Origin of the sequence: Streptomyces sp. NBC_01257, assembly GCF_035917255.1 — a bacterium.
Lineage (GTDB): Bacteria > Actinomycetota > Actinomycetes > Streptomycetales > Streptomycetaceae > Streptomyces.
Genome location: NZ_CP108472.1, coordinates 6,670,455 through 6,785,797 on the forward strand (window position 1 = coordinate 6,670,455; position 115,343 = coordinate 6,785,797).

Here is a 115,343-nt window from a genome sequence, read left to right on the forward strand (position 1 = left end):
TCGAGGCGCTGAACCACGCCAAGGCGGCCGACGTGCCGATCGTGGTCGCGGTCAACAAGATCGACGTCGAGGGCGCGGACCCGACCAAGGTGCGCGGTCAGCTCACCGAGTTCGGTCTGGTGGCCGAGGAGTACGGCGGCGACACGATGTTCGTCGACATCTCCGCCAAGCAGGGCCTCAACATCGAGGCTCTTCTGGAGGCCGTCGTCCTCACCGCCGACGCCTCGCTCGACCTGCGGGCCAACCCGGAGCAGGACGCGCAGGGTATTGCGATCGAGTCCCACCTCGACCGCGGCCGCGGTGCCGTTGCGACCGTCCTGGTCCAGCGAGGCACACTGCGGGTCGGCGACACGATGGTGGTCGGCGACGCGTACGGCCGAGTCCGCGCGATGCTCGACGACAAGGGCGAGAACGTCGAGGAAGCGGGTCCCTCGACCCCCGTCCTCGTGCTGGGTCTCACCAACGTCCCGGGTGCCGGCGACAACTTCCTGGTCGTCGACGAGGACCGTACGGCCCGTCAGATCGCCGAGAAGCGTGCCGCTCGTGAGCGCAACGCCAACTTCGCCCGCAAGGGTGTCCGGTTCTCCCTGGAGAACCTGGACGAGGCGCTCAAGGCCGGTCTGGTCCAGGAGCTCAACCTCATCATCAAGGGCGACGCGTCCGGTTCGGTGGAGGCTCTCGAGTCCTCGCTGCTCCAGCTCGACGTCGGTGAAGAGGTCGACATCCGGGTCCTGCACCGCGGTGTGGGTGCGGTCACCGAGTCGGACATCGACCTGGCGACCGGCTCCGACGCCATCGTGATCGGCTTCAACGTGCGCGCCGCAGGGCGTGCCGCGCAGATGGCCGACCGCGAAGGTGTGGACGTCCGGTACTACTCGGTCATCTACCAGGCGATCGAAGAGATCGAAGCGGCCCTCAAGGGCATGCTCAAGCCGGAGTACGAAGAGGTCGAGCTCGGTACGGCGGAGATCCGCGAGATCTTCCGCTCGTCCAAGCTGGGCAACATCGCCGGTGTGCTGGTCCGGTCCGGCGAGGTCAAGCGCAACACCAAGGCGCGCCTGCTGCGCGATGGCAAGGTCATCGCGGAGAACCTCAACATCTCCGGTCTGCGCCGCTTCAAGGACGACGTCACCGAGATCCGCGAAGGCTTCGAGGGCGGTATCAACCTCGGAAACTTCAACGACATCAAGATCGACGACGTCATCGCGACGTACGAGATGCGCGAGAAGCCGCGAGGCTGACCCGTACCTCAACAGTCGGGGCCGGTCGACGGGACGTATATCCGTCGATCGGCCCCGGCCGTTCCGTGTACGGTTCTTGTGTCCCTGCCAATCACCGGCGGGGCGCGAACCCGAACCGGCGGGACATCCGGACACACATGTATGTGGGGACACTGTCCTTCGATCTGCTTCTCGGCGACGTACGGTCGCTGAAGGAGAAGCGCTCCATAGTCCGTCCGATCGTTGCCGAGCTCCAGCGCAAGTACGCGGTGAGCGTGGCGGAGACGGGCGGGCAGGACCTCCATCGCAGGGCCGAGATCGGCCTCGCCGTGGTCTCCGGGGAAACCGGGCACCTCACAGACGTACTCGACCGGTGCGAGCGGCTGGTCGCCGGCCGGCCGGAAGTGGAGCTGCTGTCCGTACGGCGGCGGCTGCACAGCGACGAAGACGATTGAGCAGGACCGGCCGGAACCGGTGGGCGGGCGACGCCGCCCCCGATTGCCGGCCGTTCAGAGCGAGAAGGAGACGGACCAGTGGCCGACAACGCGCGGGCTAAGAAGCTGGCGGACCTCATCCAGGAGGTGGTCGCCGAGAAACTGCAGCGTGGGATCAAGGACCCGCGCCTGGGTACGCACGTGACCATCACGGACACCCGCGTCACCGGCGACCTGCGGGAGGCCACGGTCTTCTACACGGTCTACGGCGACGACGAGGAGCGGGCGAGCGCGGCGGCCGGGCTGGAGAGCGCCAAGGGCATCCTGCGCTCGGCGGTCGGCTCCGCGGCGGGGACGAAGTTCACCCCGACCCTCGCCTTCGTGGCGGACGCGCTGCCCGAGAACGCCAAGGCGATCGAGGACCTCCTCGACCGGGCACGGGCCTCGGACGCCAAGGTGCGCGAGGCGTCCTCGGGCGCCGCGTACGCGGGCGACGCGGACCCGTACCGCAAGCCGGAGGACGAGGACGAGGACTCACCTTCCGCATGACGCAGAACAAAACGCCGGACGGCCTTGTCATCGTCGACAAGCCGTCCGGCTTCACGTCGCACGACGTCGTCGCCAAGATGCGCGGTATCGCCAGGACCCGCCGCGTCGGCCACGCCGGCACGCTGGACCCGATGGCGACCGGCGTGCTCGTGCTCGGCGTCGAGAAGGCCACCAAGCTGCTCGGTCATCTCGCACTGACCGAGAAGGAGTACCTCGGTACGATCCGGCTCGGCCAGGACACCGTCACGGACGACGCGGAGGGCGAGATCACCTCGTCCACCGACGCCTCCGGAGTGACCCGCGAGGGCATCGACGCGGGCGTCGCCGCACTGACCGGCCCGATCATGCAGGTGCCGTCCAAGGTCAGCGCCATCAAGATCGACGGCAAGCGGTCCTACGCGCGGGTGCGCGGCGGCGAGGAGTTCGAGATCCCGGCCCGGCCGGTGACCATCTCGTCCTTCCGCGTCTACGACGTCCGCGAGGCCGTCGCCGAGGACGGCACCCCGGTCGTCGACCTCGTCGTCTCGGTGGTCTGCTCCTCCGGTACGTACATCCGGGCCATCGCCCGTGACCTCGGCGCGGGACTCTGCGTGGGCGGGCATCTGACCGCCCTGCGGCGGACCCGGGTCGGTCCGTACGGGCTCGATGCCGCGCGGACGCTCGACCAGCACCAGGAGGAGCTGACCGTGATGCCGGTGGCCGACGCCGCCGCCTCGGCGTTCCCCCGCTGGGACGTCGACGACAAGCGGGCCAAGCTGCTGCTGAACGGCGTACGCCTCGACATGCCGGCGTACCCGCCGGGGCCGGTCGCGGTCTTCGGGCCCGACGGGCGGTTCCTGGTCCTCGTCGAGGAGCAGAAGGGCAAGGCCAAGAGCCTCGCCGTCTTCGCCTGAGCTCCGGGGAACCCTCGTGGAGCGGGCCGGACCCCCTCGCGCCCGCTCCACGACCCCCCGTCGGAGTCTGTCCGGTGAACACCCCTGATTCACCCCAACGGGCAGGCGCTCGGAGTGAATCAGGGGAGCAAACGGGGCGCTTTTACCCCGAGCGCTACGCGTACCGATCACCGTCGCCCTAACGTCGGATCATGGGATGCGGGGACCGGGCGACGCTGGTACGACTGTGCGATCCGGCGGGCCGGCCACGGGGGACCGGTTTCGTCGCGGACGACCGGGGCACCGTCGTGACCAGCCACGAGGCGGTCGACGGACTTCCGCATCTCCTCCTGCACGGCGCGGACGGCCGCGGCTGCCGCGTCGAGGCCCAGGACATCACCGCCCTGCCGGAGCTGGACCTCGCCCTCCTGCCCACCGGGGGACCCGACGCGCTCGGTGTGCAGCCGCTGCCGATCTCCCTGCGGGAGCGGCTCGACCCCGGTACGTATGTCACGGTCGCCGCGCACGGCCTGCGCGAGGCCCGCGTCCTGGGCGCCACCCCGGTGACGTACACCTCCGGCGGCCGCACCCACCGGATCGACGGCGCGCTGGAGCTGGCCCTCGGCACGGACGGCAGCGATGCGCTGCGGCTCGGCGGCGCGGCCGTCGGCGGGCCCGTCCTCGATCCGGTGAGCGGCGCCGTCATCGCCGTGCTGGGCATCGCCCTGCGGGCCGGGCACGCCGCCGCCGGATGCGCGGTGCCGCTGGCCGGAGCGGACCGGGACGGACCCCTGGGCGCGCTGCTGAGGCGCAACGCCCGGGGCGTGCCCGGCTACGGACTCGATCTGAACGCGGCGGGGGCGCTCCAGCTCACCGCCATGTCGGTCGGCTCCGCGGACGGCCCCACCGCCTGGCCCGATCCGGTGGAACGGCCCGAAGTCCTCGCGGAGTGCCAGGCCTTCGCCGCCGCCGGCCGCACCGAGGGCGCGGCGGAACCCGCGGTCGTCCTCGGCCTGGTCGGAACCCCCGGCACCGGCCGCACCACCGAACTCGCCGCCCTCGCCGCACGGCGCGCCCGGGGACCGGTACCCGCACTCACGCTGTGGCTGCGCGGCGCCGACCTGCTGGCCGACGACACCTCCGTCGCCGACGCGATCGGCCGCACGCTGGGGCAGGCCGGCCGCATCGTCACCGCCGCCGGAGCCGTCGGGGACATGGAGTCGGCCACCCCGGAGCGGGTGGCCGGGCTGGCCGCCGAGGCCGGCAGCCCGCTGCTCGTCCTGCTGGACGGACCCGAGGAGATGCCGCCCGTCCTGGCGCACCACCTGGCCCGGTGGACGACGGGCACCGTCGCATGGCTGCGGGAGCACGGGGCGCGGCTCGTCGTCGCCTGCCGGCCCGAGCACTGGGAGACCGCGGGCGCACTCTGCCCGCCCGGCGCGCTGCACCACCCGGCCCGGCCCGCCAGGCGGCTCCCGTCCGCGGTCCGCATCGGGGACCTCACCGAGGCCCAGGCCGAGCGGGCCCGGGAGCGGTACGCGCTCCCGCCCGACGCCCTCGCCGCGGGCCACGACCGGCACCCGCTCACCCTGCGGCTGCTCGCGGAGGTCCGCGCGGCCCTGCCGCCGGACACCCCGGGCCGCCCCGACACCGAAGAGGTCTTCGCCGCCCACCTGGACCTCATGTGCCTGCGCATCGCGGTCCGGATCGCCGCCCAGTGGCGTCCGGCACCGGACGGGAGGGCGGTGCGGCGGCTGGCGGCGCAGGTGGCGGGCCAGGTCCACGAAGCGGCCCGGCGGTGCCTTGGTCCCGGGCAGGGGGAGCTGGACCGGGCCACGTTCGAGGCGATCTTCCCGTGGCGGACGGGCTGGGCGTCCGCGGTGCTGACCGAGGGACTGCTCGTCCCGGCGGGCGCGGGCTACCGGTTCGCGCACGAGGAGCTGGGTGACTGGGTCCAGGGCGCGCATCTGGACCTGGACTCGGCGCTGCGGGCGCTGGTGCACCGCTGGCACGCGGACACCGCGGCGGGGGAGGGCGCCGAGCGGGTGCCGTACCCCCGCCGCCCGGACGCCCGCCCCGGACCGGAGGCCCCGTCCCGGCCGCACTCCCTGCCCGTACCGCGCCACCGCATCGGCCCGGTGATCCAGGCGCTCCTCCTGCTCGGCCGCCGCCAGGGCCCGGCCGCGCTGGCCCACCGGCTGGCCGATCTGATCGAGGCGCTGGACCGGCTGACGGCGGCGGGGCCCGTTGCCGTGGCGGAGTCCTCGGCCCCGGAGAGCGGGACGGCGGACGGCGGCGGCGCCCCGTTCCCGGACGCGCGCTGGTGGGCCGTGCACCTGCTGTCCGAGACGCTGCTGCGGGTGCCCGACGCCCGGCCGCACCTCGGGGTGCTCCGGCTGCTCGCCGGGCGTATCGTCCGCAGCTCCGCCGACGCCGGCGGGACCGGGCCGCGTGGTGCGTACGCCGGGTTCGGGCCGTGGTTCTGGCGCCGGCTGCGGCTGCCGGAGTCCGACCGGATGGATCTGTTCCGGCGGCTGGTCCCCGCCGACGGACCGCCGCGCGGTGACAGTGACGGCGGCGGCCGCTTCCTGGACGCCGTGGCCCGGCGGCTCGCCGCCCATCCGCGCACCCTCCAGCCGCTCCTGTGCGCCTGGTTCACCGACGAGCAGCCGCTCGCCGCCGCGGAGGGTGTGGCCCTGCGGCCCACCGTCGCGGCGGCCGCGCAGGCGCTTCTGCACGCCCGCCGCGATCTCGCCGTGGACGATCTGACCGACGCGCTCGTCTCCTGCGACCACCCCCGTGCCGACGAACTGCTCGCAGCCCTGGCCGAGGACGAACCGGCGGCGCTCTGCCGGGCCGTCGAACGGTGGTCGCGCGACGACGACCACCGCATCCGGCGGATCGCGGCGGTGTCGTACGCCGGGCTCCTCGCCCCGAGGCTGACCCGCGACCTGGACCGCGTCCTGCTGCGCCGGGCCGCGCTCGCCCTGCTGGCCCGGCCCGCCGACACCGATCTGCACGGGCCCGTGCTCGCCCTGCTGGTGGCCGACCCGCAGACCCGGGACCGCTATCTGCCCCAGGCGCTCCGGGCCTTCGCCGCGGACGGGCCGAAGATCTCGGCCGGCGCCCTCGCCGTCGCCCTGCCCACCCACCCGGAGCCGGTGCTGGCCGCGTACCGGGACCGGCTGACGCGGCCCGGGGAAGGCGCCGGTGAGGCGCTCCGCGCGCTCGCCGGCCTCGACGCTCCCGCGCTGGCGCTGCACGCGGCGGGACTCGTACGCGCCTACGTCGACAGCCACCCCGGGGACACCTCGCACACCGCCGCGTACCTCGACCGCAGGCTGGAGCACGGGCCCGCCGCCCGGGCGCTGCTGCCTCCCCTGCTGGCCGGTCTGCTCCGGGACCGTCCGGCGGCCGCGCCGGTCAGGGGTGCGCTCGCCGGGGTGCTGGCCTCGCCCGGCAGCCCCGCGTCACAAGCGTTGCGGGACAGCCTGCTGGAGGTGCTGCTGGAGTTCGAGCAGGGGCGTGCCTACCGGGACCCGGTGGTGCTGGACGCGCTGCTGCGGGCCGCCGCGGCCGGCTGCGCGGGGCGGTCGCCCGTCCGCACCCGGGCGCTGGTCCACCGCACCGGGATGCTGCTGGTCCGTACCCCCGAGGGGGCCGTCCTCTTCGACCGCAGGCTCGTCGCCCTCGCCCGTGACATGCCCGGATTCGGGGCGCTGGTCATCGGATGGCTGGCCGACGCCCCGCAGGAGTGGGCGGCGGTCGTCGGCCCCAGCGCGCGGCGGACCGTGGAAGCCCTGGGGGCCCCGATGACCATGCCGATGCAGGGCGCAGGGCGTGAGCATGGCAGTCTTAGACCTGCGTAAGAGACAAACCCACGTACACAGGTTCGGGCGAGGAGCGGTCAGAGTGCAGCGCTGGCGTGGCTTGGAGGACATCCCCCAGGACTGGGGACGCAGCGTCGTCACCATCGGCTCCTATGACGGGGTGCACCGCGGACACCAGCTGATCATCGGCCGGGCCGTCGAGCGGGCCCGTGAGCTGGGGGTGCCGTCGGTCGTCGTGACGTTCGATCCGCACCCCAGCGAGGTCGTCCGGCCCGGCAGCCACCCGCCGCTGCTCGCCCCGCACCACCGCCGTGCCGAGCTGATGGCCGACCTCGGTGTGGACGCGGTGCTGATCCTGCCGTTCACCACCGAGTTCTCGAAGCTCGCTCCGGCCGACTTCATCGTGAAGGTGCTCGTCGACAAGCTGCACGCGCAGCTCGTCATCGAGGGCCCCAACTTCCGCTTCGGCCACAAGGCCGCGGGGAACGTGCGGCTGCTCGCCGAGCTGGGCGAGACCTACGACTACCGCGTCGAGGTCATCGACCTCCGGGTGCGCGGCGAGGCGGGCGGCGGCGAGCCGTTCTCCTCCACGCTCACCCGGCGCCTCGTCGCCGAGGGGGACATGGCCGGCGCCGCCGAGATCCTGGGCCGCCCGCACCGCGTCGAGGGCATCGTCGTCCGCGGGGCGCAGCGCGGCCGCGAACTCGGCTTCCCCACCGCGAACGTGGAGACCCTGCCGCACACCGCGATCCCCGCCGACGGCGTGTACGCGGGCTGGCTGGAGGTGAACGGCGAGGCGATGCCCGCCGCGATCTCGGTCGGTACCAACCCGCAGTTCGACGGCACGGAGCGGACGGTGGAGGCGTACGCGATCGACCGCGTCGGCCTCGACCTGTACGGCCTGCACGTCGCCGTCGACTTCCTCGCGTACGTACGCGGCATGCTGAAGTTCGACTCCATCGACGATCTGCTGGTGGCGATGGCCGCGGACGTGAAGCGGTCCAGCGAACTGGTCGCCGCGTACGACCGGGGCTGAACCGCTCCCTGAATCCGACGGCTCCGGCCGGGACCGCCGTCACGCGGTCCCGGCCGAGCCGTATCCGTGCGCTGTGCCGTACGTGCCTCAGCTGTTGAGCTCCTCCAGCGTCCTGCCCTTGGTCTCCACGGCGAAGAGCGCGATGACCGCGCCCGCCGCGGCCACGCACCCCAGCTGGGTGAAGACCATGGTCAGACCGGCGCCCGAGCTGATGATCGCGCCGACGACGATCGGCCCGAGGATGACGCCGAGCCGGTTCCACACCCCGCCGAACGACGCCCCTCGGGCCCGGCTGCGGGTCGGGTAGAGCTCGGGTGTGTAGAGGTAGAGGCTCACGTTGGTGGCGAAGACGAAGAGCGTGGTGACCGAGGCCCACGCCGCGACCTGGCCGCCGGACGTGGCCCCGGAGACCGCCAGGGAGAACAGTGCGGCGGCCGCCCCGCCGAGTCCGACGGTCAGGGACACCCGGCGTCCCGCCCGGTCGATGACGAGCGCGACCAGCAGACAGCCGATCAGACCCGTCACATTGCTCAGCAGCGCGTAGTTGAGCGCGGTGCGCAGATCGAGTCCGAACTCCTTGGTGTAGAGCGAGGGCAGCCAGGTCGTGATGCCGTGGTTGACGTAGTACGCCACGAACCACAGCGCCGAGACCACGGCCGTGCGCCGCAGGTAGCGGCCCGTGAACAGGTCCCGCAGCCCGCCCCGCGAGGTCTCGACGGCGGTCGCGGGACCGGGGTCGGGGAGTTCGGCGCCGACCGACTTCGCCACGTCCTTCTCGATCCGGGCGATGACCTCTTCGGCCTCCGCGACCCGGCCCCGGGACAGCAGCCAGCGCGGTGACTCGGGGACCTGGCGGCGCAGGACGACGACGAGCAGGACCGGCAGGGCGCCGATCAGGAACATCACCCGCCAGCCGAAGCTGGGCACCACCCAGCTCGCGACGAGCGTGGCCGTGGCGAGACCGGCCGGGAAGATGAGTTCGTAGAGCAGCACGAAACGGCCGCGGTGGTCCGCCCGGGCGATCTCGTTGATGTACGTGGCGGCGACCGGCACGACACCGCCGATGCCGAGACCCTGGACGAACCGGAAGAGGGTGAACAGGGCGAGGCCGGGGGAGAGGGCGACGGCGAGGCTGGCCAGCGCGGTCACGGCGACGCCCAGGGCGACGGTGTTCACCCGGCCGATCCGGTCGCCCAGCCAGCCCGCCAGGAGCGCGCCGAGCAGCATCCCGACCGAGCCGCTGGTGACGATCATCGTGCCCTGACCGGTGCTCAGCTTCCACTGTTCGGTCAGGACGGGCAGCGCGGATGCGGTCAGCAGCTGGTCGAACGCCTCGAAGAACGTGACGGTGCCGATCAGGGTGCGGACCTTGATGTGCCAGCGAGAGCTCGGCAGGCGTTCGAGTCTGGCCGAGACGGAGCTCACGGCCGGGCCGTTGGCCACGATTGACATGGGGATCCTTCCGCGAACAGAGGAGTTGCGGTGACCCTAGAAAGAAGTCTCTTAGCGGTCAATAACTAAGCACTTAAATTTAATAACGAAGTGGAACCGGGGCCGAACCGCATCGAGGGCCCCGCGCCCGGCACCGGTTGTATCGTGAACACCGCACCGCGCGCCGTGCACGGTGTGCCCGGAAGGAGGCGCGGGGGCGCGGCGACGCACCGTCCTCCCATCGCACATGACTCGTAGAGCATCCGGCCGCCCCGACGCGGTCGACCTCGTCCTGGAGCAGTGGAAGCGCGAACTGCCCGGCCTCGACGCCTCCCCCATGGAGGTGCTCGGCCGGCTCCACCGCAGCTATCTGCGCTACCAGGGACTGCTGTCCGACCTCTTCGAATGCTTCGACCTGAACATGGCCGCCTTCGACGTGCTGGCGGCTCTGCGCAGGTCGGGGCCGCCCTACCGGCAGACCGCGGGACAGCTCGCGGACATCGCCCTGGTCACCACGGGCGGCATCACGCTGCGGCTCGACCGGCTGGAGAAGGCGGGCCTGGTGACCCGGGAGCGCGACGGGGCGGACCGCAGGATCGTCTACGCGTGCCTCACCGAACGCGGCATCGAGATCGCCGACGTGGTCGCCGTCGCCCACTTCGCCAACGAGGAACGGATGCTCGCCGAACTGTCCGCGGCCGAGCGGCGCCGGCTCGGCCTGCTGCTGGCCAAGCTCGAACGCTCGCTGGAGACGGCGGAACAGACCCCGCCCGACCGGGCCGCCCTCTCGGCGTCCATACGGCGGGAACCACCGCACCACACCTAGCACTCGTTATCTCAGCGCTCAGGCTCCGTCTATGGTGGCCGCACCAGGGCCGGGCGGACCGGGCCGGAGGAGGTCCGTACCGTGCGTGAACTGCTGTCGGAACTGCGGGCCTGGCACGACGCCGGCACGTCCTTCGCCCTGGCGACCGTCGTCTCCGTCCGCGGCAGCGCCCCCCGGGCACCCGGCGCCATGATGGCCGTGACCGCCGACGGGACGGTGGCCGGGAGCGTCTCCGGGGGCTGCGTCGAGGGCGCGGTCTACGAGGCGGCCGGCGAGGTGCTCGTCACCGGGACCCCGCAGCTGCACTCGTACGGGATCAGCGACGACGAGGCGTTCGGCGTCGGACTGACCTGCGGCGGCACCATCGACGTCCTCGTCACCCCCTGCACCGACGCCGCCGACCGGAACTGGCTCCGGGAGGTGGGCGACACCGTCGCACGCGGCGAACCGGTCGCCGTGGCCACCCTCCTCCCGGACGCCGGACGGGCCGGCGCGCGGCGGGTGGTCCGGCCGGACGGCACCGGGGGGACGCTGGGTGACGAAGGGCTCGACGCCGCCGTCACCGACGACGCCCGCGGCCTCCTCGCCCAGGGCGCGACCGGCCGCCAGTGGTACGGGACGCACGGCGAACGCCGGATGCAGGAGGTGTCCGTCTTCATCCAGACGTACGCGCCACCGCCCCGCATGATCGTCTTCGGCGCCATCGACCACGCGGCGGCGACCGCCCGCATCGGGTCCTTCCTCGGCTACCGGGTCACCGTCTGCGACGCCCGTCCGGCCTTCGCGACCCGCGAACGCTTCCCCACCGCCGACGAGGTCGTCCGCGCCTGGCCGCACACCTATCTCTCGGCCACGGACGTCGACGCGCGGACCGTCCTGTGCGTGCTCACGCACGACCCCAAGTTCGACGTGCCGCTGCTGGTCGCCGCGCTGCGCACCCCGGCCGCCTACATCGGGGTGATGGGCAGCAGGCGCACCCACCTCGACCGGCTGGCCCGGCTCCGGGAGGAGGGCGTGAGCGAGGCCGAGCTGGCCCGGCTCGCCTCACCCGTCGGCCTCGACCTCGGCGCCCGGACACCCGAGGAGACGGCCGTCTCGATCGCCGCGGAGATCATCCAGCACCGGTGGGGCGGCAGCGGCCGGCCGCTCGGCGAACTGTCCGGCGCGATCCACCACCACGACGCCCGGAGGTAGCGGGCGGGCCCCTGCCCACGGGCCCGCCCGCCCGGTACTCCCTACGGCCGTGCGGCCACCGCCGCGTTCGCCCAGTGGCACGCCACCTGCGTCTCGCCGCCGCCCGCGAGCACCGGCAGATCCTTCGTACGGCAGGCGTCCGCGACACCCGCCCGCTCCGCCTCGCCCGACGCCAGGACCTGGCACCGCACATGGAAGCGGCAGCCCGACGGCACCTTGGACGGGTCCGGCGGCTCACCGGTCAGCACCACCGGATCGCCCTCGGCCTCCGGCAGCACCGACAACAGCGCCTGCGTGTACGGATGCTGCGGAGCCGTGAGGATCTGCTCGACGTCACCCGTCTCCACGATCCGGCCGAGATACATCACCGCCACCCGGTCCGCGATGTTCCACGCGAGACCGAGGTCGTGCGTCACCACCAGCGCGGACAGGCCCAGTTCGTCCCTCAGCCGCAGCAGCAGCGCCAGGATCTCGCCGCGCACCGAGGCGTCCAGCGAGGCCACCGGTTCGTCCGCCACGATGAGTTCCGGCTCCAGGACCAGCGCGCCCGCGATCACGACGCGCTGGCGCTGGCCGCCGGAGAGCTCGTGCGGGTAGCGCAGGAAGAACCGCTCCGGAGGCCGCAGCCCCGCCCGGGAGAGGGCGTTCGTCACCGCCTCCCGCTCGTCACCGCCGTACCGGTGGATCCGCAGGCCCTCGGCCACCGCGTCGTACACGGTGTGCCGAGGGTTCAGCGAACCGGAGGGGTCCTGCAGCACCAGCTGCACCCGCTTGCGGTACGCCTTCAGCGCACGGCTGCCGTAGTCGAGCGGCTTGCCGCCGAAGGTGACCTGGCCGCCCGTCGGGGGGACCAGGCCCAGCAGCGAGCGGGCCAGCGTCGTCTTGCCGCACCCCGACTCGCCGACCAGCGCGACGATCTCGCCCGGCCGGATGTCGAGGTCGACCCCGTCCACGGCACGCGCCGGGTCGGCCCCGTGCCTGCCGGGGAACGTGACCTGGAGCTCCCGCGCGCTGAGCAGGTCCGTGGTGGTGGTCATGATGTGCTCCTTGCTTCCTCGGCACCCGGCAGGACCGGGGCGGGTGCCCCTTCCGTACCCACCAGCACACACGCGGCCTCACGCCCCGGGCCCGCCACCCGCAGCACCTGGTCCTGCGTGGTGCAGGAGTCCAGGGCCACCGTGCAGCGCGGATGGAACGTGCAGCCGGCCGGCAGTGCCGACGGGTCCGGCGGATCGCCCGGCAGGCCCCGGGGCGCGAACCGCGAGGCCGGGTCGCCGATCCGCGGGAAGGCGCCGGACAGCGCCTTGCTGTACGGGTGGTGCGCCCGCTCGTAGACCTCGGACGCCGGACCCTGTTCCACGACCCGTCCCGCGTACATCACGGCGAGCCGGTCACAGGTGTCCGAGAGCACCGCGAGGTCATGGCTGATCATGATCAGACCGAGATCCTTCTCGGAGACCAGCTCCTCGATGAGCCGCAGGATCTGGGCCTGGATCATCACATCCAGGGCCGTCGTCGGCTCGTCGGCGATGATCAGGCCCGGATCGCAGGCGAGCGCCATCGCGATCATCACGCGCTGCCGCTGCCCGCCGGACAGCTCGTGCGGATAGGCGTCCGCCCGCGCGGCGGGCAGTCCCACCTGCTCCAGGAGCTCACCGGCCCGCTTCCGCGCGGCGGCCTGGCTCACCTTCTTGTGCAGCAGGATCGGCTCGGCGATCTGGTCCCCGATGCGGTGCACCGCGTTCAGCGAGTGCATCGCACCCTGGAAGACGATCGAGGCGCCCGCCCAGCGCACGGCCCTGACCTGGCCCCACTTCATGGCGAGGACGTCCTCGCCGTTCAGCAGGATCTCGCCGGTGACCTTCGTGCCCGCGGGCAGCAGCCGCAGCAGCGCGAGCGCCAGTGTGGACTTCCCGCAGCCCGACTCCCCGGCGATGCCGAGCTTCCGGCCCGCGTCGACCTCCAGGTTCACGCCGCGGACCGCCCGGGCCCCGCCGGCGTACGTCACCGTCAGATCGCGTACCTCGAGAAGAGGCGTCTTGCGGATGTTCGTCGTGCTCAACGGGCCACCCCCAGCTTGGGATTGAGGACGGACTCGATGGCGCGGCCGCACAGCGTGAACGCCAGGGCCACCAGGGCGATGGCGATACCGGGCGGTGCCAGGTACCACCAGTCGCCCGCGCTCACCGCACCGGCTTCGCGCGCGTCCTGGAGCATGCCGCCCCAGGAGGTGATGGTCGGGTCGCCGAGGCCCAGGAAGGCCAGCGTGGCCTCCGTCAGGATCGCACTGGAGATCACCAGCGTGGTCTGCGCGAGCACCAGCGGCATCACGTTCGGCAGCACGTGCCGGAGCATGATGTGGCCGTGCCCGCCGCCCAGCGCGCGGGCGCGCTCGATGTACGGACGGGACTCCACGGCGAGGGTCTGCGCCCGCACCAGACGGGCCGTCGTCGGCCAGGTGGTGACGCCGATCGCGATGATGACCGTCCACAGGGAGCGGTCCATCACGGTGGCCAGCGCGATCGCCAGGACCAGCGTCGGCATCACCAGGAACCAGTCGGTGACCCGCATCAGGACCGTCGAGTACCAGCCGCGGAAGTGCCCCGCGACGATCCCCACGACGGTGCCGATGGCCACGCAGAGGAAGGCCGCGAGCAGCCCCACCGTGAGCGAGACCCGGGCTCCCCACACCAGCAGCGCGAGGACACTGCGCCCGAACTGGTCGGTGCCGAGCGGGAACTCGGCGCTCGGTGACTCCAGGGCACCGCCCGGCGCCTCGGTGACGCTCTGCGCGTCCGCCCCGGTCAGTGCGGGGGCGAACACCGCGATCAGCGCGATCAGGACGAGCCCGGCCAGGCCCCACAGACCGCCGCGGTGACCGCGGTACTCCCGCCAGAACCTGGCGACGGAACGGCGCTTGCGGGCCCGGGCCAGGGCGCGCGGACTCTTGGCCGCGCCGGCGCCGGGATCTTCGGGCGCGGGCGCCTCGGTGTCCGGCGTGGACGCGGGCATGGATTCGGTCGTCATCGGCCCACCCGGGGATCGAGCAGCGGATACAGCAGATCGGCCAGGGTGTTCGCCAGGATCACCGCGGTGGCGAAGACGAAGAACAGCCCCTGGACGAGGGGAAGGTCGGGGACACTGAGCGCGGAGTAGAAGAGCCCGCCGAGTCCCGGCCAGGAGAACACCGTCTCGACCAGGATCTGTCCGGCGACCACGTGCCCCAGATTGACGAACATCAGCGTGAACGTCGGCAGCATCGCGTTGGGGACGGCGTGTCTGCGGCGCACCACGTCGTCGCGCAGCCCCTTGGCGCGGGCCGTCGTCAGGTAGTCGCTGCCCATCTCGTCGAGGAGCGATGAGCGCATCACCAGGAGGGTCTGCGCGTAACCGACCGCGACCAGGGTGATCACGGGGAGCACCATGTGGTGGGCGACGTCCATGATGTGCGCGAAGCCGGTCGCACCGTCGGTGGACGACAGACCGCCCGTCGGGAACATGCCGGGGATCGGGCCGACGCCCACCGCGAAGACGATGATCAGGAGCAGGCCGAGCCAGAACGACGGCACCGAGTAGAGCGTGAGCGCCAGCGCGGTGTTGAAGCGGTCGCTGTTCGACCCGTTGCGCCAGGCGGTACGGGTGCCGAGCCAGATGCCCAGCGCGCTGAAGAGGACGTACGCCGTGCCGGTGAGCAGCAGCGTCGCCGGGAGCGCCTCGATGATCTTGTCCATGACCGGGGCGTGGTACTGGAACGAGGTGCCGAAGTCGCCGGTGAGGGCGTCGCCCACGTAACTGGTGAACTGCTGCCACATCGGCTGGTCGAGGCCGAACTGGTGGCGCAGTGATTCGAGCTGTTCGGCCGAGACGCGCCGGCCGCCGGTCATCTGCTTCACCGGGTCGCTGGGGATGAGCCGGAAGAGGAAGAAGCTCGTGACCAGCACGGCGAACAGCGAGACCACCGCGCCGAAGATCTTCGCGGCCACGTACTTGAGATAGGCCTTGGTGTTGCGCGCCCGTGGGCCGCGGGCGGCCGGAGCGGCGGCCGGAGCCGGACCGTCCGTGTCCGCATCCGCCTGTTTCACGAGCGCCGGAGTGCTGTCAGCTGTCATGGGAACTCTCGTTACTCGTGCTGCACTTAGAGGGACCGGCCGGCGGGGCCCGGCTGCCCGGGCCCCGCCGCCGTTCGCTCTCATCCCGTCCGCGGGAACTACCCGCGGTCCGCGGAACTACTCGCGCTCGTCCGCTGTGGTGCGGCGGCGCCTGGAGATGAGGAACCCGCCGCCGGCGAGGACCACCACGGCGACCACGATGCCGATGACGAGCCCCGTGGAGCTCGAACCGGAGCCGCTGCTGTCACCGTTCGCGTCGTCGCTGCCGGCCGGAACGGCCGACCACCAGCTCCAGTACCCGTCCTGGCCGTAGATGTTGCCGGCCGCCTCGGGCATGGTCGTGATCGACTTGATCTGGTCGGTGCGGTAGGCCTCGACCGCGTTCGGGTACGCGATGACGTTCATGTACCCGGAGTCGTACAGCCAGGACTGCATCTGGCCGACGATGTCCGCCCGCTTGGCGGGGTCGTACTCGGCGAGCTGCTTCTTGTAGAGGCTGTCGAACGTCTTGTCGCAGATGAAGTTGTCCGTGGCCGCGCTCGCCTTGGCCTTGGTCGGCAGGGCGGCGCAGGTGTGGATGCCGAGGACGAAGTCCGGGTCCGGGTTGACGGACCAGCCGTCGAAGGCGAGGTCGTACTCACCGGCGTACCAGGGGACGGAGACGTCGTCGAGGCAGTCGACCTTGAGCCCGACGCCGAGCTTGCCCCACCACTCCTTGAGGTACTTGCCGATCGCCTTGTCGTTCGGGTCCGTCGCGTGGCACAGGATGCGCAGGTCGAGCGCCTTGCCGTCCTTGCCGACGCGCTTGCCGTCCTTGAGCGCGTAGCCCGCCTGGTCCAGGAGCTTGCCGGCCTTGGCCGGGTCGTAGGCCAGGCTCTGGCTCGCCGACGGCTTCCACTCGTACGCCGAGAAGCGCGGCGGGATGTACCCCTGGCCCTCGACGGCGTGGCCCTGGAAGACCTTGTCGATGATCGTCTTGCGGTCGATCGACAGGAACAGCGCCTGACGGACCTTCTGGTCGAGCAGCGCCTTGTTGCCGTTGCCGAACTTCTTGCCGTCCTTGGTCTGCGCACCCGGGTTGGTGGCCAGCGCGAAGAAGCGGCGGCCCGGACCCTCGTTGACCTTGATGTTCGCCTCGCCCTTGAGCGAAGCGGCCTGGGCGGGCGTCAGGGCCGGAGAGCCGGCGACGAAGGAGACCTCACCCTTGCGGAGCGCGGCGACGGCGGCGTCCTGGTCCTTGTACGTCTTGAAGACCAGCTCGTCGAACTTGGGCTTGCCGCGCCAGAAGTCCTTGTTGGCCTTGAGCTTCACGTACTGGTCGACCTTGTAGTCGCTCAGGACGAAGGGCCCGTTGCCGACGATCGGGAAGTCGGTGTCGTTGTTGAACTTCGAGAAGTCCTTGACCTTCTCCCAGACGTGCTTGGGGACGATCGGGACATCGAGCGCGGCCATCGTGGCCTGCGGTTCCTTGAGCTCGATGACCAGCTTCGTCGGGCTGGGGGCCGTGACCTTCTTGAAGTTGGTGACGAAGCTGCCGTTCGCCTGCGCGGCGCCCTCGTCGGTCATGATCTTGTTGAACGTCCAGGCCGCGTCCTCGGCGGTGGCCTGCTGACCGTCCGACCACTTGGAGTTGGACCGAATGGTGTACGTCCACGTCAGCTTGTCGGCCGACGGCTCCCACTTGGTGGCGAGACCCGGGACGGCGTGATTGTCCTTCGGGTCGTAGTTCGTCAGGAAGTCGTACATGAGCCGGGAGACGCTCGTGCTCAGCAGCTTCTGGGCGAGGAACGGGCTCAGTGAGTCGACGCTCTGCGCGACCGCGACGGTCAGCGTCTTGTTGCCGCTGTCGGCGGCCTGCGCCTGCTGGGGAGCGGCCCCGAGGGGCATGCCCGGTACGACGGACCCGGCTGCGAGCGCAAGGGCCGCGGCGCCGGACGCCAGGAGGATACGCAGACGTGAACGTGGCTGGGCGGAGGGCGGTGGAACTCTTTCGACCATGGTCAGGGACCTCGCGTCATGACTCGCACGGAGAAGGCGGGTTGATCTGTGGTTCGCCAGCTGGTGAAGCGAAGGTTTATCAGCGGTGGTCGAGCCACGTCAACGGTCACCGAAACCGCGTGTGGTCTGCGGGAATGCAATGAGGGTCCCCATCGCGGAAGCGATGTGGACCCTCATTGGTTCAGACCTCTGACGCCTTACTGCTGAGGCGCTGGCGGCGGCTGCGGCGGCTGCTGCTGCCACCCCGCGGGCGGAACCGGGCCCTGGAGTTCCGGGTGTGCGGGCTGCCCCGGCTGACCTGGCTGTCCGCCCTGTTGCTGCGGCTGCGGCGGACCGGCCTGACCGGCCGCCGACTGGGCCTGCGAGGGCAGCGACTGCTGCCAGTTCTGCCCGGCGCCCGGTGCCGGCTGCGGGGGATAGGGCTGCTGCGGCTGTCCGCCGTAGGGCTGCCCCTGCTGGGGCGGGTACGGCTGGCCCGGCTGCTGTCCCTGCTGCGGCGGGTAGGGCTGCTGGGGTGCGTACGGCTGCTGCTGCGGGACCTGCTGACCGGGCATCTGCTGACCGGGCATCGGCGGGGCGTACTGCGGCGGCGGGCTGCTGCCGTCCGACGTCCACAGCCCCTGCTGCTGCTGGGCGCGCGCGAAGTCCTCGGCGACCAGGGCGGAGAGGTGGAAGTACGCGTCCCGGGTCTTCGGGCGCATCATGTCGAGGTCGACCTCGGCGCCGGCCGACAGGTGCTCGTCGAACGGGACGACGACCACGCCGCGGCAGCGCGTCTCGAAGTGCTGGACGATGTCATCGACCTTGATCATCTTCCCGGTCTCGCGAACTCCGGAGATGACCGTGAGGGACCGCTGGACCAGGTCCGCGTACCCGTGCGCCGACAGCCAGTCCAGCGTGGTGGAGGCGCTTGACGCACCGTCGACCGACGGGGTGGAGATGATGATCAGCTGGTCGGCGAGGTCCAGCACTCCGCGCATGGCGCTGTACAGCAGCCCCGTGCCCGAGTCCGTGAGGATGATGGGGTACTGCTTGCCCAGCACCTCGATCGCCCGGCGGTAGTCCTCGTCGTTGAACGTGGTCGAGACCGCCGGGTCCACGTCGTTGGCGATGATCTCCAGGCCGGAGGGCGCCTGCGAGGTGAACCGCCGGATGTCCATGTACGAGTTGAGGTGCGGGATCGCGTGCACCAGGTCGCGGATGGTCGCGCCGGTCTCCCGGCGGACCCGGCGGCCCAGCGTGCCGGCGTCCGGGTTGGCGTCGATGGCGAGGATCTTGTCCTGCCGCTCGGTGGCCAGGGTCGCGCCGAGCGCGGTGGTCGTCGTGGTCTTGCCGACGCCGCCCTTGAGGCTGATCACCGCGATCCGGTAGCAGGAGAGCACCGGGGTGCGGATCAGCTCCAGCTTGCGCTGCCGCTCGATCTCCTCCTTCTTGCCGCCCAGCTTGAAGCGGGACGCACCGGACGGGTTGCGGCTGCTCTTCGTCTTCTGCTTGCCCCGGACCAGCCGGTCGGAGGACAGCTCGACGGCGGCCGTGTAGCCGATCGGGGCACCCGGCATCGAACGCTCGCGCTGGTCATGGGTGACCGGCATGGGCCAGGCGCTCCCGGCACGCGGATCGACGGGCGGCCCCTGCGGCGGGAGTTGCTGCGGGTGCTGGGGCTGCTGCGCCTGCTGTGGCAGATGCTGCTGCGGAGAGATCTGCGCGGGCAGATTCGGCGTGGCCGGGGCGGGAGCCGGAACGGGCGGCTGGGCGCCCTGGGGGAAGCCGTACGCGCTCGGCGGCTGCGGCTGCTGAGGGGCCTGCGGGTGTTGAGGTGCCTGGGGCAGCTGCGGAGCCTGGGGTGTCTGCGCTGCCTGAGGCGATTGAGGTGTCTGAGGCGTCTGAGGTGTCGCCGGGGGCAGCGCCGCGCTCGGCTGCTGCTGCCCGGGCCACTGCGGCGCCTGCGAGGCCTGGGGCGGCTGCGGTGCCTGCGGTGTGACCGGGGCCTGGGGTGCCTGCGGGGCGGCCGGCGGCGGGAGCTGGGCCGGGGCGCCGGCCGGGGGCAGGGCCTGCTGCGGATGCGGCTGCTGAGGGAAGCCGTATCCGGGCTGCGGTGCCGGAGCGCCCGGCTGGGGCTGCTGCGGCGCCGGGGGAGCCTGCTGGCCCTGCGGGGCCTGGGCCGCGGGCGCCTTCGGGAAGCCGTAGCCGCCGGGCGCCTCGTTGGCCGGAGTGGCCGGGGGCCAGTGGGACGCCGGCTGTGGCGCGGCGGGCTGCGGCGTCGCGGGCTGGAACGAGGGCGGCAGCGGCGGCAGTCCGCCCGGCGCCGGGGCCGGCGTCCAGGGGGCCGGCGACGCGTCCTGGGGCGTGTTGTCGAAAGGTACGTCGAGAGGGGCGGCGTCCGCCACGGCGGCCGGGGGCACGGAGTCGGACGGTACGGAGTCGGAGGGTACGGAGTCGGAGGGCACGGCGTTGTTGGGCTCGTCGGACCGCGGGGCGCCGGAGGCGTCGGGGCCGGTGGCGTCGGCGGTCACGCCGTCCAGGGGCGGGGCGTCGGCAGGCTCGTCGCCGTCGGCCTCGGGGGCCTCGGCCTCGGCCTCCGCCTCCGCGGGAACGAAGTCGGCCGGAACGACGTCTGCCGGTACCGCGTCCGCCGGAACCGCATCGGACGGAACCGCATCGGACGGCGTCGCGTCGGACGAATCCTCGGCGGCGTCCGAGGCCGCGGCGTCATCGCCGGAGCCGTCGTGCGCGGCCTCCGCGTTCACGTCCGGGTCCACGGCCGCATCGGCACGTGAACCGGCGCCGTCGGCCGTGTCCGTACCGTCATCCGTTCCGTCCGCGCCGTCCGCCTCCGCCTCCGCAGCCGGGCCGTCCGCGTCGTCGCTCTCCGCCCGGGCGGCGGCCTCGCGCTCCGCGATCTCCCGCTTCAGTGCGGCGGACGAGAACCGCATCGTCGCGCCGCTCTCCACATCGCCGCTCCCGAAGGGGTCCGGCGAGGCGCCGGACTCGGCCGTGCCGTGTGCGGAGGCCGGCGGCGCCGGAGTCCAGTCGGGCTCGAACCCGCTCCCGGGCGGGAGCCCGGGCACGGACACCGGGGCGCCGCTGGGCGGCGGAGGCGCCAGATACGACCCGGCGCCGCCCGAGGAGTCGCCCGGCGCGTTCTGCGTGTACCAGGCGGGCGGGGTGTAGTCGATGGTGAACTCACCCGTCATCTCTGCGGGCTCCGCGTCGGACGACTCGTCGACGGGCTTGTTCCAGCCCCCGCGCATCTCGTCCCGATCGCCGTTCACTTTGCCTCCTGGTGTGGTCGAGCACCCTTGTGCCGTGGGGGGTGGGGGCCACCGTCTTCCGTCGTGCGAACCGCCCGGCTCTCCCCCTGGGACGCGCATCGCCTGCCCGCAGGTTCTTCTGCCGCGCCCGGACCCACCCTAATCGTCATCGGGGCCGCTACGGCAGGCCGTACAGCACCGCGGCAGCTGTCCCGTACGTCACGTACTGCCCTCAAGTGGACTGAGTACGACAGGCGATGACCCGCAAAGCGGTCAAACATGCACATCCGTGCAGGGGAATCTGAACAATTCGTACACGCTGCCCCTGCGCCGTCAGTCCATCCGGCGTGCGCTGCCGAGCAGTCCCGATTCCGCATCGGTCGGCAGGGTGCGCACGAACCGCCGGTCCCGCCGGGTGCACCAGAGGGTGACCCCGTCCGTCAGGGTGGACAGGGTCCTGGTCTCCTCGGCGTCGAGACCCATCAGCCGGCCGATCTGTCCGGCCTCGTCGGGGGACACCCGCTGGACGCCGGCCAGGGACGACTTCTCCATCAGCCCGGCCGCCGCCGGACTCAGATACGGAAGCAGCGTCACCACCGACTGCCAGGGGCCGGAGGTCACGCGCCCACGCGGTGGCCTTATGCCGCAGTCACGCACCACGACGACCGGGGACCCTGCGCAGGGGCCCTGCGGCGGGACCCGTCCCACCTCGTGGAGCGTGATGCCGCAGCCGTCACCGCCGGCCGCCCGCACCAGCTCCGCCCAGGCGGCGGCCCGACCCGTCTCCACCACGATCCGCGCGCCCGTCGCGGCCGCCCGCAGCGCGAGCACCTGCGCCGTCCACAGGCCGCCGATCAGCGTGACGTCGTACGGCGTGGGCCGGTTGAGGCCGAGCACGGCCGGGCTGCCCTCGCCGTCCACGCCGATCACCACGCCGTCATCGCCGACCGGCAGGGCCAGCGACGCCAGCTGGTCGGGGCGGACCGTGTGCCGGGGCAGGCGCGGACGGGGCAGTACGAACCCCAGCAGCCCGCGGGCGCGTGCGGGTACGGACATCAGCGGGCACCTCCGAGCGGCAGTGTCGCGAGCAGTCCGGGCAGCTGTTCGCGGTCGAGCCGGACCAGCGAGGTCCCCACCCCGCGTGCCGTCCGCTCCAACTCGTGCCTGGCGGACAGGAGTTCACGGTCGTCGCGGCCGGTGACCCGGAGGTGGCCGATGACCGAGGTCTCCTGCCGGTCGCCGTGTCCCAGCGTGAGGCTGAAGGTCGTGGCCAGGGCCGGGACCGAGGTGAGCAGCGCGACGAGCCGCGGCATCGGGGCACCGCCGCCGAACTCCGGCCAGCGGCGCACCCAGTACGTGGTGTGCGGCCGGCCGTCGCACCACCAAGCGCGCGAGGTCTCCCGGGTACGACGGGCGGGCGTCCCGCCCCGGCCGGCCCGCGCCGTGACCGCCGGGCTCGCGCAGGCGGACGTGGCCAGGGCGGCGCCGAGCTCCTGCTCAGCCAGCACCGTCGCGGTGAACCCCGCACCGGTCAGCCGGCCGGCCAGCTGGTCGGCCGCGCGCACCAGGCACTTCTGCGCACCGGCGAGACCGCCGCCGCGTGCCCGTACGGCCTCCGGGCAGAGCTCCGGAGCCAGCTTCAGCGCGATCCAGGTGATCCGGACCGCGGGGGAACCCGTGCGGGCCTGCAGGGGTGCGTAGTTGCGGGCCGCGACCGATTCCTCCGGCAGCTGCGGCGCGGGCGCCGGCTGGGTGTGCTGGACGATCTGCGCCGACTCCAGCCGGATGCCGTCGACGTCGAGCGCGTCCCGCACGAGGGCCAGGGGCAGCGGACGCGCGGACCGGTCCGGACGCAGCGCAGTCCCGTCCGCGTCGATCCGGATGACGGCCGTCAGATACGTACCGTCGCCGATCATGCCGACCGGCCGCCGGTCGCGGTCCCCGAACGCGTAGGTGCGCAGGGCCGGTTCGCACTCGGCCACGGGCGCGATGCCCGGATCCGTGCCCGCCGCCGGCACCCTCGACGCGGCCCCGCGGGTACGGGCCCGCAACGCGAGGACCGAGGACAGCAGCGAGGGAAGGGAGCGGCGGTGCCTGCGGACGACGGCCAGCACCACCAGCAGCCCGGCCGGCACCGCGGCCGGGGCCAGCAGCAGGGGGTCGGCCACCCAGGCGCAGAGCAGCAGCGCCGCCGCGATCTCGACCAGGACGAGCTGGTGCAGCCGGAACGGTCCGAACGGCCCGGCCCGCCCGCTCAGCCGCGCCAGGCCCGGCCCGCCGGCCCGGCGGACTGCGGGGGCCGGCGAGCCCCCGGCCGGAGCCGGCCGTGTCGCGGAAGCCGTCATCGCGGCACGCCCCCGTTCATCCGGCCCCGGGCCCCGTTGCGACCCGTGCCACGCCCGTACCGCCGAGGTCTCCGGCGGGGTGAATCACCCTACCCGGCCCGCAACACCCCTGAATCGACAGGCATAGTAGGGGTCGGCCCGGCATCGGGGGCCCGTACGGGACGCCGGCCGCAGTCGTTCCCGGTGCCGTGCGGACGGACTCGGGGGACGGGCGGACTCATGGCATCGCGGCGCGACGAACTCAACGCGTACACCTTCGCGAAGCGGCGCATGGTGGCGGCGTTCCTGGGGCCCTCGCCCACCGGCACCGACGAGGGCGCCCCGCGTCCCCTGCGCGCCGTCGTTCCGGGACTCGTCGCCGGCGCCCTGATCCTCGCCGGCTTCGGCGCCTACGGGATGTTCAGACCGGCCGCCCCCAAGGACTGGGACGCCCCCGGCACCAAGGTGATCGTCGGCAAGACGTCGACCACCCGCTACGTGGTGCTCACCACCGGCAGGGGCGCGGACGCCAGGACGCTCCTGCACCCCGTGCTGAACCTCGCCTCGGCCAGGCTGCTGCTGACCCCGCAGAACTACGGCGTCGTCCAGGTCGACGACGACATCCTCGACGCGGGCAGGCCCGCGCGCGGTCCGGTCCTCGGCATCCCCTACGCCCCCGACCGGCTGCCCGAGAAGGAGGACGCGGGCACCGCCAAGCGCTGGGCCGTCTGCGTACAGCCCGGCGGCAGGGGCGACACCGTGCAGAAGGCGGCCTTCGTCCTCGCCGAACGCGACAAGGAGCTGACCGAGGGCCCCGGCCGGCTCACCGGCGGCCAGGTCCTCTACGTCAGGGGACAGGACGCGACCCGCTACCTCGTCGACGCCCGCGGCAGCAAGTACCGCATCGACGAGACCGCCGCCGACCTCGGCCATCTGACCGACGCCCTGGTCGGCGCAGCCCAGCCGCAGCCCGTCACCGACGACTGGCTGGCCACCCTGCACGACGGCAGCCCGGTCGCCTTCCCGCACATCCCCGGCAAGGTCGGCGCCCCCGCACACATCGAGGGACACCTCTCCGCCCGGGAGAACCGTGTCGGCACGGTGCTGCGCACCAGGAACGGTGAGGGCACCGCCCACTACATTGTTCTCGACGGCCGGGTCGAGAAGGTCTCCGAGTTCACCGCCTGGCTGCTGGTCAACTCCCCGCAGACCGCCGCGCTCGACCTGGCCGGAGAGGCGCGTGCCGCCGGACTCCAGGACTTCGTCCCCGAGTCCGGGACCTTCGCCGGGCAGGCGGCGCACTGGCCCGCGCACAAGGCCGTCCGGGCCAACACCGCCGGCGCCGGCGGCTCGGGCCGCGACACCGTCTGCAACGTGCTGCGCCGCACGGACGGCACGGGCCGCGCCACACTGAGCACCTGGGCGGGCCCGGCGTACCCCGCCCCCGTCGGCGCCGGCGGCACGAGCACGTACGTCACCCCGGGCAGCGGGCTCCTCTACACCCAGGTCCGCGAAGGACAGACGAGCCCGGACGGATCACTCTTCCTGGTGACCGACACCGGACTGCGGTACGCGGTTCAGGCGAACGGCGACAGCGACACCGCCCGCTCCGGGATCGGGGCCGGCGGTGCGGCGGCCGGCCAGGACGGGCGGCCCGAACCGAGCCAGGCGCAGATCAGGCTCGGCTACGGGACGGTGCGGCCCGTCCTGGTCCCCCTCGCCTGGTCGGAGTTCCTGGCCAAGGGTCCCCGGCTCGACACCAACAGCGCCCGCAGACCGCAGGGTTCCTGACGGAGCCAGGAGCGAAGCACCGGCGGGACACCAGTGGACAGAAGCGGGGGAGAGAGCACGATGCCGTACCGGACGAGGGTTCTGCTGACGGCGGCCGCCGCCGCGCTGGTCGCCCTCGCGGGGCCGCAGGCCGCGTACGCCGCTGCCGGTGCCGACGGTCCGCAGCTGGACGGAGGCGGCGAGTGCGCCTTCCCGATGACGAAGCAGTTCGAGGGCCGGCCCTGGCCGCTCCAGCGGGTGCTGCTGGACGAACTGTGGCAGGACACACGCGGCAAGGGAGTCCGCGTCGCCGTCATCGACACCGGGGTGGACGACACCAACCCCCAACTGAGCACCGCCGTGGACGCCTCCGCGGGCATCGACTACACCGGCGGCAGCGACGGCACCGTGGACGCGGTCGGCCACGGCACCAAGGTCGCCGGCATCATCGCCGCCCGCCCCCGCGGCGGCACCGGATTCGTCGGACTGGCCCCCGAGGCGACGATCATCCCGGTCCGCCAGAACGACGGGCGGCACAACGGCAAGGACTCCACGATGGCCGCCGCGATCGACCACGCGATCGCCGAGGGCGCCCGGGTCATCAACATCTCCCAGGACACCACCCGGCCGCTGGCCGACGACTCCGTGCTGGGCCGGGCGGTGGCGCGGGCGGTCGGCAAGGACGTCGTGGTGGTCGCCGCCGCGGGCAACGACGGCATGGACGGCAGGCTCCGCCGCACCTACCCCGCCGCCTTCGACGGCGTCCTCGCCGTCGCCGCGTCCGACCGCAACAACGAACGCGCCCCCTTCTCCCAGGCAGGGGAGTTCGTGGGGGTCGCCGCACCCGGGGTCGACATCGTGTCCACCGTGCCGGGCGACGGCCAGTGCACCGACAACGGCACCAGCTTCGCCGCGCCCTACGTCACCGGGGTCGCCGCCCTGATGCGCGCCAAGTACCCGCACTGGACGGCGCCGCAGGTCATCGCCCGTATCGAACAGACCGCGGAACGCTCCGTCAACGGCCGTGACGCCTTCGTCGGATGGGGTGTAGTCGATCCGGTCCGCGCGCTCTCGGGAGACGACGCCCCGCAGGACGCTCCGCATCCCGACACACCACCGGCCGGCGCTCTCGCACCGGAGCCCGCGCGCCTGTCGACGGGTGAGACCTCTCAGCAGCGCGCCAAGCGCTACGCGACCTCGGCACTGGCCGCGGCCGTCGTGCTGGTCGGTGTGGTGGCCGGCGTCGCGACCGTCGCGCGCGACCTCCGCAGACGCCGCGTCGCGCGCGGCCGGTGACCCGCTCCCGGCCGGTTCCACGCGCGCCGGGTGCGACGGGGAGGGGCGGCGAAATGGCTAGGGTGAACGCGCACTTCAGATGCGTGACGGGGGATCAGGAGCCGTCCGGGGAGCCCCCGGAGCCGGCGTGACCGCCCCCGGCCGTGCCTTCTTCACGACCCCAGGGAGGACCTCCGCATGACCAGCCCCGCGGGCGGTTTCGCACTCGCCGACGACCCGGTCGTCCAGGCCAAGAACAAGATCATCAACACGGCCGAGGCGGTCTCCAGACAGTCCAGGGAGCTCGCCGACCTGCTGGCGACGGCCGGGGCGGGGTGGACCGGTGTCGGCGCCTCGGGCTTCACCTCCGCCCAGCTGGTCATCAACGAGGACCACGACACGATCCGCCGCCTCCTCCAGGTGCTGCTCCACGCGGTCGGCAGCACGAAGAACCTCAGCAATGCCAACGACGAGGAGGTCCGCGCGGCCTTCAACGCCGTGAGGGAGCCGGCCGCACCGGCCAACACCTCCGGACTGAACGGCGTCTGAGCCGCCCGCATCCCCGCAGCCGAGCCAGAGGAGCACCCCGATGGGTCACGACCCGCACACCAAGGTCAGGTACGAGACCGTCCAGGAGATGGCGAACCGCATCCGTGCGGTGTCGCGGAACATCTGCCAGGACCTGGAGGAGATGGACGCCGCGCTCAAGGTCGTCACCGACACCTGGGACGGTGAGGCCCACGCCGAGTACGTCACGCTCCAGCACAAGTACCGCGGCAGGGCCGGCCACATGAAGGACCGCCTGGAACAGGTCGCGAAGCTCGTCGAGACGGGCAAGGACAACTACCGCGCCACGGACCTCAAGTCCTCACGCCTGTTCACCGAGGCCTACTGACCCCGGACGCCCGGCGTACGTACGGCACGAGGGGCACGTTCACCCGAACGTGCCCCTCGACTCCTGCCGCCCCGGCACTACGTCAGGTCGAACTCGCCGTCCCGGGCGCCCAGCACGAACGCGTTCCACTCGGCCTCCGTGTACCGCAGCACCGTCTCCGGATCCAGCGAGGACCTCATCGCCACCGCGCCGCCCGGCAGATGCGCGATCTCGACGCGCTCCTCGGCCTCCTCGGTCCCCGGCGCACTCAGCCATTCCACCCCCGAGATGTCGAGTGCGTACAGCTCGTCCTTCTCCGCCTGCGTGCCCATCGTCAAGGGTTCCTCTCCGTACGTGGCTCTGCACGGCACCGTACAGGCATCGCCGTACGCCGTGGCCGGGTCCGCGATTCGGCAGCGGACGCTGCCGATCTGTGCTCTCGCCGCCCCGCGCACCCTCCCCGCCGGGCCGGTCAGGGGCGCTCCGGCAGCCATCCGGTCTGCACCAGCGGAGTGCCCCGCCGGCGGGTCGCGAAGTAGCCGCGCCCCGGCGGCATCGGATGCCCGCGCACCGGCCCGATCAGGTCGCCCTCGGCCGGATCACCGGACAGCACCACACCCTGCGCGCCCAGCTCCCTGATCCGCTGGAGGAACGGCTCGTACAGGGCCCGCGAGGCCCCCGCCGAGCTGCGCGCGACGACGAAGCGCACCCCGGTGTCCCGGGCGAACGGCAGATACTCCGCCAGCGGGGCCAGCGGACTGCCCGCACCCGTCGCCACCAGGTCGTAGTCGTCGACGACGACGAAGATCCGCGGGCCCGTCCACCAGCTGCCCTCGCGCAACTGTGTCGGAGTGACGTCCGCCGGCGGCTGCCGCCGGGCGAACACCCCGGCCAGCGCCTCCATATGCGTCCGCAGCGCCCCCGCCGTCGGCGCGTACTCCAGCAGATGGGTCTCGGGCAGCCGCCCCAGCAGCCCCCGCCGGTAGTCCGCGACGACGAGCTTGGCCTCGTCGGGGGAGTGGCGCTCCGCGATCTGCTTGGCGATCAGCCGCAGCAGAGCGGTCTTCCCCGACTCGCTCTCGCCGAAGACCAGGAAGAACGGATCGGTGTCGAAGTCGACGAACACCGGCTCCAGATCCGTCTCGGCGATCCCGATCGCGACGCCCCGGTGCGGGAACTCGAACCCCTTCGGGAGCCGCTCGGCGGGCAGCTCGACCGGCAGCAGCCGAACGGCGGGGGCAGACGGGCCCGCCCGGTGCGCCCGGACCGTCTCGACGAACGCGGCGGTCGCCGCGGCGAGACCGTCCGCACCGGACACCGCGTCGACGCGCGGCAGCGCCGTCATGAAGTGCAGCTTCTCCGCCACCTGGCCGCGGCCCGGCACCCCGGCCGGCACCCGGGCGGCGACCTTCCGGTCGAACTCGGAGTCCATGACGTCGCCGAGCCGCAGTTCGAGCCGCCCGAGGATCTGGTCCTTGAGCGCGGCCCGCACCTCCATGTAGCGGGCCGCCGAGAGGACCACATGGACTCCGTAGCCGAGACCGCGCGCGGCGATGTCCGTGACGACCGGCTCCAGACGCTCGTACTCGTTGCGGAAACCGCCCCAGCCGTCGATGACCAGGAAGACGTCGCCCCACTCCTCGCCCGGCAGCTCACCGAGGGCGCGCATGCGCCGGTAGGTGGCAACGGAGTCGATGCCCCGGGCCCGGAACAGCTCCTCGCGCCGGCTCAGCACCCCCGCCACCTCGGCGACCGTGCGCCGCACCCGCTCAGGATCCAGCCGGGAGGCGATCTGTCCCACGTGCGGCAGCTCCGCGACCGGGGCGAGCCCGCCACCGCCGAAGTCGAGACCGTAGAACTGCACCTCCTGCGGGGTGTGGGTCAGCGCGAACGACGCGATCAGCGTCCGCAGCAGCGTCGACTTGCCCGACTGCGGACCGCCGACCACCATCAGGTGGCCCGCCGCCCCGGAGAAGTCGCGGTACAGCACCTCGCGCCGCTGCTCGAACGGCTTGTCGATCAGGCCGAGCGGGACCGTCAGCCCGCCGGGCCGGGTGTACCCCGTCGCGGTGAATCCGCGCTCCCCGGCGGGCGCCAGCCCCGGCAGCAGCTGATCCAGCGTCGGAGCCCGGTCCAGCGGCGGCAGCCACACCTGATGCGCGGGCACCCCCTGCCCCTCCAGCCGCCGCACCACCACGTCGAGCACGGTGTCGGCGAGCGCGTCCTGAGGCACCAGCGCCGGAGCCGCCGGCGGCGCGTCCCCGCCGGACCCGGACCCGGACTTCGGCACCGGCACCGGCATCGCACGGAACAGGGCGGCCCGCCGCACCGCCGGCACCTGCCCCGCCACCGGCCCGGGGCCGCCCCTGCGGTACGCCCCCGACACATACGCCGCCTTGAACCGCGTCATCTCCTCCGTACCCGACTTGAGGAAGCCCGAGCCCGGCACCGAAGGCAACTCGTAGGCGTCCGGCACCCCCAGCGCCGTCCGCGACTCCGCCGCCGAAAAGGTCCGCAGCCCGATCCGGTACGAGAGATACGTGTCCAGACCGCGCAGCTTCCCCTCCTCCAGCCGCTGCGAGGCCAGCAGCAGATGCACACCCAGCGAACGGCCGATACGGCCGATCTGGAGGAACATGTCGATGAAGTCCGGCTTGGCGGTGAGCAGTTCGGAGAACTCGTCGATCACCAGCACCAACGAGGCCAGCGGCTCCAGCGCCGCCCCCGCCGCCCGGGCCTTCTCGTAGTCGTGGACACCGGCGTATCCGCCCGCCGACCGCAGCAGCTCCTGCCGGCGCTGGAGCTCGCCGCGGATCGCGTCCCCCATCCGGTCGACCAGGGACAGGTCGTCGGACAGATTGGTGATGACCGCGGCCACGTGCGGCAGCTGCGCCATCCCGGCGAACGTCGCCCCGCCCTTGAAGTCCGCGAGCACGAAGTTCAGCGTCTCGGACGAGTGCGTGACCGCGAGCCCCAGCACCAGCGTCCGCAGCAGCTCCGACTTGCCCGAACCCGTCGCGCCCACGCACAGCCCGTGCGGCCCCATGCCGTCCTGCGCCGCCTCCTTGAGGTCCAGCATCACCGGCAGGCCGTCCTCACCGACCCCGATCGGCACCCGCAGCCGCTCCGAGACCGGCCGCGGCCGCCAGGTCCGCGCCACATCGACCGCACCCGCGTCCCCGAGGTTCAGCAGATCGGTGAAGTCCAGCTCGGCCAGCAGCGGTTCGTCGTCCTTGCCGCCGCCCGTCCGCAGCGGCGCCAGCTGCCGCGCCAGCGCCTCGGCCGCAGGGAGCGAAAGACCGTCCGGCACACCCTCGTACGCCGCACCGGCACCGGGCTCCACCCGCAGCCCGCCCGGCCGCACCCGCAGGACGAACCCACCGCGCCCCGGCGCCGGCTCACCCCGCGCCACCTCGACGACCGTCACACCCTGCAGCCCCTCCGCCCCCGCCAGCAGCGAGTCCGGCGCCACCCGGCCACCGTCCAGGACCACCACGACGTGCGGCTGGTCCGCCGGCGGCGCGCCCTCCCGGCCGAACCGGGGCCTCCCCTCCAGCCGGTTCGCCAGCAACGGCTCCACCGCGGCCGTGTCCGGCCCGAACAGCCGCTTCGGACCGGCCCCGTCGGCCTGACCCGGCACCTGCGCGTGCGGCAGCCACTTCGTCCAGTCCCAGCACGCCACCGCCTCCGGCGCCGCCACGACCGCGACCACCAGGTCATCGGGCGAGTGGAGCGTCACGGCCTGGGCCAGCAGCGCCCTCACCACCGAACGGGCCTGCTCCACCGGACCCGAGACCGTCACCCGGGGCGCCGCCCGCAGCGGCACCGCCACCGGCAGCCCGGCCGGCGAGGCGTGCACCGCCAGGAACCGCCGCAGCGCATGCGCGCAGACCGGCTCCGGATCGACCGCCGGATCGGTGTCCGGCGCCGAGAGGGGCGTCGCCAGCGGCTGCGCCCCGAGCCCGATCCGCACGTGCCCGAAGTCCCGGTCCCCGGAACGCCGTTCCCAGACCCGGCCGCCCTCGGCCACGACCGACCACAACTGATCGGGACCCGGGTGCAGATACCACTGCGCGTCACGCTGGGCGCGCGCCGTCCGCAGGACCGTGCGCCGGATCTGCGCCAGGTAGGCGAGATAGTCGCGCCGGGCGTCCGCCAACTGCCCCTGCGTACCGCGCCGGTGGCGCACCAGCTGGGCGACCACCATGGCGGCCGTCGACACCAGCATCAGCACACCCATGATCCGCATGAACGGCGGTGCCTGCGGCGAGAAGAAGAAGACCACCGAAGAACCCATGCCGAGCACCGGCAGGATCTGCATCAGCAGTCCCTCCCGCGGCCCGCGCGGCAGCCCGGGAGGGGCCTTCAACGCCAGCCCGTCCCCGGGGACTTCCGGCGGCAGGGCCCGCGGCGGTCGCTTCACGACGATCTGGCTCACCGGTGCATCAATCCCTCAGTGCGGACGGGCCGGAGGCCGGGGCGGACCCGCACCGGCGCCCCCGTGGCAGCCGCCGCCCACGGAACTGGCCTCCGCGCGACCGCGATCCTACGTGCCGCACTCCCGACGGCGTTCCGGGATTCACCCCTCCCGGTAGGGTTGCGCGCGCATCGTGCGCAACCACGAATCAGGGGGACCAGACACGTGAGTACGACCGCGGCGACCGGCTTCTGCCGCGTCACCGTCGTGGCGCCCGACAGCCGCATCGACGTCGCGCTGCCCCATGACCTCGCCGTCGCCGACGTCGCCCCGGAGATCCTCCGGCTCACCGGCCGGACCCAGGCCGTCGCCACCCCCACCGGCTACCACCTCGTCCGGCGCGACGGCACCGTCCTCGACGGCGCCCGCACCCTCGCGGACCAGCAGGTGCTCGACGGCGAGATCCTCAGCCTGCGCCCCTTCGCCGACTCGCTGCCGCCCGCCGTCTTCGACGACGTCACGGACGCCGTCGCCTCGGCCGTCGGACGCGACCGCCACCTGTGGAGCGAGGACCTGCTGCGCGGCACCGGCCCGGCGGGCGCCGCGCTGCTGCTCCTCCTGATGGGCCTCGTCCTCTGGTCCGCCGACCCGGACCGCCACGACATGCACAGCCTGCCCGGCGTCATCGCGGGCGCCGCCGGAGTACTGCTCACGGCCTTCGCGGCGGTACGCGCCCGGGTCTACGGGGACCGGACCACGGCCGTCGCACTCGGCCTCGCCGCCCAGCCGCTCCTGCTCGCCGCCGGCTCCGGCATCATCGGCCCGGACGCCGGCCAGGGCCCCGGCAGGCTCCAGCTGCTGCTCGGCTGCGTCGCCGTCCTGGTCGCCTCCGTCGTGCTGGTCGCCGTCACCCCGGGCGGCGACGCCCCGTTCGTCGCGACGGCCTTCCTCGCCACCGCGGGAACCCTGGCCGCCTTCGCCGCGATCCTCACCGAGTCCTCCGCCACCGCGGCGGCCGCCGTCTGCGCCCCGGCCGCCATCGGACTCGTCGCCTTCCTGCCCGGCCTCTCGGCCCGCTACGCCCGGCTCCCCGTCGACTACACCCCGCCGCGCACCGCCCGGACGGGCTACGCCGACCCCTTCGCCGATCCGGACACCGGCCACCACGACACCCCCGTCGACGCCGACGACCTCGCGGACCGGGCGCGGCGCGGCCACGAGATGCTGCTCGGCCTCGTCGGCGGCTGCGCGGCCGTCGTCGTCGCGGCCGCCGCCGTCCTCGGCTTCTCCGGCGACGTCCGGGGACAGCTCCTCGCCCTCGCCGCGGGAGGGGCCGTGCTGCTGCGCGCCCGGCTCTTCCGCTACACCTCGCAGGTCGTGTGCCTGCTCACGGCGGGGATCGGCGCACTCGCCCTGCTGATCCTCGGCCTCGCCCTGCACCCGCCCGCCGCCGCGTCCGCCGGCTACGGCGACCCCGGCGCCTCCGACATCCGTACGGTCTGGCTCTGCGCGGCCGTCGCCGCCGGCGCTGCCCTGCTGACCGCGGTCGGCCTCGTCGTCCCCCGCAAGGGGCTCTCCCCGTTCTGGGGCCGGGTCCTGGACCTGACAGAGAGCGCCCTCCTGCTGCCCCTGGTCCCGCTCTGCCTGGCGGTCCTCGACGTCTTCGCCCGGGCCAGGGCGCTCACCGGCTGAGGCCTGCGAGGGCCGCTCCGAACGGCTGGTAGTCTGGCTGTGGCCGTTTGTGTACGCGTTCCCGGTTGACTCTGGGGGCTGCGCTCATCGGACCTTCGCTCCCGAGTCATCCAAGCTCCCCTGAGATCCAGACCAGGGGCACTCGTGGGCGCATCGAAGACCAAGAGGAGTACCGCGTGCCGCTCGACGCCGCTACGAAGAAGCAGATCATGACCGAGTTCGCGCAGAAGGAGGGCGACACCGGTTCCCCCGAGGTTCAGGTCGCCATGCTTTCGCGCCGGATCTCGGACCTGACGGAGCACCTCAAGACGCACAAGCACGACCACCACTCCCGTCGTGGTCTGCTGATCCTGGTCGGCCAGCGTCGCCGCCTCCTGCAGTACCTGGCCAAGAAGGACATCCAGCGCTTCCGTGCGCTCGTCGACCGCCTCGGCATCCGCCGTGGCGCGGCCGGCGGCGCCAAGTAAGGACGCTGTGAAAGGGAGCGGTTCCCAGTTCTAGGGGGCCGCTCCCTTTGCCGTACGTGCGGGACCGGGGGCAACCTCAGTAACCTGGACGTACAACAACAGACGAGGAGAGGCGCGCCACGGCCGCCGCCGGTCCTCGGTAGTGGCCCCCGGGACAACGCCCGGGAGCTTCGATCGAAGACCGGCCCCGCACACAGGTGCGCTTCTCCGCACCGTCCTGCGCCACACGGGCGCCAGGACGAAAGACGACGAGTATGGAGAAATCACTAGTGGAGAACGAGACCCACTACGCCGAGGCCGTTATCGACAACGGAACCTTCGGCACCCGCACCATCCGCTTCGAGACGGGCCGCCTGGCCAAGCAGGCCGCAGGCTCCGCCGTCGCGTACCTGGACGACGACACCATGGTGCTGTCGGCCACCACCGCTTCCAAGCGGCCCAAGGACCAGCTCGACTTCTTCCCCCTCACGGTGGACGTCGAGGAGCGGCAGTACGCCGCCGGCAAGATCCCCGGCTCCTTCTTCCGCCGGGAGGGCCGCCCCTCCGAGGACGCGATCCTCACCTGCCGCCTGATCGACCGCCCGCTGCGCCCCTCCTTCAAGAAGGGCCTGCGCAACGAGATCCAGATCGTCGAGACGATCATGGCGCTCAACCCCGACCACCTGTACGACGTGGTCGCGATCAACGCCGCCTCCGCCTCCACGATCCTGGCGGGCCTGCCCTTCTCCGGCCCGATCGGCGCCACCCGCGTCGCCCTGATCAAGGGCCAGTGGGTCGCGTTCCCGACGCACACCGAGCTCGAGGACGCCGTCTTCGACATGGTCGTCGCCGGTCGCGTCCTCGAGGACGGCGACGTCGCGATCATGATGGTCGAGGCCGAGGCCACCGAGAAGACCATCCAGCTCGTCCAGGACGGCGCCGAGGCCCCGACCGAAGAGGTCGTCGCCGCCGGTCTGGAAGCCGCGAAGCCCTTCATCAAGGCGCTCTGCAAGGCCCAGTCCGACCTCGCCGCCAAGGCCGCCAAGCCCACCGGTGAGTTCCCGGTCTTCCTCGACTACCAGGACGACGTCCTGGAGGCCCTCACCAAGGCCGTCAGCACCGAGCTCGCCAAGGCGCTCACCATCGCCGGCAAGCAGGACCGCGAGGCGGAGCTCGACCGCATCAAGGAGATCGCGGGCGAGAAGCTCCTCCCGGCCTTCGAGGGCCGCGAGAAGGAGATCTCGGGTGCCTACCGCGCGCTGACCAAGAAGCTGGTCCGCGAGCGCGTCATCAAGGACAAGGTCCGCATCGACGGCCGTGGCGTCACGGACATCCGTACGCTCGCCGCCGAGGTCGAGGCCATCCCGCGCGTGCACGGCTCGGCGCTCTTCGAGCGTGGCGAGACCCAGATCCTGGGCGTCACCACCCTCAACATGCTCCGCATGGAGCAGCAGCTGGACACCCTCTCCCCGGTGACCCGCAAGCGCTACATGCACAACTACAACTTCCCGCCGTACTCCGTCGGTGAGACCGGCCGCGTGGGCTCGCCCAAGCGCCGCGAGATCGGCCACGGCGCGCTCGCCGAGCGCGCCATCGTGCCGGTGCTGCCGTCGCGCGAGGAGTTCCCCTACGCGATCCGCCAGGTCTCCGAGGCGCTGGGCTCCAACGGCTCGACGTCCATGGGCTCGGTCTGCGCCTCCACCATGTCCCTGCTGAACGCCGGTGTGCCCCTCAAGGCCGCCGTCGCCGGTATCGCCATGGGCCTGATCTCGCAGGAGATCGACGGCAAGACCCACTACGTCGCCCTCACCGACATCCTCGGTGCCGAGGACGCGTTCGGTGACATGGACTTCAAGGTCGCCGGTACGAAGCAGTTCGTGACCGCGCTCCAGCTCGACACCAAGCTCGACGGCATCCCCGCCTCGGTCCTGGCCGCCGCGCTGAAGCAGGCCCGTGACGCCCGCCTCCACATCCTCGATGTGATGAACGAGGCCATCGACGTCCCGGACGAGATGTCCCCCAACGCCCCGCGGATCATCACCGTCAAGATCCCGGTGGACAAGATCGGTGAGGTCATCGGCCCCAAGGGCAAGATGATCAACCAGATCCAGGAGGACACCGGCGCCGACATCACGATCGAGGACGACGGCACCATCTACATCGGTGCCCAGCAGGGCTCGCAGGCCGAGGCCGCGCGCGCCACGATCAACGCGATCGCCAACCCGACCATGCCGGAGGTCGGCGAGCGCTACCTGGGTACGGTCGTCAAGACCACCACCTTCGGTGCGTTCGTCTCCCTGATGCCCGGCAAGGACGGCCTGCTGCACATCTCGCAGATCCGCAAGCTCGCCGGTGGCAAGCGCGTGGAGAACGTCGAGGACGTGCTCGGCGTCGGCGCCAAGGTCCAGGTCGAGATCGCGGAGATCGACTCCCGCGGCAAGCTCTCCCTCATCCCCGTCATCGAGGGCGAAGAGGACGAGAAGAAGGACGACACCGACAAGTGACGTCCCGTAGTTCCGTGACGACGGCCCGCCCCTCCTCGGAGGGGCGGGCCGTCGCCCGTACCCAAACGCTTCTCAAGGGCAGCAACGGCATCGGCACGGTCCGCCGCACGGTCCTCCCCGGCGGCCTGCGCATCGTCACCGAGACCCTGCCCTCCGTACGCTCCGCCACCTTCGGCATCTGGGCCAACGTCGGATCACGCGACGAGACCCCGACGCTGAACGGCGCGACGCACTACCTCGAACACCTCCTCTTCAAGGGCACCGGCAAGCGCAGCGCCCTCGACATCTCGTCCGCGATCGACGCGGTCGGCGGCGAGATGAACGCCTTCACGGCGAAGGAGTACACCTGCTACTACGCGCGGGTCCTCGACACGGACCTGCCGCTGGCCATCGATGTCGTCTGCGACATGCTGACCGGCTCCCTGATCGCCTCCGAGGACGTCGACGCCGAGCGCGGCGTCATCCTGGAGGAGATCGCGATGACGGAGGACGACCCGGGCGACTGCGTGCACGACCTGTTCGCGCACACCATGCTCGGCGACACCCCGCTCGGCCGCCCGGTCCTCGGCACCGTCGACACGATCAACGCCCTGAACCGGGGCCAGATCGCCCGCTTCTACAAGAAGCACTACGACCCCACGCACCTGGTCGTCGCCGCTGCGGGCAACGTCGACCACGCCACGGTCGTACGCCAGGTCCGCAAGGCATTCGAGCGCGCCGGTGCGCTCTCCCGCACCGACGCCGTCCCGATGGCGCCGCGCGAGGGCTCCCGCACGCTGCGCACCGCGGGCAGGGTCGAACTGCTGAACCGCAAGACCGAGCAGGCCCACGTGGTCCTCGGCATGCCGGGACTGGCCCGCACCGACGAGCGCCGCTGGGCGCTCGGCGTCCTCAACACCGCCCTCGGCGGCGGTATGAGCTCCCGCCTCTTCCAGGAGGTACGGGAGAAGCGCGGCCTCGCCTACAGCGTCTACTCGTACACCTCGGGCTTCGCGGACTGCGGACTCTTCGGCGTGTACGCGGGCTGCCGGCCCAGCCAGGTCCACGACGTGCTCAAGATCTGCCGCGACGAGCTGGACCGGGTCGCGTCGGACGGCCTGGACGACGAGGAGATCGGCCGTGCCATCGGCCAGCTCTCCGGCTCCACCGTCCTCGGCCTTGAGGACACCGGCGCGCTCATGAACCGCATCGGCAAGAGCGAACTGTGCTGGGGCGAGCAGATGTCGGTCGACGACATGCTGGCCCGCATCGCGCAGGTCACCCCGGACGACGTCCGGTCGGTGGCGGGCGAGGTCCTCGGACACCGCCCCTCCCTCTCCGTCATCGGCCCGCTCAAGGACAAGCAGGCCGACCGCCTGCACGAGTCGGTCTCCTAGCCACCAGTCACCCGTCACCCGAAAGAAGCAAGCATGAGCAAGCTGCGCGTGGCCGTTCTCGGTGCCCGGGGCCGTATCGGCTCCGAGGCGGTCCGAGCCGTCGAGGCCGCCGACGACATGGAGCTGGTGGCCGCACTCGGCCGCGGCGACAAGCTGGAGACCCTGGCGGACGCCGGTGCCCAGGTCGTCGTCGAGCTCACCACCCCCACGTCGGTGATGGAGAACCTCGAGTTCTGCACCGGGCACGGCATCCACGCCGTGGTCGGCACCACCGGCTGGACCGACGAACGGCTCGCGCAGCTGACCACCTGGCTCTCCGGCTCGCCGGGGACGGGCGTGCTCATCGCGCCGAACTTCTCCATCGGCGCGGTCCTCACCATGAAGTTCGCACAGCAGGCCGCGCGCTACTTCGAGTCGGTCGAGGTCATCGAGCTGCACCACCCCAACAAGGCGGACGCCCCCTCCGGCACCGCCGCGCGCACCGCCCAGCTGATCGCCGAGGCCCGCCGCGAGGCCGGCTGCGCACCCCAGCCGGACGCCACCGCGACGGCACTGGACGGGGCGCGCGGCGCGGACGTCGACGGGATCCCGGTCCACTCGGTCCGGCTCCGCGGCCTCCTGGCCCACCAGGAGGTGCTGCTCGGGGGCGAGGGCGAGACCCTCACCCTCCGGCACGACTCCCTGCACCACAGCAGCTTCATGCCGGGCATCCTGCTCGGCGCACGCCGCGTGACGACCACTCCGGGCCTCACGTTCGGCCTGGAAAACTTCCTCGACCTGAACTGACTGAGCCCCGCCATGCGCGCAAAGATCACTTACGTCGTCACCGCTGCCGTCCTGGTCTTCTACTTCGTCCTGGTCGGCAGCCGGGGTGTCCTGCTCATCGAGCACGGCTCGCTGGTCACGGTGACCTTCGGGGTCGCCGTGCTGATCCTGCCGGTCATCGGCATCTGGTTCCTCTGGAAGAACACCCAGTTCGTCCGGAGGGCCAACGCCCTGGCCGCCGAACTCGACGCCGAGGGCGGACTGCCGGTCGACGAACTGGTCCGTACCCCGAGCGGGCGAATCGACCGTGACTCGGCGGACGCGGTGTTCGCACGCCGCCGGGAGGAGACGGAGGACGCGCCGGACGACTGGCGCTGCTGGTTCCGCCTCGCCGTGGCCTACCAGGACGCCAGGGACACCCCCAGGGCCCGCAAGGCCATGCAACGAGCCATCGCCCTCCGCAACCGCCCGGCGTCCACTACGGCCCCGTCCAGCCCTTGAACCCCGCAAGCCCGCCCGGCAACTCAACCCGGACGGGCCACTTCGAGCCGGACGGGCATCGTTTCCAGCCCGTCCGGCGATGGAGTACAAGGTCCTTCAGCCCGTCCGGCGATTGAGGACGTACCGCCGGACGGCCGGCCCCGCTAGGGACGCCGGTACTCGTCCCCCCAGGCCTCAATCGTGTCCGCGGCCCGGTCGAACGCCTCACCCCGCGCCAGGAAGTCCGCGTTGGAGTCCGTGAGCAGCGGCGGCACCGCGTCCCCGCCCTTGCGTACGACGATCAGGGCCTGGCCCTGCACCGTGCGCGGGAACCCGAGCCACTTCACCGGCTGCTGCACGGTACGGACCGCCGCCGCACGGTTCCACGGCACCGTCGTCGTCCGGAAGAAGCCCACCCGGCGCACGCCGTGCCGGCTCACCCAGGCGCCGATCCGCAGCATCCGCAGGGCGCAGAGGATCACCGCGAGAGCCAGGGCGAGACAGGCGCCGGCCCCGGGCAGCGCCCCGGCGAACGCCGTGATCATCCCGGCGAACAGGATGAACGAGGCAAGCAGCAGCAGACCGGCCGCGGCCGCGACACGCCAGGGCCCGGGGCGGTAGGGACGCCGCCAGCTGTCGTGGTCGTCGAACGGCAGCGCGACATCCTCAGCGCTCGCGTCAAACGCGCGGTCGGCCGTCAGGAAGGGCAGGGGCACGACTGATCCTCACTCACAAGCACGCTCGATTGCTGTGCCCGGTGAGGCTACCGAGGAGGCTACCGGCCGGACCACCCCAGGGGGCCCGTCCGAGTCATCGCCCGTGTGCGGCCTCGGTCTGCTGACTGTGCTGCGGAGACTGCTCGGGCGCCAGGGCGGGCAGGCCGAGCAGCAGCGATCCGGCGAGCCCGGCGACCACGACGAGGCCGATCAGGATGCTGCCTGTCCGCTCGGAGAGGGAGGCACGCTCGCGCGGGGGCGGTGTGACGTTACTGCGGAATCGGTCGGCCTCGGCTACGAACGAGAACGGGACGGATTCACGCCGGCGGAACATGAGGTGGCTCTCCTTGAACTCTGATTCGGGTGGTGCCACTGAGTCAGACGCATGACAGGCCCGATCGGTGCCCCGAATCGCCGGATTGACCGAAGAAATCCCCGGACGGGCGGTGCCGACCGCGTTGTCGGTGGCGGCCCGTAGAGTGGGCGCCGCCCGAGCGACGCCATTGGAAGGACCCCCGCCGGTGACCGACACCCCCGAACCCGCAAAGCCCAGCTTCCGCAGCGATGTCACCGTTGACCTGGTGAAACATGCCGCAGGTGACTCCGATGTGCTCTTCGCCGCCCGTGTCTCCACGGCCGGTGAGCAGTCCCTCGAAGAGGTCACCAAGGATCCTGAGCGCTCCAAGGGGCTCATCAACTACCTGATGCGGGACCGGCACGGAAGCCCGTTCGAGCACAACTCGATGACCTTCTTCATCAGCGCCCCGATCTTCGTGTTCCGCGAGTTCATGCGGCACCGCGTGGGCTGGTCGTACAACGAGGAATCGGGCCGCTACAGGGAGCTGGAGCCGGTCTTCTACGTCCCGGGGGAGTCCCGCAAGCTGGTCCAGCAGGGCCGCCCCGGCAAGTACGAGTTCGTCGAGGGCACCGAGGCGCAGGCGGAGCTCACCGGCCGTGTCATGGAGGACTCGTACCGCCAGGCGTACGAGGCCTACCAGGAGATGCTCGCCGCGGGTGTGGCCCGTGAGGTCGCCCGTGCGGTCCTCCCGGTCGGCCTGTTCTCCTCGATGTACGCCACGTGCAACGCCCGCTCGCTGATGCACTTCCTCGGCCTGCGTACGCAGCACGAACTCGCGAAGGTCCCGTCCTTCCCGCAGCGCGAGATCGAGATGGTCGGCGAGCAGATGGAAGCGCACTGGGCACAGCTCATGCCGCTCACCCATGCAGCCTTCAACAAAAACGGACGCGTTGCCCCGTAAGCGGTGTCCGTATTGCGGCGTTTCGTGAAGTTCATCTAGGCTGATCAAACGGACCCGGCACTGCTTGAACCCCCGAGCAGGCAGTGCCGGGCTCCTCTTGCTTGTCCCCCCGAGGGGACACCGGGCGCCGAGCAACGAGTAGCGTGGTACCCATGGCTCCGATCTCCACTCCGCAGACCCCCTTCGGGCGGGTCCTCACCGCTATGGTCACGCCGTTCACGGCGGACGGCGCACTCGACATCGACGGTGCCCAGCGGCTCGCCACCCATCTGGTCGACTCAGGCAATGACGGCCTGATCATCAACGGCACCACCGGCGAGTCCCCGACCACCAGCGATGCGGAGAAAGACCAGCTCGTACGGGCTGTGCTGGAGGCGGTGGGGGACCGGGCGCACATCGTCGCCGGCATCGGCACCAACGACACCCGCCACAGCATCGAGCTCGCCCGCACGGCCGAGCGCTCCGGCGCCCACGGCCTCCTGGCGGTCACTCCGTACTACAACAAGCCGCCGCAGGAGGGCCTCCTCCGGCACTTCACGGCGATCGCGGACTCCACGGGTCTGCCGGTGATGCTCTACGACATTCCCGGCCGCAGTGGTGTGCCGATCGACACAGAGACCCTCGTCCGGCTGGCCGAGCACCCGCGCATCGTGGCCAACAAGGACGCCAAGGGCGACCTCGGCCGCGCCAGCTGGGCCATCGCCCAGTCCGGACTGGCCTGGTACTCCGGCGACGACATGCTGAACCTCCCGCTCCTCTCGGTGGGCGCGGTCGGGTTCGTCTCCGTCGTCGGCCACATCGTCACCCCGGACCTGCGGGCGCTCATCGAGGCCCACCTCGGGGGAGACGTCCAGAAGGCCACGGAGATCCACCAGAAGCTGCTGCCGGTCTTCACGGGCATGTTCCGCACCCAGGGCGTGATCACCACCAAGGCGGCACTGACCCTCCAGGGCCTCCCGGCAGGTCCGCTGCGGCTGCCCCTGGTGGAACTCTCCGCGCAGGAAACGGCACAGCTCAAGATCGATCTCGCCGCCGGTGGGGTACAGCTCTAACCACAGACTTCACAACTGAATACGCGAAGAACACTCGCAATGAGCAACACCAAAGACAACAGCAAGTGCACGAATGACATGCGCGCCACGTGCCCAAGCGGTACGTGGCGCGTGTGGTAAGGAGAGTCTTTTGAGTCATCCGCATCCTGAACTCGGCACCCCGCCGAAGCTCCCGAAGGGCGGCCTGCGGGTCACCCCCCTCGGCGGCCTCGGCGAAATCGGCCGCAACATGACGGTCTTCGAGTACGGCGGCCGCCTGCTCATCGTCGACTGCGGCGTCCTCTTCCCGGAGGAGGAGCAGCCGGGCATCGACCTGATCCTTCCGGACTTCACGACCATCCGGGACCGCCTCGACGACGTCGAGGGCATCGTCCTGACGCACGGCCACGAGGACCACATCGGTGGTGTCCCGTATCTGCTGCGTCTGAAGCCGGACATCCCGCTGATCGGCTCCAAGCTGACCCTCGCGCTCATCGAGGCCAAGCTCCAGGAGCACCGCATCCGCCCGTACACCCTTGAGGTCACGGAGGGACAGCGGGAGCGCATCGGAGTCTTCGACTGCGAGTTCATCGCGGTCAACCACTCCATCCCGGACGCGCTCGCGGTCGCCATCCGCACCCCCGCGGGCATGGCGGTCGCCACCGGCGACTTCAAGATGGACCAGCTGCCGCTGGACGGCCGCCTCACCGACCTGCACGCGTTCGCGCGGCTGAGCGAGGAGGGCATCGACCTTCTGCTCTCCGACTCGACGAACGCGGAGGTGCCCGGCTTCGTCCCGCCGGAGCGGGACATCCAGAACGTCCTGCGCACGGTCTTCGCCAACGCCCAGAAGCGCATCATCGTGGCGAGCTTCGCCAGCCACGTGCACCGCATCCAGCAGATCCTCGACACGGCCCACGAGTACGGCCGCCGGGTCGCCTTCGTCGGACGCTCGATGGTCCGGAACATGGGCATCGCCCGTGACCTGGGCTATCTGAAGGTTCCCGCGGGCCTGGTCGTCGACGTGAAGACCCTCGACGACCTGCCGGACGACGAGGTCGTGCTGGTCTGTACGGGCTCGCAGGGCGAGCCGATGGCGGCCCTGTCCCGGATGGCCAACCGCGACCACCAGATCCGCATCGTCCAGGGCGACACGGTCATCCTGGCGTCGTCGCTGATCCCGGGTAACGAGAACGCGGTCTACCGCGTGATCAACGGCCTGACCCGCTGGGGCGCCAACGTCGTCCACAAGGGCAACGCCAAGGTCCACGTCTCGGGCCACGCCTCGGCCGGCGAGCTGCTGTACTTCTACAACATCTGCAAGCCGAAGAACCTGATGCCGGTCCACGGCGAGTGGCGCCACCTGAGGGCCAACGCCGAACTGGGCGCCCTCACCGGCGTTCCGAAGGACCACATCGTCATCGCCGAGGACGGCGTGGTCGTCGACCTGATCGACGGCAAGGCCAAGATCGTCGGCAAGGTCCAGGCGGGATACGTGTACGTGGACGGCCTCTCGGTCGGCGACGTCACCGAGACGTCCCTCAAGGACCGCCGCATCCTGGGCGACGAGGGCATCATCTCCGTCTTCATCGTGGTCGACAGCTCCTCCGGCAAGATCGTGGGCGGCCCCCACATCCAGGCCAGGGGCTCCGGCATCGACGACTCGGCGTTCAGCGCGGTCGTACCGAAGGTCGAAGAGGCCCTCAACAAGTCGGCCCAGGACGGCGTCATGGAGCCGCACCAGCTCCAGCAGCTGGTCCGCCGCACGGTGGGCAAGTGGGTCTCCGACACCTACCGCCGGCGCCCGATGATCCTTCCCGTCGTCGTCGAGGTCTGACGCCGGCAGGGCTGAACAGGCGCGAACTCCGGAGCGGGGCCCCCGATTTGCATCGGGGCGCCCCGCTCCAGTACGTTTACGTCTCCACCTCGCCGGGAAGCACCGCGCACACACGTGCCCGTGAGCCTCCCGCAGAGGGTGGGAATTCCGACTCAGAAGTTCTGATAAAGTCGGATCCGCCGAAAGGCAAGGCCACTTCAACGGCCACCGGAATTCAAATTCGGACCGGAAACGGAACGAAATGAGTCTGGTAAGGTTGGAACCGCCGGAAAGGGAAACGCGAAAGCGAAGAACTGGAAAGCGGTAAATGCGAGGCCCGCTTCGACCGGGAATCGGACACGAAAGAGTCTGATAGAGTCGGAAACGCAAGATCGAAGGGAAGCGCCCGGAGGAAAGCCCCAGAAAATGTTCTGCGGGTGAGTACAAAGGAAGCGTCCGTTCCTTGAGAACTCAACAGCGTGCCAAAAGTCAACGCCAGATATGTTGATACCCCGACCTGCTTCGGCAGGTTCGAGGTTCCTTTGAAAGTCCTAACAGGCCTTTACCGGCCTGGTAGGCAATGAACACAGCGAGGACACAGTGAACGGTCGGTCTTATTCCGACCTGGCCGTTCCGCTCTCGTGTGTGTCTACCCGATTACGGGAAAACATTCACGGAGAGTTTGATCCTGGCTCAGGACGAACGCTGGCGGCGTGCTTAACACATGCAAGTCGAACGATGAAGCCCTTCGGGGTGGATTAGTGGCGAACGGGTGAGTAACACGTGGGCAATCTGCCCTTCACTCTGGGACAAGCCCTGGAAACGGGGTCTAATACCGGATAATACTTTCCCTCTCATGGGGGAAGGTTAAAAGCTCCGGCGGTGAAGGATGAGCCCGCGGCCTATCAGCTAGTTGGTGGGGTAATGGCCTACCAAGGCGACGACGGGTAGCCGGCCTGAGAGGGCGACCGGCCACACTGGGACTGAGACACGGCCCAGACTCCTACGGGAGGCAGCAGTGGGGAATATTGCACAATGGGCGAAAGCCTGATGCAGCGACGCCGCGTGAGGGATGACGGCCTTCGGGTTGTAAACCTCTTTCAGCAGGGAAGAAGCGAAAGTGACGGTACCTGCAGAAGAAGCGCCGGCTAACTACGTGCCAGCAGCCGCGGTAATACGTAGGGCGCAAGCGTTGTCCGGAATTATTGGGCGTAAAGAGCTCGTAGGCGGCTTGTTGCGTCGGTTGTGAAAGCCCGGGGCTTAACCCCGGGTCTGCAGTCGATACGGGCAGGCTAGAGTGTGGTAGGGGAGATCGGAATTCCTGGTGTAGCGGTGAAATGCGCAGATATCAGGAGGAACACCGGTGGCGAAGGCGGATCTCTGGGCCATTACTGACGCTGAGGAGCGAAAGCGTGGGGAGCGAACAGGATTAGATACCCTGGTAGTCCACGCCGTAAACGTTGGGAACTAGGTGTTGGCGACATTCCACGTCGTCGGTGCCGCAGCTAACGCATTAAGTTCCCCGCCTGGGGAGTACGGCCGCAAGGCTAAAACTCAAAGGAATTGACGGGGGCCCGCACAAGCAGCGGAGCATGTGGCTTAATTCGACGCAACGCGAAGAACCTTACCAAGGCTTGACATCGCCCGGAAAGCCGTAGAGATACGGCCCCCCTTGTGGTCGGGTGACAGGTGGTGCATGGCTGTCGTCAGCTCGTGTCGTGAGATGTTGGGTTAAGTCCCGCAACGAGCGCAACCCTTGTTCTGTGTTGCCAGCATGCCCTTCGGGGTGATGGGGACTCACAGGAGACTGCCGGGGTCAACTCGGAGGAAGGTGGGGACGACGTCAAGTCATCATGCCCCTTATGTCTTGGGCTGCACACGTGCTACAATGGCCGGTACAATGAGCTGCGATGCCGCGAGGCGGAGCGAATCTCAAAAAGCCGGTCTCAGTTCGGATTGGGGTCTGCAACTCGACCCCATGAAGTCGGAGTTGCTAGTAATCGCAGATCAGCATTGCTGCGGTGAATACGTTCCCGGGCCTTGTACACACCGCCCGTCACGTCACGAAAGTCGGTAACACCCGAAGCCGGTGGCCCAACCCCTTGTGGGAGGGAGCTGTCGAAGGTGGGACTGGCGATTGGGACGAAGTCGTAACAAGGTAGCCGTACCGGAAGGTGCGGCTGGATCACCTCCTTTCTAAGGAGCACTTCTTACCGGACCTCGGTTCGGTCAGAGGCCAGTACACCGGCGAATGTTCGGTGCTGGTTGCTCATGGGTGGAACGTTGACTATTCGGCACGACAGGTTGTTTTCACTAGTACTGCTTCGGCGTGGAACGTGAGGGTGATCGGTCGGGTCGGGCACGCTGTTGGGTATCTGAAGGTACGGCCGTAAAGGTCGTCCTTCGGTTGCCGGCCCCAGTGAACTCGCCTGTAAGGGTGGGGTGATGGGTGGCTGGTCGTTGTTTGAGAACTGCACAGTGGACGCGAGCATCTGTGGCCAAGTTTTTAAGGGCGCACGGTGGATGCCTTGGCACCAGGAACCGATGAAGGACGTGGGAGGCCACGATAGGCCCCGGGGAGCTGTCAACCAAGCTTTGATCCGGGGGTGTCCGAATGGGGAAACCCGGCAGTCGTCATGGGCTGTCACCCGCTGCTGAACACATAGGCAGTGTGGAGGGAACGAGGGGAAGTGAAACATCTCAGTACCCTCAGGAAGAGAAAACAACCGTGATTCCGGGAGTAGTGGCGAGCGAAACTGGATCAGGCCAAACCGTATGCGTGTGATACCCGGCAGGGGTTGCGCATGCGGGGTTGTGGGATCTCTTTTTCATAGTCTGCCGGCTGTGAGACGAGTCAGAAACCGTTGATGTAGGCGAAGGACATGCGAAAGGTCCGGCGTAGAGGGTAAGACCCCCGTAGCTGAAACATTAACGGCTCGTTTAAGAGACACCCAAGTAGCACGGGGCCCGAGAAATCCCGTGTGAATCTGGCGGGACCACCCGTTAAGCCTAAATATTCCCTGGTGACCGATAGCGGATAGTACCGTGAGGGAATGGTGAAAAGTACCGCGGGAGCGGAGTGAAATAGTACCTGAAACCGTGTGCCTACAAGCCGTGGGAGCGTCGCGCATCGAGTTTACTCGGTGCGTCGTGACTGCGTGCCTTTTGAAGAATGAGCCTGCGAGTTTGCGGTGTGTTGCGAGGTTAACCCGTGTGGGGAAGCCGTAGCGAAAGCGAGTCCGAATAGGGCGATTTAGTAGCGCGCTCAAGACCCGAAGCGGAGTGATCTAGCCATGGGCAGGTTGAAGCGGAGGTAAGACTTCGTGGAGGACCGAACCCACCAGGGTTGAAAACCTGGGGGATGACCTGTGGTTAGGGGTGAAAGGCCAATCAAACTCCGTGATAGCTGGTTCTCCCCGAAATGCATTTAGGTGCAGCGTCGTGTGTTTCTTGCCGGAGGTAGAGCACTGGATAGGCGATGGGCCCTACCGGGTTACTGACCTTAGCCAAACTCCGAATGCCGGTAAGTGAGAGCACGGCAGTGAGACTGTGGGGGATAAGCTCCATGGTCGAGAGGGAAACAGCCCAGAGCATCGACTAAGGCCCCTAAGCGTACGCTAAGTGGGAAAGGATGTGGAGTCGCAGAGACAACCAGGAGGTTGGCTTAGAAGCAGCCACCCTTGAAAGAGTGCGTAATAGCTCACTGGTCAAGTGATTCCGCGCCGACAATGTAGCGGGGCTCAAGCGTACCGCCGAAGTCGTGTCATTCCAGCATTAAGGGCCAACGCCTGCTGGGATGGGTAGGGGAGCGTCGTGTGCCGGGTGAAGCAGCCGCGGAAGCGAGTTGTGGACGGTTCACGAGTGAGAATGCAGGCATGAGTAGCGATACACACGTGAGAAACGTGTGCGCCGATTGACTAAGGGTTCCTGGGTCAAGCTGATCTGCCCAGGGTAAGTCGGGACCTAAGGCGAGGCCGACAGGCGTAGTCGATGGACAACCGGTTGATATTCCGGTACCCGCTTTGAAACGCCCAATACTGAATCAGGCGATGCTAAGTCCGTGAAGCCGGCCCGATCTCTTCGGAGTTGAGGGTAGTGGTGGAGCCGACGAACCAGACTTGTACTAGGTAAGCGATGGGGTGACGCAGGAAGGTAGTCCAGCCCGGGCGGTGGTAGTCCCGGGGTAAGGGTGTAGGCCGTGTGGTAGGTAAATCCGTCACACATTAAGGCTGAGACCTGATGCCGAGCCGATTGTGGTGAAGTGGATGATCCTATGCTGTCGAGAAAAGCCTCTAGCGAGTTTCATGGCGGCCCGTACCCTAAACCGACTCAGGTAGTCAGGTAGAGAATACCGAGGCGTTCGGGTGAACTATGGTTAAGGAACTCGGCAAAATGCCCCCGTAACTTCGGGAGAAGGGGGGCCATCACTGGTGAGGGAACTTGCTTCCTGAGCTGGGGGTGGCCGCAGAGACCAGCGAGAAGCGACTGTTTACTAAAAACACAGGTCCGTGCGAAGCCGTAAGGCGATGTATACGGACTGACGCCTGCCCGGTGCTGGAACGTTAAGGGGACCGGTTAGCTGACTTTCGGGTCGGCGAAGCTGAGAACTTAAGCGCCAGTAAACGGCGGTGGTAACTATAACCATCCTAAGGTAGCGAAATTCCTTGTCGGGTAAGTTCCGACCTGCACGAATGGCGTAACGACTTCTCGACTGTCTCAACCATAGGCCCGGTGAAATTGCACTACGAGTAAAGATGCTCGTTTCGCGCAGCAGGACGGAAAGACCCCGGGACCTTTACTATAGTTTGATATTGGTGTTCGGTTCGGCTTGTGTAGGATAGGTGGGAGACTTTGAAGCGGCCACGCCAGTGGTTGTGGAGTCGTCGTTGAAATACCACTCTGGTCGTGCTGGATGTCTAACCTGGGTCCGTGATCCGGATCAGGGACAGTGTCTGATGGGTAGTTTAACTGGGGCGGTTGCCTCCTAAAGAGTAACGGAGGCGCCCAAAGGTTCCCTCAGCCTGGTTGGCAATCAGGTGTTGAGTGTAAGTGCACAAGGGAGCTTGACTGTGAGACCGACGGGTCGAGCAGGGACGAAAGTCGGGACTAGTGATCCGGCAGTGGCTTGTGGAAGCGCTGTCGCTCAACGGATAAAAGGTACCCCGGGGATAACAGGCTGATCTTCCCCAAGAGTCCATATCGACGGGATGGTTTGGCACCTCGATGTCGGCTCGTCGCATCCTGGGGCTGGAGTCGGTCCCAAGGGTTGGGCTGTTCGCCCATTAAAGCGGTACGCGAGCTGGGTTTAGAACGTCGTGAGACAGTTCGGTCCCTATCCGCTGTGCGCGTAGGAATATTGAGAAGGGCTGTCCCTAGTACGAGAGGACCGGGACGGACGAACCTCTGGTGTGCCAGTTGTCCTGCCAAGGGCATGGCTGGTTGGCTACGTTCGGAAAGGATAACCGCTGAAAGCATCTAAGCGGGAAGCCTGCTTCGAGATGAGTATTCCCACCAACTTGATTGGTTAAGGCTCCCAGTAGACGACTGGGTTGATAGGCCAGATGTGGAAGCCCGGTAACGGGTGGAGCTGACTGGTACTAATAGGCCGAGGGCTTGTCCTCAGTTGCTCGCGTCCACTGTGTTAGTTCTGAAATAACGAACGGCCGTGTTTTGTTCCGGTGTTGGTTAATTTCATAGTGTTTCGGTGGTCATTGCGTTAGGGAAACGCCCGGTTACATTCCGAACCCGGAAGCTAAGCCTTTCAGCGCCGATGGTACTGCAGGGGGGACCCTGTGGGAGAGTAGGACGCCGCCGAACTCCTTTTAGAATGGTTGAGCCCCGTGCCCTTGTGGCACGGGGCTTTTCCGCGTTTACAGAGTCTCTCGGCCGGCGAGCTGCGGCCGGCCGCGGCGGCCTCGGGGGAGGCGCCGGCTGTTGCAACGCCTCTGCTGGAACGCCGCTGGTGGGCGGGCTGGTGACGGTGCGACAGGCGGTTTTGCACACCCCCTCGTTCAGGGTATGCTTTAGCTCGTTGCCGCAGGGCAGCAAGGCCCCAATAGCTCAGTCGGTAGAGCGTCTCCATGGTAAGGAGAAGGTCTGCGGTTCGATTCCGCATTGGGGCTCAGAACAGGGAAAGGCCCCCGCCACTTGGCGGGGGCCTTTCGCGTAGTGCGCCCAGCATGGGCGATTGCTTGGGGGTGGAAGTCCCCTGGGGGAAGAGGTGGTGCTTACCCCGAGCCGGAGGCAAGGGCGTCATCGTGAGGTGGGGTCTGGAGGAAGCCCGAGGCGAGACCTGGGTACCGAGGAACACGAACCGCGTATGAGGCGTGCTGGTCGGGTGAGCCTGCTACGGAAGGCGAAGCCCGTCTCCACCAAGAAGGCCAGTGCGTAAACGCGGCGGGGATCCAGGGACAGTGATCGTTCTTACCTGGGGAGATCTGTCCGGGTGTCGGTTGTGCTGAGGCGTCGCCGCGCCGACGGGCCGCATCGGAAGGTGCGGTCTGACCGGGCAGAAGTCAGCAGAGGCCGTAGTACCAGCCGGGATGAGTACGGCGGCTGGGAAGGGCCGAACATCGAGTGGAACGGACGATGTGGTGGTTGCTCGTGCTGGTCATGGTGATCGCAGCAAAACTGCTTCGGCGGTGCCGTGGGGGGAAGAGTCGGTGCACCCGGTGACGCCGTCGACGGAGCGTAGTGACCGGTCGGCGCGCTCCATGAAGGAAGTTCACCACGAACGGGAAACCTCTTTGTGGGAGTTGATGCTCTCGAAGGAGAACCTGCTCGTGGCGCTCAACCGTGTCGAGGTGAACCGGGGTGCTCCCGGGGTGGACGGCATGACTACGGCCGAACTCAGGCCGTGGGTTGCGGTGCACTGGCCCGAGGTCCGGGCTGAACTCGATGCGGGCATCTACCGGCCGGCGCCGGTTCGTCAGGTGATCATCCCGAAGCCTGGCGGCGGCGAGCGGATGCTGGGGGTGCCGCGGGTGCTGGACCGCTTGATCCAGCAGGCCATCGCGCAAGTACTCGTGCCCATCTTCGACCCTGGCTTTTCCGGGTCGTCCTTCGGGTTCCGTCCCGGCCGGTCCGCCCATCAGGCGGTGCGTGTCGCGCGGCGGGCCGTTGAGGACGGCAATCGGTGGGTCGTGGACCTTGATCTGGACCGGTTCTTTGACCGGGTTCAGCACGATGTTCTGATGGCACGGGTGGCGCGCAAGGTCAGTGACCGCAGGGTTCTGAAGCTGATCCGGAGGTATCTGGAAGCCGGGATCATGGTGGACGGCGTGAAGATGCCGAGCGTGGAGGGGACCCCGCAGGGGTCGCCCCTGTCGCCCGTCCTGTCGAACATCATGCTCGACGATCTGGACCGGGAACTGTTCAGGCGTGGTCACCGGTTCGCGCGCTATGCCGACGATCTGCGGATCTTCGTGCGGAGTAAGCGAGCCGCTCAGAGAGTGCTCGACTCGGTCACGGCCGTGGTCGAGCAGCGGTTGAAACTGAAGGTCAACCGGGACAAGTCGAAGGTGGTCCCAGCTTCTCGTATGACGATGCTGGGGTTTGGCTTCTACTTCGTCCGGGGCGGGGAGGTCAGGATCAGGGTCGACCCGAAGGCGCTCGCGCGTTGGAAGGTACGGATCAGGGAACTGACGTCTCGCCGGTGGAGTATCGCGATGGATGAACGCATCGCGAAGATCAACCACTTCACCACTGGCTGGATGGGCTACTTCCAGCTCGCGGACACCCCCAAGGTGTTCCAGGGGCTGGACAAGTGGCTCCACCGCAGGATGCGGCAGATCCGCTGGAAGGAATGGAAACGGCACGCGACCAGACGTCGTAACCTGCGGGCGCTCGGGATCGGTGAGCGTTCTGCTCAGGAATGGGCGGCCAGTAGCAAAGGCTACTGGCGGATCGCGGGATCGGTCGTCCTCCAGCGGGCGCTGCCCAACTCTCACTGGGAGGGTCTTGGCCTGCGCATGCTCAAGCCGACCTGGCAACGGTTGAGATCAGCTTGATGAACCGCCGGATGCGTGGCCCGCATGTCCGGTGGTGTGAGAGGAGGGACGGGCGACCCGTCCCTCCTACTCGATTCCGGAGGCATCGGAAGCCATCCGGAGTCATCGGCCGTTACACGGCGGCCGGTGGCTCCGGGACGCGCATCGCGAGGATGGCCATGTCGTCCGATGCCGGCTCGGCGGCGAAGCGCTCGACGGCCCGCAGAATGCGTGCCGCGACTGCTCCGGCCGTCAGGCCCGTGCAGTTGGCCAGGACGTCCGCCAGGCCGTCGTCACCGAGCATGCGCGTGCCTTCGCGGCGTTCGGTGACACCGTCGGTCACGCACAGCAGGACGTCACCCGGTTCCAGGGTCACCGTCTGCTCGTACAGTTCCAGGTCCTCGATGACGCCCAGCAGGGGCTGGGGTTCGGCGGCTGCCTCGACCGAGCCGTCCTGGCGCAGGCGCAGGGGCAGCGGATGGCCGGCACAGACCACCTTCAGAAGGGCGCTGCCGTCCTCCTGGGGCCACAACTCCCCGTACAGGAGGGTCAGGAAGCGGCTGCGGGCGCCCTCGTCGAGGATCGCGGCGTTCAGCCGCTCCAGGACGGCGGGGCCGCCGAAGCCCTCGCGGGCGAGCAGGCGCAGGGCGTGCCGGGCCAGACCCGTGACCGCCGCCGCCTCCGGGCCCGTGCCGCAGACGTCGCCGATGGCGAAGCCGTAGGCGCCGTCACGGATCGGGAAGACGTCGTAGAAGTCGCCGCCCACCTCGTTGCCCTCACCGGCTGCCCGGTAGATGACCTCGATCTCGACATTGGGCACGTCGGGCAGCCCCGGCGGCAGCAGACTGCGCTGCAGGGACTGGCTGATCGCCATGCGCTCCGAGTAGAGGCGGGCGTTGTCCAGGGCGAGGGCTGCCCGGCGCGAGAGGTCCTCGGCGAGCTCCAGGATCTCCTGGCGGAAGTGGTCGTCGGACGGTTTGCCGAGCGTGAGCATGCCGATGACGCGGTTGCGGGCGACGAGCGGCAGGACCACGGTCTCCCCGCCCACCGCGGCCGCGGTGGCCAGCGTCGTACGGATACCCGCGCCCAGCCCGCCGGGGTCGCCGAGGCCGATGTTCCGCATCGACGTCCGCAGAGCCGCCTCGTGGGCGGCCTCGGAGGGTGCGGCCCAGACCCGGGCTCCCGGTGTCGGTACCGGGTCAGGCGGGGCGATCTTGGAGAGCAGGGCCTTGAGACCGTCGATCCGCTCCTCGTCCTCGTGCAGGACGTACGAGAGGTACGGGTCCGATGACTGGTCGGCGATCGTGTAGACCGCGCACCAGGTGGCCAGGGTGGGCACCGTCATCTGTGCCATCAGGGCGAGCGTCTGGTCGCGGTCGAGCGTGCCGGCCAGCAGGTCGGACGCCTCGACGAGGAAGGAGAGGGAGCCGCGGCGCAGCCGTTCCAGTTCGCCCAGGCGGGCGGACTCGACGGCCAGGGCGATGCGGTCCGCGGCGAACTGGAGGCGCAGGGCCTCCTCGTTCGAGTACCGGCCGGCGGCCTCCGCCGCGACGCCCAGGGAGCCCGTGAGCCGGCCCTCGACCTTCAGCGGAACCGTCACCACCGAGCGCATGCCCGTGTCGGTGAGCAGCGGGACGGCGCCGGGCACGGCGTCGAGGTCCTCGTGGACGGCCGGCATGCGCGCGGAGCCGTAGCGTCCGGTGCCGGCCTCGACGGGGACGCGGGCGAAGCGCTGGCGGGCCGAGGGCAGGCCGGTCGTGGCCCGGACCTCCAGCTCGGTCTCGTCGTCCGTCGCCAGCAGCAGGAACGCCGCGTCGGCGTCGAGCATGTCGCGGGCGCGCTCGACGGTGCGCTGGAGCAGGCCGTCGAGGTCGTCGGGGGCGGGGGAGCCGATGAAGACCTCGAAGGGGTCCGTCGACCGGCTCTCGGTGTTCGCGTCGGAGACCGGAGTGCGTACCGGTGACTGGAGCACCGCCCGCTCGTAGTCGCGCACCAGCAGGCACACGGTCGAGGGCTCGCCCTGGGTGTCCCGTACGCGCAGGTGGGAGCCGTAGACCGGGATCGTACGGCCGTCGGCGCCCCGGATGCCGTAGCTGCCCTCCCAGCGGGACAGGCGCAGCGCGTCCGCGATGCCGGTGTTGGTGCCGGGGGTCTGCGGCCAGGCGGTGAAGTCCGTGAGCTGCTTGCCGGTGACCTGTTCCGCCGTGTGTCCGAAGAGATACGTGGCGTCGTCGTTCCACGCGGCGATGGCCCCGGTGCTGTCGATCTGGACGACGGCCACCCTGACGCGTTCGTCGGTGACGGGGAGCAGGCCGACGGGGAGCAGCGGGCCCGCGGAGCGGATGCCCACCGGCCGGTCGGGGAGGTCGAGCTGGAACCAGACGTGTTTGTGCGTGGGGGAGTACTCGACGCCCCAGCGGGAGGCCAGGGCCGCGCACAGCAGCAGGCCGCGGCCGCTCTCCCGGTCGGGGCTGCCGAAGTCCAGGCCGGTGGACTGGAGCGGGATCTCCCGTTCCGGGTAGTGGTCGGAGACCTCGACCCGGACCCCGTCCTCCGTGCGCAGACACAGCACGTCCGCCGCGGTGCCCGCATGGACCACCGCGTTGGTGACGAGCTCGCTGGTCAGGACGACGGCGTCGTCGACCACGTCGGTGTATCCCCACCCCTGGAGGGTGTCCCGGACAAAGGCGCGGGCCGTCGCGACGGAGCGCCCGACCGGTTCGAAGGTGGCAGCCGCGCGCGCCGTGATCACAGCACTCCCCATATGGTGTGTCGTCGCTTCCCCGAGTCCTGTGCCCGTTTCTCGCCGCTTCGATTCGCTTGCCAGGCTAGACGCTCCCTCCACGTGCCGGGTACACGAGGGCCGGGTTCGGGCAGGGACCGGCAGGAACAGGGTGCTGAACGGACAAGTGTGGGCTTCCCCATGGAGGGATGTGGGACAACCATGGGAGGTTCCACCCCGACCGCTTCCGGCCTGGTACGTTTCAACGATTTGACGTCCGCATGGTCACCCGTCGACGGTGGGCTGTGGCGGTGAGCCATAGAGGATCTGGGCAAGCTCTCGGACAGGGCCCGACAAGGCCCGAGCGATTCGGTCAACCCCTGCGGGAGGGACACGGTGGAGTCTGACGTGGCGGCGCGGGGATCAGGTACGCGCAGTAAAGGCGGACAGTCCGTGAAGAAGCAGCGCAATGGAACCGTCGAGGTCGACGCCGCGGCACTCAACAGACTGCTGTCCGGTCTGGTGGCCATGCGGGACGGGAACTTCCGCAGGCGCGTGACCGTCTCCGGCGACGGCGTGATGGCGGAGCTCGCGGCCGTCTTCAACGAGGTCGCCGACCGCAATGTGCATCTCACCGGTGAGCTCGCCCGCGTGCGGCGTGTGGTCGGCCGGGAGGGCAAGCTCACCGAGCGGCTGGAGACGGGGGCCTGCGAGGGCTCCTGGGCGGCCGCGATCGACGCGTCCAACGAACTGGTCGACGATCTCGCGCGCCCGGTCTCGGAGGTCGGGCGGGTGCTGTCGGCGGTCGCCGACGGTGATCTCGAACAGCGGATGGAACTGCGGTCGCACACGGCGGACGAGACGGTACGGCCGCTGCGCGGCGAGTTCCTGAAGGTCGCGCGTACGGTCAACAACCTCGTCGACCAGCTGTCGGCGTTCACCGAGCAGGTGACGCGGGTCGCGGTCGAGGTGGGCACCGAGGGGAAGCTGGGCGGCCAGGCCCAGGTGCGCGGGATGTCCGGGTCCTGGAAGGACCTCACGGACTCCGTCAACACCATGGCGTTCCGGCTGACCGCGCAGGTGCGCGACATCGCCCTGGTGACGACGGCGGTCGCCAAGGGTGATCTGTCGCGGAAGGTCACCGTGCATGTGGCCGGTGAGATGGCCCAGCTGAAGAACACCGTCAACACGATGGTCGACCAGCTGTCCTCGTTCTCCTCCGAGGTGACCCGCGTCGCCCGTGAGGTGGGTACCGAGGGCGAGCTCGGCGGTCAGGCGACGGTGCCGGGCGTGGCCGGGGTCTGGAAGGACCTCACGGACTCCGTCAACACGATGGCGGGCAACCTCACCTCCCAGGTGCGCGGCATCGCCGAGGTGACGACGGCGGTCGCCAACGGTGACCTGTCGCAGAAGGTCCGGGTGAGCGCGCGCGGCGAGGTCGCCCAGCTCGCCGAGACCATCAACCAGATGACCGAGACGCTGCGCACCTTCGCGGACGAGGTCACCCGGGTGGCCAGCGAGGTCGGTGGCGAGGGCGTGCTCGGCGGCCAGGCACAGGTGCCGGGTGCCGCGGGTACGTGGAAGGACCTCACCGACTCGGTGAACACCGTCTTCCGCAATCTGACGACCCAGGTGCGGGACATCGCCCAGGTGACCACGGCGGTCGCCAGTGGTGACATGTCGCAGAAGGTCACCGTCGATGTGGCCGGCGAGATGCTGGAGCTGAAGAACACCGTCAACACGATGGTCGACCAGCTGCAGTCCTTCGGTTCGGAAGTGACCCGGGTGGCCCGGGAGGTCGGCGTCGAGGGCCGGCTGGGCGGCCAGGCCGAGGTGCCGGGCGCCGCCGGTACGTGGAAGGACCTCACGGACTCCGTCAACACGGCGTTCCGGAACCTGACGGGTCAGGTGCGCGACATCGCGCAGGTGACGACCGCGGTGGCCAACGGGGACCTGTCGCAGAAGGTCACCGTCGACGTGGCCGGCGAGATGCTGGAACTGAAGAACACCGTCAACACGATGGTGGCGCAGCTGTCCTCGTTCGCCGACCAGGTGACGCGGATGGCGCGGGACGTGGGCACGGAGGGCCGCCTCGGCGGTCAGGCGCGGGTCGACGGTGTCTCCGGTACGTGGAAGGAGCTCACCGACTCCGTCAACTTCATGGCGGGGAACCTGACCTCGCAGGTGCGCCAGATCGCGCAGGTGACCACGGCGGTGGCGCGGGGCGACCTGTCGCAGAAGATCGACGTGGACGCGCGCGGCGAGATCCTGGAGCTGAAGAACACCATCAACACGATGGTCGACCAGCTCTCCGCCTTCGCCGAGCAGGTGACCCGGGTGGCCCGCGAGGTGGGCACGGACGGGCGCCTCGGCGGTCAGGCGCAGGTGCCCGGCGTGGCCGGCGTGTGGCGTGATCTGACCGATTCGGTGAACGGCATGGCGGGGAACCTCACCGCCCAGGTCCGCAACATCGCGCAGGTCGCCACGGCGGTGGCGCGGGGCGACCTGTCGCAGAAGATCGACGTGGACGCGCGCGGCGAGATCCTGGAGCTGAAGAACACCCTCAACACGATGGTCGACCAGCTCTCGAACTTCGCGGAGCAGGTGACCCGGGTGGCCCGCGAGGTGGGTACCGAGGGCATTCTCGGCGGCCAGGCCGAGGTGCAGGGCGTGTCCGGTACGTGGAAGGACCTCACCCAGTCCGTCAACGGCATGGCGAACAACCTGACCCTCCAGGTCCGCAACATCGCCGAGGTCACCACCGCGGTCGCCAACGGGGATCTCTCCAAGAAGATCACCGTCGACGCCAAGGGCGAGATCCTGGAGCTGGTCACCACCGTCAACACGATGGTCGACCAGCTGATGAACTTCGGTGACGAGGTGACGCGGGTGGCCCGTGAGGTGGGCACCGAGGGCATCCTCGGCGGCCAGGCCCGGGTCCGCGGCGCCACGGGCATCTGGAAGGACCTCAGCGAGAACGTCAACCTGATGGCCAACAACCTGACCAGTCAGGTGCGGAACATCTCCCGGGTCTCGTCCGCGGTGGCCAACGGCGACCTGACGAAGAAGGTCACCGTCGAGGCGCGCGGCGAGGTCGCCGAGCTGGCCGACACCGTCAACACGATGGTGACGACCCTGTCCTCGTTCGCCGACGAGGTGACGCGAGTCGCCCGCGAGGTGGGCACGGAGGGCGAGCTGGGCGGCCAGGCGCGCGTCCCGGGGGTCTCCGGCACGTGGAAGGACCTGACCGAGTCGGTGAACTCGATGGCGTCCAACCTGACCGGTCAGGTGCGCCAGATCGCGACCGTCACCACCGCCATCGCCAAGGGCGATCTCACCAAGAAGATCGACATCGATGCCCGGGGCGAGATCCTGGAGCTGAAGAACACCATCAACACGATGGTCGACCAGCTCTCGTCGTTCGCCGATCAGGTGACCAGGGTGGCCCGTGAGGTGGGCACCGAGGGGCAGCTGGGCGGCCAGGCGCGGGTGCGGGACGTGGACGGCACCTGGCGTGACCTCACCGAGTCGGTGAACGAGATGGCCGGGAACCTGACCCGTCAGGTGCGCGCCATCGCGGCCGTCGCCACCGCGGTGACCCGCGGCGACCTCAACCTCAAGATCGATGTGGATGCCGCGGGCGAGATCCAGGCCCTGCAGGACAACATCAACACGATGATCGCCAACCTGCGCGACACCACCGCCACCAACAAGGAGCAGGACTGGCTCAAGGGCAACCTCGCCCGGATCTCCGGTCTGATGCAGGGGCGGCGCGACCTGGACGACGTGGCTTCGCTGATCATGAGCGAGCTGACGCCGGTCGTCTCCGCGCAGCACGGCGCGTTCTTCCTCGCCATGGCGACCGGGGACGCCGACGCGCTGGGTGCGGACGCGGACAGGGAGGGCGCGTACGAGCTCCGGATGCGCGGCAGCTACGGCTACTCCGCGGGCTCCATGCCGACGTCCTTCCGGCCGGGCGAGACGCTCATCGGCACGGCCGCCGAGGAGAAGCGGACGATCCAGGTGGACAACGTGCCGCCGGGGTACCTGAAGATCTCCTCCGGCCTCGGCGAGGCACCGCCCGCGCACGTGATCGTGCTGCCGGTGCTCTTCGAGGGGAAGGTCCTCGGAGTGATCGAGCTGGCCTCGTTCCAGCCGTTCACGCACATCCAGCGGGACTTCCTCAACCAGCTCGCCGAGATGATCGCCACCAGCGTCAACACGATCAGCGTCAACACCACGACCGAGAAGCTGCTGGAGCAGTCGCAGGAGCTCACCGAGCAACTGCGGGACCGGTCGCAGGAGTTGGAGAACCGGCAGAAGGCCCTTCAGGCGTCCAACGCCGAACTGGAGGAGAAGGCCGAGCTGCTGGCCCAGCAGAACCGCGACATCGAGGTCAAGAACACCGAGATCGAGGAGGCGCGGCAGGTCCTGGAGGAGCGCGCCGAGCAGCTCGCCGTCTCGATGCGCTACAAGTCGGAGTTCCTGGCGAACATGTCCCACGAGTTGCGGACACCGCTCAACTCGCTGCTGATTCTGGCCAAACTGCTGGCGGACAACGCCGAGGGCAATCTGTCGCCGAAGCAGGTGGAATTCGCCGAGACGATCCACGGGGCCGGTTCCGATCTGCTCCAGCTGATCAACGACATCCTCGATCTGTCGAAGGTCGAGGCGGGCAAGATGGATGTCAGCCCGACCCGGATCGCGCTGGTCCAGCTGGTCGACTACGTGGAGGCGACCTTCCGGCCGCTCACCGCGGAAAAGGGGCTGGATTTCTCCGTACGGGTGTCGCCGGAACTCCCGGCCACGCTGCACACCGACGAGCAGCGGCTGCTCCAGGTGCTGCGCAATCTGCTCTCCAACGCGGTGAAGTTCACCGACAGCGGCGCCGTCGAGCTGGTGATCCGGCATGCGGGCGCCGAGGTGCCGAACGCGATCCGCGAGCAGTTGCTGGAGGCGGGTTCGCTGCGGGACGCCGACGCCGACCTGATCGCGTTCTCGGTGACCGACACGGGCATCGGGATCGCGTCCAGCAAGATGCTGGTGATCTTCGAGGCGTTCAAGCAGGCGGACGGCACGACCAGCCGCAAGTACGGCGGCACCGGGCTCGGCCTCTCGATCAGCCGGGAGATCGCCCGGCTGCTGGGCGGTGAGATCCACGCGGCGAGCGAGCCGGGCCGCGGCTCGACGTTCACGCTGTACCTGCCGCTGCACCCGAGCGAACTCCCGCCGCAGGGCTATCCGCAGATCGGCCCCGGCCCCATCGAGATGCACGGTGTGGTGGTCGAGAGCGGCCGGCAGCCCGTGGCGGGCCAGGGACCCGGTCAGGGCTTCCAGAGCTACGGGCAGGCCTCCGGGATGCCGGGCGACGGGAACGAGCAGGGCGGCGCGGCAGGGCTGTTGCGGCGCCGGCGCAAGGCGCTGGGCAGTGCGAAGCAGCAGCCCGCGCTGCCGCCCAGGGCGGCGGCACCGGCGGCCCAGCCGGTGCAGCAGGAGCCGTGGACGCTGGGGAGCCAGGAGGAGCCCGAGGTCCGCAGGACGTTCCGGTTCAGCGGCGAGAAGGTACTGATCGTCGACGACGACATCCGTAACGTCTTCGCGCTCACCAGCGTGCTGGAGCAGCACGGGCTGTCGGTCCTGTACGCGGAGAACGGGCGCGAGGGGATCGAAGTCCTGGAGCAGCACGATGATGTGACGGTCGTGCTGATGGACATCATGATGCCGGAGATGGACGGTTATGCCACGACTTCGGCGATCCGCAGGATGCCGCAGTTCGCCGGTCTGCCGATCGTCGCGCTCACCGCGAAGGCGATGAAGGGCGACCGGGAGAAGGCGATCGACTCCGGCGCATCGGACTATGTCACCAAGCCGGTCGACCCTGATCATCTTCTGTCGGTTATGGAGCAGTGGATGCGCGGAGAGTGATCGCAAATTGAGCGAATCAATCGTGATTTGTTGACCGACTGTGTGCGAAGGAGTGTGGGAGCGCGGTTTCCGGGGAACCTTCTGGTCTCCCACCGCGTTTTTCCTACGTGCACAGTGACATCGCGGTGACAGGGTGTGGTGACGGGCGGGGTGCGGCTACCATGACCGGCACAAGGACGGACGGCGTAAGGGAGTCGTCCCCTGGGGCGGCGCCCGGTGCAATTCCGGGGCGAGGAGGACGGGCCATGGTGCAGAAGGCCAAGATCCTCCTGGTCGATGACCGGCCGGAGAATCTGCTGGCGCTGGAGGCCATCCTCTCTGCGCTCGATCAGACACTGGTACGGGCATCGTCAGGGGAGGAAGCGCTCAAAGCGCTGCTCACGGACGACTTCGCAGTCATTTTGCTGGACGTCCAGATGCCGGGCATGGACGGTTTCGAAACCGCCGCGCACATCAAGCGGCGGGAACGGACCCGGGACATCCCGATCATCTTTCTCACCGCGATCAACCACGGTCCGCATCACACCTTCCGGGGCTATGCGGCCGGCGCGGTGGACTACATCTCGAAGCCGTTCGACCCGTGGGTGCTGCGGGCGAAGGTCTCGGTCTTCGTCGAGCTGTACATGAAGAACTGCCAGTTGCGTGAGCAGGCGGCGCTGCTGCGCCTCCAGCTCGAGGGCGGCGGGCACGTGGGCGCGAACCACGAGAAGGAGCCCGCCGGACTGCTCGCCGAGCTCTCCGCGCGGCTCGCCGCGGTCGAGGAGCAGGCCGAGGCGCTCTCCAAGCAGCTCGACGACGAGTCGGCGGACGCCGCGGCCGTCGCCACCGCCGCCCATCTGGAACGGAAGCTGACCGGGCTGCGCAGGGCGCTGGACGCCCTGGAGCCCGGCACCGGCGGCGGACCGGCCACCCTTCCCTCGTAACAGCTCTGCGGGGCGCACCGCCCTTTCCCGCCGGGCCCCTTCGGGCCGGCGGGGGCTCAACTGGCCCGCGGACGTGGGTGTTCGGCGGAGGTGTCCCGGTTTCGGACCTTTCCGGCCCGGCGCCGCAGACGCCCGGCCCGGGGTGCCGGGTCGTCCGGACCCGGTGAGTGCGCGTCAGTTTGCGGCCGCCGTACGGCGACACGGTCGGGTGAACCGGCACGCGCACGTGTTCACCGCCGCAGACACCGGTAACCTCGGCCCCATGGCCTCACGTACGTCCGGCAAGGGTTCCCAGGGCACAGCGGGCACCGCGAAGCGCGTCGGTGGCGGCTCGGGCCCGGTGAAGAAAGCCGCGCCCGCGAAGAAGGCCGCTGCCAAGAAGACCGCGCCCGCGAGGAAGGCTCCCGCCAAGAAGGCGGTGGCGAAGAAGGCGGCCGCGCCCCGGCCGGCGCCCTCACCCACCGGCGGTGTGTACCGCCTGGTGCGCGCCGTCTGGCTCGGTGCCGCCCACGGCGTCGGCGCTATGTTCCGCGGCATAGGGCGTGGCGCCAAGGGCCTCGACCCCGCACACCGCAAGGACGGCGTCGCGCTCCTGCTGCTCGGCCTCGCGCTGGTCGTCGCCGCCGGCACCTGGTCGAATCTGCGCGGCCCGGTCGGCGACCTCGTGGAGATGCTCGTCACCGGCGCCTTCGGGCGGCTCGACCTGCTCGTGCCGATACTGCTGGGCGCCGTCGCGGTGCGGCTGATCCTCTATCCCGAGAAGCCCGAGGCCAACGGCCGGATCGTCATCGGACTGTCCGCCCTGGTCATCGGGGTGCTCGGGCAGGTCCACATCGCGTGCGGATCACCGGGCCGCGAGGACGGCACCGGGGCCATGCAGGACGCCGGCGGACTGATCGGCTGGGCCGCCTCCAAGCCCCTGATCTTCACCATGGGCGAGGTGCTCGCCGTCCCCCTGCTCCTGCTGCTCACCGTCTTCGGGCTGCTGGTCGTCACGGCGACCCCGGTGAACGCCATTCCGCAGCGGCTGCGGCTGCTCGGTTCCAAGCTGGGGATCATCGACCCGGTGTACGACCCGGATGACCTGAACGAGGACTACGAGGACGACGAGCGGTACGACGAGCAGTGGCGCGAGGCGCTGCCGGCGCGCTCGCGCCGTTCCTCCGGACGTCGTTCCGAGGCGCCCGAGGACTTCGACCCCGACCGGGCGGAGACCGACGCGCTCTCCAAGCGCCGCAGGCCGCGCAGGCCCTCCGTGCAGCCGGCGATGAACCGGCCGATGGACGCCGTGGACGTCGCGGCCGCCGCCGCCGCGGCGCTCGACGGTGCGGTGCTCAACGGCATGCCGCCCTCGCCGGTCGTCGCCGACCTCACCCAGGGCGTCTCGGTGGGCCGTGAGCGTGCGGGCACCCCGGTGCCGGGCGCCAGGGAGGCGGAGCCGGTCCGCAGGCCGGGGGAGAAGGCCTCCTCGCCCTCCGGGGGCGTGCCCGACCTGACCAAACCGGTCCCCGACCGCTCGGACTCGCAGCCGCTGCCGCCCCGCGCCGAGCAGCTCCAGCTCTCCGGCGACATCACCTACTCGCTTCCCTCGCTCGACCTCCTGGAGCGCGGCGGCCCCGGCAAGACCCGCAGCGCCGCCAACGACGCGATCGTCGCCTCCCTGACCAACGTCTTCACCGAGTTCAAGGTCGACGCCGCCGTCACCGGTTTCACCCGGGGGCCGACGGTCACGCGGTACGAGGTGGAGCTCGGCCCCGCCGTGAAGGTCGAGCGGATCACGGCGCTCGCCAAGAACATCGCGTACGCCGTCGCCAGCCCCGACGTCCGGATCATCTCGCCGATCCCGGGCAAGTCCGCGGTCGGCATCGAGATCCCCAACTCCGACCGTGAGATGGTCAACCTCGGAGACGTGCTGCGGCTCGCGGACGCGGCCGAGGACGACCACCCCATGCTGGTCGCGCTCGGCAAGAACGTCGAGGGCGGCTACGAGATGGCCAACCTCGCGAAGATGCCGCACGTCCTGGTGGCCGGTGCGACCGGCTCCGGAAAGTCCTCCTGCATCAACTGCCTGATCACCTCGGTGATGGTGCGGGCGACGCCGGAGGACGTCCGGATGGTGCTGGTCGACCCCAAGCGCGTCGAGCTGACCGCGTACGAGGGCATTCCGCACCTGATCACGCCGATCATCACCAACCCCAAGAAGGCCGCCGAGGCCCTCCAGTGGGTCGTGCGGGAGATGGACCTGCGCTACGACGACCTCGCCGCGTTCGGCTACCGGCACATCGACGACTTCAACCACGCCGTGCGCACCGGCAAGCTGAAGACGCCCGAGGGCAGCGAGCGGGAGCTCTCGCCGTACCCGTACCTGCTGGTGATCGTCGACGAGCTGGCCGACCTGATGATGGTGGCCCCCCGTGACGTCGAGGACTCGATCGTCCGCATCACCCAGCTGGCCCGCGCCGCCGGTATCCATCTGGTGCTCGCCACCCAGCGTCCCTCGGTGGACGTCGTGACCGGACTGATCAAGGCGAACGTGCCCTCCCGGCTCGCCTTCGCCACCTCCTCGCTCGCCGACAGCCGCGTCATCCTGGACCAGCCCGGCGCCGAGAAGCTCATCGGAAAGGGTGACGGACTGTTCCTGCCGATGGGGGCGAACAAGCCGACCCGTATGCAGGGCGCCTTCGTCACCGAGGCCGAGGTCGCGGCGGTCGTCCAGCACTGCAAGGACCAGATGGCACCCGTCTTCCGCGACGACGTAGTGGTCGGGACCAAGCAGAAGAAGGAGATCGACGAGGACATCGGCGACGATCTGGATCTGCTCTGCCAGGCCGCTGAGCTGGTCGTTTCCACCCAGTTCGGGTCCACGTCGATGCTCCAGCGCAAGCTGCGGGTGGGCTTCGCCAAGGCCGGGCGGCTGATGGACCTGATGGAGTCCCGGAACATCGTCGGGCCGAGCGAGGGCTCCAAGGCCCGCGACGTCATGGTGAAACCGGACGAACTCGACGGGGTGTTGGCGCTGATCCGCGGGGAAACCGGTTCGTAAGGGTTTTGCGGGCAACCGTTTCGCCGGGCCGTACGTCAAGTTGAAGGGAGGGACAGCAGGATGTCCTTCCCGGGGCGGTCCGGCGAATCCGACTCTGTTCGAATCTGGATGGCGTACAAAGTCGTCCCTCCCGGTTGCCCCACCCTTTCGTACCCCCCCTAGACTGAACACCCAGCAGGTGGCTCACGCTCGAAAGGCGCCCCCGTGTCCATCGGCAACTCCCCCGAAGACGACCGGCCTTCGATCGGTCGAGTGCTTCAGCAGGCTCGCATCGCCGCAGGTCTCACGGTCGAAGAGATCAGCACGTCCACCCGGGTGCGCATCCCCATCGTGCACGCGATCGAGGAGGACGACTTCTCCCGCTGCGGCGGCGACGTGTACGCCCGCGGCCATATCCGAACGCTGGCACGTGCCGTAGGCACCGATCCGGAACCGCTGGTTTCGCAGTACGACGCCGAGCACGGCGGCCGTCCCGCGCCCACGCCGGCGGCACCGCTGTTCGAGGCCGAGCGGATCCGTTCCGAACCCCGTCGGCCCAACTGGACCGCGGCCATGGTCGCGGCGATCGTCGCCGTGGTCGGTTTCGTCGGCTTCACCTTCTTCAAGGGCGGTGACGAGCCCTCGACCGCCGGCCGGGTCGCCGAAGGCCCGACCTCCGACAAGATCACCCCCAAGCCGGCCTCCAGCAAGCCCGTCGACCCCAAGCCGGCCCCCTCGGACAGTGCCATCGCGGCAGCGCCCCAGGACAAGGTGACGGTCAAGCTCAGCGCGAGCCAGGGCAAGAGCTGGATCTCCGCCAAGGACCACAACGGCCGTTCCCTCTTCGACGGAACCCTCCAGCAGGGCGAGACGAAGACCTTCCAGGACAAGGAGCGGGTCGACCTCGTCCTCGGTGACGCCGGTTCGATCGAGCTCTTCGTCAACGGCAAGAAGGTCGAGGACCAGTTCCAGCCGGGACAGGTCGAGCGGCTCTCGTACACCAAGGGCGACCCCGAGGTCGGCTGACCGCAGGACCTGCCCGTCCACACATCGCGGCGAGCGCCCGGCCATCGCGCCGGGCGCTCGCCGTCTTTGTCACTCGCTGTAACGGGCGAACCCTGCACGGCGGGGCCAGTGCCGGGACAAAGTAGTCTTGAGCCCATGCCCGAACGCCGTACCGTCGCCCTTGTCACTCTTGGCTGCGCCCGTAACGAGGTGGACTCGGAGGAGCTCGCAGGCCGCTTGGCAGCGGACGGCTGGGAGCTCGTCGAGGATGCCTCCGATGCCGATGTCGCCGTGGTCAACACCTGTGGATTCGTCGAGGCCGCCAAGAAGGACTCCGTCGATGCCCTGCTCGAAGCCAATGATCTGAAGGACCACGGCCGCACCCAGGCCGTCGTCGCCGTCGGCTGCATGGCCGAGCGCTACGGCAAGGACCTCGCCGAGGCCCTGCCGGAGGCGGACGGCGTCCTCGGATTCGACGACTACGCAGACATCTCCGACCGCCTCCAGACCATCCTCAACGGCGGCATCCACGCCTCCCACACCCCGAAGGACCGCCGCAAGCTGCTCCCGATCAGCCCGGCCGAGCGGCAGGACGCCGCCGTCGCGCTGCCCGGCCACGCGCAGGAGACCGCACCCGCCCCCGCCGACCTGCCGGACGGCGTCGCACCGGTCTCCGGTCCGCGGGCGCCCCTGCGCCGCCGTCTGGGCACCAGCCCCGTCGCCTCCGTGAAGCTGGCCTCCGGCTGCGACCGCCGCTGCTCCTTCTGCGCCATCCCGTCCTTCCGCGGCTCCTTCATCTCCCGGCGGCCCTCGGACGTCCTGGGCGAGACGCGCTGGCTGGCCGAGCAGGGCGTGAAGGAGGTCATGCTCGTCTCCGAGAACAACACCTCGTACGGCAAGGACCTCGGCGACATCCGCCTCCTGGAGACGCTGCTCCCGGAGCTCGCGGACGTCGAGGGGATCGAGCGCATCCGGGTCAGCTATCTGCAGCCCGCCGAGATGCGGCCCGGTCTGATCGACGTACTGACGTCGACGCCGAAGGTCGCGCCCTACTTCGACCTGTCCTTCCAGCACTCGGCCCCGGGCGTGCTGCGCGCGATGCGGCGCTTCGGTGACACCGACAGCTTCCTGGGGCTCCTGCACACCATCCGGAGCAAGGCACCGCAGGCCGGCGCCCGCTCCAACTTCATCGTGGGCTTCCCCGGCGAGACCGAGGACGACCTCGCGGAGCTGGAACGGTTCCTCACGGGAGCCCGCCTCGACGCCATCGGCGTCTTCGGCTACTCCGACGAGGACGGCACCGAGGCGGTCGGTTACGAGAACAAGCTGGACGCCGACACGATCGCCGAGCGCCTGGCGCACATCTCGCAGCTGGCCGAGGAACTGACCTCGCAGCGGGCCGAGGAGCGCGTCGGGGAGTCGCTCCAGGTGCTGGTCGAGTCGGTCGAGGCCACCGAGGACGAGTCGCGGGCGGTGGGCCGCGCCGCCCACCAGGCTCCCGAAACGGACGGCCAGGTGCTCTTCACGGCACGCGAGGGACTTGTCCCGGGCCGTATGGTCGAGGCAAAGGTAGTGGGCACCGAGGGCGTGGACCTGGTGGCCGAATGCTGTGAGCTTGCGGAGGTAGCCAGATGACCGGAGTCCCGGCATCCGCGGCAGGCGGTTCCGGCGCGACGCCGGTCCGCGGCGGAAAACTGGGTGCTGCGGCCGTCAATCAGGCCAGCCTGTGGAACATCGCCAATCTCCTCACCATGGCGCGGCTGGTGCTGGTCCCGGGGTTCGTCGTGCTGCTGCTTCACGACGGCGGGTACGACCCGGCCTGGCGTTCCATCGCCTGGGCCGCTTTCGCCGTCGCGATGATCACCGACGTGTTCGACGGGCATCTGGCGCGCAAGTACAACCTGGTCACCGACTTCGGCAAGATCGCCGACCCGATCGCCGACAAGGCGATCATGGGCGCTGCCCTGATCTGTCTGTCGTACCTCGGCGACCTGCCCTGGTGGGTCACCGGTGTGATCCTCTTCCGCGAGCTCGGCATCACGCTGATGCGCTTCTGGGTGATCCGGCACGGGGTGATCCCCGCCAGCCGCGGCGGGAAGATGAAGACGCTGGCGCAGGGGACCGCCGTCGGGATGTACGTCCTGGCGCTGACCGGTCCGCTGGCCACCCTGCGCTTCTGGGTGATGGCGGTGGCCGTCGTGCTGACGGTCGTCACCGGTCTGGACTACGTGCGCCAGGCGGTTGTGCTGCGACGCCAGGGAATCGCGGCGGACAGGGCGACTGCGGCCCAGGAGGCCGCCGAGGCGGCGCTGGAAGCCGTCGAGGGCGCCAGGAGCGCCGGGACGGTCCCTGAGGGCGCGGAGGCGGCGGAGCGGGTCTCCGGGGCTCCGGGGAACCGCGGCGCGGCGGAGGCCGAGCGGTGACAGCCGCGGCCCGGGTGCTGCGGCTGCTCGTCGAGCGGGGGGAGACCCTCGCCGTCGCCGAGTCGCTGACCGGCGGCCTGGTCGCGGCGGAGCTGACGTCCGTCCCCGGTGCCTCGCAAGCCTTCCGCGGGTCGGTTACGGCCTACGCGACCCCCCTCAAGAGTGAAGTCCTGGGAGTGGACGCGGACCTTCTGGCGGCGCGGGGAGCGGTTGACGCCGACGTCGCGCGCCAGATGGCGGCCGGCGTGCGCCGGGCGCTCGGCGCGGACTGGGGAGTGGCCACGACCGGTGTCGCGGGCCCCGAACCGCAGGACGGCCAACCGGTCGGAACGGTCTTCGTCGCAGTCTGCGGGCCCTCTGACGCCGGGAAAGTGACCGCCCTGCGGTTGAACGGCGGACGGGCGGACATCCGTATGGAGAGCGTACGGAGCGTGCTCGAACTGCTCTCCGGCGAACTCGACGGGTACGCGAGCGCACAGGATACGGAACACAACGGGGGGAATTGATGTTTGCAGCCCTGAGTGAACACGACATCGCTCCCCGCACGGCCGCAGCGCTAGGCGGTACGGTGGGGCGTGAAGGATGCGGCTACGCGGTCCGAGGAGGGAGCCACCGATGATTCTGCTCCGTCGCCTGCTTGGTGACGTGCTGCGTCGGCAGCGCCAGCGCCAAGGCCGTACTCTGCGCGAAGTCTCCTCGTCCGCCCGAGTCTCACTCGGCTATCTCTCCGAGGTGGAGCGGGGGCAGAAGGAGGCATCCTCCGAACTGCTCTCCGCCATTTGCGACGCGCTTGACGTACGGATGTCCGAGCTCATGCGTGAAGTGAGCGATGAGCTGTCCCTGGCCGAACTGGCCGAGTCGGCGGCAGCCAGCGATCCGGTCCCTGTACCGGTGCGCCCCATGCTCAATTCCGTCTCCGTTTCGTCGGTGGCGGGTGTGCCGTCGGGGCGGGTGACCATCAAGGCGCCTGCGGAAGCGGTGGATGTCGTCGCCGCCTGACCTGTTCGGTTCGGTGTGAAGCCGGAGCCCCGGTCCTCCCCTCAGGGGGCGGACCGGGGCTTCTGTGCGTTCCGGGTGCGGTGCGGAAGACGCGGATCCGTCCCGGATACGTACGGGATGCGCCGATGGGGTGTCGGGCGGCTTCCGGCGGGCAGGCGGGTGGAGAAGGCCGGGGAACGATCCTTTCGGACAACTCCCCGGATGACCGTTTTGCTTCGTTTGTGCCATCGTGGTTGGTGCTGAGCGGAACGGATACCAGAACGGAGACGTGCATGTCTGTGGTGAAGAGCCCGCTGTCCGAGACCGACCTCAAGTCCGTGGGAGGCGCGCTCCAGGGCGCCCTGGTCGACCTCGTCGACCTCTCCCTGGTGGCCAAGCAGGTCCACTGGAACGTGGTGGGCCCCCGCTTCAGGTCCGTGCACCTCCAGCTGGACGAAGTCGTCGACACCGCCCGCCAGCACTCCGACACGGTGGCCGAACGGGCCTCCGCGCTGGGCGTCAACCCGGACGGGCGTTCGGGGACGATCGCGAAGACCACGGCCATCGACTCCGTGCCCGAGGGCTGGGTCAAGGACGTCGACGCCGTACGGACGCTGGTCGACGCCCTGGGCGTGGTGATCGGCCGGATGCGTGAGCGCATCGAGGTGACGGGCGACCCCGACCCGGTCAGCCAGGACATCCTGATCACGCTGACCGCGGATCTCGAGAAGCATGCCTGGATGTTCCAGGCGGAGAGCGCCTGACACGGCGTTTCCGCCGCCTCCCGGCCGGGCTGCCCAGCCCTGGCGGGGACCAGTCCAACCGGCCCGCCCCGCATTGGGTGGAGGCCGGACCGCAAGATCCGAGGAGTTGCGATGACCGACGAGAGTGCGAAGGACAAGATGGCCGGCAAGGCCAAGGAAGCCATGGGCAAGATGACCGGCAACAAGCGCATGGAGTCCGAGGGCAAGGCGGACCAGGCGAAGGGCAAGGCCAAGGGTGCCGCGGGCGACGCCAAGGAGCGTGCCGAAGGCGTCAAGGACTCCCTGACCCCTGACGACAAGAACTGACCCTCGGTTCGCGGAGCCCCCACCGGAAGCGGTGGGGGCTCCGCTCTGGACCGGGCCCCCGGTGCGGTGGCGGAGCAGCCGCCGGCGGATGGGAGTGCGCAGGAGCGCGGCCGCGCCGCGCGCGCCGGTACTGCACCGGTGCGCTCTCCCATCGGGCGATCGGGCCGGAATAGGTTCGGTGAAGGAGGCGGCCATGGTACGGCGATGGGTGCCGGCGCTCGTGCTCGGCGGTGTGTGGTGGTGGGCCGTGCTGCGGCTGGTGCTGGAGCCGGCGCACGCGGGTCCGATCGAGGGAGCGGTGGCGGCGGGCGGATGGGGGCTCAGCCTGCTGCCCGTGCACGTGGCCGCCACGGCCCGGCCGACGGGGATATTCGACGCCGGGACGGGGCTGCTGCGACGGTGTGCCGAGAGCATCCGTGACATCGGCCGGTCCTGGCGTACGAACGACGAGGGGCTCTTGCGCGAGAGCGGCCCGTCCTGGTCCGTGACCGGGGCGTGGCGCGCTACCAGGGCATGGCGACGCCGCCGTTCGGGCGGAGGATCTGGCCGGTCATGAAGGCCGACGCGTCCGAGGCCAGGTGGAGCACCGTGTGTGCCACGTCATCGGGTTCCCCCACTCGGCCCAGCGGTGCGATGCGCGCCATCGTCGCCTCCGCGCGGTGCTGCTGCTCCGCGTCGTGGCGGGCGGTCATGGGGGTCCGGATCCAGCCGGGGGCGACCGCGTTCACCCGGATGCCGTGCGGTCCCAGCTCGGTCGCCAGGGTCTTGGTGAGCTGGACCACGGCCGCCTTCGCCGCGCTGTAGCAGAGCAGGCCCGGGCTTGCGGAGTCGACCGCGCCCGAGGCCATCGTGATCAGTGAGCCGGGGGAGCCGCGCGTGACCATGGTGCGCGCCACTTCCTGGCAGGCGTGGAGAACGCCCTTGAAATTCACGGAGAGCACCCGGTCGAGATCCTCGTCCGCGGTCTCCAGGACGCTGCTCGTGTGCATGATCCCGGCGACGGCGGCCAGGATGTCCAGCTCGCCGGAGGCCAGGACGGCGGCCCGGACCTGGTTGCGGTCGGTGACATCGAGCGGGTGGGTGTGGGCTTCGCCACCCGCGGCGGTGATCAGGTCGAGGGTCCCCAGGAGGCCCTTCTCGTCGAGATCGGCGCAGTGGACGGTGGCGCCCGCCTCCGCCAGCAGGACGGCGGTGGCGCGGCCGATGCCGCCGGCGGCGCCGGTGACGAACGCGGAGCGGCCGGTGAGGTCGTACGCGGCGAGAGGCATGACCGGACCGTACGACTGGATCTGACGGGTCGTCAACTACGGGGTGGGGCCCGATTGGCAGCGTGGGCACCAGTAGGTGGGGCGGGTGTCCTGCTCCGCGGTGCGGACGGGCGTCCCGCAGCGCAGGCAGGGGCGGTGGGTGCGGCCGTAGACCCAGAGGTTCTCGCTCGGGCGGCGGGCGCGGGGCGCCGGACCGGTACGGGAGACGGGACGGGCGCCGGCGGTGGTCACGCGGACCGGGCGGTCGCGGTTGGCTTCGAGGAGCTGCCTGGCCGTGCTGACCAGGAGGGCGGCCGTGGACGGGGGCAGTTCGCCGACGGGCAGCCAGGGGGTGGCGCGGGCCAGGAAGCAGAGCTCCGACTTGTAGATGTTGCCGATGCCCGCCAGGTTGCGCTGGTCCAGGAGCGCTTCGCCGAGGGGGCGGGAGGGGTCGGTGAGCAGATTGTGCAGCGCGGTGCCGGCGTCCCAGCCGGGTCCCAGCAGATCCGGTCCGAGGTGGCCGACCGCCTTCTCCTCGTCGACGGTGCGCAGGAGTTCGAGGACGGGGAGCCGGTAGCCGACAGCGATGTGCGCGGCGTTGGCGAGGACGGCCCGGATCTGGTGGCCGGGGCCGCCCCGCCAGCGCTCGCCCGGGGCGTAGACGCGCCAGGCGCCGTCCATCCGCAGATGGCTGTGGAGGGTGAGTCCGCCCTCGATACGGGTCAGCAGGTGCTTGCCGCGCGCGGACACGTCGAGCACGGTCCGGCCGGTCAGATCGGCGGTGGCGAACCGCGGCACCCGCAGATCGGACCGGGTGAGGACCTCGCCGGCCAGGGCGCTGTGCAGCCGCTTCGCGGTCTGCAGGACGGTGTCTCCTTCGGGCATACGTCCATGATGCGCCGCGGATGGGCCGCGGGCCGGTGAGCCATGGCACGGACCGGGGGTACAGCCTGCGAGCCGGGGCTGCGCCGCGGGCTGAGGGGCCGCGGTTCCGGCGGGCGCCCGGCGACCGGGCCCCGGCGGTGTTCAGGAGCGGAGGCGGAGTCCTCTCGGGGTGGCGAGGAAACCGGCCGCCTCCAGGGTGCGGCCGAGCGGTGAGGTCAGGGACGAGGCGCCGTTGGTGCGCTCGACCGTGACCGTGCCCAGGGCGCCGGCACGGGCGGCGGCGGCCAGTGCCGCCGCGGCCGCCCGGAGCGCGGGATCGTCCGGCTCGGTCGGCCAGGCGAGGAGCGTCTTGCCGCCGCGCTCCATGTACAGCGTCAGCTCGCCGTCGACGAGGACCACGAGAGAGCCCGCCTTGCGGCCCGGTTTGTGCCCGGCCCCGGCAGGCGGCTCGGGCCACGGCAGGGCCGCACCGTACGCATTGGCCGGATCGGCCGCGGCGAGGACCAGTGCGCGGGGATCCGCGCCCGGCTCCGTGCGGTCGCGGGCGGTGGAGGCCGCGCGCAGCCGGTCGACCGCGCCGTCCATCGCGAACTGCGCCGCCCCCAGCCCCTCCACGACATAGCCGCGGCGCGCCTGCCCGTTGTCCTCGAAGGCGGACAGCACGCGGTACGCCGCGGAGAAGCCGCCCTCGACGCCCTCGGCCTGGACCGCGCCCCGGGTCACCACCCCGTGCCGGTCCAGGAGGGTGCGGGCCAGGGCGTGGGCCCGGTGCGTGGGCTCGGGTTCGGCGGGCGGCAGCAGCGACCAGCGGCCCGAGACGGTGGGCGGACCGGTGCGGGAAGCCGGGCGCGCCGAGGCGGTCAGTGAGCCGTAACGGCCGCGCGGAACGTTCCGCTTGGCGCGGTGCGCGGTCGATCCGGCCGTGCGCCCTGACCCGAGGAGCGCGCGCAGCGGAGCCAGTGTGTCGTTGGTGAGCCGCCCCGACCAGGCCAGGTCCCAGAGGGCGTCCGCCAGTTGGGGATCGGTGGCGTCCGGATGGGTGGTGGCGCGGACCTGATCGGCGATCTGGCGGAAGAACAGCCCGTACCCGCCGCTCAGCGTCGTGAGAACGGACTCGTGCAGCGCGCTGAGTTCGAGCGGGCGAGGGGGAGGCAGGAGCAGGGGTGCGCTGTCGGCCGGATAGAGGCTCAGCCAGCCGTCCTTGCCGGGGAGCGCCCCTGCTCCGGCCCACACGACCTCGCCGGTCGTGGTGAGTTCGTCCAGGAGCGCCGGGGAGTAGCCGGTGACCCGGCCGGGGAGGATCAGCTTCTCCAGCGCGGACGCGGGGACGGGCGCCCCCTGCAACTGCTCGATGGCGCGGGCCAGTCCGTCGATCCCGCGCAGGCTGTTGCTGCCGAGATGCTGCCACTGCGGCAGGAACCCCGCCAGCGCGGCGGGCGGCACCGGCTCCAGCTCATGGCGGAGCGCGGCGAGCGAGCGGCGCCGCAGCCGCCGCAGCACGGTGGCGTCGCACCACTCCTGGCCGATGCCCGCGGGATGGAACTCGCCCTGGACGATCCGGCCCGAGGCCGCCAGCCGTTGCAGCGCCCCGTCGGTGACGGCGGTGCCGAGGCCGAAGCGGGCGGCCGCCGCGGTGGAGGTGAACGGGCCGTGCGTGCGGGCGTAGCGGGCGAGGAGGTCGCCGAGAGGGTCCTTGACCGGTTCGGTGAAGGCTTCGGGGACGCCGACCGGGAGCGCCGTGCCCAGCGCGTCGCGCAGCCGGCCGGCGTCCTCGATGGCCGCCCAGTGCTCGGCGCCGGCGATCCGGACCCGGATGGCCCGGCGGGCCGATGCCAGCTCCTGCGCCCACTGCGGCTCGGCCCCGCGCTCGGCCAGCTCCGTATCGGTGAGCGGGCCGAGGACCCGCAGCAGGTCGGCAACACCCTCGATGTCCTTGATCCGGCGGTCCTCGGCCAGCCACTGGAGCTCCTGCTCCAGCTCGGTCAGGACCTCGGCGTCGAGCAGCTCGCGCAGTTCCGCGCGGCCCAGCAGTTCGGCCAGGAGGCGGGAGTCGAGGGAGAGCGCGGCGGCCCGCCGCTCGGCGAGCGGTGAGTCGCCCTCGTACAGGAACTGCGCGACGTAGCCGAAGAGGAGCGAGCGGGCGAACGGGGAGGGTTCCTGGGTGGTCACCTCGACCAGGCGGATCCGGCGGGCTTCGAGGTCGCTCATCACCTCCGTGAGCCCGGGGACGTCGAAGACGTCCTGGAGGCATTCGCGGACCGCTTCGAGAACGATGGGGAACGAGCCGAACTCGGAGGCCACCTGGAGGAGCTGGGCGGCCCGCTGGCGCTGCTGCCACAGCGGTGTGCGCTTGCCGGGGCTGCGGCGCGGCAGCAGCAGCGCGCGGGCCGCACACTCACGGAAGCGGGACGCGAACAGCGCGGAGCCGCCGACCTGGTCCGTGACGATCTGCGCGATCTCGCCCTGGTCGAAGGCGACGTCTGCGGCACCGACCGGGGGCTGGTCGCTGTCGAGGCCGACGTTGGCCGGGGCAAGCGGCGCCGCTCCCGCGCCCGCCGCCGGGTCCTGCGCGGGGTCGAAGTCGAGGAGGTCCAGGCCCATCATGTCGGCGTCCGGCAGCCTCAGCACGATGCCGTCGTCGGCATGCATGACCTGGGCGTCCATGCCGTAGCGCTCGGCGAGACGGGCGCTGAGGGCGAGCGCCCACGGGGCGTGCACCTGGGCGCCGAACGGGGAGTGCACCACGACGCGCCAGTCACCCAGCTCGTCCCGGAACCGCTCGACGAGGATGGTCCGGTCGTCCGGCACATGGCCGCAGGCCCGGCGCTGCTCGTCGACGTACGACAGCACGTTGTCCACGGCCCAGGTGTCCAGGCCCGCCGCCAGCAGCCTCTCCCGGGCGTCCTCGGGGGACAGCCCGCCGAGCTCGCGCAGGAACGCGCCCAGCGCACGCCCCAGCTCCAGCGGACGGCCCAGCTGGTCGCCCTTCCAGAACGGCAGCCGGCCGGGGACGCCGGGCGCCGGTGACACCAGGACCCGGTCGCGGGTGATGTCCTCGATCCGCCAGGACGTGGTGCCCAGCGTGAAGACATCGCCGACCCGGGACTCGTACACCATCTCCTCGTCCAGCTCGCCGACCCGGCCGCCGCCCTTCTTGGGGTCGGCGCCCGCCAGGAAGACCCCGAAGAGTCCGCGGTCGGGGATGGTGCCGCCGGAGGTGACGGCGAGCCGCTGGGCACCGGGCCGGCCGGTGACCGTGCCGGCGACGCGGTCCCACACGACGCGCGGGCGCAGCTCGGCGAACGCGTCGGACGGGTAGCGGCCGGCGAGCATGTCGAGGACGGCGGTGAACGCCGACTCGGGGAGCGAGGCGAAGGGGGCGGCCCGCCGGGTCACCGCCAGCAGGTCGTCCACCTGCCAGCTGTCCAGGGCGACCATCGCGACCAGCTGCTGGGCCAGCACGTCCAGCGGATTGGACGGGATCCGCAACGCCTCGATGGACCCCGTGCGCATCCGCTCGGTGACGACGGCCGCCTGCACCAGGTCGCCGCGGTACTTCGGGAAGACGACGCCGGTGGAGACCGCGCCCACCTGGTGTCCGGCCCGGCCGACCCGTTGCAGCCCGGAGGCGACCGACGGCGGTGACTCCACCTGGATCACCAGGTCGACCGCGCCCATGTCGATGCCCAGCTCCAGACTGGACGTGGCGACCACCGCCGGCAGCCGGCCCGCCTTGAGGTCCTCCTCGACCTGGGCGCGCTGCTCCTTGGAGACCGATCCGTGGTGAGCCCGGGCGAGCAGCGGGGGAGCGCCCTTGGCCGCACCGGACTCCGCCATGATCTCGGCGGGGGAGTGGGCCTCGGGCATCGTCTCGCCGGTGGCCCGCTCGTACGCGATCTCGTTGAGCCGGTTGCAGAGCCGCTCGGCGAGACGGCGGGAGTTGGCGAAGACGATGGTGGAGCGGTGGGCCTGGACGAGGTCGGCGATCCGCTCCTCCACATGCGGCCAGATCGACGGCTTGTCCGCCTGACCCGCGGAGTCCGGGTCGGTGGCGGGGGAGCCGCCGAGCTCGGCCAGGTCCTCGACCGGCACGACCACCGACAGATCGAACTGCTTGGTGGACGGCGGCTGGACGATCTCCACCTTCCGCTGCGGCGAGAGGAAACGCGCCACCTCGTCGACCGGCCGGACCGTGGCCGACAGGCCGATCCGTCGGGCGGGCCGGGGCAGCAGCTCGTCGAGCCGCTCCAGGGACAGCGCGAGATGGGCGCCCCGCTTGGTGCCCGCGACCGCGTGCACCTCGTCGAGGATCACCGTCTCGATCCCGGCCAGCGCCTCGCGGGCCGAGGACGTCAGCATCAGGAAGAGGGACTCGGGGGTGGTGATCAGGATGTCCGGCGGCCGTGTCGCCATCGAGCGGCGCTCGGCGGGCGGGGTGTCGCCCGAGCGGATGCCCACCCGCACCTCGGGCTCGGGCAGCCCCAGGCGCACCGACTCCTGGCGGATGCCGGTCAGCGGCGAGCGGAGATTGCGCTCCACGTCGACCGCGAGGGCCTTGAGCGGCGACACGTACAGCACACGGCAGCGCTTCTTCGCCTCGGCGGGCGGCGGGACCGCCGTCAGCTGGTCGAGGGCGGCGAGGAAGGCGGCCAGGGTCTTGCCCGATCCGGTCGGGGCGACGACCAGGACGTCCGACCCCTCGCCGATCGCCCGCCAGGCACCCTCCTGCGCGGCCGTCGGCGCGCTGAAGGCCCCCGTGAACCAGCTGCGGGTCGCGGGGGAGAACGAATCGAGTGCGGAGCCGGTCATGCCCCCATCGTGCACCCCGCCACTGACAACGGCTGCGACAAGCGGCGGGCCGGGCGGCGCACCGGCGGCCCCCGTCCCCGCGAGCTGCGAGAATTCGGGCATGGCAGGAGTGAAGGGCCCGACGGAGTGGGCGAGGTACTGGCAGTACGCGGAGCTGCCCGACCTCGACCTGCTGCGGGCCCGCTACGTCCGCCACACCTTCCCGCGCCACAGCCACGAGGGCTACGTCTTCGGCACCATCACGCAGGGCGTCGAGGACGTCGGACTGCCCGGCGGAACCGTCCACGCCGGACCTGGCACCGTCGTCATGATCAACCCCGAGGTTCCGCACACCGCACGCGCCGGAGTGCCCGAAGGATGGGTGTACGCGACGCTCTACCCGTCCGCCCAGGTGATCAACGACATCGCGGCCGACACGACGAACCTGCGCGGCACGGTCGGGTTCACGCAGTCCGGCGTGGTCGATCCGTACGCGGGCCGGCTGATCGGCGAGGTCCACCGGGCGGCGGAGGAGGGTAACGCCCTCGCCGCCGACAGCGTGCTGCGGGCCCTGGTCACGCGCCTGCTCACCCGGCACGGCAGCGCCCTGCCGGCCCGTACGGCCGGGGCCGCGGGCGCACGGGACGCGGCACGCGCCCGGGCCGTCCTGGAGAGCCGGATGGCCGAGCCGCCCACCCTGGAGGCCCTGGCCACGGAGCTCGGCACGAGCCCGTTCGCCCTGCTGCGGGCCTTCAAGAAGCAGTACGGAATGCCGCCGCACACCTGGCTCACCGACGCCCGGGTCCGGCGTGCGCGGCGGATGCTCGACGCGGGCGCGGCCCCCGCCGCTGCCGCCGCCGAGGTCGGCTTCACCGACCAGCCGCATCTCAACCGTCATTTCACCCGCATAGTCGGGGTGCCACCCGGCGCCTACCAGCGCGAACGCGCAAGAACGTACAAGACCGGCCCCGACCTGCCCGGGTAGCGTCCCGGGCGTGGCAGAACAGACAGCACCCCCTCAGAGCGTCGCCGGCCCGCCCGGCGGTGCGACCACCGCCGAGGCCAAGCCGGACGCGGCCGTCGTACGTGACGCGCTCGGCGTCGGCATAGCCGTCGGCCTCTCCGGCTTCGCCTTCGGCGTCGCCTCGGCCGGCTCCGGACTCAGCCTGCTGCAGACCTGTGCGCTCAGCCTCCTCGTCTTCACCGGCGCCTCCCAGTTCGCCCTGGTGGGCGCCCTGGCCGCCGGCGGCAACCCGTACACCGCGGCCGCCGGCGCCTTCTTCCTCGGCGTACGTAACTCCTTCTACGGCCTGCGGCTGTCGCAGCTGCTCGCCCTGCCGCGCGCGCTGCGCCCCCTCGCCGCGCAATGGGTCATCGACGAGACGACCGCCGTGACGCTGCCCCAGCCCACCCGGCGGGCCGCCCGGATCGGCTTCACCGTCACCGGTCTCACGCTGTACGTGCTGTGGAACCTCACCACGCTGGTCGGAGCGCTGGGCGCCGAGGCGCTCGGCGACACCGCCGCCTGGGGGCTGGACGCGGCGGGCCCGGCCGTCTTCCTCGCGCTGCTCGCACCCATGCTGAAGAGCACGACCGAGCGGGTCACGGCCGCGCTCGCCGTCGTGCTCGCCCTCGGCCTGCTGCCCGTGCTGCCCGCCGGGGTGCCCGTCCTGCTGGCCGCGCTCGCGGCGCCCGCCGTCCTCTTCCTGATGGGGCGCGCCAAGGGCGGGACCGCAGGCGAACCGGCCGGGATGGCCGAGGGAGCGCACGCAGCGGAGCGGGCCCCGGAGGCCGGGGATCCGCGCACCACCACGCAGGAGGACGGCCGATGAACGTCTGGATCGCCATCGCACTGACCGCCGTCGGCTGTTACCTCGCCAAGCTCCTGGGACTCCTGGTGCCCGCCGGCGCCCTGGAGCGCCCGCTCGTGCAGCGCCTGGCAGCGCTGCTTCCGGTGGCCCTGCTCGCCGCCCTGACCGCGCAGCAGACCTTCGCCGAAGGATCGCACCTGGTGCTCGACGCCAGAGGTGCCGGACTCGCCGCCGCGGCCCTCGCCCTCGTGCTCCGGGCGCCCTTCCTCGTCGTCGTGGGGGTGGCCGTGGTCGTCACCGCCGGAGTACGCGCCCTCGGCTGACCGCGCGCGACGGCCGAGGACGGATGGGTAAGGGGCTCGGTCCAATGGACCGAGCCCCTTACACCTGGCCTGCGGGATGCGCCCGTCTCAGTGCACGGGCGGAGCGGCCGCCGGAGCCTCGGGAACGTCCAGGCGCAGGGCGTCCTTCTCGGGCCGCAGGAAGCAGACGGCGAGCACCCCGGCGACCGCGACCAGACCCGCCATCAGGAGATATGCGGAGTGGTAGCCCGCGGGCACCGATGCGGCCGCATCCACCATCCGGCCCGTGACCAGCGGGGACAGGACGCCCGCCAGGGCGTAGACGAACGCCAGGGCCCCCAGGGCCACCCCGCGCTGCCCGGCCGGGGTGATCCGCGCGACGGCCGTCTGCGACACCGTGAGGATCACGTTCGTCAGCGCCATCGGGCCGACCATCAGCGCGATCTTCACGCCCACCGCGTCCACCTCCGCGAACGCGGCGATCGACACGGCGGCCACACACATCACCAGCCCTCCGCCGAGCCCCGCGGGCAGCCGGGGCGCCGTCCCCTTCGACGAGGCCCGCCGGGCGAGCAGGCCATGCGTCAGCAGCACCACCGCGTTGCCCACCGCGGTCGCCGTCACCACGGCACCCGATTGCTTCAGGCTCAGTCCGGACACCTCGTGCAGATAGTCCGGAGCCCAGGTCAGCCCGGCCGAGAGCAGCCAGTAGGCGGCGAATGCCCCGAAGGCGGCCGTCAGCCAGGTGCCGGAGAGCAGCAGCCGTCGGTAGGGAACGGACGGAGCCCCCTCGTCACGGGCGGCGGACCGCCCGGCGAGCGGTGGGGCAAGAGGGCCCTCCTCGCCACGGGCGTACCAGCACACCGCCCAGACCAGACCGATGAGCCCCACGGAGCCGAAGGCCCAGCGCCACCCCCACACGTCGATCACCACGGTGAGCAGCGGAGCGGACACCGCCACCCCGCCCGCCGCACCGACCATCAGCACCGCCGTCGGCAGAGTCCGCTCCCGCTGCCCGAACCAGCCGTGCAGGTGGTGCACCGCCACCGGCGCCGCCGGACCCTCCGCAGCGCCGAGCAGCACCCGGGTCGCCAGCAGCGTCCCGAAACCCGCGGCACCCAGCAGCATCGGCAGCTGCGCCGCCGACCACAGCAGCGCCATGCCGAGCAGCAGCACCGTCGTCCGGACGCGGCGGGTCAGGAAGGACACCCCGAGCGCGGCCAGGCTGAACAGGGCGAAGAACGCGGCCTGCGCCGTACCGAACTCACCGCGGGTCAGCCCCAGCTCCGCGCGGATCGGATCGGCGGCCAGCCCCATCACGGTCTTGTCGGCGAAGTTCACCAGCATGAAGGTGAGCAGCAGCCAGGTGGTGCCCCAGGCGCCCCGTCGCAGTCGCCGCGCCCCTTCCGTGTCAGCGGGCGGCGCGGTCGCCTCCCCGGTGCCGGCGCTCATCCGTCCTCCCCGGGCTCCCCGCCGCAGCCGCAGGCTTCGTCGTCCGTGACGCCGACGCTGATCATTCCGGCCGCACGCCTGCGGCCCTCGGGCGAGCGCGTCAGCTCCGTCTCCAGATCGGTGCCCTCGGCCACCGCCGCAGACTCGGCGGCCGCCCAGTTGAACACTCCGCGCGCCATCGTCGACGTCTCGGCCGTCGCCCTCCGTGCGTAGACCCGGGCCCGTGTCCGTGCCACGTCCACATCGGCCGGGGCCGCCAGCGCGGCGGTCTCCGCCAGGTGCGCGGCCAGTCGCAGTTCGCCCTTGTCCAGCAGTTCGGCCGCGCGCGCCGCCAGCACGGCCGCACCGCCCGCCGTGGCGGCGAACTCGGCCGCGACCGCCGCGTCCGGAGCCGGCTTGAGGTGCGCCGGGTTCTGGTCGTACCAGCCGCCCCACAGCCGCCACAGGTTCCGTACGACGAACTCCGGCTCGTCGTAGGCCGGATGCAGATAGGGCCTCGCCAGCAGTTCCTGAGGCACCTGGACGCCGTGCACCACCGCGTCGAGGCGGTGGCCCGCGTTCATCAGGGCCCTGGTCTGCTCGCACAGCGACTCCAGGAGACGCGCGGTGTCATCGAGCGCCCGGTGGACCCGGTCCCTGCCCACGATCGGCACGCCGTGCCCCGGGAGCAGCAGTTCGGCACCCAGCTCCTGCATGGCGCGCAGCGCCCTCGCCCATTCCTCCGGATAGCGCTGCACCTTCTGGGGGTTGCCCGCGTTCGGCGTGTTCCAGATGAACAGGTCGCCGGTGCACAGCGTCTTGAGCTCGGGGATCCACACATAGGTGCTGTCGTCGGTCTCGCCCTTGGCGTGCACCAGCTCGAAGGCCAGACCGCCACGCCGGACCGTCATCCGCTCGCGGTAGGTGGTGTCGGGGTAGCGGTAGGTGGACGGCCAGTTCAGCGACGGCACGCCGAACTGCCTGCGGTTGATCCAGGTGTTGTACCCCGCGGTGCTGACGTAGCGGTCGAAGCGGGCAGTGACGGCCTCGTGCGCGATGACCTCGGGCCGCTCCCGGCCCTCGCTGTCCGCCTGCGCGTCGAAGGGCGCAACCCCGAAGACGTGGTCGATGTGCCCGTGCGTGTAGACGACCGTGCTCACCGGCTGCTCGCTGAACGCGCGGACCGCCTCGTGCAGCGGCCCGGCGGTACGGATGTCGCCCGAGTCCACCAGGACCAGCCCGTCGCCCGTGTCGAAGACCGCCACATTGGCGAAGGCGGGCAGGAAGCCGACCCGCTCGCGCACGGTCACCAGCCCCGCGCCCGAATACGTCCCCGACAGATGGGCCAGCAGGGTGTCCTCGCCCTGCCACACCCGGTCGACATAGCTGAGATAGTCCGTCGGCTTGTGCTCGGTCATACCTGCGGCTCCTTCGGTCCTGTGCGGCGGATCGCCGGAATCCAGAGTCTCGGCCTCCCCGGTGACCTCCGACACCCACCCTCGTCACACCGCCGCGCGCCGCATACTGTGACGTGTCACAGCACCCACCGGAACGCGGGAGAACCGCCGTGCCCCTGTCCGACGCGGCGAGAGCCCTCGCCCTGCGCTGCGAGCCCCGGGTCAACGAGCTGGCCCGGCACATGGCCCGGGAGTCCTTCGAGCAGCTTCCCGGGTACGCGGACCTCCCCGGCGACGTGAAGGACCTGGAGATCGCCGCCACCGCCCGGCACGGGGTGCGGCTCTTCCTGCGACGGGTCAGCGATCCGCATCCCGGCGCCGGCGGGCTGCGGCTGTTTCGCGAGCGGGCCGCGCAGCGCGCCGAGGAGGGCGTGCCCCTGCACCTCCTGCTGCGCACCCACGCCCTCGGCGTGTACGTCCTGTGGCAGGCGCTGCGCGAGGCGGCGGAGCCGGGCGAGGAGGGCGCGCTCATCGAACTCGTCGACCTGCTGCTCCAGTCGCACCACCTGCTCCTGGGCGCCGTGGCCGAGACCTACATGGACGAGCGCTCCGCGCTGGAGGCGGAGCAGCGGGAGCGGCGCCGCTCCCTGGTCCGCGGCTTCCTGGACGGGACGCTGGAGCCGGTTCCGGCGCTGCTGGAGGAACTCGGTCTGGACGGGCCGGCACTGGTGCTCGCCGTCGCCCTGGAACCTGAGGACGGCCCGGGCGGGCCGGACGGCGGGCAGCCGGACGCCCCCGGCCCGGTGACGGTGCGGCGCGGCATGCGGCGGATCCAGACGGTCCTCGACCAGACCTTCGGTACGGAGCTGCTGTTCCTCTTCGACGCGGGTGCCGGCCACGCCGTCGTCCCGCGGGACTGCGAACCGCCGGACGATCTCGCCCGCCGGCTGTCCCGCGCCTGCGGGGCCGGGGTGCGGATCGCCGCGGCGCGGGCCGATTCACCCGCGGCGGTGCCCGAGGCGTCCCGCACGGCGACGGAGATCCTGCGGATCGCGCGGGTGTGCGGGCTGCCCCCGGGGGTGCACGGTCTCGACGACGTGCTCCTGGAATTCCACCTGTCGCGGCCCGGCCCCAGCGGCCGGCGCATCGCCGCCCTGCTGGACCCGGTCGCCGCCCGCCCCGAACTCCTGCGGACCCTGCGGACGTACCTGGCGCAGCAGCAGGACCGGCGCCTCACCGCCGTACTCCTCGGGCTGCACCCCAACACCGTCGACAACCGGCTCGCCCGGCTCGCGGAACTGACCGGGCTCGACCTCGGCTCACCGCGCGGCACCGCGCTCGCCATCGCCGCCCTGCTCCTGCGCGACACCGGGCAGGGGGACGAGGGGAGGGGCGGCGCGTGAGAGACCCCGGGCCGGTGGCGGCTGCCGAGCGCGGACCGCTGTCCGGTGCTCCGGTCAGTCCAGGCCGCGTCCGTGGGCCCGCAGCGTCTGCAGGGCCCTGAGCGTCACCAGGGGGCGCCCCTCCAGGGCGGTTCCCGGTGCCCACTGGCGCCAGGTCACCGGCCAGCCGCCGTCCGCCTCCTGCCCGGCCGCCAGGTGGTCCAGGGCCCGGTCCATCTCCTCGTCGGTGAACCACCGGCGCGCGAGCGATTCGGGAGCGCGGGCGTAGTCGTACGGGAAGTGCTGCTCGCCCGGTGCGTACCCGGCCGCGACCGGGTACTCCGTGCGGCGTTCCGGGTGCAGCACCGCGAGCCGCTGGTCGCGCACCAGACGTCCCAGCCGGTCGGCGGCGGCCTCGGCCCGAGGCCGGTCCGGCGCACCGTCGAGGAAGGCGACCGCGGCCTCGATCTCGTAGGGATGCGACGCCTCCAGGGCGTCGACGGCGGCCCAGCAGAAGTCGGTGGCCCGGAACAGCCAGGCGTGCCACACCGAGTTGCGGTGCAGCAGCCCGACGACGGGACCGGTGGCCAGCAGCTCGGCCGGCGGGTCGTCGACGACGGGGATGAACGGAGCGGCCGGGTAGCCGCGTTGCGAGGGGAGCAGAGCGGGTAAGGCCCCTTCCTTGGTGGAGACGTCGGTCAGGTAGCGGCAGATGCGTTCCACCCGGAGCCCGCCGCAGCGGTCGATGGAGTCGAGGACGCTCAGCGCGTGTGCCGTGTGCAGCGGCTGACTGACGGGACCGCGCAGGTCGGGTTCGAGCGCATGGCCGTACCCGCCGTCCTCGTTGAGATAGGCGGCGAGTGCCGTCTCGACGGCGTCCGCGCTTCCCTTCAGGAAGTGATGCGCGAACCGCCGCTGTTCGAGGACACGGGCCGTGAGCCAGATGAACTGCTCGGCACGGTTGAGGGGACTTGTTCCGGTTCCAGCCATGGACCGACCGTAGGACGGTTGGCGCGCTCGGCGAGGCCTGGCGGCCCTGCTGCACTCTCAGGAGCGGGATACTGGTGGCATGCGGTTGACGATTTTCTGGGAACGGATGGCAGACCACTTCGGCGCGGGGTACGCCGACTCCTTCGCGCGTGATCACGTGATGGCGGAACTCGGCGGGCTCACGGTGCGGCAGGCACTGGACGCGGGCTGGGAGACCAAGGACGTGTGGCGAGGGGTCTGCACGGCGGTCGGCATCCCCGCGGACAAGCGCTGACACACGGTCCGGCGCGGTGCGGCGGAGGCTCGTCCTCCGGGGCGCGCGACCGTTTGCCCCGGCAGTAGGCGAGACTTGCCCCGTGGCACCGACAGACGAGACCGTTCAGACCCAGCCGCCCGCCGATCCGCCCGTCCCGCCGGTCGCGCCGTCCGGCACCGGGCCCGTCCGCATGCCGGCCTGGCTGCCGCGGGCCATGGTGCTCGCCCTGGCGCTCTACGGTTGCTTCCGGCTCGGCAGCTGGGCCTTCGACCAGCTCATCGGCCTGCTGATCAACGTGCTGATCGCCTTCTTCCTGGCGCTCGCGATCGAGCCCGCGGTGAGCCGTATGTCGTCCCGCGGCATGCGCCGGGGCTTCGCCACCTTCCTGGTCTTCCTCGGCGTGCTGATCGCCGGGGCCGGATTCGTCGTGCTGCTCGGCTCGATGCTCGCGGGCCAGATCGTCGACATGGTGGAGGACTTCCCGAAGTACCTCGACTCGGTGATCAACTGGGTCAACCAGACGTTTCACACCGAGCTCTCCCGGGTCGAGGTGCAGGACAGTCTGCTGCACTCCGACTGGCTGCAGAAGTACGTCCAGAACAGCGCGACCGGGGTGCTCGACGTGTCCACCACGGTTCTCGGCGGGCTGTTCCGGCTGCTGACGATCTTCCTGTTCTCGTTCTACTTCGCCGCCGACGGCCCACGGCTGCGCCGCGGACTGTGCTCCGTCCTGCCGCCGGCCCGCCAGGCAGAGGTGCTGCGGGCCTGGGAGATCGCGGTCGACAAGACCGGCGGCTACCTCTACTCGCGCGGCCTGATGGCGCTCATCTCCGGCATCGCGCACTACATCCTGCTGCTGGCCCTCGGCGTGCCGTACGCGCCGGCGCTCGCGGTCTGGGTGGGACTCGTCTCGCAGTTCATCCCCACGATCGGTACGTATCTGGCGGGCGCCCTGCCGATGCTGATCGCGTTCACCGTCAACCCCTGGTACGCGCTGTGGGTGCTCGGGTTCGTCGTCGTGTACCAGCAGTTCGAGAACTACGTGCTGCAGCCCAAGCTGACCTCGAAGACCGTCGACATCCACCCGGCGGTCGCCTTCGGTTCGGTCATCGCCGGTACGGCGCTGATGGGTGCCGTCGGCGCGCTCATCGCCATCCCGGCCGTGGCCACGCTGCAGGCCTTCCTCGGCGCGTACGTGAAGCGCTACGCCGTCACGGACGACCCCCGGGTGCACGGCCGCCACCAGTGGCAGCGCGGCGAGGCACTGTCCACGCGGCTGCGCCGGATCTGGCACGCCCCCGAGCCCGACGACGGGCAGGAGCCGGACCACGGGCAGGAGCCGGACCACGGGCAGGAGCCGGGAGCCGACGACGCCGACGACGGGCAGGATCCGGGGGGTCCGCAGCCGCGCTCCTGAGGGCGCGGTGTGCAGCGGTCCGGTGGTGTTGTCCCCGTACGGCCGGGATTAGGCATGACGTCGGACACATGATCTTGACTCCCTGAAACCCGGATGCTAGGCGCTATCCTGGGGGCGAGTCGGTGCGGCGTGGTGCGCTTGACACCAAAATCGAACATCCTTTCTCATGGGATTCCGGCCGGGTTTTGCCGGACTCGACCGTGGAGTTGTCCACAGGCCGGGAGGACGTCGAGGCCCATTGTCAGTGGCAGGGGTTAGCGTCTGAGACGTGAAGCGATCGACTCAAGCAAATCGGGTGGAACCCATGGCAGGAAACGACCGCGAGAAGGCGCTGGACGCCGCACTCGCACAGATTGAACGGCAATTCGGCAAGGGCGCGGTGATGCGCCTGGGCGAGCGGCCGAACGAGCCCATCGAAGTGATCCCCACCGGGTCCACCGCGCTCGACGTCGCGCTCGGCGTCGGCGGTCTGCCGCGCGGCCGTGTGGTGGAGGTGTACGGACCGGAGTCCTCCGGCAAGACGACGCTGACGCTGCACGCGGTGGCGAACGCGCAGAAGCTCGGCGGCTCGGTGGCCTTCATCGACGCGGAGCACGCGCTCGACCCCGAGTACGCGAAGAAGCTCGGCGTCGACATCGACAACCTCATCCTGTCCCAGCCGGACAACGGTGAGCAGGCCCTCGAGATCGTGGACATGCTGGTCCGCTCGGGCGCGCTCGACCTGATCGTCATCGACTCCGTCGCGGCGCTCGTGCCGCGAGCGGAGATCGAGGGCGAGATGGGCGACTCGCACGTGGGTCTGCAGGCCCGTCTGATGAGCCAGGCGCTCCGGAAGATCACCAGCGCGCTCAACCAGTCCAAGACCACCGCGATCTTCATCAACCAGCTCCGCGAGAAGATCGGCGTGATGTTCGGCTCGCCGGAGACCACCACCGGCGGCCGCGCGCTGAAGTTCTACGCCTCGGTGCGCCTCGACATCCGCCGGATCGAGACGCTCAAGGACGGCACCGACGCGGTCGGCAACCGCACCCGCGTCAAGGTCGTCAAGAACAAGGTCGCGCCGCCCTTCAAGCAGGCCGAGTTCGACATCCTCTACGGCCAGGGCATCAGCCGCGAGGGCGGTCTGATCGACATGGGCGTGGAGCACGGCTTCGTCCGCAAGGCCGGCGCCTGGTACACGTACGAGGGCGACCAGCTCGGCCAGGGCAAGGAGAACGCCCGCAACTTCCTCAAGGACAACCCCGACCTCGCCGACGAGATCGAGAAGAAGATCCTGGAGAAGCTGGGCGTCGGAGTCCGGCCCGAGGCCGAGCAGCCCGTCGCCGAAGCCGGTGCGGACGCGGCAGCCGTGGCGGCGGTTCCGGCCGACGGCGCGGCGAAGGCGGTACCCGCTCCGGCCGGCAAGGCCAAGCCGGCCAAGGCGGCGGCGGCCAAGAGCTAGACCGTGACGCGTCGTACGGAGTGGCCGGGCAGCGCCGCCGACCCCGGCGCGGGCCCCGGTCCCGAATTCGCCGCCGGGCAGACGGCCGGATCCGACAACGAGCCCGATCCCTCCCACGAGCCGGCCACCAGGGCCGGCCGCGGCAGGGGTCCGGGCACGGGGGCCGGATTCGGCGAGGGGGCGGGGCGCCGTTCCCGCTCCCGTTCCCGGGACAGCGGCTCCTCCTCCTCGTCGAGGGCCGAGAAGGAGGAGCCGCGAGATCCGGTCGAGCAGGCGCGCAACATCTGCCTGCGGCTGCTCACCGGGACTCCGCGCACCCGCAAGCAGCTCGCGGACGCCCTGCGCAAGCGGGAGATCCCGGACGAGGCGGCCGAGGAAGTGCTCTCACGCTTCGAGGACGTCGGTCTGATCGACGACGCCGCGTTCGCCGGTGCCTGGGTGGAATCCCGGCACCACGGCCGCGGTCTGGCGCGCCGCGCCCTCGTCCGGGAGCTGCGGACCAAGGGGGTGGACTCCGCCGTGATCGACGAGGCCGTCGGTCAGCTCGACTCCGAGCAGGAGGAGGAGACCGCGCGTGAACTCGTCGCGCGCAAGCTCCGGTCCACCCGGGGCCTGGAGCGCGACAAACGGCTTCGCCGCCTTGCGGGCATGCTCGCCCGCAAGGGGTACGGGGAGGGAATGGCCCTGCGCGTGGTGCGCCGGGCACTTGAGGAAGAGGGCGAGGACACCGAGGGGCTGGACGACACTTTCTGAGCGCTGCCGGAGTTCGTTCGGGGCCGGCCCAAGGGTGCGGTCCGGTGACGGAGGCGCTGCGGGGCGTCGAGGGGCGCTGTGCGGTGCCGGTGCGTAGAGGTGGGAGCCGCCCCGGGTGCTACTGCCCGGCGCGGGCCGCGCGGCTGATGGTGGCGTCGATCAGGGCGAGGGCGTCCGCGGCGGTGCGTCCCGGGTAGCGGTTCCACGGCCCGATCAGCCCGGTCCAGCCCTGGGAACGGAGCTCGGCGATCAGCCAGGCACCGGCCCGGTCGACGGTGTGCACCGATCCGTGGCCCAGCCGGTGTGCGGTGAGCATGGCGCCGCAGATGCAGCGGGCGCCCCGCGCGTTGCGGAGCCGGTAGGGGGTGTTCTGCCAGCCCCACTCGGTCAGGATCTGCCGCGCATGGGCGAGATGGACGGAAGGCCGCACCTCCGGCTGTCCGATGCGCCGCCAGGCATGGAGCCGGTCCGGCAGCACCGCACCGAGCCGCCCGGGAAGGGGCCGCTCACGCGGCACGGCGGCGGGCAGGGTGCGCACGGTGTCGGCGATGAGCTGCTCCACCGGGACGGACAGCAGGGCGCGCCAGTCGTCCGAGGGCGCCGGCCGCCCCTGGGCGTCGCCGGGCGGGACGGGGCACAGGGGTTCGGGGACGGTGACGTCCCAGCCCGTGACGATCTGCTGCCAGGCCTCCGAGTCATGGAGGCGAGCGGCCTGGACGTCGACGTCGTCGGGGGTGAGAGAGGTGGTCGGCATGGGTGCGGGCTCCCCGTCGTAGCAGCGGCACAGCGTCGGGCACAGCCGTCGCCCCCGCTGTCACAGCGGTGCGTCATGGCCGGGCCGTAGCGGTCCTTGGCGTTGAGGCGAATGTCCGTCGGGCCCGCGGTTCCCTCCACCGGAGCGAGGCCATACGGGTGTGTCGCGACGCATTCGGGGCTGGGGAGGCCTGTCGTACGGGGGACAGCCCCCGTACGAAGACGCCGGAATGCTCCAGTGCACAGACATCTGTGCACAGAGCAGTGTGTGACGCATGCCAGAACAGCCCGGCGGTACCGAGATCACGGAGCTGGCGGCCCTCAAGGCCCTCGCCCAGCCGCGACGCCAGCAGATCCTTCAGCACCTGACCCTGCACGGCCCGGCGACCTCCGCGATCCTGGCCCGCGCCCTGGGTCTGAACACCGGAGCCACCAGCTACCACCTGCGCGAACTCGCCCGGTACGGCTTCGTGGCCGACACCGCGCCGCCGCGCGAGCCGGGTGCGCGCCGGGCGCGGTGGTGGCGAGCCGTTCCCGGCGACCGCCGATTCCCGCCGCCGTCCCGCCGGACACCCGGGATGCGGCTGGTCATGGACGAGCTGAACCGGCATGCGTACGCCGCCGACCTCGCGCTCTTCGAGCGGCTCCAGCGCGAGAGCGGTGCGGCGGCGGAGGCACGGGGCACCGACGGACGTACCGCCACCGGACGTACCGCCACCGGACGTGCCTCTGACGGTCACACCGCTGACGGACGTGCTGACGAGTGGGCCGACGCGCACGCCTACTCGCGTGGCTCGCTGCGGCTCACGCTCGCCGAACTCCAGGAGTTCTTCGAGGAGTACATCGCCCTCATGAACCGCTACAAGCGCCCCGACGCCGAGACCCCGGCCGGCGCCCGTACGGTCCACACCCGCCTGCTCGCCTTCCCGGACGCCCCCGGCCCGGACGCCCCCGGCCCGGACGCCCCCGACCCTGACGGGTCCGCCCCCGACGACGCCTCCCAGGCCGACAACAGAAGAGAGACGGACGCATCATGATGCTGCGCTACGCCCTGCGAACGGTCCGCGACCGCAAGGGAGGATTCCTCGGAGCGCTGCTGGCCCTCATGTGCGCCGCCGCCCTCGTCACCGCCTGCGGCACCCTGCTGGAGACGGGCCTGCGCGGCCGGATCGCCACCGAGCGGTACGCCGCGACCCCGCTCGTCGTCTCCGCGGACCAGAACGTCCACCGGACCACCGTGAAGCACAGGGGCAACGGCAAGACGAAGGTCAAGCACAAGGCCAAACCGGTCGCCGAACGCGCCTGGCTGCCCGCCGGTACCGCCGACCGCCTCCGGAACCTGGAGGGCGTGCGCACGGTCGTGCCCGAACTGACCTTTCTCGCCGAGCCGTTGGGTCTGCCGTCCAGCGGTGAGGACGACGGGCCGCCCTCGTACGGCCACGCCTGGGACTCCGCGCCGCTCACCCCGTTCGCCCTCACCGCGGGCCGCGCCCCGGCCTCGGCCGACGACGTGGTGATCGACCGGGGACTCGCCGGACGGGCAGGTCTCACCGCCGGGGACCGCCTCACCGTGCAGTCCACCCGAGCACCGCGCACCTACCGCGTCAGCGGCATCGCAGCTCCCCGCGGACACGGTGAACTCCGGCAGCAGACCTCGCTGTTCTTCTCCACCGCGGAGGCGGAGCGCCTCGCCGCCCGCCCCGGACAGGTCTCCGCCCTGGGCGTGCTGCCGGTACCGGGTACGGACACCGGCCTGCTGAAGGAGCGGGTCGCGCACGCCCTCAAGGGCACCACGGCACAGGTCTCGACGGGCGACGGGCGCGGACCGGTCGAGTTCCTGGACGCCGCCGGAGCCCGGGTCAAGCTGGTCTCCATGGGAGGGGCCATGGGCGGCACCTCCCTGCTGGTCGCGGTCCTCGTGGTCGTCGGGACCTTCGCCCTCTCCATCCAGCAACGCCACCGGGAAATCGCCCTGTTGCGCACCATCGCGGCCACTTCGCGGCAGATCCGCCGGCTTCTCGGACGCGAGGCACTGCTGGTCGGCGCCGTGGCCGGAGTGCTGGGCGCCCTGGCCGGGCTGCCGCTCGCCCGATGGCTGCACGGTCGATTCATCGACATGGGTGTGATTCCGGCGACGCTGGAGCGGACGGCCGGAATCCTTCCCGCCTGTGCGGCCCTGGCCGTCACCCTCCTCGGCGCCTGGGCCGCCGCCCGGATCGCCGGCCGCCGCATCGCCCGTCTCCGTCCGGCCGAGGCGATGGCCGAGGCCGCGGTCGAGCGGCGCCGCCCCGCCCGGGGCCGGACCGTCGCGGGCCTGGCCCTGCTCATCGGCGGCGGGGTACTGATCGCGCTCCTCGGCATCCTGCACACCGAGGCCGCCTCCGCGCCTGTCACCTTCCTGGCCGTGGTGGTCTGTGCCACGGCGGTCTCACTGCTCGGCCCGCTCCTGGTCCGCGCTGCCGCCGTCCTGCTGGCCGGGGTGCTCCGGATGACCGGCCATGTCGGCGCCCTGGCGGCCGCGAACATTCGCGGGAACTCCACCCGGATGGCCTCCGTCGTCACCCCCCTCACCCTGCTCATCGGCATGACCTGCACGGTTCTCTTCGTGCAGCCGACCCTCGGTGACGCCGCGCTCGCCCAGGCCCGTGAGGGCACCCACGCCACCTGGGTGCTGGGCGCGTCGAGGGGCCCCGGCGTCCCCCCGGCCGCCGCCGCGGCCGTCCGTGCGACGCCCGGAGTCACCGCCGCCACGGAGGTGGTCCGCACCACCGTCCGGGTCGGGCTCACCAAGTACCCGGCCCAGGGAGTCACGGCGCCCGGACTCGACCGCACCTGGGACCCCGGTGTGACGCGGGGTTCGCTCGCCGCGTTCGCCGCGGGCACCCGTACCGCCGCCGTCAGCGAACTCGCCGCCGACCAGCTGGGGCTGCGCCCCGGCAGCGAGCTGAAGCTGCACCTGGGCGACGGCACCCCCGCCACCCTCACGGTCGCCGCCGTCTACCGCCGGGGCCTGGGCTTCGGCGACCTGACGCTGCCGCACGACCTGGTCGCCCGGCACATGGACAACCCCCTGGCCGCGACCGTACTGGTCGCCGGTGACGCGAGCCGTAACGAACTGGCCGCCGCGGTACGCCCGTTCCCGGGGCTCACGCTCGTGGCCCCCGAGACCGCCGACCGGCTCCAGGCGGACCGCCGGCAGGAGAACGCCGAGGTGAACCTCCTCGCGATGGGGCTGGTCCTGGCCTTCACCGCCATCGCCGTCGTCAACACGCTCGCCATGTCGGTCTCCGAGCGGATCAAGGAGTTCGCGCTGCTCCGGCTGGCCGGCGCGACCCGCCGCCAGGTGCTGCGGATGCTGCGCATCGAGACGCTGTCGGTGCTGCTCGTCGCGACGGTCCTGGGCACCGGGATCGCGCTCGCCGTACTGACCGCCTTCAGCATCGGCATGACGGGCGGTGCGGCGCCCGCCGTGGTGCCCCTGGTGTACGTGACCGTGGTGGGCGTCGCCGCCCTGCTCGCCCTGGTGGCGACGGCGCTGCCCGGCAGGCTGGCCCTGAAGGCCCGCCCGGTGGAGGCCGTCACGAGCAGATGAGCCGGAACCGAAGGGTTCCTGGGCTCCCGGTCACACCTCGACCGGGAGCCCTGCCGCACGCCAGGCCTGGAAACCGCCGGCCAGGTCCGTCGCCCGGTGCAGCCCGAGCCGGTGCAGCGATTCGGCGGCGAGGCTCGACGCGTACCCCTCGTTGCAGATCACCACCACCCGCAGGTCGTGGCTCACGGCCTGTGCCGCGCGATGGCTGCCCCGCGGGTCCATTCGCCACTCCAGCTCGTTGCGCTCGACGACGAGGGCGCCCGGGATCAGCCCGTCCCGCGCCCGCAGTTCCGCGTAACGGATGTCCACGAGCAGCGCGCCCTCCTCGGCCGCCGCCCTCGCCTCCTCCGGGCCGAGCCGCTCGTATCCGGCCCTGACCCGCTCCAGGAGTTCGTCGATCCCGACCCGGCCGTCGTCGCTGTCGCTGCCGCTGTCGTCCCGTATGTCGCTCACTGCCAGTCCTCCGGACGTTCGGTGTGTTCGAGGCGCAGCACCGCGTCGGTGCGGCTGTAGCGCCGGATCTGCGGCAGCGGGGGATAGTACGCGTGGACGGAGACGGCGTGCTCCGTGACGGACTCGTTCAGCACCTCGTGGACGTGGTGGCGGCCGAACGCCCTGCCCTGACCTGCCGTCAACTCCCTGGTCCGGTCGATGTCCTCGGCCAGTTCGAGAGTCTTCCAGCCGTCGGTGGGCAGCCGCGCCGCGAGCGAGTGCTCCTTCAGCGTGCCGGCGGCGGTGAGGAAGGCGCCGATCGAGTCGGCGTGGTCGTGCCAGCCGGTGCCGGTGCCGGGCGGCCAGCCGATCAGCCAGGCCTCACTGCCGCCCGGTCCGTCGAGGCGGATCCAGGTACGGCCCTCGGGATCGAGGGGGAGCGAGGCGATGAGCGCGCTGTCCGCGGCGGTGCGGCGGACGAAGTCGAGGAGTTCCGCGGCGTTCGGACCGGAGGACGTACGTACGGAGACAGGGGAGGGTGAGGCAGACACAGGGACCGTCCTGAGAGTTCGCGTGGATGCCCCGGCCGCACGTCACAGGACGCGGCGGAGCAGGAGAAGGCGAGTCAGCAGGACGGGCGACACACGCAGCCCGCATAGCGGAGCAGGTCCATATGGACCCTCCGCCACAGGCGCACATCGGTGTCGGTCATGTTCCGGAGTAGACCATGTGCGCCTGCGGGGGTCAATTGATGTCTGCGGTCCGGTCGGAGCGCACGGAGGTGAGAATCGCGCCGCCGCGCGCCGCGTCCGCCGCCGCGAGGAGCTCCGCCGGGTGTACCCCGCCGAACGACTCCACGAGATGGCCGTCCGGCCTCACCAGCAGCACGGTGTGCGCGGAGGCCCCCGGATAGCTCTCGGCGACCAGCAGCTCGGCCTTCACCGGCAGCCCGTCGACCGTCTCGACCAGCCGGGGCATCACTCCGGCCCGCATCCAGTGGCGCCGGTCCCAGACCCCGGTTCCGGGCGCCACGAGGACCACCAGCAGATGCCCCTGCCCCAGCCGGTCGCGAAGCCGTACGGGCGTTCCGTCCGGCGCGGTGACCCGCACATCGGCGACCGGCGCACCCGGGGGCGTACCCACGGCGGTGTGCGCCTCGGCACGAGCGGGCGCAAGGGGGGAATGGGAGTAGGACGGGGGCGCACCGAGCGGTCCGCACCCCAGATGCCCGTCGGTGAGCAGCGAATCGTGCCCCCGTGCGCTCCCCGGGACCAGGGTCCGCAGGCCTCCGCCGCCGCGCAGTATCGGCAGCGACTGGTCGGCGGCGCGCAGCCGCGAGGCCACCGCGGCCCGTCGTTCGGCCTGGTAGCTGTCGAGGAGTACGTCGGACGCGCCCTGATGCCAGGCCAGCGCCAGCTTCCACGCCAGGTTCTCGGCGTCCCGCAGTCCTTCGTCGAGCCCCTGGGTACCCAGCGCACCCAGCAGATGGGCGGCGTCCCCGGCCAGGAAGGCCCGCTTCACCCGCCACCGCCGGGCGAGCCGGTGATGGAGCGTGTAGACGCCGGTGTCCAGCAGCTCGTACGGGGGTGTCTCGCCGCACCAGCCCGCCAGGGTGTCCCGGACCCGGGTGACCAGGACGTCCGGTGTGACGAGCTCGCCGCGCGGCGGCAGCAGCCAGTCCAGCCGCCAGACCCCGTCCGGCAGCGGCCGCGCGGTGACCTCGGCGCCGCCGGTGCGCCAGGGCGGCAGCCTGTGCAGTACGGCTTCGCCGGGCCAGGGCAGCTCGGTTCGCAGTGCGGCGACGGCGTGCCGCTCCACCGCCGTACGCCCGGGGAAGCGGATGTCCAGGAGCTTGCGCACGGTGGACCGCGCCCCGTCGCAGCCGACCAGATAACTCCCGCGCCACCAGGTGGAACCGGGCTCCCGGGTGTGCACGGTCACCCCGTCCGGGTCCTGCTCCAGCGTGTCGATCCGGCTCAGCCGCGCCGTCTGCACGAGCTCGTGCGACGCCACCGCGTCCCGCAGCCCCCGCACCAGGGCGTGCTGCGGTACGTGAACGGGGGCGGCCGGCGGATCGCCGTCGGGCGAACCCTCGCCGAGCGGGAGTTCGCGCACCAGCTGCCTGCGCCGCATGGAACGCCAGCCGGACCAGCGCAGCCCCTCGTCCTGCAGCGTCTTGCAGCCGAGCCGTTCCACCAGGGCGGCGGTGTCCTCGCGCAGCACGACCGTGCGGGCCGGGCGCGTCTCGTCCCTGCCCGGGTCCTCGTCGAGGAGCACGGACGGCACCCCCTGCGCCGCGAGGGCGAGCGACAGCACCAGGCCGACCGGCCCGGCACCGACGACGATCACCGGGTCCACGGCGCGGCCTCCGCAACACCTGTGGTCGGACGCGGGAAGGCGCACGGGAGGAGCGATGAGTCCGGGCCGGCCCCTGGGGCGGAGGGCGGCGTCGAAGGAGATGCGGCGGCGGAGGCTCGGGGCGCGATCACAGAACGTATGCAACCTACTGCCGGTGCGTGCGTCAAGTGACACCGGAACGCGGCGAGGGGCGGTGGCGCATGCGCCACCGCCCCTCGCGGGTGTCTGTCGACGGGCCGTCAGACGGCGCGTCCGCCATCGATTTTGAGCGACGGCGCATCGATCGTCTCCAGGTCGCCCCCGGGACCGGTGCCCACGACGGCCCCTGTGCTCTTCTTCGCGCGCCGGAGCCGCTGCTCCAGCCAGCTCGCGAACGAGGTGAGGGCGTAGTTCAGCGCCAGGTAGATCACGGCGACGATCGTGAAGCACGCGATGGTGTTCGCGCCGTAGTTCGCGGCCATCGGCCGGACCGAGGCCAGCAGCTCCGGGAAGCTGAGCACCGCGCCCCCGAGGGCGGTGTCCTTCACGATCACCACGACCTGGCTGACGATCGCGGGCAGCATGGCGGTCACCGCCTGCGGCAGCAGCACGAAGACCATGGTCTGGCCCTTGCGCATGCCGATCGCCTTGGCCGCGTCCGTCTGCCCCGAGGGAAGCGTCAGGATGCCGGCCCGCACGATCTCGGCGAGCACCGAGGCGTTGTAGAGCACCAGGCCCGTGATCACGGCGTACAGCAGGCGGGTGTCCGGGGAGAGTTCGGTGTACTCGAAGTACGCCTGGTTCGCGATGAGCATCAGGATCAGGACCGGAATGGCCCGGAAGAACTCCACCACCACACCGGACGGTGCCCGCATCCACCGGTGGTCCGAGAGCCTGCCGATCCCGAACAGCGCGCCCAGCGGAAGCGCGATGATCAGCGCGAAGAACGCCGCCTTGAGGGTGTTCTGGAGCCCGGGCCAGATGTACGTCTCCCACGGCTGGGAGCTGGTGAAGAAGGGCTTCCACTTGATCCAGTCGAGCTGGTGCTTCGAGGCGAGACCGTCGTACACCCACCACACCACGGCTGCCGCGCCCAGCACGAACAGGACGGTGTAGAGGACGTTCCGGCGCTTGGCGCGCGGCCCCTGGGCGTCGTAGAGGACCGAGGTCATCGCTTCACCGCCACCTTCTTGCTCACCCAGCCGAGGATGAGGCCGGTCGGGAGGGTCAGAACGATGAACCCGAACGCGAAGACGGCCGAGATCAGAAGCAGCTGCGCTTCGTTCTCGATCATCTTCTTCATCAGGTAGGAGGCCTCCGCCACCCCGATCGCGGAAGCGACGGTGGTGTTCTTCGTCAGCGCGATCAGCACGTTCGAGAGCGGGTTGACGACCGAGCGGAAGGCCTGCGGGAGAACGATCAGCCGCAGTACCTGGGTGAAGCTCAGCCCGAGGGCGCGTGCCGCCTCGGCCTGACCGACCGGCACCGTGTTGATGCCGGACCGCACCGCCTCGCACACGAACGCGGCGGTGTAGGCGCTCAACGACAGGACGGCGAGCCGGAAGTTGATGCCCGTGATGTCCGTTGCGCCGAGACGGACGGCCAGCGTCGAGTACAGACCCAGCGAGGAGAACATAATGATCACGGTCAGGGGGATGTTCCTGACCACGTTGACGTAGCCGGTCGCGAAACCGCGCATCAGGGGGACCGGGCTGACCTTCATGCCGGCCAGCAGCGTTCCCCATATGAGGGAGCCGAGGGCGGAGTAGACGGTGAGTTGCACCGTCACCCAGAAGGCCCCCAGCAGGTCGTAACCTTCAAGAAAGTCGAACACGATCTCCCGCGCTTCCGCGTGTAGGAGGGCACGGCGCGCCGCCCTCAGTGGCGGCGCGCCCGGTCAGCCCTGCTTCACTTGACGACGTTGCCGATCTTCGGGGCGGGCTCGTTCTTGTAGTTCGCCGGGCCGAAGTTGGCCTTCACGGCCTTGTCCCACGAACCGTCCGAGACCATCTTGGTCAGAGCGTCGTTGATCTTCTTCTTGAGGTCGGCGTCGCCCTTCTTCAGGCCGATGCCGTAGTTCTCGTTGGTCATCTTGAAGCCGGCCAGCTTGAACTTGCCCTTGTTGGCGTCCTGCGAGGCGTAGCCGGCCAGGATGCTGTCGTCCGTGGTCAGCGCGTCGACGACCTTGTTCTCCAGGCCGGTCAGGCACTCCGAGTAGCCGCCGTACTCCTGCAGCTCCGCCTTCGGGGCGAGCTTGTCGTGGACGTTCTGCGCCGAGGTCGAGCCGGTGACCGAGCAGAGGTTCTTGTTGTTCAGGTCCTCGGGCGCCTTGATGGAGGTGTCGTCCGCGCGGACCAGGATGTCCTGGTGGGCGAGGAGGTACGGACCGGCGAAGTCGACCTTCTTCAGCCGCTCGTCGTTGATCGAGTACGAGGCGGCGATGAACTTGACGTCACCGCGCTCGATCGACGTCTCACGGTCGGCGCTCTTGGTCTCCTTGAACTCGATGTCCTTGGCGTCGTAGCCGAGCTCCTTGGCCACGTACGTGGCGACATCGACGTCGAAGCCGGTGAACTTGCCGTCCGGGGTCTTCAGGCCGATACCCGGCTGGTCGATCTTGATGCCGATCGTGATCTTCTTGCCGCCGCCCGAACCGGACGCGTCGTCCTTGTCGTCGGAACCACAGGCGGTGGCGGTCAGGGCGAGGGCGAGCACGGCGGCCGAGGCGGCGGTGACCTTACGAAGCTGCATGGTGAAATTCCCTAGAGTTGACGCGATGTGAGTGATCGGCCGGTCCGGGGACCGGCGCTGAAAGCTCCATCAGTGGTGAAGGATCTTCGACAGGAAGTCCTTGGCCCGGTCACTGCGCGGGTTGCTGAAGAACTGGTCGGGCACGGCCTCTTCGACGATCTTCCCGTCCGCCATGAAGACGACCCGGTTCGCCGCGGAACGGGCGAAGCCCATCTCGTGGGTGACGACGACCATGGTCATGCCGTCGCGGGCGAGCTGCTGCATGACCTCCAGCACCTCGTTGATCATCTCCGGGTCGAGCGCGGAGGTCGGCTCGTCGAAGAGCATGACCTTCGGGTCCATCGCCAACGCCCGTGCGATCGCCACACGTTGCTGCTGACCGCCGGAAAGCTGGGAGGGGTACTTGTCGGCCTGGGTCGCGACGCCCACCCGGTCGAGCAGTGAACGCGCCTTGTCCTCGGCAGCCTTCTTGTCCGTTTTGCGGACCTTGAGCTGGCCGAGCGTCACGTTCTCCAGCACCGTCTTGTGCGCGAAGAGATTGAACGACTGGAAGACCATGCCGACATCGGCGCGCAGCCTCGCCAGCTCCTTGCCCTCCTCGGGAAGAGGCTTTCCGTCGATCGAGATCGCGCCCGAGTCGATCGTCTCCAAGCGGTTGATCGTGCGGCACAGCGTGGACTTCCCGGACCCGGAGGGCCCGATGACGACCACGACCTCGCCACGGGCGATCGTCAGGTCGATGTCCTGGAGCACATGCAGCGCGCCGAAGTGCTTGTTGACGTTGCTCAGCACAACCAGGTCGCCGGCCGCGGGTGCAGCGTCCTCGACGCCCTTGGTCACTGAAACTCCGCTCATCGGCTTCTTGCTCCGTCCTCCTCGGTTGGCAAGGACCTTAGTGACGCAGTGCGACCAGCGTCATTACATCTGAGCGGAAATTGAGCATAACGATCCGGCTGCAACCGGACACTCCGTGTGAACAGGACGCACTCCCGGACCCCCGGGGCGTACCGGGTGCATAACGGAAACCTCGATGCAACGGAAGGGGCCTTGACTGGCCCACCCGTCATCGGAGTGGATGCCCTAATACACCCTGACGTGAAACGCCCCGGTACGGGGAAGTAACCGGGGGTGTGCGCGACCGTACCGATCACCGCACCGACCGCTCAACACCTTCGGAGAGGGGGGCCATGAGACTGCTGCTCGTCGAGGACGACAACCACGTCGCCGCCGCCCTGTCCGCGATCCTCGCGCGGCACGGCTTCCAGGTGGTGCACGCCCGCAGCGGCGAGGAGGCCCTCCAGGCGCTCCTGCCGACCGAGACCGAACCCTTCGGCGTCGTGCTCCTCGACCTCGGTCTGCCCGACCAGGACGGCTACGAGGTGTGCGGGAAGATCCGCAAGCGCAGCTCCGTACCCGTGATCATGGTGACCGCGCGGGCCGACGTCCGCTCGCGGATCCACGGACTCAACCTCGGCGCCGACGACTACGTGACCAAGCCGTACGACACCGGCGAGCTCCTCGCCCGTATCCACGCCGTCAGCCGGCGCAAGCCGGTCAACGAGGACACCGCGCCCACGCCCGTCGCCGCGCTGCGTCTGGGGCATGTGCACATCGAGCTCCCGACCCGCCGGGTCAGCGTCGACGGAAGCGAAGTGCAGCTCACCCGGAAGGAGTTCGACCTCCTCGCGCTGCTCGCCCAGCGGCCCGGTGTGGTCTTCCGCCGGGAGCAGATCATCAGCGAGGTGTGGCGGACGAGCTGGGAGGGGACGGGACGCACGCTGGAGGTGCATGTCGCATCCCTGCGCTCCAAGCTGCGGCTGCCCGCCCTGATCGAGACCGTGCGCGGGGTCGGCTACCGACTCGTCGCCCCGTCCGCGTAGAAGGCGCACGCTCCCGTTGCGTACCCGGCTGCTTCCGCTGCTCATCGTCCTCATGGCGAGCGTCCTGCTCGCGCTCGGCTTCCCGCTGGCCGTCAGCGGGGCCGCCGCCGAGCAGCAGCGCGTGGTGATCGACCGCATCGACGACACGGCACGCTTCGCCGCACTCGCCCAGTTCATCACCGAACGCACCAGCGGCTACGACGAACGGCGCCGCACGCTCCAGACCGAGCTGGAGACGTACGACTCCGTGTACGGCATCCGGGCCGGCGTCTTCTACCGCGACGACACCGCCATGGCGAAGGCCCCGTCGAGCTGGCGGCTGCCGGTCGAGGGCGAGGGCCGGGAGGCGTTCAAGGAGGCGCTCCTCGGCCGCCGCAGCCACGATCCGCCGCAGGTCTGGCCCTGGCAGGACGGCCGCGTCGTCGTCGCCTCGCCCGTCGTGCGGGACGGCGACGTGATCGCCGTCGTCGTCATCGACTCTCCGACCGCCCAGATGCGCTCGGAAACGCTCCGCGGCTGGCTGCTGATCGCCGCGGGGGAGGTGGTCGCGATGCTGGTGGCCCTCGGCGCCGCGAACCGGCTCACGGGCTGGGTGCTGCTTCCCGTAAGGACGCTGGACGCCGCGGCCCACGACATCGCCAGCGGCCGGATGCGGTCCCGGGTGGCGGCCTCCGGCGGTCCTCCGGAACTGCGGCGGCTGGCCCGCTCGTTCAACGAGATGGCCGACAACGTGGAGGACGTGCTGGAGCAGCAGCGCGCCTTCGTCGCGGACGCCTCGCACCAGTTGCGCAACCCACTGGCCGCGCTGCTGCTGCGGATCGAGCTGCTCGCCCTCGAACTCCCCGAGGGCAACGAGGAGATCGCCTCGGTGCGCACGGAGGGCAAGCGCCTGGGGCAGGTGCTCGACGACCTGCTCGACCTGGCCCTCGCCGAGCACGCCGACGTCGATCTGCAGCTCACGGACATCGGCGCCCTCACCTCCGAACGGGTCGCGTCCTGGCGGCCGGTGGCCGAGGAGAAGGGCGTACGGCTCCGGGCGGACGGCATTCCCGCGGTCACCGCGTGGGCGGATCCCATCGCCCTGTCCAGCGCGCTCGACGCGATCATCGACAACGCGCTCAAGTTCACGCCCGCCGACGAGCAGGTCCGGGTCACGGTCGCCTCCGGCAGCGAGCGCGTCACGGTCGTCGTCGCGGACCACGGGCCCGGTCTCAGCGAGCAGGAGATGGAACGCGTCGGCGACCGGTTCTGGCGCAGCTCCCAGCATCAGAACGTACGGGGGTCGGGTCTGGGCCTCTCCATCTCCAAGGCGCTCCTCGCCGCGGGCGACGGTGCGCTGTCCTGCGCGCGCAACGAGCCGCACGGGCTGTGCGTGACCGTCTCGGTTCCGCGCGACGACCCGCGGAGCTGAGAGGTGAGACGCCGCGAGGCGCTTCTCAGGGCTTGACCGAGCGGTAGTAGCGCTTGGCCCCTTCGTGCAGCGGCAGCGGATCCGTGTAGATCGCCGTCCGCAGGTCCACCAGCTGCGCGGCGTGCACCTCGCGCCCGATCCGGTCCCTGCTGTCGATCACCGTGCGGGTGAACGCCTCCGTCATGGCCGGGTCGGTGCGGTCCGTCGTCACCAGCACGTTGGCGACGGCCACGGTGGGCACCGCCTGCCCCTGCTGCGCGTTCAGGTAGGCGTCGGCCGGCATCACGGCAGAGCGGTAGAAGCGGGTGGACCCGCCGGCCGCCTGGAGCTGCTTGATGAGCGGATCCTCCAGCGGGACCAGCCGGATCGAGAACCGGTCCGAGAGATCCGCCACCGCGGTGGTCGGCAGCCCGCCGGACCAGAAGAACGCGTCGAGCCGGCCGTCCTCCAGCAGCTTCGGCATCGTGTCGATCCCGGCCGGCACCGCCGTCACATCGCCGACGGGGTCCAGCCCCGCGGCCCTCATCAGCCGGTCCGCGACCAGCCGCACCCCCGACCCCGGCTGTCCGACCGCGACCGTCTTGCCCCGCAGATCCGCCACTTCGTTGATGTCCGAGCCCCGCTTCACGACGAGCTGGATGTAGTCGTCGTACAGCCGGACGCAGCCCCGCAGCCGGTCGGCGCCCGGCTTGCCGTCCCGGAGGTAGGTGGCGAGGGCGTCGGTGGTGGCGATGGTGAAGTCGGCCTTGCCGGTCGCGACCCGGGCGATGTTCTGCTGCGAGCCCTCGCTGGTCTGCAGCTCTATCGACACCTCGGGCAGGTCCTTGGCGAGCGCGCCCCTGAGCCGCTCCCCGTAGCGCTCGTAGACGCCGCTGCGCACCCCGGTGCTGAACCGCAGCGTCCCGTTCGGCGCCGGTTCCCCGAGGGGGAGCAGCCACCACAGCAGCAGTCCGAGCACGACGACGAGGGCGGCGCCCGCCCGCAGCGAGCGACGCCGGCCGATTCGGGACAGAGCCGGGAGCATGGCGGCGATCCTGCCAGGTGGTTCCCGCCCCTGGCCAGGGGCGCCCGCCGATCTCACGTCCGCCCGGCGGCCGGGAACACCGTCCGGACACCGCCCGCGGCGGGAGGTGTCCGGGCAGCACCTACCCTTGTGGCATGAGCAGCGGCAACCGGAGCGAAGCAGTGGACGTCAGAAAAAGCTATGAGGTGCGCACCTACGGGTGCCAGATGAACGTCCACGACTCCGAGCGGCTGTCGGGTCTGCTGGAGGACGCCGGTTACGTACGGGCGCCCGAGGGCTCCGACGGTGACGCCGATGTCGTCGTCTTCAACACCTGCGCGGTGCGGGAGAACGCCGACAACAAGCTCTACGGCAACCTCGGCCGGCTCGCCCCGATGAAGACGAAGCGCCCCGGGATGCAGATCGCGGTCGGCGGCTGTCTCGCCCAGAAGGACCGCGACACCATCGTCCGGCGGGCCCCCTGGGTGGACGTCGTCTTCGGTACGCACAACATCGGCAAGCTGCCCGTGCTGCTGGAGCGCGCCCGGATCCAGGAGGAGGCGCAGATCGAGATCGCCGAGTCCCTGGAGGCGTTCCCCTCGACGCTGCCGACCCGCCGCGAGTCCGCGTACGCCGCCTGGGTCTCGATCTCCGTCGGCTGCAACAACACCTGCACCTTCTGCATCGTCCCGGCCCTGCGCGGCAAGGAGAAGGACCGCCGGACCGGCGACATCCTGGCCGAGATCGAGGCCCTGGTCGCCGAGGGCGTCTCCGAGATCACCCTGCTCGGCCAGAACGTGAACGCGTACGGCTCCGACATCGGCGACCGCGAGGCCTTCTCCAAGCTGCTGCGCGCCTGCGGGCGGATCGAGGGCCTGGAGCGGGTCCGCTTCACCTCGCCGCACCCGCGCGACTTCACCGACGACGTGATCGCCGCCATGGCCGAGACGCCGAACGTGATGCCGCAGCTGCACATGCCGATGCAGTCCGGCTCGGACACGATCCTGAAGGCGATGCGGCGCTCGTACCGGCAGGAACGCTTCCTCGGCATCATCGACAAGGTCCGGGCGGCGATGCCCGACGCCGCGATCTCCACCGACATCATCGTCGGCTTCCCCGGCGAGACCGAGGAGGACTTCGAGCAGACCATGCACGCGGTCCGCGAGGCGCGCTTCGCCAACGCCTTCACCTTCCAGTACTCCAAGCGGCCCGGGACCCCGGCCGCCGACATGGACGGGCAGATCCCCAAGGAGGTCGTCCAGGAGCGGTACATGCGCCTGTCCGCCCTCCAGGAGGAGATCTCCTGGTCGGAGAACAAGAAGCAGGTCGGCCGCACGCTGGACGTCATGGTCGCGGAGGGCGAGGGCCGCAAGGACGGCGCCACCCACCGACTGTCCGGCCGCGCCCCCGACAACCGCCTGGTGCACTTCACCAAGCCGGACGAGGACGTGCGGCCGGGCGACGTGGTGACCGTCCAGATCAGCTACGCCGCCCCGCACCACCTGCTCGCCGAGGGCGCGCCCCTCGGCGTGCGGCGGACCCGCTCGGGCGACGCCTGGGAGAAGCGCAACGCCGTCGCGGCCGCCAAGCCCGCCGGCGTCATGCTCGGCCTGCCCGGCATCGGTGCCCCGGCCCCGCTGCCCGCCGCCGCGGCGCCCGGCTGCGGCTGCGACTGACGGCCGGACCGCTCCCCGGACGGCGGCGGACGGCCAGTACGCTGCCCACCATGCTTGTCGCCGCCGCTGTCTGCCCCTGCCCGCCGCTGCTGGTCCCCGACGTCGCCGCCGGTGCCGCGCCCGAACTCGATGCCGCGCGGACCGCGTGCACCGACGCGCTGGGCGTGCTCGCGGCCTCCCGGCCCGACCTGCTGCTCGTGATCGGCCCGGCGGACCTCGCGGGCCGCGGGCCGCACCCCGAGGGCGCCGTCGGCGGCTTCCAGGAGTTCGGTGTCGACCTCGACGTACGGCTCGGCCGGGACCTCGGCCGGGCGGCCGACCGTCCGCTCGCGCCCGCGCTCGCGGTCGGTGCGTGGCTGCTGGCGCGCACCGGATGGGCGGGCACGCCCGTCGAGGCGCTCGGTGTGGGGGAGCCGCTGGAGACCGTGCGCTGCAAGGAGACGGGCCGTGCGCTGGCCGCCAGGGCGGACCGCGTCGCGCTGCTGGTGATGGGCGACGGCAGCGCCTGCCGGACCCTGAAGGCCCCCGGATACCTCGACGAGCGGGCCGCCGGCTTCGACGCGGCCGCCTCGCGCGCGCTGGGTGCCGCGGACACCGCCGCGCTCATCGCGCTGGACGCGGCACTGGCGTACGAACTGAAGGCCGCGGGCCGCGCACCCTGGCAGGTGCTCGCGGGGGCGGCGGAGGGGGCCGGGCTGGACGGCCGGCTGCTCTACGACGACGCGCCGTACGGCGTGGGGTACATGGTCGCCGCCTGGTCCTGACGGCCGGGGAGGCGTTCGCGCACAGCACGACGGCCGTGGAGCGCTGTCGCTCCACGGCCGTCGTGCTGTGCGCGAACGCCTCCCCGGGCTCAGGAAGCGGGCGGCGGCGGCGTGCTGCCCGGAGGGGGCGGCGGCGGGGCGCCCCCGTCCTTCTGGGCGGCCAGCCGGTCCACGGCTCCCTTGGCCTTCTGCGTGCCGGACACGATCTTGTCGCTGTACTTGCCCTTGGTCTTCGCGTCCACCGTCCGCGCGGCCTTGTCGAGCCCCTGGTCGATCTTGTCCCCGTGCTGCTGCGCGAGGTCGCTCACCTTGTCCTTCGCAGGGCTCAGCTTCGCCTTCAAATTGTCCATGAAGCCCATCGGACACCTTCTCTGCTGGGGGCTGCGTGCGCGTGCTCTCTCAAGATCCAGGTACCCACCGCGCTGTCGCCTACTCTCCCGGCCGCGACATCGGCACCGAAGAACGACAAAAGGCAGAACCATGAGAAAACACCCATATGTGCGTGCTATTTTACTCGGCTTTACCTGATTTCCTTCGACGCCACCCGCCTCGCCCCCGACGCCTCATGACAGGCCACCCGCCGCACGGCCCGGGAGCCGGCCGTTCGGGAAGGGCCCCGAGGTTTGCGAGACTGTCGCAGTGAGAAGTCCAGCTCCCGCACCGCGGGTCATCGCCGTCGTCGGTCCCACCGCAGCCGGAAAGTCCGACCTGGGGGTGTTCCTCGCCCAGCAGCTCGGGGGCGAAGTGGTCAATGCCGACTCCATGCAGCTCTACCGGGGGATGGACATCGGCACCGCCAAACTGACGGTCGGCGAGCGCGGAGCCGTCCCCCACCACCTGCTGGACATCTGGGACGTCACGGAGACCGCCAGCGTCGCGGAGTACCAGCGCCTGGCGCGCGTCGAGATCGACCGGCTGCTCGCCCAGGGCCGCACCCCCGTCCTGGTGGGCGGCTCCGGTCTCTACGTGAAGGGCGCCATCGACGCCCTGGAGTTCCCCGGTACGGACCCCGGCGTCCGGGCCGCGCTGGAGGCGGAGCTCGCCGAGCACGGCTCCGGAGCCCTGCACGAGCGGCTCGCCGCGGCCGACCCGGAGGCGGGCCGGGCCATCCTGCCGAGCAACGGCCGGCGGATCGTCCGGGCCCTGGAGGTCATCGAGATCACCGGAAAGCCCTTCACCGCCAACCTGCCGGGTAACGATGCGGTCTACGACGCCGTACAGATCGGCGTCGACGTGGCCCGCCCCGAGCTCGACGAACGCATCGCCCGGCGCGTCGACCGGATGTGGGAGGCCGGGCTCGTGGACGAGGTGCGCAGCCTGGAGCGGCACGGCCTGCGGGAGGGCCGGACGGCCGCCCGGGCACTGGGCTACCAGCAGGTGCTCGCCGCCCTGGCCGGGGAGTGCACCGAGGACGCCGCGCGGACCGAGACCGTGCGCGCCACCAAACGCTTCGCGCGCCGCCAGGACTCCTGGTTCCGCCGCGACCCGCGCGTCCAGTGGCTGGACGGCGGCGCGGACCACCGCGGGGAACTCCCGGGCCTGGCGCTGGCGTTGGTCGAACGAGCGGTTACAGCCTGATCACGTGATGGCATCGGGACGCCCTGCCCGTCAATTCGGCGACCCGCGACGTGCCATCATCGAGCATCGATCGACCAGTGGAGTCCGAGTTGGGAGGGCGCGTGGCGATGGAGGCCGGCCCTCGCGACACAGAACAAGACGCACCGGACACGCAGCACGAGGCAGGACGCTTGAGCCCCGACGGGCCCGATGAGCTCGTCGTGACCCCCGAGGTCGAGGTCGAGCTGCGTCCCGCCCGGCGGATGCGCATCTGGCAGCTCGCCCCCATCGTCATGCTCGCCGCGATGGGATCGCTGATGTTCGCCTTCCCGCTCGCCTTCGAGGTGGGCGACGGCGGACCCGTCGTCGCGATGCTCGGACTGCTGATCAGCTGCTGCGCCGCGGGCTGGGGCATGATGGCCGCCCGCCGCGTCGGTCACACCTGGCCCGGTCTGCCGTCCCGGGGCTCCGGGGAGCGCGCCGACTGGCGTGTGATCGCGCTGTACGTGGCGGTGTGCGGCGCCCTGGTCGCCCTGGCCATCTGGCGTGTGGCGCGCCTGCGGGGCTGACGGACCGGCCGTACCTCCCGCACCGGGCAGGGGACGATTGCCGTGACCGGTTTTCCGGACTGCCGGCGCGGCCTCGTACAGTTGTGACGTGACCATCTCGCAGACCGCCTTCCTCAAGGGCCACGGGACCGAGAACGACTTCGTGATCGTTCCCGACCCGGACAACGCGCTCGACCTGCCCGCGTCCGTCGTCGCCAGGCTGTGCGACCGGCGTGCCGGGATCGGCGGTGACGGGCTGCTGCACGTCGTGCGGTCCGCCGCGCACCCCGAGGCGAAGGCCATGGCCGGCGAGGCCGAGTGGTTCATGGACTACCGCAACGCCGACGGCTCGATCGCCGAGATGTGCGGCAACGGAGTGCGCGTGTTCGCCCGCTACCTTCAGCGCGCCGGAGCGGTGGAGGAGGGCGACCTCGCGGTCGCCACCCGCGGCGGTGTGAAGAAGGTGCACCTCGCGAAGAACGGCGACATCACCGTCTCGATGGGCCGCGCCCTGCTGCCCGCCGACGGCGTCACCGTCACCGTCGGCGACCGCAGCTGGGACGCCCGCAACGTGAACATGGGCAACCCGCACGCGGTCGCGTTCGTCGACGACCTGGCGCAGGCCGGGGACCTCTTCGCCGAGCCCGCGTACGGCCCGGCCGCGGTCTACCCCGACGGGGTCAACATCGAATTCGTCGTGGACCGCGGTCCCCGGCACATCGCCATGCGGGTCCACGAACGCGGCTCGGGCGAGACCCGCTCCTGCGGAACCGGCGCCTGCGCGGTCGCGGTCGCGGCGGCCCGCCGGGACGCGGCGGACCCGGCGGTGACCGGTGCCCCCGTCACGTACACCGTCGATCTGCCGGGCGGCACCCTGGTGATCACCGAGCACCCGGACGGCGAGATCGAGATGACCGGAGCGGCCGTCATCGTCGCCGAGGGCGTGATCGATCCGGCCTGGCTCGAAGCGCGGAACGGATAGCGCGGCACGGACGGCGCCGCACGGACCGGGAGCGAAGCGCCCGCGCGGACAGAGATCGAAACGCCGAACGGGCAGCGCTTCGCTCGAATGGGTGATCCGTTTCACGCTGGGCGAGAGCGGGACTCCGCCACGTGGTGGGGTCGGTAGCATCAAGCACCGGCCCGGAGGCGCGACCGCACCTTCCCACCGCCGGTCGACGTTGCCGGAGGTGCCCCATGAGCGCAGAGGCCACCAACCCAGGTGCTCCCATCCGCAGGCGGGGCCGTCCCCGGATCGATCTCCGCAGGCTCGGCCGGGTCGCCCTGCTCGGCCCGGTCTCCCGTGACCGGCTGCCCGACGCCATCGGCCACGTCGCCGAGGCGCACCGGGCCCACCATCCCGACGCCGACCTCGCCGTGCTGCGCCGGGCCTACGTCCTCGCGGAGAGCTCGCACCGCGGACAGATGCGCAAGAGCGGCGAGCCCTACATCACCCACCCGCTCGCCGTCACCCTCATCCTCGCCGAGCTCGGTGCCGAGACCACCACCCTGACCGCGTCCCTCCTCCACGACACGGTCGAGGACACCGAGGTGACCCTCGACCAGGTACGGGAGGAGTTCGGCGAGGAGGTCTGCTACCTCGTCGACGGCGTGACCAAGCTGGAGAAGGTCGACTACGGGGCGGCGGCCGAGCCCGAGACCTTCCGCAAGATGCTCGTCGCCACCGGGGACGACGTCCGGGTGATGTCGATCAAGCTCGCCGACCGGCTGCACAACATGCGCACCCTCGGTGTGATGCGGCCCGAGAAGCAGGCCAGGATCGCCAAGGTCACCCGTGACGTGCTGATCCCCCTGGCCGAACGGCTCGGCGTCCAGGCGCTCAAGACCGAGCTGGAGGACCTGGTCTTCGCCATCCTCCATCCCGAGGAGTACGCCCACACCCACGCGGTGATCTCCGCCGCCACCGCCGCCGGGGACCCCCTCACCGCCATCGCCGGCCAGGTCGCCTCGGTGCTCCGCGAAGCCGGCATTCCCGCCGAAGTGGCCGTCAGACCACGCCACTTCGTCTCCGTGCACCGCGTCCGGATCAAACGCGGCGAACTGCGCGGCAGCGACTTCGGCCGGCTGCTGGTGCTCGTGGGCGAGGACGCCGACTGCTATGCCGTCCTCGGTGAACTCCACACCTGCTTCACCCCGGTGATCTCCGAGTTCAAGGACTTCATCGCCTCCCCGAAGTTCAACCTGTACCAGTCGCTGCACACCGCGGTGGTGGGACCGGACGGCGAGGTCGCCGAAGTCCTCATCCGCACCCACCGGATGCACAACGTCGCCGAGGCCGGCGTCATCGCGCTCGGCAATCCCTACGCCGCCGACGGCACGGCCCAGAGCGCCGAACCCGCCGACGGCGAACGGGCCGACCCGACCCGCCCCGGCTGGCTCTCCCGGCTCCTCCAGTGGCAGCAGTCCGCCCCGGACCCCGACACCTTCTGGACCACCCTGCGCGCCGACCTCGCCCAGGACCGGGAGATCACCGTCTTCCGCACCGACGGCGGCACGCTCGGTCTCCCCGCCGGCGCGAGTTGCGTGGACGCCGCCTACGCGCAGTACGGGGACGCCGCCCACAGCTGTATCGGGGCCCGGGTGAACGGTCGGCTGGCCACGCTGAGCACCGTCCTCGGCGACGGCGACACCGTCCAACCGCTCCTCGCCGAGGACGCCGCGTCCGGGCCCTCGCCCGACTGGCTCGACCACGCCCGTACGCCCGCCGCCCGGATCGCCATCACCGGCTGGCTCGACGCCCATCCGCAGGACGCCGAGACCGCCGGGGGAGGGCCGAGCGCCGGCCGCAGGCCCGGCCCGCAGCCCGACAGGTCCGCACAGCCCGGATCGGCCCGCACCGCGAGTGCGCTGGTCGAGCAGCCCGACGCCACCGTGCGGCTGGCCGGCTGCTGCACCCCCGTACCCCCCGACGACGTCACCGGGTTCACGGTGCGCGGCGGCGCCGTCACCGTGCACCGGCTGGAGTGTCCGGCCGTGGCCAGGATGGAGGCCGTCGGCCGGGATCCGGTCACGGTGAGCTGGGGCGATGTCGCCGCCTGCCGGGTGACCCTGGTCGCGGAGTCCTTCGGCCGGCCCCGGCTGCTCGCCGACCTCACCGAAGCGATCGCCGGCGCGGACGCGGCGGTCGTCTCCGCCACCGTCGAACCCCCCACCGAACAGCGCGTGCGGCACACCTACACCCTGGAACTCCCCGACGCCGCCGGACTGCCCGCGCTGATGCGCGCCATGCGCGACGTACCGGGGGTGTACGACGTGAGCCGCGCCCAGCACCCGGCCGCCGCGGTCTGACCCGGCGCACGCACCACCCGCCGCGGATCTCGTTCGGGTGGCGCGGCGCGCGCCGTCCCGTCCGGGCCGGGCGGCGCTGGTAGCCGTAGTCCATGCCGTTCCTCTCCCGCCGTCTGCGGGCCGCCCTGCTGGCCACCGCATCGGCCACCCTCGTCGCCGCCACCCTGCCCGCACCGGGGCCCCTCGGTATCGGGGACCCGCTCTTCCCGCACCTCGGCAACCCCGGATACGACGTACTCGCCTACGACATCGGGCTCAGTTACGAAGGCCGCAACAGCGAACCCCTGGACGCCGTCACCACGATCGACGCGCGGACCACCGAGCCGCTGGAGCGGATCAACCTCGACTTCACCCGCGGCACCGTGCACTCCGTCGACGTGAACGGACTGCGCGCCGGCTTCTCGGCCGAGGACGAGGACCTGATCATCGAACCGCCCGGCAGCCTCCCGGCCGGAGTGCCCCTGCGGATCACCGTCCACCACACCAGCGACCCGTCCGGGGAGCGGGACAGCGGCGGCTGGGTGCGGACCGCCGACGGGCTCGCCATGGCCAACCAGGCCGACGCCGGGCACCGCGTCTTCCCCGGCAACGACCACCCCGCCGACAAGGCCTACTTCACCTTCCGGATCACCGCACCCGAGGACCTGACGGTGGTGGCCAACGGGCTGCGCACCGGAAGGAGCAGCCACGGCGGCCGCACCACCTGGACCTACCGCACCGAACACCCCATGGCCACCGAACTGGCCCAGGTCAGCATCGGCCGCTCCGCCGTCGTGCGGCGGACCGGACCGCACGGGCTGCCCGTGCGCGACGTCGTGCCGGCGGCCGACCGGAAGAGGCTGGAGCCCTGGCTGAAGAAGACCCCCGGCCAGCTGGAATGGATGGAACGGCAGGTCGGCCGCTACCCCTTCGAGAACTACGGCGTGCTCGTCGCCGACACCGAGACCGGCTTCGAGCTGGAGACCCAGACCCTCTCCCTCTTCGAGCGCCGCCTGTTCACCGACGGCGGCTTCCCCGAGTGGTACGTCGACGCGGTCATGGTCCACGAGCTCGCCCACCAGTGGTTCGGTGACAGCGTCTCCCCGCGGACCTGGTCCGACCTCTGGCTCAACGAGGGCCACGCCAGCTGGTACGAGGCGCGCTACGCCGAGGAGCACGCCGACAAGCCGCTGGAGCGCCGGATGCGCGAGGCGTACGCCGACTCGGACGGCTGGCGCGCCGAGGGCGGACCGCCCGCCCGCCCCGCCGCGCCCGCGCCCGGCGAGAAGATCAGCCTCTTCCGGCCGGTCGTCTACGACGGCAGCGCACTGGTCCTGTACGCGCTCCGCCAGGAGATCGGCCACGACGCCTTCGGCCGGCTGGAGCGGCTCTGGGTGAGGAAGCACCGCGACTCCAACGCCGCCACCGCCGACTTCACCGCCCTGGCGTCCTGGGTGGCCGGACGCGACCTGACCGCGTTCTTCGACGGCTGGCTGTACGCGAAGAGGACACCGCCGATGCCGGGCCACCCGGACTGGCGCAGCACGACACCGGCGGCACAGCGGTAAACCCGCGTGACGGGCCGTGGCCGCCGTGCCACTATCGACGAGTCGCCGCGTGGCCGGACCGGAGAATTCCCCCCGTGGGAATCATCCCGGGAGGTCACGCGTTGTGACTGATGTAACCGACTTCTACCGACGTAAGGATCCAATGACCTCCTCTTCTTCCCTTCCCCAGGACGCGCAGGACGCGCAGAGTGCCACGGAGAACGTCACCGAGAGCCTCACCGAAAGCCTTCGGGCGGACGCCCTGATGGAAGAGGACGTCGCCTGGAGCCACGAGATCGACGGAGCGCGGGACGGCGATCAGCTGGACCGCTCCGAGCGCGCCGCCCTGCGGCGCGTGGCGGGACTCTCCACCGAGCTCGAGGACGTCACCGAGGTCGAGTACCGGCAGCTGCGCCTTGAGCGCGTGGTGCTCGTCGGTGTCTGGACCTCGGGCACGGTGCAGGACGCGGAGCACTCGCTCGCCGAGCTGGCGGCGCTCGCGGAGACGGCCGGAGCCCAGGTGCTCGACGCCGTCTTCCAGCGCCGCGACAAGCCCGACCCGGCCACGTACATCGGCTCCGGCAAGGCGCTCGAACTGCGTGACATCGTTCTCGAATCAGGGGCGGACACCGTCGTGTGCGACGGTGAGCTCAGCCCCGGCCAGCTGATCCACCTAGAAGACGTCGTCAAGGTGAAGGTGGTCGACCGGACCGCCCTGATCCTCGACATCTTCGCCCAGCACGCCAAGTCCCGTGAGGGCAAGGCGCAGGTCTCGCTGGCACAGATGCAGTACATGCTGCCGCGGCTGCGCGGCTGGGGTCAGTCGCTGTCCCGTCAGATGGGCGGCGGCGGTTCCAGCGGCGGTGGCGGCATGGCCACCCGCGGTCCCGGTGAGACCAAGATCGAGACGGACCGGCGCCGGATCCGCGAGAAGATGGCGAAGATGCGCCGGGAGATCGCGGAGATGAAGACCGGCCGCGACATCAAGCGCCAGGAGCGCAAGCGCAACAAGGTGCCTTCGGTCGCCATCGCGGGCTACACCAACGCGGGCAAGTCCTCGCTGCTCAACCGGCTGACCGGCGCGGGTGTGCTGGTGGAGAACGCCCTGTTCGCCACCCTCGACCCGACCGTGCGCCGGGCCGAGACGCCGAGCGGACGGATCTACACGCTCGCCGACACGGTCGGGTTCGTCCGGCACCTGCCGCACCACCTGGTCGAGGCGTTCCGCTCCACGATGGAGGAGGTCGGCGAGTCCGATCTCATCCTGCACGTGGTGGACGGCTCGCACCCGGTGCCGGAGGAGCAGCTCGCCGCGGTGCGCGAGGTCATCCGCGAGGTGGGTGCGCTGGACGTGCCCGAGATCGTGGTGGTCAACAAGGCGGACGCGGCCGACCCGCTGGTCCTCCAGCGGCTCCTGCGCAACGAGAAGCACGCGATCGCCGTGTCGGCCCGGACCGGCGCCGGTATCGACGAGCTCCTCGCGCTCATCGACAGCGAGCTGCCGAGGCCGTCGGTCGGGATCGAGGCGCTGCTGCCGTACACCGAGGGCGGACTCGTCTCGCGGGTGCACGCCGAGGGCGAGGTGATCTCCGAGGAGCACACCTCCGAGGGCACGCTGCTCAAGGCACGGGTGCACGAGGAGCTCGCCTCGGACCTCGCGGCGTTCGTCCCCGCGGTGCACTGACCGCAGCACACAGCCGGAAGGCCCGCTCCCTCGCGAGGGAGCGGGCCTTCCGGCTGTCGTCCGGGGCTACTTGGCGCCGAACTTGTCGCTCATCATCGTGAAGATCTGCTGGGCGCCCTCGCCCAGGTGGGGTCCGGCGAGCCAGCCGGCCGTCACCGGGCCGATGGAGGTGTTGGAGACCAGCGCCAGCTTGCCGTCGCCGACGTTCCTGAACCAGCCGCCACCGGACGAACCGCCGGTCATCGTGCAGCCGATGCGGTACATCGTGGGGGTGGCGGGGCTGATCGACAGCCGGCCGGGACGGTCGACGCACTTGTGCATGATCAGACCGTCGTACGGCGGAGCGGCCGGGTAGCCCCACGCGCCCATCGCGCTGATCTGCGCGACCTCGGGGGCGTCGAAGTCGACCGGCAGGGCGTTGCCCACGGTCTCCTCCAGGGACTTGGTGCCGTGCTCCGGCTTCACGTGCAGGATCGCGTAGTCGTACGGGGCGCCCTCGCCGCCGGTGGGGCCGCCGTCGGCGAGCCACTCGCCGGAGGTGGAGGCCCAGTCGGCCCAGTAGGCGCCGTACGGGGTGATCTCCTGCTGCTGCGCGTTCTTCAGCGCCGCAGCGGACTTGCCCTTGTCGTTGTAGGCGGGCACGAAGACGATGTTGCGGTACCAGCCGCCCTTCGCACCGGCGTGGACGCAGTGGCCGGCCGTCCACACCAGGTTGGACCTGCCCGGGTTCTTCGGGTCCTTCACGACGGTGCCCGAGCAGACCATGGAGCCCTCGGGGGAGTCGAAGAAGACCTTCCCGACCGGGGCCGCGTAGTTGTGGTACGGCGTCTTCTCGCGCTCGGCCGTGACCGGCCTCGGCTCCGGGTCGCTGACGCCCTGGTCGCCGGAGAGGTCCCCGGTGGACATGGTCTTGGCCGGGTCCTTCGCGGACTTCATCCGGTCGGGCTTCCAGAGCCCCTCGATGACCGGGTTGACGAAGTCCTTGGCCTCACGCAGCCACTTGTCCTTGTCCCAGTTCTTCCATTCACCGCCCTTCCACTTCTCCGGGTCGACCCCGTGCTTCTTCAGGGTGTCGGCCAGACCGGAGGGCATGCCGCCGCTGGAGCCGGAGCCGGTGGATTCGGTGGTGGCGGGCTTGTCGGCCGCCTGGTCCTCGCTCGGACCGCAGGCCGTGGCCGTCAGCGCGAGTGCGGCGACGAGACCGGTCGCGGCGAGCAGCGGACGTATGGATCGCATGGAAAAGATTCCCCCTGAATCTTCAGAACAGATCGTTGTACCTGGAACGTCGAACCTGGATCGGCGAAGCCGAATGTGCTCAAAATGGCATGAGCGTGTCATGCCGTACGCCGGGGTGACCGGCTGTCGGCTTCGGTGCGGGACCACCCTATGACGGGCCGGGCGGTGACCGTTGCCACCGGCCGGCGGACGGACGGCGGGGCGGGCCCGCGACGGGCGCGGCCCGCCCGGATCAACGTCCGTGCGGATCGGGGGCCTTCGGCGACGAACGCCCGGCCGAAGGCCCCTGAGGGAACGTCATCCGCATCCGGGCGGACGACGATCCGCCGTCACTGGCCCGCGTACTTCTTGCTGACCGAGTCGTAGACGCCCTTGGCCTCCTTGCCGAGCCGGGGCCCGGCCAGCCAGCCCGCCGACACCGGGCCGATGGAGGTGTTGGAGACGAGGGCGGGCTTGCCGTCCTGGCCCGCCGCGACCCAGCCGCCGCCGGAGGAACCGCCGGTCATGGTGCAGCCGATGCGGTACATCGTCGGGTCGTCGCTGGTGAGCGAGAGCCGGCCCGGCTTGTCCTTGCACTGGAAGAGCTTCTGGCCGTCGTACGGCGGAGCGGCAGGGAAGCCGGTCGCCGTCATGTCCGCGATCTTGGGAACCGCCGGGGCGTTGAACTCGACCGGCAGCGCCGAACCGACCGTCTCCTCCAGGGACTTGCCGGTCGAACCCTTCTCCGGCGTCACGTGAAGCACGGCGAAGTCGTACGGAGCGCCCAGCCCGCCGACCGAGGCACCCTGGTCGATCCACTGCTCGGAGGTCTGCGCCCACGAGCCCCACCACACGCCGTACGGGGCGACCTTCTCCTTGGGCGGGTTGTTCCGGAGCTCGTCGGTCGACAGACCGCTGTCGTTGTACGAGGGCACGAAGGCGATGTTGCGGTACCAGCCGCCCTTCTTGCCCGCGTGCACGCAGTGGCCCGCGGTCCACACCATGTTGGACTTGCCGGGGTGCGCCGGGTCCTTCACCACGGTCGCCGAGCAGACCATCGAGCCCTCGGGCCCGTCGAAGAACAGCTTCCCGGACTCCGGGGCGCTGTCGTGGTACGGCGTCTGCGCGCCGACGGCCCTGACCGGGACGGGGGTCCGGTCCGTCACGCCCTTGTCGCCGGAGATGTCGTTGTCGACCGGCTGCTCGGGCGCCTTGTCGGCGTCCCGCATCCGGTCCGGGTCCCAGAGGCCCTCG

General features: G+C 70.8%; 86 protein-coding genes, 1 tRNA gene and 3 rRNA genes (2 of these 90 cut by a window edge). 57 read left to right on the top strand and 33 right to left on the bottom strand.

Annotated elements, in window-relative coordinates:
• From infB to OG408_RS29230, 6 genes are all read left to right on the top strand, one after another.
• On the top strand, nt 1–1,241 hold the end of the coding sequence (infB, locus tag OG408_RS29205; protein WP_326672814.1) for a translation initiation factor IF-2. Its footprint begins 1,900 nt before the window's first position; only the last 1,241 of its 3,141 coding nucleotides appear in the window; its start codon lies off the left edge, out of view; the stop codon is at nt 1,239–1,241.
• A gap of 137 nt (nt 1,242–1,378) precedes the next feature.
• Nucleotides 1,379–1,675 carry a DUF503 domain-containing protein gene (locus tag OG408_RS29210; RefSeq protein ID WP_136329549.1) on the top strand — a complete coding sequence of 99 codons (297 nt, stop codon included), beginning with the start codon at nt 1,379–1,381 and terminating at the stop codon, nt 1,673–1,675.
• Between the two features lie 78 nt (nt 1,676–1,753).
• On the top strand, nt 1,754–2,203 hold the full coding sequence (rbfA, locus tag OG408_RS29215; RefSeq protein ID WP_266783543.1) for a 30S ribosome-binding factor RbfA: 450 nt from the start codon (nt 1,754–1,756) through the stop codon (nt 2,201–2,203).
• Nucleotides 2,200–3,096 (top strand): tRNA pseudouridine(55) synthase TruB, encoded by an 897-nt coding sequence (truB, locus tag OG408_RS29220; RefSeq protein ID WP_326672816.1) that lies wholly within the window; start codon nt 2,200–2,202, stop codon nt 3,094–3,096. The genes rbfA and truB overlap by 4 nt, the downstream gene beginning before the upstream one ends.
• 191 nt (nt 3,097–3,287) lie before the next feature.
• The gene (locus tag OG408_RS29225; RefSeq protein WP_326672818.1) at nt 3,288–6,944 is read left to right on the top strand and encodes a serine protease; all 3,657 of its coding nucleotides are present in this window, start codon (nt 3,288–3,290) and stop codon (nt 6,942–6,944) included.
• 43 nt (nt 6,945–6,987) lie between these two features.
• Nucleotides 6,988–7,941, top strand: coding sequence for a bifunctional riboflavin kinase/FAD synthetase (locus OG408_RS29230; protein ID WP_326672820.1), 954 nt, complete (start codon nt 6,988–6,990; stop codon nt 7,939–7,941).
• An 87-nt stretch (nt 7,942–8,028) separates the two neighbouring features.
• Here the strand turns inward: OG408_RS29230 and OG408_RS29235 are convergent, their stop codons facing one another.
• Complete coding sequence (locus OG408_RS29235) at nt 8,029–9,393, bottom strand: MFS transporter (RefSeq protein WP_266783551.1); 1,365 nt, start codon at nt 9,391–9,393, stop codon at nt 8,029–8,031.
• 226 nt (nt 9,394–9,619) lie between these two features.
• On the opposite strand from OG408_RS29235, the gene OG408_RS29240 reads away from it, so the two are divergent.
• Together OG408_RS29240 and OG408_RS29245 are read left to right on the top strand one after the other, a co-directional pair.
• A complete protein-coding gene (locus tag OG408_RS29240) occupies nt 9,620–10,198 on the top strand; it encodes a MarR family winged helix-turn-helix transcriptional regulator (protein WP_326672822.1) in 579 nt (192 codons plus the stop codon).
• Nucleotides 10,199–10,279: 81 nt separating this feature from the next.
• On the top strand, nt 10,280–11,392 hold the full coding sequence (locus tag OG408_RS29245) for an XdhC family protein (protein ID WP_285570690.1): 1,113 nt from the start codon (nt 10,280–10,282) through the stop codon (nt 11,390–11,392).
• A gap of 41 nt (nt 11,393–11,433) precedes the next feature.
• On the opposite strand, the gene OG408_RS29250 is transcribed toward OG408_RS29245, so the two are convergent.
• From OG408_RS29250 to eccE, 8 genes are all read right to left on the bottom strand, one after another.
• Nucleotides 11,434–12,429, bottom strand: a complete 996-nt coding sequence (locus tag OG408_RS29250) for an ABC transporter ATP-binding protein (RefSeq protein WP_266783557.1) — start codon at nt 12,427–12,429, stop codon at nt 11,434–11,436.
• Entirely contained in the window at nt 12,426–13,454 is a 1,029-nt protein-coding gene (locus OG408_RS29255; RefSeq protein ID WP_266783559.1) for an ABC transporter ATP-binding protein, read from the bottom strand. The genes OG408_RS29250 and OG408_RS29255 overlap by 4 nt, the downstream gene beginning before the upstream one ends.
• Complete coding sequence (locus tag OG408_RS29260; RefSeq protein ID WP_405405702.1) at nt 13,451–14,419, bottom strand: ABC transporter permease; 969 nt, start codon at nt 14,417–14,419, stop codon at nt 13,451–13,453. The genes OG408_RS29255 and OG408_RS29260 overlap by 4 nt, the downstream gene beginning before the upstream one ends.
• On the bottom strand, nt 14,416–15,501 hold the full coding sequence (locus tag OG408_RS29265) for an ABC transporter permease (protein ID WP_266783561.1): 1,086 nt from the start codon (nt 15,499–15,501) through the stop codon (nt 14,416–14,418). Before OG408_RS29265 ends, OG408_RS29260 begins: the two co-directional genes overlap by 4 nt.
• A 117-nt stretch (nt 15,502–15,618) precedes the next feature.
• Complete coding sequence (locus OG408_RS29270) at nt 15,619–17,499, bottom strand: ABC transporter substrate-binding protein (RefSeq protein WP_266783563.1); 1,881 nt, start codon at nt 17,497–17,499, stop codon at nt 15,619–15,621.
• Between the two features lie 197 nt (nt 17,500–17,696).
• Nucleotides 17,697–20,771: an SCO5717 family growth-regulating ATPase gene (locus tag OG408_RS29275; RefSeq protein ID WP_326672827.1), complete on the bottom strand. Its 3,075-nt coding sequence runs from the start codon at nt 20,769–20,771 to the stop codon at nt 17,697–17,699.
• A gap of 312 nt (nt 20,772–21,083) precedes the next feature.
• Complete coding sequence (locus tag OG408_RS29280) at nt 21,084–21,806, bottom strand: hypothetical protein (RefSeq protein WP_266783567.1); 723 nt, start codon at nt 21,804–21,806, stop codon at nt 21,084–21,086.
• Nucleotides 21,806–23,095 (bottom strand): type VII secretion protein EccE, encoded by a 1,290-nt coding sequence (gene eccE, locus OG408_RS29285; RefSeq protein WP_326672831.1) that lies wholly within the window; start codon nt 23,093–23,095, stop codon nt 21,806–21,808. The genes OG408_RS29280 and eccE overlap by 1 nt, the downstream gene beginning before the upstream one ends.
• Nucleotides 23,096–23,314: 219 nt before the next feature.
• On the opposite strand from eccE, the gene eccB reads away from it, so the two are divergent.
• The 4 genes from eccB to OG408_RS29305 all read left to right on the top strand — a co-directional run bounded on the left by eccB (nt 23,315) and on the right by OG408_RS29305 (nt 27,014).
• Nucleotides 23,315–24,865, top strand: coding sequence for a type VII secretion protein EccB (eccB, locus tag OG408_RS29290; RefSeq protein WP_326672833.1), 1,551 nt, complete (start codon nt 23,315–23,317; stop codon nt 24,863–24,865).
• Nucleotides 24,866–24,925: 60 nt separating this feature from the next.
• Complete coding sequence (gene mycP, locus OG408_RS29295) at nt 24,926–26,140, top strand: type VII secretion-associated serine protease mycosin (RefSeq protein ID WP_326672835.1); 1,215 nt, start codon at nt 24,926–24,928, stop codon at nt 26,138–26,140.
• A 177-nt stretch (nt 26,141–26,317) separates the two neighbouring features.
• On the top strand, nt 26,318–26,668 hold the full coding sequence (locus OG408_RS29300) for a hypothetical protein (RefSeq protein WP_285570709.1): 351 nt from the start codon (nt 26,318–26,320) through the stop codon (nt 26,666–26,668).
• 40 nt (nt 26,669–26,708) lie between these two features.
• Entirely contained in the window at nt 26,709–27,014 is a 306-nt protein-coding gene (locus tag OG408_RS29305) for a WXG100 family type VII secretion target (protein ID WP_266783577.1), read from the top strand.
• A 77-nt stretch (nt 27,015–27,091) separates the two neighbouring features.
• Here OG408_RS29305 and OG408_RS29310 read toward each other — a convergent pair whose 3' ends face one another.
• Nucleotides 27,092–27,325, bottom strand: a complete 234-nt coding sequence (locus tag OG408_RS29310; protein WP_266783579.1) for a DUF397 domain-containing protein — start codon at nt 27,323–27,325, stop codon at nt 27,092–27,094.
• A gap of 140 nt (nt 27,326–27,465) precedes the next feature.
• Nucleotides 27,466–31,431 carry a type VII secretion protein EccCa gene (eccCa, locus tag OG408_RS29315; RefSeq protein WP_326672838.1) on the bottom strand — a complete coding sequence of 1,322 codons (3,966 nt, stop codon included), beginning with the start codon at nt 31,429–31,431 and terminating at the stop codon, nt 27,466–27,468.
• Nucleotides 31,432–31,635: 204 nt separating this feature from the next.
• Here eccCa and eccD point away from each other — a divergent pair, with 204 nt between their 5' ends.
• The 6 genes from eccD to OG408_RS29345 all read left to right on the top strand — a co-directional run bounded on the left by eccD (nt 31,636) and on the right by OG408_RS29345 (nt 38,694).
• Entirely contained in the window at nt 31,636–33,102 is a 1,467-nt protein-coding gene (eccD, locus tag OG408_RS29320; RefSeq protein ID WP_326672840.1) for a type VII secretion integral membrane protein EccD, read from the top strand.
• A 176-nt stretch (nt 33,103–33,278) separates the two neighbouring features.
• Nucleotides 33,279–33,569 (top strand): 30S ribosomal protein S15, encoded by a 291-nt coding sequence (rpsO, locus tag OG408_RS29325; RefSeq protein WP_018551846.1) that lies wholly within the window; start codon nt 33,279–33,281, stop codon nt 33,567–33,569.
• A gap of 269 nt (nt 33,570–33,838) precedes the next feature.
• A complete protein-coding gene (locus tag OG408_RS29330) occupies nt 33,839–36,052 on the top strand; it encodes a polyribonucleotide nucleotidyltransferase (RefSeq protein WP_266783585.1) in 2,214 nt (737 codons plus the stop codon).
• Nucleotides 36,049–37,428, top strand: a complete 1,380-nt coding sequence (locus OG408_RS29335) for a M16 family metallopeptidase (RefSeq protein WP_266783587.1) — start codon at nt 36,049–36,051, stop codon at nt 37,426–37,428. Before OG408_RS29330 ends, OG408_RS29335 begins: the two co-directional genes overlap by 4 nt.
• A gap of 33 nt (nt 37,429–37,461) precedes the next feature.
• Entirely contained in the window at nt 37,462–38,214 is a 753-nt protein-coding gene (dapB, locus tag OG408_RS29340; RefSeq protein ID WP_266783589.1) for a 4-hydroxy-tetrahydrodipicolinate reductase, read from the top strand.
• A gap of 12 nt (nt 38,215–38,226) precedes the next feature.
• Entirely contained in the window at nt 38,227–38,694 is a 468-nt protein-coding gene (locus OG408_RS29345; protein WP_266783591.1) for a tetratricopeptide repeat protein, read from the top strand.
• A gap of 143 nt (nt 38,695–38,837) precedes the next feature.
• Here OG408_RS29345 and OG408_RS29350 read toward each other — a convergent pair whose 3' ends face one another.
• Nucleotides 38,838–39,389 carry a hypothetical protein gene (locus OG408_RS29350; protein WP_266783593.1) on the bottom strand — a complete coding sequence of 184 codons (552 nt, stop codon included), beginning with the start codon at nt 39,387–39,389 and terminating at the stop codon, nt 38,838–38,840.
• A 94-nt stretch (nt 39,390–39,483) separates the two neighbouring features.
• Complete coding sequence (locus OG408_RS29355) at nt 39,484–39,723, bottom strand: hypothetical protein (RefSeq protein ID WP_266783595.1); 240 nt, start codon at nt 39,721–39,723, stop codon at nt 39,484–39,486.
• A 187-nt stretch (nt 39,724–39,910) separates the two neighbouring features.
• Here OG408_RS29355 and thyX point away from each other — a divergent pair, with 187 nt between their 5' ends.
• The 8 genes from thyX to ltrA all read left to right on the top strand — a co-directional run bounded on the left by thyX (nt 39,911) and on the right by ltrA (nt 51,504).
• The gene (thyX, locus tag OG408_RS29360) at nt 39,911–40,648 is read left to right on the top strand and encodes an FAD-dependent thymidylate synthase (RefSeq protein WP_266783597.1); all 738 of its coding nucleotides are present in this window, start codon (nt 39,911–39,913) and stop codon (nt 40,646–40,648) included.
• A gap of 152 nt (nt 40,649–40,800) precedes the next feature.
• On the top strand, nt 40,801–41,700 hold the full coding sequence (dapA, locus tag OG408_RS29365; protein WP_266783599.1) for a 4-hydroxy-tetrahydrodipicolinate synthase: 900 nt from the start codon (nt 40,801–40,803) through the stop codon (nt 41,698–41,700).
• A gap of 130 nt (nt 41,701–41,830) precedes the next feature.
• Nucleotides 41,831–43,516: a ribonuclease J gene (locus OG408_RS29370; RefSeq protein WP_266783601.1), complete on the top strand. Its 1,686-nt coding sequence runs from the start codon at nt 41,831–41,833 to the stop codon at nt 43,514–43,516.
• 649 nt (nt 43,517–44,165) lie between these two features.
• Nucleotides 44,166–45,691: ribosomal RNA gene (locus OG408_RS29375) — 16S ribosomal RNA — on the top strand.
• A gap of 300 nt (nt 45,692–45,991) precedes the next feature.
• Nucleotides 45,992–49,116 (top strand): 23S ribosomal RNA (locus OG408_RS29380).
• A gap of 79 nt (nt 49,117–49,195) precedes the next feature.
• A 5S ribosomal RNA gene (rrf, locus tag OG408_RS29385) occupies nt 49,196–49,312 on the top strand.
• Together the 16S, 23S and 5S rRNA genes with 1 tRNA gene alongside form the textbook arrangement of a ribosomal RNA operon.
• Before the next feature lie 232 nt (nt 49,313–49,544).
• A tRNA-Thr gene (locus tag OG408_RS29390) sits at nt 49,545–49,617 on the top strand.
• 468 nt (nt 49,618–50,085) lie between these two features.
• Nucleotides 50,086–51,504 (top strand): group II intron reverse transcriptase/maturase, encoded by a 1,419-nt coding sequence (ltrA, locus tag OG408_RS29395; RefSeq protein WP_326672846.1) that lies wholly within the window; start codon nt 50,086–50,088, stop codon nt 51,502–51,504.
• 112 nt (nt 51,505–51,616) lie between these two features.
• On the opposite strand, the gene OG408_RS29400 is transcribed toward ltrA, so the two are convergent.
• Nucleotides 51,617–54,235, bottom strand: a complete 2,619-nt coding sequence (locus tag OG408_RS29400) for a SpoIIE family protein phosphatase (protein WP_266783603.1) — start codon at nt 54,233–54,235, stop codon at nt 51,617–51,619.
• A 423-nt stretch (nt 54,236–54,658) separates the two neighbouring features.
• Here OG408_RS29400 and OG408_RS29405 point away from each other — a divergent pair, with 423 nt between their 5' ends.
• The 11 genes from OG408_RS29405 (at nt 54,659) to OG408_RS29455 (ending at nt 70,107) form a co-directional block, all read left to right on the top strand.
• On the top strand, nt 54,659–60,130 hold the full coding sequence (locus tag OG408_RS29405; protein WP_285574489.1) for a HAMP domain-containing protein: 5,472 nt from the start codon (nt 54,659–54,661) through the stop codon (nt 60,128–60,130).
• Between the two features lie 245 nt (nt 60,131–60,375).
• The gene (locus tag OG408_RS29410) at nt 60,376–61,053 is read left to right on the top strand and encodes a response regulator (RefSeq protein WP_326672849.1); all 678 of its coding nucleotides are present in this window, start codon (nt 60,376–60,378) and stop codon (nt 61,051–61,053) included.
• A gap of 262 nt (nt 61,054–61,315) precedes the next feature.
• The gene (locus OG408_RS29415; protein ID WP_326672851.1) at nt 61,316–64,096 is read left to right on the top strand and encodes a DNA translocase FtsK; all 2,781 of its coding nucleotides are present in this window, start codon (nt 61,316–61,318) and stop codon (nt 64,094–64,096) included.
• Nucleotides 64,097–64,300: 204 nt separating this feature from the next.
• A complete protein-coding gene (locus tag OG408_RS29420; protein WP_266783611.1) occupies nt 64,301–65,101 on the top strand; it encodes a helix-turn-helix domain-containing protein in 801 nt (266 codons plus the stop codon).
• Between the two features lie 135 nt (nt 65,102–65,236).
• The gene (rimO, locus tag OG408_RS29425) at nt 65,237–66,715 is read left to right on the top strand and encodes a 30S ribosomal protein S12 methylthiotransferase RimO (RefSeq protein WP_266783613.1); all 1,479 of its coding nucleotides are present in this window, start codon (nt 65,237–65,239) and stop codon (nt 66,713–66,715) included.
• The gene (gene pgsA / locus OG408_RS29430; RefSeq protein ID WP_266783615.1) at nt 66,712–67,503 is read left to right on the top strand and encodes a CDP-diacylglycerol--glycerol-3-phosphate 3-phosphatidyltransferase; all 792 of its coding nucleotides are present in this window, start codon (nt 66,712–66,714) and stop codon (nt 67,501–67,503) included. Before rimO ends, pgsA begins: the two co-directional genes overlap by 4 nt.
• On the top strand, nt 67,500–68,009 hold the full coding sequence (locus OG408_RS29435; protein WP_266783617.1) for a CinA family protein: 510 nt from the start codon (nt 67,500–67,502) through the stop codon (nt 68,007–68,009). The genes pgsA and OG408_RS29435 overlap by 4 nt, the downstream gene beginning before the upstream one ends.
• Nucleotides 68,010–68,118: 109 nt before the next feature.
• Nucleotides 68,119–68,502 (top strand): helix-turn-helix domain-containing protein, encoded by a 384-nt coding sequence (locus OG408_RS29440; protein WP_003965837.1) that lies wholly within the window; start codon nt 68,119–68,121, stop codon nt 68,500–68,502.
• A gap of 272 nt (nt 68,503–68,774) precedes the next feature.
• Nucleotides 68,775–69,245, top strand: coding sequence for a Dps family protein (locus tag OG408_RS29445; RefSeq protein ID WP_266783619.1), 471 nt, complete (start codon nt 68,775–68,777; stop codon nt 69,243–69,245).
• Between the two features lie 111 nt (nt 69,246–69,356).
• Complete coding sequence (locus OG408_RS29450; protein WP_266783621.1) at nt 69,357–69,551, top strand: CsbD family protein; 195 nt, start codon at nt 69,357–69,359, stop codon at nt 69,549–69,551.
• 193 nt (nt 69,552–69,744) lie between these two features.
• The gene (locus tag OG408_RS29455; protein ID WP_266783623.1) at nt 69,745–70,107 is read left to right on the top strand and encodes a hypothetical protein; all 363 of its coding nucleotides are present in this window, start codon (nt 69,745–69,747) and stop codon (nt 70,105–70,107) included.
• On the opposite strand, the gene OG408_RS29460 is transcribed toward OG408_RS29455, so the two are convergent.
• The 3 genes from OG408_RS29460 to OG408_RS29470 all read right to left on the bottom strand — a co-directional run bounded on the left by OG408_RS29460 (nt 70,055) and on the right by OG408_RS29470 (nt 76,492).
• Nucleotides 70,055–70,819 (bottom strand): SDR family NAD(P)-dependent oxidoreductase, encoded by a 765-nt coding sequence (locus OG408_RS29460; RefSeq protein ID WP_266783625.1) that lies wholly within the window; start codon nt 70,817–70,819, stop codon nt 70,055–70,057. The genes OG408_RS29455 and OG408_RS29460 overlap by 53 nt on opposite strands.
• A 36-nt stretch (nt 70,820–70,855) precedes the next feature.
• Nucleotides 70,856–71,683 carry a DNA-formamidopyrimidine glycosylase family protein gene (locus OG408_RS29465; RefSeq protein ID WP_266783627.1) on the bottom strand — a complete coding sequence of 276 codons (828 nt, stop codon included), beginning with the start codon at nt 71,681–71,683 and terminating at the stop codon, nt 70,856–70,858.
• A gap of 141 nt (nt 71,684–71,824) precedes the next feature.
• A complete protein-coding gene (locus OG408_RS29470; RefSeq protein ID WP_326672856.1) occupies nt 71,825–76,492 on the bottom strand; it encodes an Lhr family helicase in 4,668 nt (1,555 codons plus the stop codon).
• Between the two features lie 100 nt (nt 76,493–76,592).
• Between OG408_RS29470 and OG408_RS29475 the strand changes: the two genes are divergently transcribed.
• From OG408_RS29475 to OG408_RS29485, 3 genes are read left to right on the top strand one after another with little or no spacing between them, the layout of a single operon-like run.
• Nucleotides 76,593–77,456, top strand: coding sequence for an AraC family transcriptional regulator (locus tag OG408_RS29475; protein WP_266783631.1), 864 nt, complete (start codon nt 76,593–76,595; stop codon nt 77,454–77,456).
• 10 nt (nt 77,457–77,466) lie between these two features.
• Nucleotides 77,467–78,303, top strand: coding sequence for an AzlC family ABC transporter permease (locus OG408_RS29480; protein WP_326672857.1), 837 nt, complete (start codon nt 77,467–77,469; stop codon nt 78,301–78,303).
• Entirely contained in the window at nt 78,300–78,605 is a 306-nt protein-coding gene (locus OG408_RS29485; RefSeq protein WP_266783635.1) for an AzlD domain-containing protein, read from the top strand. The genes OG408_RS29480 and OG408_RS29485 overlap by 4 nt, the downstream gene beginning before the upstream one ends.
• 87 nt (nt 78,606–78,692) lie before the next feature.
• Here OG408_RS29485 and OG408_RS29490 read toward each other — a convergent pair whose 3' ends face one another.
• Both OG408_RS29490 and OG408_RS29495 read right to left on the bottom strand, forming a co-directional pair.
• Nucleotides 78,693–80,036, bottom strand: coding sequence for an MFS transporter (locus OG408_RS29490; RefSeq protein WP_266783637.1), 1,344 nt, complete (start codon nt 80,034–80,036; stop codon nt 78,693–78,695).
• Entirely contained in the window at nt 80,033–81,433 is a 1,401-nt protein-coding gene (locus OG408_RS29495) for an alkyl sulfatase dimerization domain-containing protein (protein ID WP_326672860.1), read from the bottom strand. Before OG408_RS29495 ends, OG408_RS29490 begins: the two co-directional genes overlap by 4 nt.
• 149 nt (nt 81,434–81,582) lie before the next feature.
• Here OG408_RS29495 and OG408_RS29500 point away from each other — a divergent pair, with 149 nt between their 5' ends.
• On the top strand, nt 81,583–82,815 hold the full coding sequence (locus OG408_RS29500; protein ID WP_326672862.1) for a PucR family transcriptional regulator: 1,233 nt from the start codon (nt 81,583–81,585) through the stop codon (nt 82,813–82,815).
• Between the two features lie 54 nt (nt 82,816–82,869).
• On the opposite strand, the gene OG408_RS29505 is transcribed toward OG408_RS29500, so the two are convergent.
• Nucleotides 82,870–83,784 (bottom strand): hypothetical protein, encoded by a 915-nt coding sequence (locus OG408_RS29505; protein ID WP_285571339.1) that lies wholly within the window; start codon nt 83,782–83,784, stop codon nt 82,870–82,872.
• Between the two features lie 79 nt (nt 83,785–83,863).
• On the opposite strand from OG408_RS29505, the gene OG408_RS29510 reads away from it, so the two are divergent.
• The 4 genes from OG408_RS29510 (at nt 83,864) to recX (ending at nt 87,651) form a co-directional block, all read left to right on the top strand.
• Nucleotides 83,864–84,058 (top strand): DUF3046 domain-containing protein, encoded by a 195-nt coding sequence (locus OG408_RS29510; protein WP_266783645.1) that lies wholly within the window; start codon nt 83,864–83,866, stop codon nt 84,056–84,058.
• 172 nt (nt 84,059–84,230) lie between these two features.
• A complete protein-coding gene (locus tag OG408_RS29515; RefSeq protein ID WP_326674611.1) occupies nt 84,231–85,457 on the top strand; it encodes an AI-2E family transporter in 1,227 nt (408 codons plus the stop codon).
• 304 nt (nt 85,458–85,761) lie between these two features.
• The gene (gene recA / locus OG408_RS29520) at nt 85,762–86,898 is read left to right on the top strand and encodes a recombinase RecA (protein WP_326672865.1); all 1,137 of its coding nucleotides are present in this window, start codon (nt 85,762–85,764) and stop codon (nt 86,896–86,898) included.
• Nucleotides 86,899–86,901: 3 nt separating this feature from the next.
• Nucleotides 86,902–87,651 (top strand): recombination regulator RecX, encoded by a 750-nt coding sequence (recX, locus tag OG408_RS29525; RefSeq protein ID WP_326672867.1) that lies wholly within the window; start codon nt 86,902–86,904, stop codon nt 87,649–87,651.
• Nucleotides 87,652–87,769: 118 nt separating this feature from the next.
• Here recX and OG408_RS29530 read toward each other — a convergent pair whose 3' ends face one another.
• Nucleotides 87,770–88,405, bottom strand: a complete 636-nt coding sequence (locus OG408_RS29530) for a DUF6197 family protein (RefSeq protein WP_285571347.1) — start codon at nt 88,403–88,405, stop codon at nt 87,770–87,772.
• Nucleotides 88,406–88,679: 274 nt separating this feature from the next.
• On the opposite strand from OG408_RS29530, the gene OG408_RS29535 reads away from it, so the two are divergent.
• Both OG408_RS29535 and OG408_RS29540 read left to right on the top strand, forming a co-directional pair.
• Nucleotides 88,680–89,441 carry an ArsR/SmtB family transcription factor gene (locus tag OG408_RS29535; protein ID WP_326672868.1) on the top strand — a complete coding sequence of 254 codons (762 nt, stop codon included), beginning with the start codon at nt 88,680–88,682 and terminating at the stop codon, nt 89,439–89,441.
• Nucleotides 89,438–91,996 (top strand): FtsX-like permease family protein, encoded by a 2,559-nt coding sequence (locus OG408_RS29540; protein ID WP_326672870.1) that lies wholly within the window; start codon nt 89,438–89,440, stop codon nt 91,994–91,996. The genes OG408_RS29535 and OG408_RS29540 overlap by 4 nt, the downstream gene beginning before the upstream one ends.
• A gap of 30 nt (nt 91,997–92,026) precedes the next feature.
• On the opposite strand, the gene OG408_RS29545 is transcribed toward OG408_RS29540, so the two are convergent.
• The 8 genes from OG408_RS29545 to OG408_RS29575 form a co-directional block, all read right to left on the bottom strand.
• Complete coding sequence (locus OG408_RS29545; RefSeq protein ID WP_326672872.1) at nt 92,027–92,449, bottom strand: rhodanese-like domain-containing protein; 423 nt, start codon at nt 92,447–92,449, stop codon at nt 92,027–92,029.
• Nucleotides 92,446–92,979 carry a cysteine dioxygenase gene (locus tag OG408_RS29550; RefSeq protein WP_285571357.1) on the bottom strand — a complete coding sequence of 178 codons (534 nt, stop codon included), beginning with the start codon at nt 92,977–92,979 and terminating at the stop codon, nt 92,446–92,448. Before OG408_RS29550 ends, OG408_RS29545 begins: the two co-directional genes overlap by 4 nt.
• A gap of 74 nt (nt 92,980–93,053) precedes the next feature.
• Nucleotides 93,054–93,140: a putative leader peptide gene (locus OG408_RS40205; protein WP_311307652.1), complete on the bottom strand. Its 87-nt coding sequence runs from the start codon at nt 93,138–93,140 to the stop codon at nt 93,054–93,056.
• A 32-nt stretch (nt 93,141–93,172) separates the two neighbouring features.
• Nucleotides 93,173–94,786: an FAD-dependent monooxygenase gene (locus OG408_RS29555; RefSeq protein WP_266783661.1), complete on the bottom strand. Its 1,614-nt coding sequence runs from the start codon at nt 94,784–94,786 to the stop codon at nt 93,173–93,175.
• Nucleotides 94,787–95,025: 239 nt separating this feature from the next.
• Nucleotides 95,026–95,937, bottom strand: a complete 912-nt coding sequence (locus tag OG408_RS29560) for an amino acid ABC transporter permease (RefSeq protein WP_266783663.1) — start codon at nt 95,935–95,937, stop codon at nt 95,026–95,028.
• Complete coding sequence (locus OG408_RS29565) at nt 95,934–96,599, bottom strand: amino acid ABC transporter permease (protein WP_266783665.1); 666 nt, start codon at nt 96,597–96,599, stop codon at nt 95,934–95,936. Before OG408_RS29565 ends, OG408_RS29560 begins: the two co-directional genes overlap by 4 nt.
• A gap of 74 nt (nt 96,600–96,673) precedes the next feature.
• Nucleotides 96,674–97,516: a glutamate ABC transporter substrate-binding protein gene (locus OG408_RS29570; RefSeq protein WP_266783667.1), complete on the bottom strand. Its 843-nt coding sequence runs from the start codon at nt 97,514–97,516 to the stop codon at nt 96,674–96,676.
• A 69-nt stretch (nt 97,517–97,585) separates the two neighbouring features.
• The gene (locus tag OG408_RS29575) at nt 97,586–98,371 is read right to left on the bottom strand and encodes an amino acid ABC transporter ATP-binding protein (protein WP_266783669.1); all 786 of its coding nucleotides are present in this window, start codon (nt 98,369–98,371) and stop codon (nt 97,586–97,588) included.
• Nucleotides 98,372–98,703: 332 nt separating this feature from the next.
• On the opposite strand from OG408_RS29575, the gene OG408_RS29580 reads away from it, so the two are divergent.
• Both OG408_RS29580 and OG408_RS29585 read left to right on the top strand, forming a co-directional pair.
• The gene (locus OG408_RS29580; RefSeq protein WP_266783671.1) at nt 98,704–99,396 is read left to right on the top strand and encodes a response regulator transcription factor; all 693 of its coding nucleotides are present in this window, start codon (nt 98,704–98,706) and stop codon (nt 99,394–99,396) included.
• 16 nt (nt 99,397–99,412) lie between these two features.
• Nucleotides 99,413–100,807, top strand: a complete 1,395-nt coding sequence (locus OG408_RS29585; RefSeq protein WP_266783672.1) for a sensor histidine kinase — start codon at nt 99,413–99,415, stop codon at nt 100,805–100,807.
• Between the two features lie 25 nt (nt 100,808–100,832).
• Here OG408_RS29585 and OG408_RS29590 read toward each other — a convergent pair whose 3' ends face one another.
• Nucleotides 100,833–101,831 (bottom strand): TAXI family TRAP transporter solute-binding subunit, encoded by a 999-nt coding sequence (locus OG408_RS29590; RefSeq protein WP_266783674.1) that lies wholly within the window; start codon nt 101,829–101,831, stop codon nt 100,833–100,835.
• Between the two features lie 134 nt (nt 101,832–101,965).
• Between OG408_RS29590 and miaB the strand changes: the two genes are divergently transcribed.
• Together miaB and OG408_RS29600 are read left to right on the top strand one after the other, a co-directional pair.
• Complete coding sequence (gene miaB, locus OG408_RS29595; RefSeq protein WP_266783676.1) at nt 101,966–103,486, top strand: tRNA (N6-isopentenyl adenosine(37)-C2)-methylthiotransferase MiaB; 1,521 nt, start codon at nt 101,966–101,968, stop codon at nt 103,484–103,486.
• Between the two features lie 50 nt (nt 103,487–103,536).
• The gene (locus tag OG408_RS29600) at nt 103,537–104,250 is read left to right on the top strand and encodes a class III extradiol dioxygenase subunit B-like domain-containing protein (protein ID WP_326672878.1); all 714 of its coding nucleotides are present in this window, start codon (nt 103,537–103,539) and stop codon (nt 104,248–104,250) included.
• Between the two features lie 89 nt (nt 104,251–104,339).
• Here OG408_RS29600 and OG408_RS29605 read toward each other — a convergent pair whose 3' ends face one another.
• Nucleotides 104,340–104,609 carry an antitoxin gene (locus OG408_RS29605; RefSeq protein ID WP_326672880.1) on the bottom strand — a complete coding sequence of 90 codons (270 nt, stop codon included), beginning with the start codon at nt 104,607–104,609 and terminating at the stop codon, nt 104,340–104,342.
• Between the two features lie 280 nt (nt 104,610–104,889).
• Between OG408_RS29605 and miaA the strand changes: the two genes are divergently transcribed.
• From miaA to hflX, 6 genes are all read left to right on the top strand, one after another.
• Complete coding sequence (gene miaA, locus OG408_RS29610; RefSeq protein ID WP_326672882.1) at nt 104,890–105,828, top strand: tRNA (adenosine(37)-N6)-dimethylallyltransferase MiaA; 939 nt, start codon at nt 104,890–104,892, stop codon at nt 105,826–105,828.
• A 107-nt stretch (nt 105,829–105,935) separates the two neighbouring features.
• Complete coding sequence (locus tag OG408_RS29615) at nt 105,936–106,376, top strand: hypothetical protein (protein WP_326674612.1); 441 nt, start codon at nt 105,936–105,938, stop codon at nt 106,374–106,376.
• Between the two features lie 88 nt (nt 106,377–106,464).
• Nucleotides 106,465–107,337, top strand: coding sequence for a diaminopimelate epimerase (gene dapF, locus OG408_RS29620; RefSeq protein WP_326672883.1), 873 nt, complete (start codon nt 106,465–106,467; stop codon nt 107,335–107,337).
• 215 nt (nt 107,338–107,552) lie between these two features.
• Entirely contained in the window at nt 107,553–109,664 is a 2,112-nt protein-coding gene (locus OG408_RS29625; protein WP_326672885.1) for a RelA/SpoT family protein, read from the top strand.
• Between the two features lie 92 nt (nt 109,665–109,756).
• Nucleotides 109,757–111,211, top strand: coding sequence for a M1 family metallopeptidase (locus tag OG408_RS29630; RefSeq protein WP_326672887.1), 1,455 nt, complete (start codon nt 109,757–109,759; stop codon nt 111,209–111,211).
• A 142-nt stretch (nt 111,212–111,353) separates the two neighbouring features.
• A complete protein-coding gene (gene hflX / locus OG408_RS29635) occupies nt 111,354–112,874 on the top strand; it encodes a GTPase HflX (protein WP_266783689.1) in 1,521 nt (506 codons plus the stop codon).
• A 66-nt stretch (nt 112,875–112,940) separates the two neighbouring features.
• Here hflX and OG408_RS29640 read toward each other — a convergent pair whose 3' ends face one another.
• Together OG408_RS29640 and OG408_RS29645 are read right to left on the bottom strand one after the other, a co-directional pair.
• Nucleotides 112,941–114,110, bottom strand: coding sequence for a trypsin-like serine peptidase (locus tag OG408_RS29640; RefSeq protein ID WP_326672889.1), 1,170 nt, complete (start codon nt 114,108–114,110; stop codon nt 112,941–112,943).
• A gap of 329 nt (nt 114,111–114,439) precedes the next feature.
• Nucleotides 114,440–115,343: the 3' portion of a trypsin-like serine peptidase gene (locus tag OG408_RS29645; RefSeq protein WP_266783693.1), read on the bottom strand. It continues 326 nt past the right edge of the window; the window shows 904 of its 1,230 coding nt (coding positions 327–1,230); its start codon lies off the right edge, out of view; its stop codon occupies nt 114,440–114,442.

Coding starts and splice junctions, on each gene's coding strand:
- OG408_RS29535 (WP_326672868.1), top strand. CDS start 88,680: ATGCCAGAACAGCCCGGCGGTACCGAGATCACGGAGCTGGCGGCCCTC.
- OG408_RS29475 (WP_266783631.1), top strand. CDS start 76,593: ATGGCAGGAGTGAAGGGCCCGACGGAGTGGGCGAGGTACTGGCAGTAC.
- OG408_RS29455 (WP_266783623.1), top strand. CDS start 69,745: ATGGTACGGCGATGGGTGCCGGCGCTCGTGCTCGGCGGTGTGTGGTGG.
- OG408_RS29240 (WP_326672822.1), top strand. CDS start 9,620: ATGACTCGTAGAGCATCCGGCCGCCCCGACGCGGTCGACCTCGTCCTG.
- OG408_RS29530 (WP_285571347.1), bottom strand. CDS start 88,405: ATGCCGACCACCTCTCTCACCCCCGACGACGTCGACGTCCAGGCCGCT.
- OG408_RS29310 (WP_266783579.1), bottom strand. CDS start 27,325: ATGGGCACGCAGGCGGAGAAGGACGAGCTGTACGCACTCGACATCTCG.
- pgsA (WP_266783615.1), top strand. CDS start 66,712: ATGACCGGAGTCCCGGCATCCGCGGCAGGCGGTTCCGGCGCGACGCCG.
- OG408_RS29260 (WP_405405702.1), bottom strand. CDS start 14,419: ATGACGACCGAATCCATGCCCGCGTCCACGCCGGACACCGAGGCGCCC.
- OG408_RS29270 (WP_266783563.1), bottom strand. CDS start 17,499: ATGGTCGAAAGAGTTCCACCGCCCTCCGCCCAGCCACGTTCACGTCTG.
- eccE (WP_326672831.1), bottom strand. CDS start 23,095: ATGACGGCTTCCGCGACACGGCCGGCTCCGGCCGGGGGCTCGCCGGCC.
- OG408_RS29580 (WP_266783671.1), top strand. CDS start 98,704: ATGAGACTGCTGCTCGTCGAGGACGACAACCACGTCGCCGCCGCCCTG.
- OG408_RS29630 (WP_326672887.1), top strand. CDS start 109,757: ATGCCGTTCCTCTCCCGCCGTCTGCGGGCCGCCCTGCTGGCCACCGCA.
- OG408_RS29575 (WP_266783669.1), bottom strand. CDS start 98,371: ATGAGCGGAGTTTCAGTGACCAAGGGCGTCGAGGACGCTGCACCCGCG.
- OG408_RS29445 (WP_266783619.1), top strand. CDS start 68,775: ATGTCTGTGGTGAAGAGCCCGCTGTCCGAGACCGACCTCAAGTCCGTG.
- OG408_RS29210 (WP_136329549.1), top strand. CDS start 1,379: ATGTATGTGGGGACACTGTCCTTCGATCTGCTTCTCGGCGACGTACGG.
- miaB (WP_266783676.1), top strand. CDS start 101,966: ATGAGCAGCGGCAACCGGAGCGAAGCAGTGGACGTCAGAAAAAGCTAT.
- OG408_RS29225 (WP_326672818.1), top strand. CDS start 3,288: ATGGGATGCGGGGACCGGGCGACGCTGGTACGACTGTGCGATCCGGCG.
- OG408_RS29615 (WP_326674612.1), top strand. CDS start 105,936: ATGGAGGCCGGCCCTCGCGACACAGAACAAGACGCACCGGACACGCAG.
- OG408_RS29465 (WP_266783627.1), bottom strand. CDS start 71,683: ATGCCCGAAGGAGACACCGTCCTGCAGACCGCGAAGCGGCTGCACAGC.
- OG408_RS29510 (WP_266783645.1), top strand. CDS start 83,864: ATGCGGTTGACGATTTTCTGGGAACGGATGGCAGACCACTTCGGCGCG.
- OG408_RS29410 (WP_326672849.1), top strand. CDS start 60,376: ATGGTGCAGAAGGCCAAGATCCTCCTGGTCGATGACCGGCCGGAGAAT.
- OG408_RS40205 (WP_311307652.1), bottom strand. CDS start 93,140: ATGACCGACACCGATGTGCGCCTGTGGCGGAGGGTCCATATGGACCTG.
- OG408_RS29640 (WP_326672889.1), bottom strand. CDS start 114,110: ATGCGATCCATACGTCCGCTGCTCGCCGCGACCGGTCTCGTCGCCGCA.
- OG408_RS29605 (WP_326672880.1), bottom strand. CDS start 104,609: ATGGGCTTCATGGACAATTTGAAGGCGAAGCTGAGCCCTGCGAAGGAC.
- OG408_RS29440 (WP_003965837.1), top strand. CDS start 68,119: ATGATTCTGCTCCGTCGCCTGCTTGGTGACGTGCTGCGTCGGCAGCGC.
- OG408_RS29490 (WP_266783637.1), bottom strand. CDS start 80,036: ATGAGCGCCGGCACCGGGGAGGCGACCGCGCCGCCCGCTGACACGGAA.
- dapA (WP_266783599.1), top strand. CDS start 40,801: ATGGCTCCGATCTCCACTCCGCAGACCCCCTTCGGGCGGGTCCTCACC.
- mycP (WP_326672835.1), top strand. CDS start 24,926: ATGCCGTACCGGACGAGGGTTCTGCTGACGGCGGCCGCCGCCGCGCTG.
- OG408_RS29625 (WP_326672885.1), top strand. CDS start 107,553: ATGAGCGCAGAGGCCACCAACCCAGGTGCTCCCATCCGCAGGCGGGGC.
- dapB (WP_266783589.1), top strand. CDS start 37,462: ATGAGCAAGCTGCGCGTGGCCGTTCTCGGTGCCCGGGGCCGTATCGGC.
- rimO (WP_266783613.1), top strand. CDS start 65,237: ATGCCCGAACGCCGTACCGTCGCCCTTGTCACTCTTGGCTGCGCCCGT.
- OG408_RS29305 (WP_266783577.1), top strand. CDS start 26,709: ATGGGTCACGACCCGCACACCAAGGTCAGGTACGAGACCGTCCAGGAG.
- OG408_RS29345 (WP_266783591.1), top strand. CDS start 38,227: ATGCGCGCAAAGATCACTTACGTCGTCACCGCTGCCGTCCTGGTCTTC.
- recA (WP_326672865.1), top strand. CDS start 85,762: ATGGCAGGAAACGACCGCGAGAAGGCGCTGGACGCCGCACTCGCACAG.
- OG408_RS29250 (WP_266783557.1), bottom strand. CDS start 12,429: ATGACCACCACCACGGACCTGCTCAGCGCGCGGGAGCTCCAGGTCACG.
- OG408_RS29485 (WP_266783635.1), top strand. CDS start 78,300: ATGAACGTCTGGATCGCCATCGCACTGACCGCCGTCGGCTGTTACCTC.
- OG408_RS29415 (WP_326672851.1), top strand. CDS start 61,316: ATGGCCTCACGTACGTCCGGCAAGGGTTCCCAGGGCACAGCGGGCACC.
- OG408_RS29460 (WP_266783625.1), bottom strand. CDS start 70,819: ATGCCTCTCGCCGCGTACGACCTCACCGGCCGCTCCGCGTTCGTCACC.
- OG408_RS29495 (WP_326672860.1), bottom strand. CDS start 81,433: ATGACCGAGCACAAGCCGACGGACTATCTCAGCTATGTCGACCGGGTG.
- OG408_RS29570 (WP_266783667.1), bottom strand. CDS start 97,516: ATGCAGCTTCGTAAGGTCACCGCCGCCTCGGCCGCCGTGCTCGCCCTC.
- OG408_RS29355 (WP_266783595.1), bottom strand. CDS start 39,723: ATGTTCCGCCGGCGTGAATCCGTCCCGTTCTCGTTCGTAGCCGAGGCC.
- OG408_RS29600 (WP_326672878.1), top strand. CDS start 103,537: ATGCTTGTCGCCGCCGCTGTCTGCCCCTGCCCGCCGCTGCTGGTCCCC.
- OG408_RS29280 (WP_266783567.1), bottom strand. CDS start 21,806: ATGTCCGTACCCGCACGCGCCCGCGGGCTGCTGGGGTTCGTACTGCCC.
- OG408_RS29505 (WP_285571339.1), bottom strand. CDS start 83,784: ATGGCTGGAACCGGAACAAGTCCCCTCAACCGTGCCGAGCAGTTCATC.
- OG408_RS29450 (WP_266783621.1), top strand. CDS start 69,357: ATGACCGACGAGAGTGCGAAGGACAAGATGGCCGGCAAGGCCAAGGAA.
- eccB (WP_326672833.1), top strand. CDS start 23,315: ATGGCATCGCGGCGCGACGAACTCAACGCGTACACCTTCGCGAAGCGG.
- OG408_RS29265 (WP_266783561.1), bottom strand. CDS start 15,501: ATGACAGCTGACAGCACTCCGGCGCTCGTGAAACAGGCGGATGCGGAC.
- hflX (WP_266783689.1), top strand. CDS start 111,354: ATGACCTCCTCTTCTTCCCTTCCCCAGGACGCGCAGGACGCGCAGAGT.
- OG408_RS29560 (WP_266783663.1), bottom strand. CDS start 95,937: ATGACCTCGGTCCTCTACGACGCCCAGGGGCCGCGCGCCAAGCGCCGG.
- OG408_RS29300 (WP_285570709.1), top strand. CDS start 26,318: ATGACCAGCCCCGCGGGCGGTTTCGCACTCGCCGACGACCCGGTCGTC.
- OG408_RS29235 (WP_266783551.1), bottom strand. CDS start 9,393: ATGTCAATCGTGGCCAACGGCCCGGCCGTGAGCTCCGTCTCGGCCAGA.
- truB (WP_326672816.1), top strand. CDS start 2,200: ATGACGCAGAACAAAACGCCGGACGGCCTTGTCATCGTCGACAAGCCG.
- OG408_RS29515 (WP_326674611.1), top strand. CDS start 84,231: ATGCCGGCCTGGCTGCCGCGGGCCATGGTGCTCGCCCTGGCGCTCTAC.
- OG408_RS29470 (WP_326672856.1), bottom strand. CDS start 76,492: ATGACCGGCTCCGCACTCGATTCGTTCTCCCCCGCGACCCGCAGCTGG.
- OG408_RS29590 (WP_266783674.1), bottom strand. CDS start 101,831: ATGCTCCCGGCTCTGTCCCGAATCGGCCGGCGTCGCTCGCTGCGGGCG.
- OG408_RS29540 (WP_326672870.1), top strand. CDS start 89,438: ATGATGCTGCGCTACGCCCTGCGAACGGTCCGCGACCGCAAGGGAGGA.